This window comes from Mycolicibacterium iranicum (assembly GCF_002101705.1).
Taxonomy (GTDB): Bacteria; Actinomycetota; Actinomycetes; order Mycobacteriales; family Mycobacteriaceae; genus Mycobacterium; species Mycobacterium iranicum.
In genome coordinates, this window is sequence record NZ_LQPC01000065.1 from 1 (window position 1) to 111,985 (window position 111,985).

113 protein-coding genes and 1 pseudogene (1 of these 114 cut by a window edge) are annotated in these 111,985 nt (G+C 66.9%); 64 read left to right on the forward strand and 50 right to left on the reverse strand.

The genetic code is table 11. The features are described 5' to 3' along the window. Nucleotides 1-201 (reverse strand): annotated as a pseudogene (locus tag AWC12_RS31410) (hypothetical protein); the annotation flags it as partial. Between the two features lie 157 nt (nt 202-358). Between AWC12_RS31410 and AWC12_RS27220 the strand changes: the two are divergent. Beyond that, nucleotides 359-2,194 (forward strand): lipocalin family protein, encoded by a 1,836-nt coding sequence (locus AWC12_RS27220; RefSeq protein ID WP_085178224.1) that lies wholly within the window; start codon nt 359-361, stop codon nt 2,192-2,194. A gap of 76 nt (nt 2,195-2,270) precedes the next feature. Here the strand turns inward: AWC12_RS27220 and AWC12_RS27225 are convergent, their stop codons facing one another. Next, the gene (locus tag AWC12_RS27225) at nt 2,271-3,737 is read right to left on the reverse strand and encodes an MFS transporter (RefSeq protein WP_085178094.1); all 1,467 of its coding nucleotides are present in this window, start codon (nt 3,735-3,737) and stop codon (nt 2,271-2,273) included. A gap of 153 nt (nt 3,738-3,890) precedes the next feature. On the opposite strand from AWC12_RS27225, the gene AWC12_RS27230 reads away from it, so the two are divergent. The 3 genes from AWC12_RS27230 to AWC12_RS27240 all read left to right on the forward strand — a co-directional run bounded on the left by AWC12_RS27230 (nt 3,891) and on the right by AWC12_RS27240 (nt 9,629). Beyond that, on the forward strand, nt 3,891-6,512 hold the full coding sequence (locus tag AWC12_RS27230; protein ID WP_133057389.1) for a LuxR C-terminal-related transcriptional regulator: 2,622 nt from the start codon (nt 3,891-3,893) through the stop codon (nt 6,510-6,512). Nucleotides 6,513-6,558: 46 nt separating this feature from the next. Next, nucleotides 6,559-6,747, forward strand: coding sequence for a hypothetical protein (locus AWC12_RS27235; protein WP_024448841.1), 189 nt, complete (start codon nt 6,559-6,561; stop codon nt 6,745-6,747). A gap of 110 nt (nt 6,748-6,857) precedes the next feature. Then, on the forward strand, nt 6,858-9,629 hold the full coding sequence (locus tag AWC12_RS27240; RefSeq protein ID WP_085178096.1) for an ATP-binding protein: 2,772 nt from the start codon (nt 6,858-6,860) through the stop codon (nt 9,627-9,629). Here AWC12_RS27240 and AWC12_RS27245 read toward each other — a convergent pair. Next, entirely contained in the window at nt 9,601-10,608 is a 1,008-nt protein-coding gene (locus tag AWC12_RS27245) for a 1-aminocyclopropane-1-carboxylate deaminase (protein WP_085178097.1), read from the reverse strand. The genes AWC12_RS27240 and AWC12_RS27245 overlap by 29 nt on opposite strands. 82 nt (nt 10,609-10,690) lie before the next feature. Between AWC12_RS27245 and AWC12_RS27250 the strand changes: the two genes are divergently transcribed. The 4 genes from AWC12_RS27250 to AWC12_RS27265 all read left to right on the forward strand — a co-directional run bounded on the left by AWC12_RS27250 (nt 10,691) and on the right by AWC12_RS27265 (nt 14,808). Then, the gene (locus AWC12_RS27250) at nt 10,691-11,347 is read left to right on the forward strand and encodes a GntR family transcriptional regulator (RefSeq protein ID WP_085178098.1); all 657 of its coding nucleotides are present in this window, start codon (nt 10,691-10,693) and stop codon (nt 11,345-11,347) included. A 283-nt stretch (nt 11,348-11,630) separates the two neighbouring features. Further along, entirely contained in the window at nt 11,631-12,332 is a 702-nt protein-coding gene (locus AWC12_RS27255) for an alpha/beta fold hydrolase (RefSeq protein ID WP_207576495.1), read from the forward strand. 33 nt (nt 12,333-12,365) lie between these two features. Beyond that, nucleotides 12,366-13,187, forward strand: a complete 822-nt coding sequence (locus AWC12_RS27260; RefSeq protein WP_085178099.1) for an alpha/beta fold hydrolase — start codon at nt 12,366-12,368, stop codon at nt 13,185-13,187. 31 nt (nt 13,188-13,218) lie between these two features. Continuing rightward, nucleotides 13,219-14,808 carry a GMC family oxidoreductase gene (locus AWC12_RS27265; RefSeq protein WP_207576496.1) on the forward strand — a complete coding sequence of 530 codons (1,590 nt, stop codon included), beginning with the start codon at nt 13,219-13,221 and terminating at the stop codon, nt 14,806-14,808. On the opposite strand, the gene AWC12_RS27270 is transcribed toward AWC12_RS27265, so the two are convergent. Then, a complete protein-coding gene (locus AWC12_RS27270) occupies nt 14,760-15,302 on the reverse strand; it encodes a hypothetical protein (protein WP_024448848.1) in 543 nt (180 codons plus the stop codon). The genes AWC12_RS27265 and AWC12_RS27270 overlap by 49 nt on opposite strands. Before the next feature lie 17 nt (nt 15,303-15,319). Continuing rightward, on the reverse strand, nt 15,320-15,559 hold the full coding sequence (locus tag AWC12_RS27275; protein ID WP_081660137.1) for a hypothetical protein: 240 nt from the start codon (nt 15,557-15,559) through the stop codon (nt 15,320-15,322). Between the two features lie 145 nt (nt 15,560-15,704). Between AWC12_RS27275 and AWC12_RS27280 the strand changes: the two genes are divergently transcribed. Together AWC12_RS27280 and AWC12_RS27285 are read left to right on the forward strand one after the other, a co-directional pair. Then, on the forward strand, nt 15,705-16,934 hold the full coding sequence (locus AWC12_RS27280; protein WP_024448849.1) for an FAD-dependent oxidoreductase: 1,230 nt from the start codon (nt 15,705-15,707) through the stop codon (nt 16,932-16,934). A 10-nt stretch (nt 16,935-16,944) separates the two neighbouring features. Continuing rightward, complete coding sequence (locus AWC12_RS27285; RefSeq protein WP_024448850.1) at nt 16,945-17,724, forward strand: SDR family NAD(P)-dependent oxidoreductase; 780 nt, start codon at nt 16,945-16,947, stop codon at nt 17,722-17,724. Here AWC12_RS27285 and AWC12_RS27290 read toward each other — a convergent pair. Further along, entirely contained in the window at nt 17,721-17,921 is a 201-nt protein-coding gene (locus AWC12_RS27290) for an excalibur calcium-binding domain-containing protein (RefSeq protein ID WP_024448851.1), read from the reverse strand. The two genes, AWC12_RS27285 and AWC12_RS27290, sit on opposite strands and share 4 nt — an antisense overlap. A gap of 166 nt (nt 17,922-18,087) precedes the next feature. On the opposite strand from AWC12_RS27290, the gene AWC12_RS27295 reads away from it, so the two are divergent. Beyond that, the gene (locus tag AWC12_RS27295) at nt 18,088-18,798 is read left to right on the forward strand and encodes a hypothetical protein (RefSeq protein WP_024448852.1); all 711 of its coding nucleotides are present in this window, start codon (nt 18,088-18,090) and stop codon (nt 18,796-18,798) included. A 286-nt stretch (nt 18,799-19,084) separates the two neighbouring features. On the opposite strand, the gene AWC12_RS27300 is transcribed toward AWC12_RS27295, so the two are convergent. Further along, entirely contained in the window at nt 19,085-20,890 is a 1,806-nt protein-coding gene (locus AWC12_RS27300) for an Hsp70 family protein (protein WP_085178100.1), read from the reverse strand. Between the two features lie 138 nt (nt 20,891-21,028). Here AWC12_RS27300 and AWC12_RS27305 point away from each other — a divergent pair, with 138 nt between their 5' ends. After that, on the forward strand, nt 21,029-21,487 hold the full coding sequence (locus AWC12_RS27305; RefSeq protein WP_024448854.1) for a nuclear transport factor 2 family protein: 459 nt from the start codon (nt 21,029-21,031) through the stop codon (nt 21,485-21,487). A gap of 1 nt (nt 21,488) precedes the next feature. Here AWC12_RS27305 and AWC12_RS27310 read toward each other — a convergent pair whose 3' ends face one another. From AWC12_RS27310 to AWC12_RS27320, 3 genes are read right to left on the reverse strand one after another with little or no spacing between them, the layout of a single operon-like run. Further along, complete coding sequence (locus AWC12_RS27310; protein ID WP_085178101.1) at nt 21,489-22,181, reverse strand: L,D-transpeptidase family protein; 693 nt, start codon at nt 22,179-22,181, stop codon at nt 21,489-21,491. Further along, nucleotides 22,159-22,971 (reverse strand): SRPBCC family protein, encoded by an 813-nt coding sequence (locus AWC12_RS27315; RefSeq protein WP_234814180.1) that lies wholly within the window; start codon nt 22,969-22,971, stop codon nt 22,159-22,161. The genes AWC12_RS27310 and AWC12_RS27315 overlap by 23 nt, the downstream gene beginning before the upstream one ends. Before the next feature lie 3 nt (nt 22,972-22,974). Further along, a complete protein-coding gene (locus tag AWC12_RS27320) occupies nt 22,975-23,562 on the reverse strand; it encodes an ArsR/SmtB family transcription factor (RefSeq protein ID WP_085178226.1) in 588 nt (195 codons plus the stop codon). Nucleotides 23,563-23,626: 64 nt separating this feature from the next. Between AWC12_RS27320 and AWC12_RS27325 the strand changes: the two genes are divergently transcribed. After that, the gene (locus AWC12_RS27325; RefSeq protein ID WP_085178102.1) at nt 23,627-25,132 is read left to right on the forward strand and encodes a bifunctional phosphatase PAP2/diacylglycerol kinase family protein; all 1,506 of its coding nucleotides are present in this window, start codon (nt 23,627-23,629) and stop codon (nt 25,130-25,132) included. On the opposite strand, the gene AWC12_RS27330 is transcribed toward AWC12_RS27325, so the two are convergent. Further along, a complete protein-coding gene (locus AWC12_RS27330; RefSeq protein WP_234814181.1) occupies nt 25,086-25,757 on the reverse strand; it encodes a phosphatase PAP2 family protein in 672 nt (223 codons plus the stop codon). The two genes, AWC12_RS27325 and AWC12_RS27330, sit on opposite strands and share 47 nt — an antisense overlap. Nucleotides 25,758-25,817: 60 nt before the next feature. Here AWC12_RS27330 and AWC12_RS27335 point away from each other — a divergent pair, with 60 nt between their 5' ends. After that, a complete protein-coding gene (locus AWC12_RS27335; RefSeq protein WP_024448860.1) occupies nt 25,818-26,297 on the forward strand; it encodes a hypothetical protein in 480 nt (159 codons plus the stop codon). 25 nt (nt 26,298-26,322) lie between these two features. Continuing rightward, on the forward strand, nt 26,323-26,805 hold the full coding sequence (locus AWC12_RS27340) for a hypothetical protein (RefSeq protein ID WP_085178104.1): 483 nt from the start codon (nt 26,323-26,325) through the stop codon (nt 26,803-26,805). On the opposite strand, the gene AWC12_RS27345 is transcribed toward AWC12_RS27340, so the two are convergent. Further along, on the reverse strand, nt 26,802-27,707 hold the full coding sequence (locus tag AWC12_RS27345) for an NAD-dependent epimerase/dehydratase family protein (RefSeq protein WP_085178105.1): 906 nt from the start codon (nt 27,705-27,707) through the stop codon (nt 26,802-26,804). The two genes, AWC12_RS27340 and AWC12_RS27345, sit on opposite strands and share 4 nt — an antisense overlap. A 114-nt stretch (nt 27,708-27,821) precedes the next feature. On the opposite strand from AWC12_RS27345, the gene AWC12_RS27350 reads away from it, so the two are divergent. The 4 genes from AWC12_RS27350 to cysC all read left to right on the forward strand — a co-directional run bounded on the left by AWC12_RS27350 (nt 27,822) and on the right by cysC (nt 32,882). Then, nucleotides 27,822-29,195 carry a sulfatase family protein gene (locus AWC12_RS27350; protein ID WP_085178228.1) on the forward strand — a complete coding sequence of 458 codons (1,374 nt, stop codon included), beginning with the start codon at nt 27,822-27,824 and terminating at the stop codon, nt 29,193-29,195. A gap of 66 nt (nt 29,196-29,261) precedes the next feature. Beyond that, nucleotides 29,262-30,062 carry a trehalose 2-sulfotransferase gene (gene stf0 / locus AWC12_RS27355; protein ID WP_085178229.1) on the forward strand — a complete coding sequence of 267 codons (801 nt, stop codon included), beginning with the start codon at nt 29,262-29,264 and terminating at the stop codon, nt 30,060-30,062. Beyond that, nucleotides 30,059-30,976, forward strand: a complete 918-nt coding sequence (gene cysD, locus AWC12_RS27360) for a sulfate adenylyltransferase subunit CysD (protein WP_085178106.1) — start codon at nt 30,059-30,061, stop codon at nt 30,974-30,976. Before stf0 ends, cysD begins: the two co-directional genes overlap by 4 nt. Nucleotides 30,977-31,019: 43 nt before the next feature. Continuing rightward, the gene (cysC, locus tag AWC12_RS27365) at nt 31,020-32,882 is read left to right on the forward strand and encodes a sulfate adenylyltransferase subunit CysN (RefSeq protein ID WP_085178107.1); all 1,863 of its coding nucleotides are present in this window, start codon (nt 31,020-31,022) and stop codon (nt 32,880-32,882) included. A gap of 1 nt (nt 32,883) precedes the next feature. Here cysC and AWC12_RS27370 read toward each other — a convergent pair whose 3' ends face one another. After that, nucleotides 32,884-33,648 carry a trans-aconitate 2-methyltransferase gene (locus tag AWC12_RS27370; protein WP_085178108.1) on the reverse strand — a complete coding sequence of 255 codons (765 nt, stop codon included), beginning with the start codon at nt 33,646-33,648 and terminating at the stop codon, nt 32,884-32,886. 22 nt (nt 33,649-33,670) lie between these two features. Then, entirely contained in the window at nt 33,671-34,000 is a 330-nt protein-coding gene (locus tag AWC12_RS27375) for an ArsR/SmtB family transcription factor (RefSeq protein ID WP_085178109.1), read from the reverse strand. An 89-nt stretch (nt 34,001-34,089) separates the two neighbouring features. Here AWC12_RS27375 and AWC12_RS27380 point away from each other — a divergent pair, with 89 nt between their 5' ends. Both AWC12_RS27380 and AWC12_RS27385 read left to right on the forward strand, forming a co-directional pair. Further along, nucleotides 34,090-36,021: a heavy metal translocating P-type ATPase gene (locus tag AWC12_RS27380; RefSeq protein WP_085178110.1), complete on the forward strand. Its 1,932-nt coding sequence runs from the start codon at nt 34,090-34,092 to the stop codon at nt 36,019-36,021. A gap of 1 nt (nt 36,022) precedes the next feature. After that, nucleotides 36,023-37,243, forward strand: a complete 1,221-nt coding sequence (locus AWC12_RS27385; RefSeq protein WP_085178111.1) for an alpha/beta hydrolase family protein — start codon at nt 36,023-36,025, stop codon at nt 37,241-37,243. On the opposite strand, the gene eccE is transcribed toward AWC12_RS27385, so the two are convergent. The 12 genes from eccE to AWC12_RS27445 all read right to left on the reverse strand — a co-directional run bounded on the left by eccE (nt 37,230) and on the right by AWC12_RS27445 (nt 52,757). Continuing rightward, nucleotides 37,230-38,144 carry a type VII secretion protein EccE gene (gene eccE / locus AWC12_RS27390; protein WP_085178112.1) on the reverse strand — a complete coding sequence of 305 codons (915 nt, stop codon included), beginning with the start codon at nt 38,142-38,144 and terminating at the stop codon, nt 37,230-37,232. The two genes, AWC12_RS27385 and eccE, sit on opposite strands and share 14 nt — an antisense overlap. Then, nucleotides 38,141-39,502 carry a type VII secretion-associated serine protease mycosin gene (gene mycP, locus AWC12_RS27395; RefSeq protein WP_085178113.1) on the reverse strand — a complete coding sequence of 454 codons (1,362 nt, stop codon included), beginning with the start codon at nt 39,500-39,502 and terminating at the stop codon, nt 38,141-38,143. The genes eccE and mycP overlap by 4 nt, the downstream gene beginning before the upstream one ends. A gap of 3 nt (nt 39,503-39,505) precedes the next feature. Next, the gene (gene eccD / locus AWC12_RS27400) at nt 39,506-40,966 is read right to left on the reverse strand and encodes a type VII secretion integral membrane protein EccD (protein ID WP_024448868.1); all 1,461 of its coding nucleotides are present in this window, start codon (nt 40,964-40,966) and stop codon (nt 39,506-39,508) included. After that, nucleotides 40,948-41,820, reverse strand: coding sequence for an ESX secretion-associated protein EspG (locus AWC12_RS27405; RefSeq protein WP_085178114.1), 873 nt, complete (start codon nt 41,818-41,820; stop codon nt 40,948-40,950). Before AWC12_RS27405 ends, eccD begins: the two co-directional genes overlap by 19 nt. Nucleotides 41,821-41,829: 9 nt before the next feature. Then, a complete protein-coding gene (locus tag AWC12_RS27410) occupies nt 41,830-42,117 on the reverse strand; it encodes a WXG100 family type VII secretion target (RefSeq protein ID WP_024448870.1) in 288 nt (95 codons plus the stop codon). 14 nt (nt 42,118-42,131) lie between these two features. Next, entirely contained in the window at nt 42,132-42,425 is a 294-nt protein-coding gene (locus tag AWC12_RS27415) for a hypothetical protein (RefSeq protein WP_024448871.1), read from the reverse strand. Continuing rightward, nucleotides 42,422-43,996, reverse strand: coding sequence for a PPE family protein (locus AWC12_RS27420; RefSeq protein WP_024448872.1), 1,575 nt, complete (start codon nt 43,994-43,996; stop codon nt 42,422-42,424). Before AWC12_RS27420 ends, AWC12_RS27415 begins: the two co-directional genes overlap by 4 nt. A gap of 33 nt (nt 43,997-44,029) precedes the next feature. Continuing rightward, nucleotides 44,030-44,341: a PE family protein gene (locus AWC12_RS27425; RefSeq protein WP_024448873.1), complete on the reverse strand. Its 312-nt coding sequence runs from the start codon at nt 44,339-44,341 to the stop codon at nt 44,030-44,032. Then, entirely contained in the window at nt 44,341-48,375 is a 4,035-nt protein-coding gene (gene eccCa, locus AWC12_RS27430) for a type VII secretion protein EccCa (RefSeq protein WP_085178115.1), read from the reverse strand. Before eccCa ends, AWC12_RS27425 begins: the two co-directional genes overlap by 1 nt. Further along, a complete protein-coding gene (gene eccB, locus AWC12_RS27435; protein ID WP_024448875.1) occupies nt 48,372-49,901 on the reverse strand; it encodes a type VII secretion protein EccB in 1,530 nt (509 codons plus the stop codon). Before eccB ends, eccCa begins: the two co-directional genes overlap by 4 nt. After that, nucleotides 49,898-51,730, reverse strand: a complete 1,833-nt coding sequence (gene eccA / locus AWC12_RS27440; protein ID WP_081660140.1) for a type VII secretion AAA-ATPase EccA — start codon at nt 51,728-51,730, stop codon at nt 49,898-49,900. Before eccA ends, eccB begins: the two co-directional genes overlap by 4 nt. A 160-nt stretch (nt 51,731-51,890) precedes the next feature. After that, nucleotides 51,891-52,757: an oxygenase MpaB family protein gene (locus tag AWC12_RS27445; RefSeq protein ID WP_024448877.1), complete on the reverse strand. Its 867-nt coding sequence runs from the start codon at nt 52,755-52,757 to the stop codon at nt 51,891-51,893. Nucleotides 52,758-52,856: 99 nt separating this feature from the next. Here AWC12_RS27445 and AWC12_RS27450 point away from each other — a divergent pair, with 99 nt between their 5' ends. Next, a complete protein-coding gene (locus AWC12_RS27450) occupies nt 52,857-53,486 on the forward strand; it encodes a TetR/AcrR family transcriptional regulator (protein ID WP_024448878.1) in 630 nt (209 codons plus the stop codon). Here AWC12_RS27450 and AWC12_RS27455 read toward each other — a convergent pair. Further along, nucleotides 53,483-54,052: a VOC family protein gene (locus AWC12_RS27455; RefSeq protein ID WP_024448879.1), complete on the reverse strand. Its 570-nt coding sequence runs from the start codon at nt 54,050-54,052 to the stop codon at nt 53,483-53,485. The genes AWC12_RS27450 and AWC12_RS27455 overlap by 4 nt on opposite strands. 128 nt (nt 54,053-54,180) lie before the next feature. Between AWC12_RS27455 and AWC12_RS27460 the strand changes: the two genes are divergently transcribed. The 3 genes from AWC12_RS27460 to AWC12_RS27470 are packed head-to-tail and all read left to right on the forward strand — an operon-like array spanning nt 54,181 to nt 58,515. Continuing rightward, nucleotides 54,181-55,317 carry an alpha/beta hydrolase gene (locus AWC12_RS27460; RefSeq protein ID WP_024448880.1) on the forward strand — a complete coding sequence of 379 codons (1,137 nt, stop codon included), beginning with the start codon at nt 54,181-54,183 and terminating at the stop codon, nt 55,315-55,317. After that, nucleotides 55,314-56,261: a 2-hydroxyacid dehydrogenase gene (locus AWC12_RS27465; RefSeq protein WP_085178230.1), complete on the forward strand. Its 948-nt coding sequence runs from the start codon at nt 55,314-55,316 to the stop codon at nt 56,259-56,261. The genes AWC12_RS27460 and AWC12_RS27465 overlap by 4 nt, the downstream gene beginning before the upstream one ends. Nucleotides 56,262-56,316: 55 nt before the next feature. Next, entirely contained in the window at nt 56,317-58,515 is a 2,199-nt protein-coding gene (locus tag AWC12_RS27470; protein WP_085178116.1) for an acyl-CoA dehydrogenase family protein, read from the forward strand. A gap of 12 nt (nt 58,516-58,527) precedes the next feature. On the opposite strand, the gene AWC12_RS27475 is transcribed toward AWC12_RS27470, so the two are convergent. Further along, nucleotides 58,528-59,634, reverse strand: a complete 1,107-nt coding sequence (locus tag AWC12_RS27475) for a GGDEF domain-containing protein (protein WP_085178117.1) — start codon at nt 59,632-59,634, stop codon at nt 58,528-58,530. A gap of 271 nt (nt 59,635-59,905) precedes the next feature. Here AWC12_RS27475 and AWC12_RS27480 point away from each other — a divergent pair, with 271 nt between their 5' ends. Both AWC12_RS27480 and AWC12_RS27485 read left to right on the forward strand, forming a co-directional pair. Further along, nucleotides 59,906-60,235 carry a hypothetical protein gene (locus AWC12_RS27480; RefSeq protein ID WP_024448884.1) on the forward strand — a complete coding sequence of 110 codons (330 nt, stop codon included), beginning with the start codon at nt 59,906-59,908 and terminating at the stop codon, nt 60,233-60,235. Nucleotides 60,236-60,314: 79 nt separating this feature from the next. Beyond that, on the forward strand, nt 60,315-61,577 hold the full coding sequence (locus tag AWC12_RS27485) for an FAD-dependent oxidoreductase (protein ID WP_085178118.1): 1,263 nt from the start codon (nt 60,315-60,317) through the stop codon (nt 61,575-61,577). Nucleotides 61,578-61,590: 13 nt separating this feature from the next. On the opposite strand, the gene AWC12_RS27490 is transcribed toward AWC12_RS27485, so the two are convergent. Next, complete coding sequence (locus AWC12_RS27490; RefSeq protein WP_024448886.1) at nt 61,591-62,370, reverse strand: SDR family NAD(P)-dependent oxidoreductase; 780 nt, start codon at nt 62,368-62,370, stop codon at nt 61,591-61,593. A gap of 105 nt (nt 62,371-62,475) precedes the next feature. Further along, nucleotides 62,476-64,173 (reverse strand): long-chain-fatty-acid--CoA ligase FadD2, encoded by a 1,698-nt coding sequence (gene fadD2 / locus AWC12_RS27495; RefSeq protein ID WP_085178119.1) that lies wholly within the window; start codon nt 64,171-64,173, stop codon nt 62,476-62,478. 55 nt (nt 64,174-64,228) lie between these two features. Between fadD2 and AWC12_RS27500 the strand changes: the two genes are divergently transcribed. The 6 genes from AWC12_RS27500 (at nt 64,229) to AWC12_RS27525 (ending at nt 70,234) form a co-directional block, all read left to right on the forward strand. Beyond that, on the forward strand, nt 64,229-65,467 hold the full coding sequence (locus AWC12_RS27500; protein WP_085178231.1) for a DNA polymerase domain-containing protein: 1,239 nt from the start codon (nt 64,229-64,231) through the stop codon (nt 65,465-65,467). A gap of 147 nt (nt 65,468-65,614) precedes the next feature. Beyond that, nucleotides 65,615-66,022 (forward strand): STAS domain-containing protein, encoded by a 408-nt coding sequence (locus tag AWC12_RS27505; protein WP_024448889.1) that lies wholly within the window; start codon nt 65,615-65,617, stop codon nt 66,020-66,022. 136 nt (nt 66,023-66,158) lie between these two features. Then, entirely contained in the window at nt 66,159-67,349 is a 1,191-nt protein-coding gene (locus tag AWC12_RS27510; RefSeq protein WP_024448890.1) for an acyl-CoA dehydrogenase family protein, read from the forward strand. Next, on the forward strand, nt 67,342-68,550 hold the full coding sequence (locus tag AWC12_RS27515) for an acyl-CoA dehydrogenase family protein (RefSeq protein WP_085178120.1): 1,209 nt from the start codon (nt 67,342-67,344) through the stop codon (nt 68,548-68,550). Before AWC12_RS27510 ends, AWC12_RS27515 begins: the two co-directional genes overlap by 8 nt. A 12-nt stretch (nt 68,551-68,562) precedes the next feature. Further along, on the forward strand, nt 68,563-68,820 hold the full coding sequence (locus AWC12_RS27520; protein ID WP_024446711.1) for a hypothetical protein: 258 nt from the start codon (nt 68,563-68,565) through the stop codon (nt 68,818-68,820). A 7-nt stretch (nt 68,821-68,827) separates the two neighbouring features. Continuing rightward, nucleotides 68,828-70,234: an NCS2 family permease gene (locus AWC12_RS27525; protein WP_024446710.1), complete on the forward strand. Its 1,407-nt coding sequence runs from the start codon at nt 68,828-68,830 to the stop codon at nt 70,232-70,234. Nucleotides 70,235-70,308: 74 nt separating this feature from the next. Here the strand turns inward: AWC12_RS27525 and AWC12_RS27530 are convergent, their stop codons facing one another. The 3 genes from AWC12_RS27530 to AWC12_RS27540 all read right to left on the reverse strand — a co-directional run bounded on the left by AWC12_RS27530 (nt 70,309) and on the right by AWC12_RS27540 (nt 73,832). Next, on the reverse strand, nt 70,309-71,919 hold the full coding sequence (locus tag AWC12_RS27530; protein ID WP_272937901.1) for a diflavin oxidoreductase: 1,611 nt from the start codon (nt 71,917-71,919) through the stop codon (nt 70,309-70,311). A gap of 88 nt (nt 71,920-72,007) precedes the next feature. Next, nucleotides 72,008-72,583 (reverse strand): TetR/AcrR family transcriptional regulator, encoded by a 576-nt coding sequence (locus AWC12_RS27535; RefSeq protein WP_024446708.1) that lies wholly within the window; start codon nt 72,581-72,583, stop codon nt 72,008-72,010. A 76-nt stretch (nt 72,584-72,659) separates the two neighbouring features. Beyond that, entirely contained in the window at nt 72,660-73,832 is a 1,173-nt protein-coding gene (locus AWC12_RS27540) for an MFS transporter (protein ID WP_085178121.1), read from the reverse strand. 74 nt (nt 73,833-73,906) lie between these two features. Between AWC12_RS27540 and AWC12_RS27545 the strand changes: the two genes are divergently transcribed. The 7 genes from AWC12_RS27545 to AWC12_RS27575 all read left to right on the forward strand — a co-directional run bounded on the left by AWC12_RS27545 (nt 73,907) and on the right by AWC12_RS27575 (nt 79,500). After that, nucleotides 73,907-74,788, forward strand: a complete 882-nt coding sequence (locus AWC12_RS27545) for a LysR substrate-binding domain-containing protein (RefSeq protein WP_085178122.1) — start codon at nt 73,907-73,909, stop codon at nt 74,786-74,788. A 188-nt stretch (nt 74,789-74,976) separates the two neighbouring features. Further along, nucleotides 74,977-76,401, forward strand: a complete 1,425-nt coding sequence (locus tag AWC12_RS27550; RefSeq protein WP_085178123.1) for a WS/DGAT/MGAT family O-acyltransferase — start codon at nt 74,977-74,979, stop codon at nt 76,399-76,401. Nucleotides 76,402-76,460: 59 nt separating this feature from the next. After that, nucleotides 76,461-77,063 carry a TetR/AcrR family transcriptional regulator gene (locus tag AWC12_RS27555; protein WP_085178124.1) on the forward strand — a complete coding sequence of 201 codons (603 nt, stop codon included), beginning with the start codon at nt 76,461-76,463 and terminating at the stop codon, nt 77,061-77,063. A gap of 72 nt (nt 77,064-77,135) precedes the next feature. Beyond that, nucleotides 77,136-77,714, forward strand: coding sequence for a TetR/AcrR family transcriptional regulator (locus AWC12_RS27560; protein ID WP_024446704.1), 579 nt, complete (start codon nt 77,136-77,138; stop codon nt 77,712-77,714). 78 nt (nt 77,715-77,792) lie between these two features. Then, nucleotides 77,793-78,575 (forward strand): cobalt-precorrin-4/precorrin-4 C(11)-methyltransferase, encoded by a 783-nt coding sequence (locus AWC12_RS27565; RefSeq protein ID WP_085178125.1) that lies wholly within the window; start codon nt 77,793-77,795, stop codon nt 78,573-78,575. Next, nucleotides 78,572-79,207 carry a 5,6-dimethylbenzimidazole synthase gene (gene bluB, locus AWC12_RS27570; RefSeq protein WP_085178126.1) on the forward strand — a complete coding sequence of 212 codons (636 nt, stop codon included), beginning with the start codon at nt 78,572-78,574 and terminating at the stop codon, nt 79,205-79,207. Before AWC12_RS27565 ends, bluB begins: the two co-directional genes overlap by 4 nt. Continuing rightward, nucleotides 79,204-79,500 carry a hypothetical protein gene (locus AWC12_RS27575; protein ID WP_024446701.1) on the forward strand — a complete coding sequence of 99 codons (297 nt, stop codon included), beginning with the start codon at nt 79,204-79,206 and terminating at the stop codon, nt 79,498-79,500. The genes bluB and AWC12_RS27575 overlap by 4 nt, the downstream gene beginning before the upstream one ends. Here AWC12_RS27575 and AWC12_RS27580 read toward each other — a convergent pair. The 9 genes from AWC12_RS27580 to AWC12_RS27620 all read right to left on the reverse strand — a co-directional run bounded on the left by AWC12_RS27580 (nt 79,476) and on the right by AWC12_RS27620 (nt 88,772). Then, the gene (locus AWC12_RS27580) at nt 79,476-80,288 is read right to left on the reverse strand and encodes a DNA-formamidopyrimidine glycosylase family protein (RefSeq protein WP_085178127.1); all 813 of its coding nucleotides are present in this window, start codon (nt 80,286-80,288) and stop codon (nt 79,476-79,478) included. The genes AWC12_RS27575 and AWC12_RS27580 overlap by 25 nt on opposite strands. Nucleotides 80,289-80,300: 12 nt before the next feature. After that, complete coding sequence (locus tag AWC12_RS27585) at nt 80,301-80,825, reverse strand: bifunctional adenosylcobinamide kinase/adenosylcobinamide-phosphate guanylyltransferase (protein WP_085178128.1); 525 nt, start codon at nt 80,823-80,825, stop codon at nt 80,301-80,303. Continuing rightward, nucleotides 80,822-81,568 carry a cobalt-precorrin-6A reductase gene (locus tag AWC12_RS27590; protein ID WP_085178129.1) on the reverse strand — a complete coding sequence of 249 codons (747 nt, stop codon included), beginning with the start codon at nt 81,566-81,568 and terminating at the stop codon, nt 80,822-80,824. The genes AWC12_RS27585 and AWC12_RS27590 overlap by 4 nt, the downstream gene beginning before the upstream one ends. Continuing rightward, nucleotides 81,565-83,037, reverse strand: coding sequence for a cobyric acid synthase (locus tag AWC12_RS27595; RefSeq protein WP_036465063.1), 1,473 nt, complete (start codon nt 83,035-83,037; stop codon nt 81,565-81,567). Before AWC12_RS27595 ends, AWC12_RS27590 begins: the two co-directional genes overlap by 4 nt. Continuing rightward, on the reverse strand, nt 83,034-83,813 hold the full coding sequence (gene cobF / locus AWC12_RS27600) for a precorrin-6A synthase (deacetylating) (protein WP_024446695.1): 780 nt from the start codon (nt 83,811-83,813) through the stop codon (nt 83,034-83,036). The genes AWC12_RS27595 and cobF overlap by 4 nt, the downstream gene beginning before the upstream one ends. Before the next feature lie 24 nt (nt 83,814-83,837). Further along, nucleotides 83,838-84,707 carry a LysR family transcriptional regulator ArgP gene (locus tag AWC12_RS27605; protein WP_234814183.1) on the reverse strand — a complete coding sequence of 290 codons (870 nt, stop codon included), beginning with the start codon at nt 84,705-84,707 and terminating at the stop codon, nt 83,838-83,840. Nucleotides 84,708-84,784: 77 nt separating this feature from the next. Next, nucleotides 84,785-86,263 carry a flavin-containing monooxygenase gene (locus AWC12_RS27610; RefSeq protein ID WP_085178131.1) on the reverse strand — a complete coding sequence of 493 codons (1,479 nt, stop codon included), beginning with the start codon at nt 86,261-86,263 and terminating at the stop codon, nt 84,785-84,787. Nucleotides 86,264-86,308: 45 nt separating this feature from the next. Further along, a complete protein-coding gene (locus AWC12_RS27615; RefSeq protein WP_024446690.1) occupies nt 86,309-87,022 on the reverse strand; it encodes a cutinase family protein in 714 nt (237 codons plus the stop codon). Nucleotides 87,023-87,140: 118 nt separating this feature from the next. Then, nucleotides 87,141-88,772, reverse strand: coding sequence for an alpha/beta hydrolase (locus AWC12_RS27620; RefSeq protein ID WP_024446689.1), 1,632 nt, complete (start codon nt 88,770-88,772; stop codon nt 87,141-87,143). A 225-nt stretch (nt 88,773-88,997) separates the two neighbouring features. Here AWC12_RS27620 and AWC12_RS27625 point away from each other — a divergent pair, with 225 nt between their 5' ends. Then, a complete protein-coding gene (locus tag AWC12_RS27625; protein ID WP_234814184.1) occupies nt 88,998-89,570 on the forward strand; it encodes a TetR/AcrR family transcriptional regulator in 573 nt (190 codons plus the stop codon). Between the two features lie 43 nt (nt 89,571-89,613). On the opposite strand, the gene AWC12_RS27630 is transcribed toward AWC12_RS27625, so the two are convergent. Next, nucleotides 89,614-90,414 carry a DUF5718 family protein gene (locus AWC12_RS27630; RefSeq protein ID WP_024446687.1) on the reverse strand — a complete coding sequence of 267 codons (801 nt, stop codon included), beginning with the start codon at nt 90,412-90,414 and terminating at the stop codon, nt 89,614-89,616. Nucleotides 90,415-90,473: 59 nt separating this feature from the next. On the opposite strand from AWC12_RS27630, the gene AWC12_RS31950 reads away from it, so the two are divergent. Further along, entirely contained in the window at nt 90,474-90,608 is a 135-nt protein-coding gene (locus tag AWC12_RS31950; protein WP_268743633.1) for a hypothetical protein, read from the forward strand. A gap of 1 nt (nt 90,609) precedes the next feature. Here AWC12_RS31950 and AWC12_RS27635 read toward each other — a convergent pair whose 3' ends face one another. The 3 genes from AWC12_RS27635 to AWC12_RS27645 form a co-directional block, all read right to left on the reverse strand. Continuing rightward, the gene (locus AWC12_RS27635) at nt 90,610-90,894 is read right to left on the reverse strand and encodes a DUF3618 domain-containing protein (RefSeq protein ID WP_024446686.1); all 285 of its coding nucleotides are present in this window, start codon (nt 90,892-90,894) and stop codon (nt 90,610-90,612) included. Then, nucleotides 90,878-91,282, reverse strand: coding sequence for a phage holin family protein (locus tag AWC12_RS27640; RefSeq protein ID WP_024446685.1), 405 nt, complete (start codon nt 91,280-91,282; stop codon nt 90,878-90,880). The genes AWC12_RS27635 and AWC12_RS27640 overlap by 17 nt, the downstream gene beginning before the upstream one ends. Before the next feature lie 121 nt (nt 91,283-91,403). Further along, complete coding sequence (locus tag AWC12_RS27645) at nt 91,404-91,703, reverse strand: hypothetical protein (protein WP_051226680.1); 300 nt, start codon at nt 91,701-91,703, stop codon at nt 91,404-91,406. A gap of 223 nt (nt 91,704-91,926) precedes the next feature. Between AWC12_RS27645 and AWC12_RS27650 the strand changes: the two genes are divergently transcribed. The 12 genes from AWC12_RS27650 to AWC12_RS27705 all read left to right on the forward strand — a co-directional run bounded on the left by AWC12_RS27650 (nt 91,927) and on the right by AWC12_RS27705 (nt 100,743). Next, nucleotides 91,927-92,691 (forward strand): IclR family transcriptional regulator, encoded by a 765-nt coding sequence (locus AWC12_RS27650; RefSeq protein WP_024446683.1) that lies wholly within the window; start codon nt 91,927-91,929, stop codon nt 92,689-92,691. 191 nt (nt 92,692-92,882) lie between these two features. Next, nucleotides 92,883-93,419, forward strand: a complete 537-nt coding sequence (locus tag AWC12_RS27655) for a tripartite tricarboxylate transporter TctB family protein (RefSeq protein ID WP_024446682.1) — start codon at nt 92,883-92,885, stop codon at nt 93,417-93,419. Between the two features lie 3 nt (nt 93,420-93,422). Further along, a complete protein-coding gene (locus AWC12_RS27660) occupies nt 93,423-94,922 on the forward strand; it encodes a tripartite tricarboxylate transporter permease (RefSeq protein WP_085178132.1) in 1,500 nt (499 codons plus the stop codon). A gap of 39 nt (nt 94,923-94,961) precedes the next feature. Next, nucleotides 94,962-95,969 (forward strand): tripartite tricarboxylate transporter substrate binding protein, encoded by a 1,008-nt coding sequence (locus AWC12_RS27665; protein WP_085178133.1) that lies wholly within the window; start codon nt 94,962-94,964, stop codon nt 95,967-95,969. Further along, nucleotides 95,969-96,571: an RraA family protein gene (locus AWC12_RS27670; protein WP_024446679.1), complete on the forward strand. Its 603-nt coding sequence runs from the start codon at nt 95,969-95,971 to the stop codon at nt 96,569-96,571. Before AWC12_RS27665 ends, AWC12_RS27670 begins: the two co-directional genes overlap by 1 nt. Next, complete coding sequence (locus AWC12_RS27675) at nt 96,571-97,404, forward strand: NAD(P)-dependent oxidoreductase (RefSeq protein WP_051226676.1); 834 nt, start codon at nt 96,571-96,573, stop codon at nt 97,402-97,404. The genes AWC12_RS27670 and AWC12_RS27675 overlap by 1 nt, the downstream gene beginning before the upstream one ends. 82 nt (nt 97,405-97,486) lie before the next feature. Continuing rightward, nucleotides 97,487-97,693 (forward strand): hypothetical protein, encoded by a 207-nt coding sequence (locus AWC12_RS27680; RefSeq protein WP_024446677.1) that lies wholly within the window; start codon nt 97,487-97,489, stop codon nt 97,691-97,693. Nucleotides 97,694-97,913: 220 nt separating this feature from the next. Next, nucleotides 97,914-98,168, forward strand: a complete 255-nt coding sequence (locus AWC12_RS27685) for a DUF6480 family protein (protein ID WP_085178134.1) — start codon at nt 97,914-97,916, stop codon at nt 98,166-98,168. A gap of 241 nt (nt 98,169-98,409) precedes the next feature. After that, the gene (locus AWC12_RS31765; protein WP_420087753.1) at nt 98,410-98,739 is read left to right on the forward strand and encodes a helix-turn-helix domain-containing protein; all 330 of its coding nucleotides are present in this window, start codon (nt 98,410-98,412) and stop codon (nt 98,737-98,739) included. A 5-nt stretch (nt 98,740-98,744) separates the two neighbouring features. Then, nucleotides 98,745-99,572: an alpha/beta fold hydrolase gene (locus tag AWC12_RS27695; protein ID WP_234814185.1), complete on the forward strand. Its 828-nt coding sequence runs from the start codon at nt 98,745-98,747 to the stop codon at nt 99,570-99,572. Continuing rightward, the gene (locus tag AWC12_RS27700; protein WP_234814186.1) at nt 99,536-100,009 is read left to right on the forward strand and encodes a GbsR/MarR family transcriptional regulator; all 474 of its coding nucleotides are present in this window, start codon (nt 99,536-99,538) and stop codon (nt 100,007-100,009) included. The genes AWC12_RS27695 and AWC12_RS27700 overlap by 37 nt, the downstream gene beginning before the upstream one ends. Before the next feature lie 185 nt (nt 100,010-100,194). Next, nucleotides 100,195-100,743 (forward strand): HEAT-like fold family protein, encoded by a 549-nt coding sequence (locus tag AWC12_RS27705; protein ID WP_024446673.1) that lies wholly within the window; start codon nt 100,195-100,197, stop codon nt 100,741-100,743. 112 nt (nt 100,744-100,855) lie between these two features. Here AWC12_RS27705 and AWC12_RS32000 read toward each other — a convergent pair whose 3' ends face one another. Beyond that, nucleotides 100,856-101,044, reverse strand: a complete 189-nt coding sequence (locus AWC12_RS32000) for a putative immunity protein (RefSeq protein ID WP_110808765.1) — start codon at nt 101,042-101,044, stop codon at nt 100,856-100,858. 179 nt (nt 101,045-101,223) lie between these two features. Here AWC12_RS32000 and AWC12_RS27710 point away from each other — a divergent pair, with 179 nt between their 5' ends. From AWC12_RS27710 to AWC12_RS27750, 9 genes are all read left to right on the forward strand, one after another. Continuing rightward, nucleotides 101,224-101,787, forward strand: a complete 564-nt coding sequence (locus tag AWC12_RS27710) for a LysE/ArgO family amino acid transporter (RefSeq protein ID WP_420087756.1) — start codon at nt 101,224-101,226, stop codon at nt 101,785-101,787. Between the two features lie 65 nt (nt 101,788-101,852). After that, nucleotides 101,853-102,377: a hypothetical protein gene (locus AWC12_RS27715; protein WP_234814187.1), complete on the forward strand. Its 525-nt coding sequence runs from the start codon at nt 101,853-101,855 to the stop codon at nt 102,375-102,377. A gap of 13 nt (nt 102,378-102,390) precedes the next feature. Beyond that, nucleotides 102,391-103,344: an ABC transporter substrate-binding protein gene (locus AWC12_RS27720; protein ID WP_085178136.1), complete on the forward strand. Its 954-nt coding sequence runs from the start codon at nt 102,391-102,393 to the stop codon at nt 103,342-103,344. Between the two features lie 14 nt (nt 103,345-103,358). Next, nucleotides 103,359-104,045, forward strand: coding sequence for a queuosine precursor transporter (locus AWC12_RS27725; protein ID WP_024446669.1), 687 nt, complete (start codon nt 103,359-103,361; stop codon nt 104,043-104,045). Nucleotides 104,046-104,129: 84 nt separating this feature from the next. Continuing rightward, nucleotides 104,130-104,813 carry a 5-oxoprolinase subunit B family protein gene (locus AWC12_RS27730; RefSeq protein ID WP_024446668.1) on the forward strand — a complete coding sequence of 228 codons (684 nt, stop codon included), beginning with the start codon at nt 104,130-104,132 and terminating at the stop codon, nt 104,811-104,813. Further along, entirely contained in the window at nt 104,810-105,706 is an 897-nt protein-coding gene (locus tag AWC12_RS27735) for a 5-oxoprolinase/urea amidolyase family protein (protein WP_085178233.1), read from the forward strand. Before AWC12_RS27730 ends, AWC12_RS27735 begins: the two co-directional genes overlap by 4 nt. 33 nt (nt 105,707-105,739) lie before the next feature. Then, nucleotides 105,740-106,282: a GNAT family N-acetyltransferase gene (locus AWC12_RS27740; RefSeq protein ID WP_024446666.1), complete on the forward strand. Its 543-nt coding sequence runs from the start codon at nt 105,740-105,742 to the stop codon at nt 106,280-106,282. Nucleotides 106,283-106,402: 120 nt separating this feature from the next. Then, complete coding sequence (locus tag AWC12_RS27745; RefSeq protein ID WP_024446665.1) at nt 106,403-107,545, forward strand: uroporphyrinogen-III synthase; 1,143 nt, start codon at nt 106,403-106,405, stop codon at nt 107,543-107,545. Beyond that, the gene (locus tag AWC12_RS27750; protein WP_085178137.1) at nt 107,542-108,258 is read left to right on the forward strand and encodes a sirohydrochlorin chelatase; all 717 of its coding nucleotides are present in this window, start codon (nt 107,542-107,544) and stop codon (nt 108,256-108,258) included. Before AWC12_RS27745 ends, AWC12_RS27750 begins: the two co-directional genes overlap by 4 nt. Here AWC12_RS27750 and fdxA read toward each other — a convergent pair. From fdxA to nirB, 3 genes are all read right to left on the reverse strand, one after another. After that, the gene (gene fdxA / locus AWC12_RS27755; RefSeq protein ID WP_024446663.1) at nt 108,255-108,608 is read right to left on the reverse strand and encodes a ferredoxin; all 354 of its coding nucleotides are present in this window, start codon (nt 108,606-108,608) and stop codon (nt 108,255-108,257) included. The two genes, AWC12_RS27750 and fdxA, sit on opposite strands and share 4 nt — an antisense overlap. A gap of 125 nt (nt 108,609-108,733) precedes the next feature. Continuing rightward, nucleotides 108,734-109,093 (reverse strand): nitrite reductase small subunit NirD, encoded by a 360-nt coding sequence (nirD, locus tag AWC12_RS27760; protein ID WP_085178138.1) that lies wholly within the window; start codon nt 109,091-109,093, stop codon nt 108,734-108,736. Nucleotides 109,094-109,099: 6 nt separating this feature from the next. Beyond that, on the reverse strand, nt 109,100-111,658 hold the full coding sequence (nirB, locus tag AWC12_RS27765; protein WP_085178139.1) for a nitrite reductase large subunit NirB: 2,559 nt from the start codon (nt 111,656-111,658) through the stop codon (nt 109,100-109,102). A 199-nt stretch (nt 111,659-111,857) separates the two neighbouring features. On the opposite strand from nirB, the gene AWC12_RS27770 reads away from it, so the two are divergent. After that, nucleotides 111,858-111,985, forward strand: partial view of an Hsp20/alpha crystallin family protein gene (locus AWC12_RS27770; RefSeq protein ID WP_024446660.1) — the beginning only. It continues 304 nt past the right edge of the window; only the first 128 of its 432 coding nucleotides appear in the window; the start codon lies at nt 111,858-111,860; the stop codon falls past the right edge of the window.

The window sequence follows — 111,985 nt, forward strand, 5'->3', positions numbered from 1 at the left end:
GCCGGGCGCCGGGGGCGGCGGGGCCCAGGCGGCAGGCGGGGCATAGCCGGGTGCCGGGGCCGGAGAAGCAGCACATCCCGTGCCATATGGGTCGACGCATCCCGGCGGGCCGCCGGCGGCAGCCAACGGCGCGGCGGCAAAGGCGGTTGCGGCGGCGCAGGCCGCCATTGCGGGACCGAGCTTCCAGTGTTTCTGCAGCATGGGCGCCTTTTACCCCGCCGTTGTGAACTCAAACACATCTTTGGCCGTCAACCCCGCGGCGAAAGGCGCAGATGGGCAGCTTGAGGGAGTGTGACGGGTCGCTGACGTTTGCGACATTTTCTTCAGGCTCCCCTCTATGCCGGGCTACATTGCCGCCGTGACGTCACGACACTGGGCGCTCTGGCTGGGAACCTTCGGTGCAGGCGCATGCATTGCGCTCGGGGCAGGCCACGGAGTGGCCGCCGCTGATACCGACACCTCCGACGGCGGCGCGGAATCGTCGAGTCAGGCTGCGGCGACGACCGAAGACCACGACAGCGAGTCAGACTCCCCGTCGTCGCCGGCTACCGAGAACGATCGGCGAGGCACCACCAAGCGCGACCTAGATGATGCGCCTGACAAAGACGCCACAGAAGAGGCCGTCCGCGAACAGGATCGCGAACAGGATTCAGAACTGGAATCCGATGACGAGACCGCCGACGCCGACGGCCCGGCCGAATCGGCGTCGAAAACGGCAGTGCTCACCACCGACAGCGAGACAGACAAGGAAGAAGCCGCCGAAGAAGCCGCCGAAGAGACCTCCGAGCCTGTCGACGACGCCACCTCCGAGGCTGCCGCCGCCCCTGCTCAGGCCATTCCGGCGGGGGTGACCGGGGTCAAGACCGGTCAGGCCGCATTGACGATTCCGGTGGGCGATCGGGGTTATAAGACCCGCGCCAGTTGGTACCTCCCGACCCAGTCGGACGGGTCGGTCGCAGCCACCGGGGTGATCTGGCTGCAGCACGGTTTCCTCGGCAACCGGTCATCGATGTCGAAATTGGCGCAGACGCTGTCGCTGCAGACAAACAGCATCGTGGTAACCCCGTTCATCTCGTCCTTCCCGCTCCGGTGCTCGAGTTGCTGGATCAACGGTGTGCCGATGCAGCAGGCGGTGGCCTCGATGTTCCTCGGCGAGCGCGACTCACTCACCTCGAGCGCCATACTCGCCGGGTACTCGGGCGTCCTGCCCGAGGACTTCGTGATGTCCGGTCAATCCGCAGGCGGTGGGTTCGCCACCGCCGTCGGCGGCTATTACGTCGACGACGCGCCCGGTAGCGACGCGCTCCGCGGTGTCGTGATGTTCGACGGGTTCGCGTTCGACGGCGTTGTGCCCAACGCGCTACAGAAGCTCGACGATCCGTTCGTGCCCGTCTATCAGGTTGCGGCGCCGCCCCAGCCGTTCAATTCCGGCGGCTCGACGACGCAGGAGCTGGTCGCCGCACGCCCCGGCCAGTTCGTCGGCGTCACGCTGGCGGGCGGATCCCATGCCGATTCCTTGATCGGCGGCAACGCCATCTTCGATTTCTTCGCACAACTGGTGACCGGGATCTCTCCGCGCGGCAACACCCAGGCGGTCTACACGCTGGCCACCGGCTGGATCAACGACCTCTATCAGGGCCTGGGCCCCCAGGACGGCACAGGCATCTACGGTGTGCCCGACCAGTACCTCGTGCTGGGCGAAGCGGCCGGCGTCGTGCTGGCACCCCCGCCGGTCGTGGACCTCGACCGCTACCTGGGCACGTGGTTCGAGGTGGGTAGCGTCAAGCAGTTCTTCTCGATCGGGCTCGTCAACACCACGGCGGTGTACAGCCTCAATCCCGACGGATCGATCAAGGTCGAGAACTCCGGCAACTACTTCTTCAACAACGGGCCGAAGTCCACCATCGTCGGGTCGGCACTGCCGATCAACGACGCCAACAACAAACTCAACGTGGCATTCTTCGGGTCAGCCTCGACGAGACCGCCCGGCAACTACTGGATCGTCGATCTGGATCCGGACTACGGGTGGGCCGTCGTCACCGACCCCACCGGCTTCAGCGGGTTCCTGCTCAGCCGAGATCCCATCGTCTCGGACGAGTTCTACCAGGAGTTGCTCGACCGCGCCTCCGTCTACGGCGTCAAGAACCGGATCACCCCGACCCGGCAGCCGGCAGCCACCTCGACGTCGACGTAGACGCTAAATCAGACTGCGCTGCAACTACTTTCGACTGAAGCTCCGATCCGTTGACGGCTGCTCTGGCGCAATGACGTCAGGGGTTGTCCGTCGTCGGGTGCGCGGGCAGCGTCGAGATCGCGCAGTTGGTGCAGTTCTCGACGGCGATCCGCTCGTTCGACCGAGCAGGGCGACGAATTCCGATGGCCGCCAAGGCCGCCGCCAGGATCATCAACCCCGCTGAGATGAACACGGCGACATGAAAACCCGCCGAGAACGCGACCGGGTCCGCGTAGTCCGCCCCGCTGATCCCCGCCACCCCGGGCAACACCGCGACCGCCAGCAGTCCTCCGGCTCGAGCCACCGCGTTGTTGACCCCGGACGCCGAACCCGCCATGTTCGCCGGTGCGGAGTCGAGCACCGTCGCCGTCAACGGCGCCACCACCAGCACCATGCCCGCACCGAAAACGAGCGCCGCCGGCGCCACGTCGAGTATCCAGGACGCGTCTGCATCGATCCGTGTCATCAAAAGCAGTCCAGCGGCGGTGACCAACGGGCCGACCGTCATCGGCATCCTGGGCCCGATCCGGCTCGCTAGCGCCCCTGCCCGCGAGGAGAACACCAGCATCACCGCGGTGAACGGCAGAAGAGCCGTTCCCGCCGCGACCGGGCTGAATCCGGCCACCGTCTGCAAATGGAGCACCAGCAACAGAAACACCGCGCCCAGTGCGCCGTAGATCAGCAGCGTGATGACGTTTGCCACTCCAAAGATTCTGTCGGCGAACAGTTTCGGCGACACCAGTGGATGCTCGGAGCGATGTTCGACGACGACGAATGTCACCAGGGCCAGCACGCCGGCGGCAACCGATGCAACGGCTGGCGGTGTCAGGCCCTGCCCTCCCAGCTCCGTCAGCCCGTACGTCACGGTTCCCAAGCCGACCGCGGCCAGTGCCGCGCCCGTGACGTCCAGGCCCTCGGGTGCGTTGGGGTCACGACTCTCGGGGACGTGCCGCCACGTCACTGCGACAACAAGCGCGGCAAGCGGCACATTGATGAGAAACACGGCCCGCCAATTCCATTCGACAAGGAAGCCGCCGAGGAACGGACCTATCGCAGCGGCTATCCCACCCAGTCCCGACCAAGCCCCGATGGCGGCGCCACGGTCGGCACCGCTGAACGACGCCGAGATCAACGCCAGACTGCCGGGCGTCAGCAGAGCACCGCCCACGCCTTGCAGGGCGCGAGCCGCGATGAGGACCTCAGACGTCGGAGCGAATCCGCACGCGGCCGAGCTGACCGCGAACCACACGACACCGATCAGAAAGACGCGGCGCCGACCGTAGTGATCACCGAGCGACCCGCCGAGCAGGATCAGTGAAGCCAGGGTGAGTGTGTAGGCATTGACAATCCATTGGAGCTGAGCGAAATCCGCTCCCAGCTCGGCACCGATATGCGGGAGCGCGACATTGACCACCGTCCCGTCGATCATGACGAGACCTGACCCGAGCACGGTGGCCAGCAAGATCCACCGCCCCGCCGCGGTCCCCATTGTCGCCCCGGCCATTGGGCCACCCTAGTCGTCCCGCCATCGTTGAACGTCTCAGCAGTTGTGCACGCCGCGTCGTAGCGCAGGTGCCATTTGCGACACCTCGACGTGTGTGCACGAAAGCTTCGGTCCTGAGTTTCCGCAGCCGCTCCACCTGGGTATTCTCCGACTGTGACGAACCAGCCGCCCCTCGTCGGGAGGGCCGAAGAGTTCGCTATGTCACGGCGTGCGATTGCCGCGGCGTCGGGGTCCGGGGGCATTGTGCTCGCGGGCTCCGCCGGTGTGGGTAAGTCGCGACTCGCCCGCGAGATCGTCGATCACGCACGCGGTACCCGGCGGCCCTGCCACTGGTTGTACGCGACGGCGTCAGCCCGATCGGTGCCACTCGGAGTCTTCGCTGAGTACGCATCGTCGTTCGGTGAGGATCCGCTGCGCCGGATTCACGACGTGATCGCCGCGCTGACGCGCGACAACGCCGGTAGGGCAACGGTCATCGGCGTCGACGACGCACACCTTCTCGACGAGCAATCCGCGATGGTCGTGCACCAACTCGTCCAGCGCAAGGCAGCGACAGTCGTGCTCACCATGCGCAGCGGCGAATCGGCGCCCGACGCCATCACCTCGCTGTACAAGGACCTCGGCATGCCCCGGTTGGAGCTGCAGCCCCTGTCTGCCGTGGACGTGGCGGCGCTACTCGAACAACTCCTCGGTGGACCGGTAGAAAGAGCCAGCTCACAACGACTTTGGCGATACACCCACGGCAACGTTCTCTACCTCCGCCAGCTAGTCGACGACGAATTGGCAAACGGCAAGCTATCCCGGCGCTCCGGCATCTGGGTTTGGACCGGACACCCCGAGGTATCTCCCACGCTGACCGACCTCATCGAGGCAAACGTCGGCCGGCAGGATCCCGCCGTCCTCGAAGTCATCGACACCGTCGCCATCGCCGACCCCATCGAGATCGACGTGCTGCAATCACTGGCACCGGAATCGGCTCTGCATCAAGCAGAGGCCCGCAGCGTGATCGTCGTCGACTCCGAGGCGGGATATGTCAGGCTGGCCCACCCCCTTTACGGGGAGGTCCGCCGCAAGCGCATGGGGGCGCTGCAGCGTGCGGCATTGGGACGTCACATTTCGGATGCCATTGCGTCAGTGAACCCACAGACGCCCCAGCAACTCGTCCGGCGGGCCGTCCTCATCTCCAACTTCGATCGTCCGGATGACGCGGAATTACTTACCGCAGCAGCCAACTCGGCTCTCTACCTCATGGACCTCCGACTGGCGGTCGACCTCGCCGAGCGTGCCATGGAGTGTGGGGACAGTATTGCGGCACGCATCCTCTACGGGTTCGCACTGTTGACGGCTGCCCGAGCAGAGGAGGGCGAACAGGTGCTACGGGACACGGACGCCTTCGTCGGTCAGTCCGCCGAACGTGGGCACATCGCATTGCTCCGCGCCGCCAGCCTGGCATGGAATCTCGGCCGTCCCGCGGATGCCGAGGACGTACTCGACGCTGCTCAATCTTCGTCGGAGAACTACGGACTGACAACGTCTTTCGAGGCTCTGCGGATCTCCGTCTCGGCGACCCGCGGCGACATGCCCGTTGTGGTGAGCGCCGCTCCGTCCATCATGCAGCTGTCCGACATTCTGCCCACCGCCCGCATGTTCTGCGCCTGGGGATACGCCGCGGCCCTCGGGGATGTCGGTGACGTCGACCGGCTCGACGACATGGCCTCCGCAGGCTACGCATTCGCCCAGTCGTTACCGGAAACCTCACACCTGCGGTTCGGGCTGGGCGTCAATCACGTCGACGGACTCCGGCTGGCGGGTGAACTCGACCGCATGCACGTGCACGCTGCACTGCTGAGCGAGCAGGCTCAAGATCATCAGGCATCGCTGACGATTGCACAGTTGTTGCTTGGAATGACCAGTGCCGCACAGGGTGACTTGAGGTCGGCGAGGCGCTCGTTCGGCGAATCACTCGCAGCGTACGAGTACATCTCGTCGGTGAGTGAGCACAGCGGCTACTGGCTCGCCGCTGTCTGTGGGATGGCCGGCGATCACGTCGCGGCCGAACGACAACTCCGCAGCGTGCCGGATCGAGTCTTCAACGGCAGCGGGTTATGGGATCCGATGCAGCACATCGCGACAGCGTGGGCGAAGGCGGCGGCCGGTCAGGTGAGCGCCGCACTGACGACCCTCAGCGATGCAGCTGTACTGATGCGCAAGGCGGGCCGTCCCGCCCGCGAACTGTGGTGCCTACAGACGGCCACCCAGTTCGGCGATACCCGTACCGCGGCGCGCCTCGCGGAGATCGCCGAGAAAGTGCAGGGGCCCCGCGCGTCTACTGCTGCCGCCCACGCCGCAGCGCTCACCGAGGGGGACGGTCCGAAACTGTTGTCGGCGTCGAGGGCGTACGAGGCGTTCGGCGACAAGCTTGCCGCTGCCGATTCCGCGGCACAGGCCGCCACGGCGTTTCGCACCGCCGGGTCCCGCGGATCTGCACTCATCGCCGCCGCCCGCGCGCACAGTCTCGCCGAGGAATGCGGCGCCGACACGCCCGCTTTGCGGACTATGGACACCCGCGCCGAGCTGACCCCGCGCCAACGGGAGATCGCTTCGCTGGTGGCATCAGGGCTTTCCAACCGCGACATCGCAGATCAGTTGCACATGTCCGTCCGGTCCGTCGAGGGACATATCTTCCGCGCATCGCAGCGCAATGGCGTCACGTCTCGCGAGGCACTTGCCGCGCTGCTGGATGGACGTCAATTGCCCGATGACCGATTGGGGTAGTGCACTACCCGCGTCGCGCCGACCTTCCGGCGGCATCGTCAGGGGGGTGGCCCCGCATGAGCGCGATGCAGCCCTGGACCGGCTGCCCCTGCCGTACTCCATGGCGTTGCGCCTGCGCGACGCCGGTGTGGATGACGCAGTCATCGCCGAATGCGTCGGTGTGGAGCCAGAGGGACTGCAGGCGCTGATGGAGATCGCACGCGCCAAGCTCGTTGCCGCCGGTTATCGCGAGTAGCCGTTGACTTTCCCTCTGGGGGAACCTCAACGATCACTGTCCAGGTTCGCTTGACAGATGACCAAGTCCGATATGCAATATATTGCAGTCGACGGAGGGGTTCGGTAGGCATGCCTGAACTGTTCGGCCGAGGCGTCGAGCTACTTCGGATTTCGCGCTTCCTCGAGAGGGCTCGCAACATCGGAGATAGCCGGCTGATCCGCGGCGAACCTGGTGTCGGCAAGTCTGCTCTCCTCGACGCCGCGGCCGACCTGGCCTGCGACGCCGGCATGCTCGTGCTGCGTGCTTCCGGTTCGGAGTTCGAGCGCGACGTCGCCTACTCCGGACTCAACCAGCTGCTCCTCCCCCTGCGCTCCCAACTGGACCGCCTGCCGCTCGGGTCGCGCGATGCGTTGTCGGTCGCGCTGGGATTCGGGCCAGGGCCACCCCAGGGCGCGCTACTGGTGTGCAACGCCGCATTGTCGCTTCTCGCCGACGTCGCGGAGCAGAAACCAGTGCTGGTGCTCGTCGACGATGCCCAATGGATCGACAGGGCCAGCGCAGTCGTGGTCGGATTCATCGCCAGGCGGGTGAGCGGCCACCGCCTCGGCGTGGTGCAATCCTGCCGGACCGGCGGCGAATGTTTCCTCGATCGACGCGGGCTGACCGAACAACTCGTTGAGCCCCTGTCCCGCGAGGCCTCCGAGCACCTCGTCGACGACCGGTTCCCCCACCTGCCTCCCGCCACCCGCCAGAGGGTGCTCGAGCTGGCGCAGGGAAATCCTTTGGCGCTGGTGGAACTTCCTGATGCACTCATCGATCTCCCTGCCCGGATCCTCGCCCACCCTGATGTCGTGCCACCAAGTGATCGACTGTCTGCACATTTCGCGTCCCGCGTTGCAGCGCTGCCCGACGCCACTCGCCGGTTGATGCTCATCGCAGCTTTCGAGGGCACCGGTGACATCCGGGTGTTGCGCGAGATCGCCGGGGAAAAGCCCGGACTCACCGATCTCGCTCCTGCCGAGCAGGCGCAGCTCGTTGCGGTCGACGACGCCGCTGCCCGAATCTCGTTCCGGCACCCATTGATTCGCTCATCTGTTGTCGCCACATCCAGCCATGAAGAGCGACGCCACGCCCATCTCCTCCTGGCCGATTCACTGAGTGGCAACGAAGACCGGCAGGCATGGCACCTCGCTGCCGCGGCGGTCGGACCGGACGAGGCGGTAGCTGCGGTGCTCGAGCGCGTGGCGCGCCGGACCGCCATGCGCGGCGATGCGCTGGGAGCCGTTACGGCGTTGATTCGCGCAGCTGAATTGAGCACGACGAATACCGCGCGGGGACGCAGGCTGGCCGAGGCCGCCTACATCGGCGCCGAATCTGGCGGCATCATCGGTGACCCAGAAAGCCTTCTCGCCGAGGCTCGTCGGGCGGGGCCGGACTCCAGCGGGGCGCTGCACGCGGCCAACGCGGCGGCATTCTTGATGCTCAACGGTGACGGTGACGTCGACACTGCCCACCGACTCCTCGTCGGCGCCATCGAGACGACCGATCACGGTTACCGCGCCGAAAACGACGCGCTCATCGAAGCCATGCACACCCTGCTGCTTCTCGCCTGGTATGCGTGCACGCCCGCGCATTGGGAGCCCTATTTCCGAGCATTGCGCAAATTGGCGCCTGAGCCGCCAAAACTCCTTGCGCTGGTGAGCAAAACCTTCGCCGATCCAATACGGTACGGCGCCGCGGCAGCGTCTGAATTGGACCGGATCATTGCCACCCTTCCCGGCGAGGACGAGCCGTCGAAGATCGTCCGGGTCGGTGCAGCGTCGGTCTATCTCGACCGCCTGTCGGACACCCGGGACGCGCACTGGCGACTGGTGCGCCGAGGGCGTGACGGCGCATCCCCACGCAGGCATATCGGCGCGCTGATGCATCTGTGCCTGGACGACTACCTCACCGGCAGATGGGACGAGTCCGAGCAACTCGCCGCCGAAGGGCAACAGCTCTGCAACACACATGGTTTCATGTTCTTCAACTGGTACTTCCTGTACAACCGCGCGGTCATCGCCGCCGGACGGGGCCGGACCGACGAAGCGTTCGCACTTGCCGACGAGCTCAGCCACTGGGCACAACCCCGCGGGGTTGCCAGTGTGCTCCGGTATGCACACCATCCTCGTGTGCTCGCCGCCTCCGCCACGGGCGATTTCGATGCGGCCTTTCGCTACGCCGCCGCGCTGAATCCGCCCGGCATGCTGTCGTTCCAACTGCCACACTGCACCTGGGTGATGTTCGATCTCGTCGAAGCAGCGCTGCGCACCGGTCGCGAATCAGACGCCCGCGCACACCTCGCCGCGATGCGGCAGGCCGATGTGGCGGCGTTGTCGCCGCGTATGGACCTGATCCAGCGCGGGGTGGACGCGCTGGTCTTCGACGACGAGGAGACCGATCGCCTGCTCGAAGAGTCGCTCAGCGCGCCCTCGTCGAACCGGTGGCTGTTCGAGGCGTCCCGCATCCGGCTCGCCTTCGCCGAGAACCTACGCCGACGCAAAATGCCGGACAGGGCCCGCCGGCACCTGCTCGCCGCGAGAGAGAACTTCACCGCGATGGGGGCACAACCGTGGCTCTCGCGTACGCAGCAAGAGTTGCGCGCCAGCGGTTTTCGGGCGACTCAGGATTCCCAACCCGCGCCGGTTCTGCTGACCGCCCAGGAGTTGGAGATCGCACATCTGGCCGCCAGCGGAATGACCAACCGCCAGATCGGCGAGCGCCTGTACCTGTCACACCGAACCGTGGGCGCACATCTGTACCGGGTGTTCCCCAAGCTGGGCGTGTCGTCGCGGGCAGGGCTGCGCGACGCGTTGTCGAGCAACCCTGACGTCAATCAAACGCACCCGCGTACGCATTGAGAGCCGGCTGCCCGCCCAAGTGCGCGTACAACACCGTCGAGTCCGCAGAAATCGCTCCGTTGTGGACCAGGTCGATGAGGCCGGCCATCGACTTGCCCTCGTAGACAGGGTCGATGATCATCCCCTCAAGGCTTGCCGTGAGCCGGATCGCGTCGATCGTGGATTGCACCGGAATTCCGTACCGGTCGCCCGCCCAACCTTCGAGCACGGTGATCTCTTCATCGCGCAGTGGGCGCCGAAGGCCGATCAGCTCCGCTGTGTTCCTGGCGATGCGCGCAACCTGCTCGCGCGTCTTGTCGAGGGTTGCCGACGCGTCGATACCCAGTACGCGGCGCGGTCGATCCTGGCCTGCGAAGCCGGCGATCATGCCCGCGTGCGTCGAGCCGGTGACGGTGCAGACCACGATCGTGTCGAAGAACACGCCGAGTTCGCGCTCTTGTTGCTGAACTTCGTAGGCCCAGTTGGCAAAACCGAGTCCGCCGAGCGGGTGCTCGGACGCTCCCGCGGGGATGCCGTAGGGAACCCCGCCGGCGGCGCGAATCTCCTCGAGGGCGGCTTCCCACGAGTCCTTGATGCCGATACCAAAGCCGCTGGGGTCCAGCCGGACATCGGCACCCATGATCCGGGAGAGCAGGATGTTGCCGACCTTGTCGTTGACGACGTCGGGCCAGTCCACCCAGCGTTCCTGCACGAGGCGGGCCTTCATGCCGAGCCGCGCGGCGACGGCCGCCACCTGCCGAGTGTGGTTGGACTGATAGCCGCCGATCGAGACCAACGTGTCGGCACCCTGGGCCAGCGCGTCGGGAACGATGTACTCCAGCTTGCGCATCTTGTTGCCGCCGTAAGCGAGACCTGAGTTGCAGTCCTCGCGCTTCGCCCAGATCTCGGCGCCGCCGAGGTGCTCACTCAGGCGCTCCAGCTTGTGAATCGGGCTGGGACCGAACAGGAGTGGATAGCGGTTGAAATCGGCAAGCGACATGATTCCTCGTTTCGTGGGTTCTCTACAGAGCCGCGTGGCGGGCCGACGCCCACACTGCGAGCTCGACGGTGCATGATGAGGTATGCCGGTTCCTGTTGCCAGCTCCCCCGAGGGGCGGCAGTTGCTGCGCGACAGCGTCTTTGTGAGGATCCGCGACGCGATCATCGACGGAACCCTTGAACCCGGTGAGCGTCTTCTCGACAACGAGCTCAGCGCCTGGCTTGGCGTGAGCCGAACGCCGATCCGGGAGGCACTCGCTCGTCTCGACGCGGCCGGCCTCGTCGAGACCAAACCGGGCCGCTACACCATCGTCAGCCCGATCGACCCCCGCACTCTCGCCGATGCCCAGGCGGTCACGGCGGCGATGAACGAACTCGCTGTTCGTACAGCTGTACCGCGTCTCACCCAGGACGACCTGACCGACATGCGCGCGGCCAACAACACGTTCGCCGCGGCATTGCATGCCGGCGATGTGGTGGCCGCCGTCGCGGCCGACGACGCATTTCACCGGATCCCGGTCGATCGCGCGGGCAACATGGCCATCCGCACCGTACTCGAGCAGTACACGCCGGTGCTCAGACGCGTCGAACGCATCCGGTTCGCTTCGCTGAGCGGGCGTGACTCGGTAGCCCAGCATGCCCGGATCATCGCCGCCGCCGAGGCCGGTGACGCGGAGGCCGCAGCCCTCGAGACACGGCTGAATTGGTTGACGCTGGATGCGTTCGCCGCCGACAGCTGATCTCAAATAGTTGAATCGTATTGTCGCGCAGGAACCTTCACGTGAGACCTGCGCCATGCCGACCTTTCTTCGCAATGTGATATGCAATATATCGCAGGGTGGCGGCGGTGGACAAGCCCGCAGCTGATGCGCGGTTGACGTAGTCGAATGACTGCACATCGTCGAAACGGGCGCGCGATATCAAGAGTCGGATGACTGATGCCGCGACGCCTAGCACCCGCGACGGTAGATGGCGGAAGCCGATACGGCCTCCAGCACCGTCCACGTAAACTGAGGTCGCTTCGTGAAACCCACCATTGTGCTCGTCCACGGCGCCTTTGCCGAGTCCGCCAGCTGGCACGGCGTCATCCGCCTGCTACACGACGCCGGTCATCGCGTCATCGCCGCGGCCAACCCGCTGCGCTCACTGACCACCGACGCGGCCGCGGTCGCGGACCTGCTGGCCGGCATCAAGGGGCCCGTGGTGCTCGCGGGCCACTCCTACGGTGGTGCGGTCATCACCAACGCCGCTCGAGACAACGCCGACGTCAAGGCTCTTGTGTACGTCGCCGCACTAGCCCCCGACAAGGGCGAAACCACGCCCGAACTGCTCGGCAAGTATCCCGGCGCCACCCTCGGCGAGCATCTCTACGAGGTGTCGCTCTCCGACGGAACAGCCGACGTCTATGTCCATCAGAACGCCTACCACCAGCACTTCTGCGCCGATCTGAGCGCAGAGCAGGCGGCCTTGGATGCCTCCGCGCAGCGGCCGTTCAACACGGCAGCGCTCAACGAACCCTCGGGTGAACCGGCGTGGGCAACGATCCCGTCCTGGTTCATCTACCCCGAACTCGACCTTGCGATCCCGGCGCAGACTTTCCGCTTCATGGCCCAACGCGCCGGGGCCCGCGTGGTCGTCGAGGTTCCCGGTGCGTCACACGCCCTCCCGACATCACGGCCCGAAGCGGTCGCCGACGTCATCCTCCAAGCCGCGGCGTCGGCCTGACTTGCGCCCGTCGTTCGAAGACTAGGAATCGCAATGCAATTTCACGTCATCCTGGCCAGGATCGCCGTATGCGGCACACTTGCCGGTCTCATCGCGAGCTGCAGTGGCGCCGCCGCTCAACAACCGGCGCCCGCCGACGAACCGTTCGCTCCGCCCACCGTGGTGCTGGTGCACGGAGCGTTCGCCGACTCGTCGAGTTGGAACGCCGTGATCACCGATCTTGAGCGCGAGGGCTTCCCGGTGATTGCGGCGGCCAACCCGCTGCGCGGTCTACGTAGCGACGCCCAGTACCTCAGGACCGTGCTGGACAGCGTGGACGGACCGGTGGTGTTGGCCGGTCACTCCTACGGGGGCTCGGTGATGGGCGAGGCGGCCGTCGGCCATCCGAATGTCAAGGCGCTGGTATACATCGCCAGTTTCATTCTGGAACCCGGTGAGGCGACGTCTGCGCTCGCGGCCAAGTTTCCCGGCGGCCAGCTCGGCCCGGCACTTGATACCGTCCCTTTTCCCGGTGGAGGCTCGGGGAACGACCTCTATATCAAGCGGGACGAGTTTCGCAGGGTGTTCGCCGCCGACGTTGCGCCGGAGATCGCCGCCCTGATGGCTGCCACTCAGCGACCGATCACCGACGACGCGCTCAATGAGGCTGCCACAGCGGCGGCGTGGAAGACGATTCCTTCGTGGAACATGGTCACTACCGAAGACCTTGCCATTCCGCCGGATTCAATGCGATTCATGGGTGCGCGAGCGAACTCCCAGACCGTGGAGATCGACGCGTCGCACGCGGTGACCGTCTCCCAACCGGGCGCCGTCGCTGATCTGATCAGCGACGCCGCACATGTCACCGCCACCTGAAAGCCTGCCGCCCGAAGAAGGAGACCAGTAGATGATGAAGTCCAGCGATTACGACTACGTGGTGGTGGGCGCCGGCTCGGCGGGTTGTGTGATCGCTGCCCGGTTGTCGGAGGACCCTGCCACGACGGTGCTGCTTCTCGAGTCGGGGCCGCCGGATGATCGCCGCGACATCGCCGTACCGCCCGCATGGCCGACGTTGTGGGGCACCGAGGTCGACTACGCCTACCGCACCACTCCGCAGCCAGGAACCAACGGGTCCACCCACCACTGGCCTCGCGGTCACACGCTGGGCGGTAGCGGCAGCATCAACGCGATGGTGTATCTACGTGGGCACCGCAACGACTTCGACTCCTGGGCTCAATCAGGTTGTGAAGGCTGGGATTACGAGTCGGTGCTGCCGTACTTCAAGCGCGTTGAGACGGTGCATACCGGCGATCGGTGTTACCGCGGCGATCAGGGACCATTGCGTCCCGCACCCGTATCGCGCTCTGTCGCGAATCCGCTATCCCAAGTTTTCCTGGACGCTGCCGCAGCAGCGGGCTTCCCGCTGACCGACGATTTCAACGGAGCCCACACCGAGGGCGCCGGCTGGCATGACCTCTCAATTACGCACGGAGCCAGGCAGAGCGCCGCCGACGCGTACCTGCATCCCGCTCGCACCCGAGCCAACCTCACCGTCATGACGAACGCCCGCGCACACCGGTTACGAATCGTCGGAGATCGCTGCGTCGGTGTCGAATTCGTAAGCAACGGGCAGTCGATGACCGCCTACGCGAATAGCGAGGTGGTGGTATGCGCCGGCGCCGTCGACTCGCCCCGGCTCCTGCTGCTGTCGGGTATCGGGCCGGCCAACGAACTCGCCTCCGCAGGCATCGACGTCGTTCACGACCTCCCCGGCGTGGGTCGCAACCTTCATGACCATCCGTTGTGCGGGGTGGTCTACGAGGCCACCCAACCCATTCCGGCCGGACGCACCAACCACGCCGAGTCGTCGCTGCTGTGGCGCAGCGACGAGTCCCTCGCCGGACCGGACATGCAGCTGATGTTCATCCACGTACCTTTTCACCCACCCCACCTGGCGGCCCCGCCGAACAGTTTCACCTTGGCGATCGCGCTCGTGCCCGAATCCCGCGGGTCGATCCGGCTGGCGGGCCCCGACCCGGCAGCGCCTCCGCTGATCGACCCGAACTACCTCGGCATGGAGCCGGACATGCGGCGAATGGTGCACGGTGTCAGGGTCGCTCGTGAGATCGCGGCTGCCGAGCCATTCAGACCGTGGCGCGGTCGGGAAGTACTACCCGGGGTCGACGTCGCCGACGAGGTGGCATTGCGGTCATTCCTGTCTCGAGGCACCGGCACCTACTACCACCCGGTCGGGAGTTGTGCGATGGGCACCGGACCGGAAGCCGTCGTCGACCCCACGCTGCGGGTGCACGGAGTGACCGGACTACGGGTCGCCGACGCGTCGGTGATGCCTAGGATCGTCTGCGTCAACACCAATGCGGCAACCATCATGATCGGCGAGAAGGCCGCTGACTTGATCCAGTCGCGCACGCCGACGGGGCGCGCCGGTCAGGCGGACAGGGCAGCCTGTATCGCTCCGGCCTGCATGCGGCCGTAGTCGATGACGAGGTCGGGCGGTACCGGATCGGTGGCCGCGCCCTCGAATTCAATTGTCGTAAACGTGTTTCCTTCAGTGAAAGTGAGAACCGCGACTGAGCGGGTGTTGTCGAGTGACGTCCCGCTCATAATTTGTCCGTCCGTTCCCACAGCCGCGGGCTCAGTGGTCGGGTTGTTGATCTGGCTACCCAGCCCTGCGCGCCCCTGGCTCATCATCGACGACGCCGCCGCCGCGTCGTCGAGCACCAGGATCGTGTCCGTCACCGTGCGACTGCCGTCGCGGTGGGTGAACAACGCCATGACACCGGGCTGGCCCTCGGGATTGAGCACGGGCGCATCGGCAACCCACGCCGACGAGTCAGTGGCCGCGTTGGGGTGGACGGGCAGAGTCGCGTAGTCCACGGGTTGCGCTGTCGCAGCGGTGAACCCGCCGACCGTGACACCGACCACGAGTGCCGCGGCCGCCGCAGCCGAGGTGAGAATCTTCGTAAACATCGTGTCAGTCCTCATCCTCAGCAGGGATAACAGGCCCAGCCGCGCCAGCCGTCGCGCCAGAACCAACCGGGGCCGCAGCCCATTGCCCCCGTGGTGCCATAGCAGTCCAAGAGGTCGGTGGATGGTGCCTTCGGCAGCATCTGCACGACAGGGTCGGGAGTCGGCAGGGTCGCTTGGCCCGCGTTCGCGACGCCGCCGCTTCCCAAGGAACCGAGAAGCATTGCTGCCACGGCTGCCGGCATGACAAGTTTTCGCATCTCTTGCCCCCTTATTGACGGTTGGGTAACTGCTGAGGCTACGCCGTGAGCCCGGCCTGCGGAACGAACTCGGCAGATCGCTGGCGGCACGTTCACCTGTGTCCAATCCCTGGCTAGGCGATCCGGAGTCGGTCACCATTGCAAGGTGACCACCAAGACCACGTGCGCAGTTGTCGGCGGCGGACCTGCGGGCATGGTACTGGGCCTGATCTTGGCTCGCGGCGGCGTCGACGTCACGGTCTTCGAGAAGCATCCCGATTTCCTTCGTGACTTCCGCGGCGACACAGTGCATCCGACCACGCTGCGGCTTCTTGACGAGCTGGGCCTGTGGCCAAAGTTCGACGCTCTGCCGCACAGCCAGATCAGCAGCGCCAGCTTCGATGTTGCCCCGGGCCGCTCGGTCACGATGGTGGATTTCAGCCGGCTGCGCGGGATGCCACATCCCTACATCGCGATGGTTCCCCAGTGGGACCTGCTGAATCTGCTCGCCGAAGCGGGGCAGGCCGAACCCACGTTCACCCTGCGGATGAGCACCGAGGTGACCGGCCTTGTCCGAGAAGGCAACAGGATCGCCGGTGTCCGCTATCGCGATGCCGACGGCGACGGCGAACTGCTGGCCGATCTGACCATCGGCTGCGACGGACGCAGCTCGCTGGTTCGCCGCGACGCCGGCCTGCGGGTCCGCGAATTCCCGGTCAGCTTCGACGTGTGGTGGTTCAGGCTGCCACGGCACAGGGACCACGCCATCTACACGCTGGTGCCCCGCGTCATGCCCGGCAAGGCCATGATCGTCATCCCCAGGGAGGGTTACCTGCAGATCGCCTTGCTCATCCCGAAGGGCAGCGACGCTGCGCAGCGTGCCCGAGGTCTCGACGCATTCCGCTCCGACATCCTCGAGCTGCTACCCGAGGCCGGCGAGACCGTCGACACGATCACCAGCCTCGACGACGTCAAGATGCTCGACGTCCGCTTGAACCGGTTGCGCCGCTGGCACACTGACGGTCTGCTGTGTATCGGCGACGCGGCGCACGCGATGTCGCCGGCCGGTGGTGTCGGCATCAACGTGGCGGTCCAGGACGGCGTCGCGGCGGCGCGCCTTCTCGCCGAACCGTTGCGCGCTGGGACGGTGTCGGAACGCGACCTGGCCGCAGTGCAACGCCGTCGCATCGTGCCGACCGCGCTCACACAGGGTTTCCAGCGGCTGATGGATCGACGACTGCTCGGCCCCATCCTGGAGGGTGGCACGGCGCCGCTGCCGAAGTTCGCGAACGCGGTTGAACGCTTCCCCTGGCTGACCGCCGTTCCCGCCTACCTGGTCGGTGTCGGGGTGCTCCCGGAGCGCGCGCCCGAGTTCGCGAGAAGGCCGCCCACGTAAGGTCACACCCGTGACCACAATCGAAGGCAATCCATTCGATCTCAGCGGCCAGGTAGCCGTCGTGACCGGTGGCGGCTCTGGGATCGGGCTGGGAATGGCCGAAGGTCTCGCCCGGGCGGGCGCGTCCGTGGCGATCGTCGGCCGCACCGCGAAGCGCTTGGACGATGCCGCGGCGAAGCTGCGCACTTACGGCAACCCGGTATTGCCGGTGGTGTGCGATGTAGCCGACGAGCAGGCCGTCACCGATGCGATGGCACACATTCGTGCTGAATTGGGTTGGCTGGATTCGTGTTTCGCCAACGCGGGAGTCCGAGGCAGGTTCACCCCGGTCCTCGACACCTCACTGGAGGAGTTTCGCTCGGTGACGCGTGTCGACCTCGACGGCGTGTTCCTGACTGTTCGCGAGGCGGCCCGCCAGATGATCGCGGCGGGGCGAGGCGGCAGCCTGATCGGGGTATCGAGTCTCGGCGCTTTCCAGGGCATGCCCCGCCAGCCCGCGTATGCCGCATCGAAAGCCGGCGTGACGTCACTGATGGACAGCCTCGCCGTGGAACTCGCCAGGCACGGGATCCGGGCCAACACCGTGGCACCAGGCTGGTTCGACACCGAGATGACAACCGCGGGCCTCGCCGACGAGCGATTCAGCGCGAAGGTCCTGCCCCGCGTACCAGTACGCCGGTGGGGTGCTGCCGAGGATCTCGCCGGGGTTGCGGTCTACCTCGCCAGCCCGGCCAGCGCGTACCACACGGGCGACGTGCTCCGGCTCGACGGCGGCTATCTCAAGTTCTAGCTTTCACACCCGATGCCGTCGCGATCCTTGTCGAGCCATGTCCCGTAGTACGGCGAGCTGGAGGGGATGTTCGAGTAGCCGGCGTCGCGGGCAGCCGAGCAGTTCTGGAACGGTGCCTGCTGTGCACCGGCGGCACCGGCGAAGGTGAGGGCAGCCGCGGCGGCGAGAAAGGCGGCGGGGAGAAGCCGGTGGATCATGAGAACTCCGTGGTCGTGAGCTGGGCGAAATCGGTGTCACGACGCTACGAGAATATTGACGCGCGGGGAATCGGGGATCTCCCTTGCGTCCGGGCGGGCCCTCACCGGCAGCACGCGACGTTTGAGCGGACGCAGCACCGGACATGATGAGACGGTGAAACTGCTGATGACACCGCTGCCGGCCCCCGACGTGGAGATCACGGACGCCGGCGTCGAGTCCGTCCTGACCGGCGCGGTACGCATCATCAATCCCCTGCTGGACACACTCTGGGGAACCGACCCGTTCAAGCTCAAACAACGCCAAGACGCCATCGGACGTGTGCTCAATGCGGCCGACGTGCCGGGCACCCCGTCGTGGGAGGACATGGACGTCGACGCGCGGATCCACTGGTGGGTGTGGCGGGTGGGTGCGCTGAACACCGTCGCCGTCGCCTTCCCCGGCGTCTTGGGCGTCGTGGGGCGACAGCTCCCGATCCAGGACCTCCTCGGGTTCGTCAGCCAGGCAGTCGTGCTCTGCGCGGTCGCCCGCGAACTCGGAACCACAGACCAGCGCACCCAGGTCCGAATGCTGGCCGCGGTGCTGTGCGACCGGGACTTGTCGGTCGTTGTGTACGACGGCGACACCAGCAAGCCGCTGGCATCGATACCGAACAGCCCGGGAGGCATCGCCAAGGCGCTGTGGAATCTGATCGGCCTCTTCGACGCCATCGGAGACGAGCTGGGTAAGCGACCGCATCCGCGCGGTCCGATCAAGTACCTGGGCATGCTGCCCGGTATCGGCGCGGTCGCCGCCTACATCGGCGAGTGCGGCGCCCTTGCACGTGCGGCGAAGGCCGGCCGACGCTGGATCGAAAAGGCCGCTCCCGCAGAGGTTTAGCAGAACGACTCACCCGACGCCAGGGATAGTCCTGGTGTGCGCTGCGATCGACGACTCGGCCGAAAAGGCGATCTGGCCGCACACCAGGGGTGCGCGCAGGCGAACTTTCCCAGGGGTTGCATCACCCCACAGCTCGCTCGACACCAAAAAGTCGGCCGATCGGCTGTCCCCTCCGCAGCCGATCGAACCGACGTTGTAAACCTAGGCGCGGGGACCCCGAGGAGGAATCGGGGAAATCCCTATTTCTTGCCCGGGGAATGACCACCAGGTAAATAAATCCCTCCGGTCAGGGGTTGTTCGGCACCAGGATCGGGATGGGTTCGGGCAGGAAAGGAATGTCCAGATACGTCGTCGTCGTCGCGGGGGCCGTCGTTGGCGGGTCGGTCGTAGGTGGTTCGGTCGTCGGCGGCGTCGTGGGGACCGTCGTGGTCGTCGTCGGCACCGTCGTGGTCGTCGTCGGCACGGTCGTGGTCGTGGTCGGCGTCGTCGTTGTTGTGGTGGTCGTGGTGGTGGTCGTGGTGGTGGTGGTCGTCGTCGTGGTCGTGGTCGTCGGGGCGGCCGTCGACGGCGTCGTGATTACCGGGGGTGGCGCCTGCACGGTGGTGGGCGCCTGGGCTGGGGGCTGCGGCGACTGTTGAGGGATCGTGACGGTTTCGGCCGGCGGCGGTGCGCTGGACGGCACGAGGGCGCTGCTCAGCGGCACGTTGCCCGGCGTCGGAGGAGTCCGGTCGGACGAGTCGACGCTGGTCAGAGCAATCGCAGCGCCGCCGACGGCGAGCAGGGCGACCGCGGCCACGATCCCGGTGAGCGTGAGCGGTATCCGAGATCGCAACCCGCTATCTTCACCGTCGCGGTTGATGACCTCGGTCGACGCGTAAGAGTCAGGCAGTGCGTACGGGTTCGGCCGCTCCTGCGGCTCGTCGCTGCTGTAGGGAACGTCACCGCTGTAGGGGACGACGTCTTCGGCCGCAGGGTCGTCCTGCGACCACGCCAGCGCGTATGTGCTGTCCGAACTCTCCGGCGGCGCAGGCACCACCGGTGCCATGGCGGTCGCCGCGACGGTCGCGGTGTCGGCGCTGCGACCGTACGCGGCGAACAGTGCCGCGCCGACGGCCGCATCGAGCGCAGGCTGCGGCGTCGTCACCACTGGCACCCGCAGCCGCTGCGAAACCTGTTGGGTGATCAGGGGTATGGATGCTCCGCCGCCGACAACCGCCACGGATGTCACCGTGCCCCAGCCGATGTTGTTGCGCGCCAACAGATCTTCAAGAGCCACGAATACGCCGTCGAGCGGTCGGGCGATCAGCTCGTCCAGTTCAGCTCGGGTAACCCGAATGTCACCACGGAATCGGGGCAGATCGACCGCCAGTTCGGTGGCGGTCTGTGACGACAGGCGCTCCTTCGCCGACCGGCATTCGTCGCGCAGCCGAGCCAGCGAGCCGACCGCGGCGGTCTGGCCGGTATCTGCATCGCCGTTACCGAATCCGGCGAGCACGTGGCCGAGCAGCGCCTGGTCGATCTGATCGCCGGCGAACTCGGCGTACCTCTCGGTCCCTCCGATCACCGTGAACGACGACGACGCATCGACAGCGGTGATGCTGGTTCCGCCGCCGCCGAAGTCGAGCAGCACCGCGACGCCGCGGCGATCCAGGCCGGGGTTGGCATTGAGCGCGGTCAACGCAGCCTGGGCGTCCGGGATCAGACGGGCCCCGGCCGGCGCGAGAACGTCACTCGTGGCGAGTGTCTCCGCCAGAGCGGCCGTGGTCTCGGGACTCCAGTACGACGGCACCGCGATCGCCACGTCCGCCGCCCCCGCGGTTGTCGCCAGCGCCGCCATCGACTCGAGGGCCTCGACCACCAGTTGCTCGGCGGGATAGCTGCTTCCGTCGGCGCCGACCAGCGGTACCGGATCTCCGACCCGCTCGACGAAGCCGGATAGCACCACCCCGTCCGCGTGTCCGGCAGTGTCGCCGACTTCGGGCGCGCTGTGCTCGTAAAGCGTCAGCACTGAGCGGCGGATCACCGGACGGTTGCCGACTGTGGCCGCGACGAGGTTGGTGGTGCCGACAGACAACCCCAACGCATCGCTCATATTGCAGGACACCTTAGACCGCGACCGCAGACACCCGCACCTGACACTCCGCTCCGCCGAACGCCTGACGAGCCCGCCCATGAACAAAAATCGGCGTCTGTCTACACGGCCGCGGGGGCGGTGTGCTGCAATGTCGGCATGAGTGACATCGACGACATCAAGCAGGTCAAATACCGCTATCTTCGGGCACTGGACACCAAGCACTGGGACGACTTCGCCGCCACTCTCACCGAGGACGTCGTCGGCCGCTATGGGGAGTCCATCGGAGAAGAGCACCATTTCGTCAATCGCGATGAGCTCGTCGAATTCATGCGCAACTCACTCGGGCCCGAAGTGCTCACCGAACACCGGGTCAACCACCCAGAGATCACCGTCGACGGCGACGAGGCGACCGCCATCTGGTATCTACAGGACCGGGTGATCGCCCCCGACTTCAATTTCATGCTGATCGGAGCAGGCTTCTATCACGACCGCTACCGCAAGACCGCGGACGGCTGGAAGATCAGCGAAACCGGCTATGACCGCACCTACGACGCGTCGATGAAGCTGGACGCCCTGGAATTCAAGGTCAAGGCCGGGCGCGCCCTCAACATCTGAGTCATTCGGTGATGGCGATCATCGCCCCAGGCCGCAGCCAGCGCATGATCGTCACGAGCTTGGCGTCGTCGATCGCGACACACCCCGCGGTTGCTCCGCCGTCGGTGCTGTGCACGAAGAACGCGCCTCCCTTCCCGGGGATGCGCGCCTTGTTGACACCCATGACGACAGCGTGCGCGTACTGAGGGATGTCGAGGTTTTCGGTGCCTGCGCTCAACGACGTGTCGAACGGACAGTTCGCCTCCTCGCACACCTGCATCGTGTTGTAGGTCGGGCTTTTCATGTCCCCGTCCCACCAATGATTGGACCCGACCCGGACGTACTTCAGGCCGCTGCCCGGATCGGGCTGGGTGCCGAACGCGAAGTCCAGGGTGTAGATACCCTTCGGCGTCATCATCGATCCGTCGAAATGGTTGGGAGACATGCCCTTCTCGCCGATCTTGGCCGGTATTCCGACGCCCCCGGCGACGGGCTGCCAGCCCGCGGCGGTGCGCTCCCACACGTCGAGCTTCGCGTCGGAACCACCCGTGCCCGTGACGGCGAGCACCTGCGTGGCGGACCCGACGGAGTTGGCGAACCACGGCGAGAACGCCGAGGCCGGCGGCGCCGTGACAAAGCCGAGCAGCGCGGCAGCCAGCAGAATCGCCAGACGCACGAACTTCCTGTGACGGTTACGTCGAGGCGCGGTCGGCATGCACCAACTGTGCCATCCACGAGCGCCATTTCGGCGCTTCCGCGGCAGCAGTGTCGGCCGCGTCATCACCGTAGAGGTAGAGGTTCACCATGATGCGGGCCTCGCCGCCGGGCGCGCAGCCGCCGACCACTGCGACCCCGGGGCAGGGCCCCTCGAGTCGCACGATGACGTCGCGGAATCCCTCAGCATGGTGAATTCGGTGCACGACGCCGTGCAGTTCCGGTGTCCCCGAAGGGGTTCGGAAACGTTGTCCGACATCGACACCTGCAATCCCGAGTGCCGATGCCAGCGTCGCCCACCCCTGCACCAGGTCCGCGGGAACCTGGGTCATCGCCACAGCATTGGCAGCGCGTTGCCCTGGGAACTCACGCAGGTACAGGCGCAGAACTTCGAAGAACCCGGGCCACCCGGTCTCGAAGCTCTCCAGTTCGCCATCCCAATCGTCGCGATCGGTGAACAGGCTGTGCACCATCCGCACCACGCAGCGATCACCCGAGTGGCTCGTCACGACGACCTCCGTCGCGACCGGCGGCGCTTCACCGTTCCAGCCGTGTTCCTCGTAGCCCAGGCGTGCCGGCGGCTCCCATTCCGTGATGACCCCGGAGCTGACCGCGCCGTCACCGAAATCGAATTCGATTGCGCCACCTATACGTTCGTCGACCTGGGTCGGCGTGAACCAGGCACTCATCCCCGGCCCGGTGGCGATCGCGTCCCACACCTGCTCGGGCGTCCCGGGCACGAGGAACTCCATCTCGACCCATCGGCGGCCGTCGGTCTTCTTGATCGCCATACGTCAGTCCTTTCGAAGAGGCATCGGATAGGCGGCCAGCACCAGCCGGTGTGGTCGGCCGCGCGGATCGGATTCGTCGTGGTAGCGCGCCACGAGCGAGGTGACAGCGTTGGCCAGATCGTCGGTGAACGCGGCGCGGTCGCCCGCCGACCGGAACGTCACCGCGGTGTCGATGGTCAGCGTCGCGAGCCGCTTCCGCTTGTCCCGCGCGGCGTTCCATAGGTCGCCGACCTCGCGGACGGCCCGCGCCGCCACGGCGATCAAGTAGCTCGCCGACATCCTGTCGCTGGTGCGGCCGGGATCGGCAGCCACCGGCCCCAGCGCGCCGGGCGACACGACATAGGACGACGCGGTCGCCACCAGCAATCGTTCGGTCAGTCCGCCCCAGCGCCGTTCGCCTGCGGCGGCCACCAGGCCGTGTTGTTCCAGCGCCCGCAGGTGGTAGTTGACCTTCTGCCTGGTGATGCCGACCCGCGAGGCGAGCGTCGCCGCAGACGCAGGTTCAGCGAGTTCGGCGAGCAGCCTGCCACGGGTCGGATCGAGGGCGCTGACCGCGGCGGCAGGATCGGCGATGACCTCCACATCCAGCACGAATGACATCGTGCGCTTTGACAAATAAATCTGTCAATAGCGCGCGGCCGATAGGTTGGCAGTCATGGAGCTCCGTGTTGCGCGATCCTTCCGTCGTCGCGGCCGTGGAATTCGCCAGATCGGTGAAGGCCTCGGAACGCTGGACCGCGAGGTCTTCGAGGCTGTCGCGGAGTCCCCCAGCCCGCTCCTCGACGCGGTGATGCCGCGGCTCACCAAGGCCGCCGACCACTCCAAGCTGTGGTTCGCGATCGCGGCAGGGCTGGCGGTATTCGGCAATGCGTCGATGAAACGCGGGGCCACCCGCGGCGTCGCGACGCTCGCGCTGACGAGCCTGGCCACCAACCAGGGCGCCAAGCGGGTCTGGAAGCGAGCACGACCCAACTGGGCCTTGATACCCCTGGCCCGCCAGACCAGGCGCCACCCGACGTCGAATTCACTGCCGTCAGGGCATTCGGCCAGCGCGGCCGCCTTCGCTGTCGGCGTCGGGCTGGAGAACCCGGCGGTCGGGCTGGGCCTGGCGCTGCTGGCCGGGCTGGTGGGCATGTCCCGGGTGGCCACCGGCGCCCACTACCCGGGCGATGTACTGGCCGGCTTCGGCATCGGCGCGGGTATCGCGGTGCTCGGCGCGAGAGTCGTGCCGCCGGTCGTGGACACCCGGCTGCCCAGTGCCGGGCAACCGCTGCGGGTCGACACCCCGGAACGGCCGGAAGGCGAAGGCGTCACCGTCGTCATCAACCCCGCCTCGGGCAGCGGCACTGGCGCGCGAGTGCTCGACGAGGTCCGCGAGGCGCTGCCGAAGGCCGAGATCGTCGAGCTCGGCGAGGACGACGACGTCGCCGAGGTGCTCAAGTCCGCCGCCCGGCGCAGCGAGGTTCTGGGCATCGGCGGGGGCGACGGAACGGTCGCCGCGGCGGCGGCGGTGGCCGTCGAGGCCGGTGTGCCGCTGGCGGTCTTCCCTGCGGGCACCTTCAACCATTTCGCCAAAGACATCGGGTGCGACACCACGGCGGCGACCGTGGCGGCGATCCAGCAGGGCACGGTGTCGTGCGTGGACATGGTGTGCCTCAACGAGAAGCAGATGGTCATCAACACGGCGAGCATCGGCGCCTACCCGCGCTTCGTCCAGACCCGCGAGAAGCTGGAACACAGGATTGGCAAGCCCCTCGCCGGCATCTACGCCATGTTCCACACACTGCGTCGCGACGAGCCGGTCCGAATCGAATACGACAACAGGACGTTGCAGACGTCGCTGTTCTTCCTCGGCAACTCGACGTACCTTCCGACAGGTTTCGCGCCGTCACGGCGCACTCGGATGGACGACGGCCTCCTCGACGTCCGGATCCTGGAGACGGGCCCGCGGCTGAGCACAGTGCGCATCGTGACCGCGCTGGCATTCGGGCGGCTGACGCGAAGCCCGCTGTATCACGAGTTGCGCGTGCCTGAGTTCGCGTTTCGGGCACCGGACGGGCCCACCGTCCTCGCGCTGGACGGGGAGGTCGGCACCGAGCTCGAGGAGGCCAGCTTCAGCGTGCGGTATCGAGCGCTGCCGGTCTTTCGTCCTGCTGTATGACGGGTGGTCGCGGAGGCACGAGCAGCAGGCAGAGAACGAAGTAGGCATAGCCCAGCGCCCAACCGGCCAGCACATCCGAGGGATGGTGGGCGTTCAGCACGACCCGGCCGATGCCGATCGTCAGTATGACGAGTGCACCCACTACGAGGAGCCAGCGCCGCTTCGCGGCGTCCACGGCCGGGAGCGAGACGGCAAGCAGCGCCGCCACAGACGCCATGACGCCGAGCGCGTGGCCGGACGGGAACGACGTCCCCCATGCATCGACCATCGCCGTCGCGGGCCGGGGACGATCGGCGAAGTGTTTGGCGGTCTCGGTGACCAGACCGCTGAGCTCGACGCTGATGATCAAGAAGAACCCGAGGCGAACGCGGCGCCGCACAAACGCCACGAAGGTGACCACCACCATCGCGATCCGGAACGCTCCCGGCCCGAGCACGGTGCAGAAGATGTCCCACCCCCACACCCAGCCGGGGTGTTCGACCCCGTACCGGTATGCGGGCCCAAGGGCTGCCGCGTCGAAATGTGCGAGCCACGCCCAGTCCTGCACGTAGCCGAGCCACAGGAGTGCATAGAGCCCGAGGGCAACCGCAGCGCTGCAGACCAGCCATCTGTTGTGCACTCTCACGGGACCAGTGTGTACCACGATTCTCTGAGCAAATCTGGCGCCCGTGACTATGCTCCGCACATGGCTGGCTTCATCAGGAAGTTGTTCCACATTGGCAAACTTCCGGCAGACATACGCACCCAGGCGGAAGCCGAAGGCGTCATCCATCTGACGGACTGCATCGGGGTGTGGGCGCGTTTCACCGGACAGATTCCGGGCCGCAGGTCGGTCGGTCTGACCCGCGGCTACGGCGGGGCGCTGGTGCTGACCAACCAGCGCGTCCTCGCAACGGTCGGCGCGATGCCCGGGCAGTCCGGGCGCGCGGTGGACCGACCCTGGACGGCACCCCGATCCGGCGCCGTGGAGGGCACGCTGTCCGAGGCCGGTCTGGTACTCGACATCGCGGACCTGTCACGGGTGGATCCGCAGTTCTCGGGAACGTTCTCGCTGACGTTCAAGACGACGCTGACAGCCGATGAGTTGATGCGGTTGCCGACCCGCACCATTGCCTTCGACGTTCCGCCCACGTTCGTCTACCGGGCTCTCGGCGTGCCGCGCTGAGTCGCCGCTGGGCTAACGTTCGAGGATGGCCGTTCTACTCCGGAAGTTGTTCCGAATCGGCAAGCTGCCCAGTGCGTTGCGCGCTGAGGTCGAAGCCGACGGCGTGCTCTTCCTCTCCGAGTACGTTGCGGTGACGCGGCGATTCCGCGGAACCGTGCCCGGTCTGCGGTCGGGGGGAAGCATCGCCAGCTACGTGGGGTCATTGGTGATCACCCGACAGCGAGTGCTGGGCACGCTGTCCTCGGTACCCAAGCTCGCGGGCCGCACCATCGACCTCCGGTGGGATGCCCCGCAGGCGGGCCCGGTCAAGGCCGAACTTTCCGAAACTGGGCTGACGCTCGACGTCGATGTCGCCGACATCGACAGCCGCTGCTCCGGGGAACTCTCCCTGCACTACAAGGAACAGATCCCGCCAGACGTGCTCGCACAACTCCCCCGGACGTCACTCGCGTTCGACGCCCCACCCGAATTCGTATTCCGCGCCGTCGGCGTCCCCTACCACCCCTAGAGCCGCGCCATCTCCCGATAGCCGTCCCACACGCTCGGGTATCGCGGCCGCCAGCCGGTGGCGTCGCGCAGTCGGCCATTGTCGACGCGTAGCGACCTCGTCATCGATGTCGCCCGCTTACCCAGGAGGAGTGCGGCGCGGCCGGGCACGCAGAGCCATGGTCTGACCCCCACCGCAGCCGCCATCGCGGTGCTGTTCTGCTTCGCGGTAACCGGACAGTCGTCGACGACGTTGTACGTGGCCGGCTCCGCGCCCAGGCTTGCGACGACGGCGTCGGCGGCGTCGGCGAGATGGATCGACGAGACGTAGCTGCCTGGTCTGCCCGCTTGAAACGCGAGGTGCCTGCGGGCGAGCCCCATGATCATCTCGCTGTGGTCGGCGCCCCGCCCGTAGAACATCCCGAACCTGAGAATCACTGCGTCGCCGCCACTTTCACCCAACCGACGGGCGTTGGCCTCGGCACCATGATTGCCCACCGAGATCGGATAGTGATCGACTGGCCAGTCCTCGCCGATCCACCGATTGCCGCCGTCGCGGTAGATCATCGCCACCGACTCCTGCAGCACGCGCGGCACGGCCGCCGCCAGCGCCGCGTCCACCACGTTCGCGGAGCCCTCGATGCGGATGCGGTGGCAGTCCTTCCAAGCCGACTTCAGCATGAAGCGTCCCGGCGACGGCAACGACGACGCGAGATTCACCACCGCCTGATGGCCACGGAACGCCGCCGTGAGCCCGTCACGGTCGAACAGCGAGACGTGAACCGGCGCCGCGCCCTGCCGTCGGAGCGCCTCGGCTTTGGCATCGCTTCGCGCCAAGGCCGTCACTTGGTGGCCTGCGGCAATCAGTGCGGGCACTGCATAGCCTCCGATGGCTCCGGTGCTGCCGGTGACGAAAACCCGCATGCATCCACGGTAGCCTCGCCGCCATCGCGGCCTACGGTCAAACTTCACATCGTCAAAGGGTTGCGCGATTGCACCGGCGAGCGTTGCGTGGAGCCGCAACACCGAAAGGACAGCATGACCACAGCGCACCGCGACAACGTCCTCCTCGTGCACTGGCACGACCTCGGCCGCTACCTCGGGGCCTACGGCCACAGCGATGTCGAAAGCCCGAGGATGGACCAGCTCGCGGCAGAAGGGATCCTATTCACGGCCGCACACGCAACCGCGCCGCTGTGTTCGCCGTCGCGCGGCTCGCTGTTCACCGGGCGGTATCCGCAGAGCAACGGGCTGGTCGGTCTGGCTCACCACGGCTGGGAGTACCGCGTCGGTGTCCGCACGCTGCCGCAGCTTCTCTCCGAACAAGGCTGGTACACCGCCCTTTTCGGCATGCAGCACGAAACGTCCTATCCCGCGAAGCTCGGCTTCGATGAATTCGACGTGTCGAACTCATATTGCGAATACGTCGTCGAGCGGGTGGACCGTTGGCTGGCCGACCCGCCGGAGAAGCCGTTCTTTCTCACCGCCGGGTTCTTCGAGACGCACCGGCCCTATCCGCACGACCGCTACGAACCCGCCAACGCCGGCGCGGTGACGCTGCCGGACTACCTGCCCGACACCGACGACATCCGCCAGGACCTGGCTGACTTCTACGGCTCCATCACTGTCGCTGACGCAGCGGTCGGGCAACTACTGGACACTCTCGAGACGACGGGCCTCGACCGGACCACCTGGGTCGTGTTCGTCACCGATCACGGCCCGGCGCTGCCTCGCGCCAAATCCACGCTGTACGACGCCGGCACCGGCATCTCGCTGATCGTGCGCCCACCGCGCCACCGGAACACCGAACCGCAGGTTTACGAAGAACTGTTCAGCGGCGTCGATCTCGTCCCGACACTGCTGGAACTGCTCGGCATCGATGTCCCGCCGGATGTCGAAGGGCTCTCGCATGCAAGGCAGTTGGTCAATCCCGCTGCCGACTCCGTGCGCACCGAGGTCTACACCATGAAGACCTACCACGATTCGTTCGATCCGATACGCGCGGTCAGGACAAAGGATTACAGTTATATCGAAAACTATGCGGCACGCCCGCTGCTCGACCTTCCCTGGGACATCGCCGACAGCGCACCGGGTCGAATCCTCGGACCGCTGTCTCAGGACCCACGTCCCCCACGGGAACTCTATGACCTGGCGGCCGACCCGTCGGAGTCGCACAATTTGCTGAATGGTGAGGCCTCCGGTACGGCCGAGGCCATCGGCAACGAACTGGCGCTGCTACTGAACGAGTGGCGGCAGAAGACCAACGACGTGATCCCGTCCGAGTTCGCCGGTACCAGGATCGCCGAGCGGTACACCGAAACCTACCGCCACGTGCTCGGCCTCGAATTGCCAAGTCGCAAGGCCAATGCCGCTGATCGCGGCATTGCCGAAGAACACCGAAACCGGCAATAGATCCGCTCAGCGTGATCGAAAATCCCGGTGGTGCCGCACCCGGGAAAGGCGGTTATGCTCTCGCGCATGACCAGCCCGACGGCGTATCTGGTGCTCGCCTCCCAGCGCAGCGGCAGCACGTTGCTGGTCGAGTCGCTGAGGGCGACCGGCGTTGCCGGCGAGCCGGGTGAGTTCTTCCAGTATCTGCCGACAACCAGCCAATCCCCACAACCGCGGCAGTGGTTCGAAGGTGTCCAGGACGAGTCCATTCTGCGGCTTCTCGACCCGCTCGACGAAGGCAAGCCCGACCTGGCGCCACCCGAGATCTGGCGGGACTACATCCGTACCGTGGGCCGCACCCCGAACGGCATCTGGGGCGGCAAGCTCATGTGGAATCAGACGCCGCTGCTGCTTGCGCGATCCGCAGGCCTACCCGACCGCTCCGGCACCGGGCTGCTGTCGGCAATCCGCGACGTCGTCGGAAGCGATCCCGTGCTGATCTACGTCCATCGTCCTGACGTTGTGTCGCAGGCGGTTTCGTTCTGGCGCGCCGTGCAGACCCGGGTCTGGCGAGGGCGGCCCGACCCGGTTAGGGACGCGCGCGCGGAATACCACGCCGGTGCCATAGCGCACGTGGTCACCATGCTGCGCGCCCAGGACGAGGGCTGGCGGAACTGGTTCGCCGAGGAGAACGTGAAACCCACGGACGTGCCATATCCGGTGTTGTGGCGCAACCTCACCCAGGTCGTCGCGTCCATCCTCGAACAGCTCGGTCTGGATCCGCGCCTAGCTCCGGCCCCGGTACTCGAGCGTCAAGCCGATCAGCGGTCCGACGAATGGGTGGACCGCTATCGCGCCGACGCCGAGCAGCAGGGGCTACCGACATGACCGCGACCTACGACACCGTGCACGTCGACGAGCTGCGGCTGCTGGAAGCCGAGGCGGTGCACATCATCCGCGAGGTCGTCGCCGAGCTCGAACGCCCCGTCTTGCTGTTCTCTGCGGGCAAGGATTGGATCGTCCTGCTTCGACTGGCGGAGAAGGCGTTTCGACCCACCCCGCTCCCTTTTCCGGTCATGCATGTCGACACGGGCCACAATTTTCCCGAGGTCATCGAGTTCCGCGATCGCCGGGTCACCTGGGAGGGCCACAAGCTGATCGTCGCATCGGTACAGGAGACGATCGACTCGGGCCGCGTCGCCGATCCTGGCCCCGGAGCGTCCCGCAACCGGCAGCAGACGCGCACCCTGCTGGATGCGCTGGAGGCGGGCCGCTTCGACGCCGCGTTCGGAGGCGCCCGCCGCGACGAGGAGCGCGCCCGCGCCAAGGAGCGCATCCTGAGCTTCCGTGACGAGTTCGGCCAGTGGGATCCGCGGGCCCAACGGCCCGAGCCGTGGTCGCTCTACAACGGCCGGATCAGACGGGGTGAGCAGGTCCGCGTCTTCCCGCTCAGCAACTGGACAGAGCTCGACATCTGGCGCTACATCCAATTGGAAAAGCTTGAGTTGCCGTCGATCTACTTCGCACACGAGCGTGAGGTTTTCGAGCGGGACGGAATCCTGCTTGCCGTCTCCGACTATGCGCAACCACGGGACGGCGAGGCATCGGCTGTCGAGTGGGTGCGCTACCGCACCGTCGGCGACCTGACCATCACCGGCGCCGTGCGATCGAAAGCCACGACGATCGACGGGGTGATCGCCGAGATCTCAGCCGCCACCGTGTCGGAGCGAGGTGAAACGCGGGCTGACGACCGGACGTCGACTGCGGCGATGGAGGACCGCAAGCGCGAGGGGTACTTCTGATGCCCAGGCAAGCGGAGCGTACAGAGGCGACGGGGGAACAGTTATGAGCACGCGTCAGCTGCTGCGGATCACGACCGCCGGATCGGTCGACGACGGCAAGAGCACGCTCATCGGGCGGCTGCTGCACGACACCAACAGCCTCCCGCTCGATCATCTGGAGGCGGTGACGGACGAGGAGGGCGTCGCCGACCTCGCCGCGCTGTCTGACGGGCTGCGTGCCGAACGCGAGCAGGGCATCACCATCGACGTGGCCTATGGGTTCTTCTCGACGGAAACCCGCAGCTACATCCTGACCGACACCCCGGGCCATGAGCGCTACACCCGAAACATGTTCACCGGCGCGTCCAATGCCCACGTCGCGGTGCTGCTCGTCGACGCCCGCGCCGGCGTCCTGCGCCAAACAAACCGGCATGCGCGGATCGCCAAGTTGTTGGGCATCAAACACTTTGTGGCCGCCGTCAACAAGATCGATCTCGTGGACTTCGATCAGGGCCGCTTCCGTGAGGTCGAAGCGCAGTTGCGGCAGGTTGGCGCACGCCTGGGCGGCGCTGACATCACCGTGATCCCCGTCGCCGCCAAACTCGGCGACAACGTCGTGCACCGATCCACCAACACCCCCTGGTACGAGGGTCCCGCGCTGCTGGAGTATCTCGAGTCCGTCGAACTCACGGCACCTCACGCGCACGCGCGCAGTCTGCGTTTGCCGGTCCAGTGGGTGTCCCGCCCCAGCCCTGCGCAGCGCCGTCGCTATGCGGGCCGCCTGGCGGCAGGCACACTCAGCGTCGGCGACTCCGTGGTCAGCCTCCCGGCGGGCACCCGGTCGACCGTCACCGCCGTCGACACCCTCGATGACGAACGACCGATAGCCGTTGCGCCACTGTCGGTTTCGATCGAGCTGGCCGACGACATCGACGTCGGTCGCGGCGACGTTTTCGTCAGCGGGAACGACGATGCCGTGCTCCCGGTGCTGGCCCGCGAGATTGACGCGACGGTGTGCTGGTTTCGCGACACACCGTTGCGCGCCGGAGACCGCCTCGCGCTCAAGCAGGGCACGCGCACCGTGCGGGCGACGGTGCAGGCGCTGCATTCACGGCTGGATCCCGAGACCCTGGACGAGATCGACAATCCTGTCGACCTGGTGCTCAACGACATCGGCTCGGTGACGCTGCGCACCAGCTCGATCGTGGTCGCCGACCCGTACAGCGAGAACCGCGACAGCGGCGCGTTCATCTTGATCGACGAGTCCTCGAACGACACCGTCGGGGCCGGCACCATCGTCGAAGCCCGCGAGGTCAAACCCGGCGAGCAGACCCGCAACGACATCCGTTGGCACCCATCGTCTTTGGAGCGCAGCTACCGAAGTGCGGCCACCGGCCAGAAGGGCGCCACGATCTGGTTCACTGGCCTTCCCGCATCGGGCAAGTCAACGGTCGCAGTCGCGGTCGAGCGCGCACTCGTCGACTCGGGCCAGGTCGCCTATCTGCTCGACGGCGACAACATCCGCCACGGTCTGTCCGACGACCTGGGCTTCTCGGCGGGCGACCGTGCCGAAAACATCAGGCGGGTGGGTCATCTCACGCGTTTGTTCGCTGATGCGGGTGTCGTCGCGTTGGCTTCACTGGTGTCCCCGCTGACATCTGACCGCGAAATCGCACGGGATCTCAACGATGCGGCGAAGCTGCCCTTCATCGAGGTGTACGTGGCGACACCCCGCGACGAGTGCGAGAAGCGGGACCCGAAGGGTCTTTACGCCAGGGCGCGGGCGGGTGAACTCAAGGGACTCACGGGTGTCGACGCACCCTACGAACCGCCCGAGAACCCGGACCTGATTCTGGACACCACCGGCGCCGACATCGACGAACTCGTCGCGAAGGTGATCGCGCTGCTCGACGAGTGTCGGGGCTGAGTTACCTCACCTGCGCCACCACGAAGATCCGGCGGAACGGAAAGAACGTGATACCGTCGGCGCGCTTCGGATAGGCCGCGTCCAACATAGGGATCAGTTCGGCCTTGAATTGTTCCCATTGCGCGTCGCTCAGACCCGCACGCACGGGGCGAAGCGCGGTGCCGTGTATCCATTCCAGCACCGGATTCTCGCCGGTCAGTTCGTGCACGTAGGTGGTCTCCCACGCGTCGACGGCGCATCCGGCGTCTGTCATCAGTTCTGCGTATCCGGCGGCCGGACGGGTGACTTCGGCCTTCTCAAAGGGGTAATCGGGGAGCAGTTCGGACCATCCGGGTCGTTGCACGAGAGTGCGCACCGCCTGATGCGACGGTGCATCGAAATTGCCGGGCACCTGGAAGGCGATCCACGAGCCGGTGCCGAGTTGTCCGGCCCAGCGCACCAGCAGTTCGCCGTGCTCGGGCACCCAGTGCAGGGTCGCATTGCTGACGAGAATGTCGGTGTCCGGCGCGGGTGTCCAGTCCCGCACATCGCCGACCCGCGCGTCCAGCCCACGGTTTCGCGCGGCCTCCACCATCTCCGGCGAGGAATCCCATGCCTCGACGACAGCGCCGGGCCACCGCTCGGTCAGCGTCTCTGTGAGATTGCCCGGGCCACAACCGAGGTCGACGATGCGGCGCGGCTCGCGTGCGCCGACGCGTGACAGCAGGTCATAGAAGGGCCTGCCGCGATGATCGGCGTACGTCAGATAGACGTCCGGATTCCACATGACGCCAGTCTGTCACCGGGCTTCACCGGGCTTTGGAGACCTCGTCCACCGTGCCGAACAGAGCCTGGCTGAGGACCCGCAGGACGTCGTCGTCAGCGGCCGAGTAGTACACGAACGTTCCCTCGCGGCGGCCTTTCACCAGCCCGGCGAGCCGCATCTTGGCGAGATGCTGGCTGACCACGGCAGGCGCCACGTCGGCCAGCTCTGCCAGGCATGCCACGGACGTCTCGCCCTGCAGCAGCGCGCACAGCACTTTGATCCGGGTCGGGTCGCTAAGCATCCGGAACGCCTCGGCTGCCCGGCCGACCTGTTCGTCACTCGGCATCGCGAAGCCGGGGATCGACGTGTGCACGGGGCGATCATACTCCCGACCCTGCTGATCAGTTGTTCAACTGAATATGAACTTGCGAATATGCACGAACATGAAGGTATGGTGCCGGCATGACGTGCACCGCCCTGTGCCCGACCCACACCCCGCCGACGAACACGCGCGTGAGCGCGTGGACGCTTCCCGAGGTCCGCTTCGCCCTCGCGGCGCTGGGGCTCTTCGCACTCGGCGGACTCGCACAGGTGACCGGCCAGCCTGCCTGGCTGTTCTGGGGCCTCTACCTGGCGTGTTACATCGCCGGCGGGTGGGAGCCGGGACTGGCCGGGGTGAAGGCTCTGCGGGCGCGGTCGCTCGATGTGGATCTGCTGATGGTTGCCGCGGCGATCGGCGCCGCCGCGATCGGTCAGGTCTTCGACGGCGCGCTGCTCATCGTCATCTTCGCCACCTCAGGTGCGCTGGAAGCGGTCGCCACCAAACGCACCGAGGACTCTGTGCGCGGCCTGTTCGATCTGGCGCCGCCCACCGCGACGAAGCTGACCGCCGACGATGACGAAGAGACCGTCGACACCTCCGCCCTCGATATCGGTGACGTCCTGGTGATCCGTCCCGGCGAGCGCATTGGCGGCGACGGTGTGGTGCTCGCCGGAGCCAGTGAAGTGGACCAGGCCACGATCACCGGAGAGCCGCTGCCTGTCGACAAGACGGCCGGCGACGGCGTGTTCGCGGGCACCGTGAACGGCACTGGCACGCTTCGGGTTCGGGTCACCCGGCCGGCGGCTGACACCGTCATCGCGCGGATCTCGGCGATGGTCACCGAGGCCGGAGCGAGCAAGGCTCGCACGCAGCTGTTCATCGAGAGGGTGGAGCAGCGCTACTCGGTCGGCATGGTCGTCGCGACCGTCGCATTGTTCGGCATCCCCCTCATGCTCGGCGAGAGTCTCCAGTCATCGCTGCTGCGCGCGATGACGTTCATGATCGTGGCGTCGCCGTGTGCGCTCGTACTGTCGACGATGCCGCCGCTGCTAGCCGCGATCGCCAATGCCGGCCGCCACGGTGTGCTGATCAAGTCCGCGGTCGTTCTGGAGAAACTGTCCACCGTCAGCCAGGTCGCGCTCGACAAGACGGGCACCCTGACCGAGGGGACTCCCCGCATCACCGAGATCCGGCCGCTGGCAGGCAGTTCCCGAGACGACCTGCTGTCGGCGGCCGCCGCCGCCGAGACTCCGTCCGAACACCCTCTGGCCCGCGCCATCGTGGCCGCGGCCCGCGACCGCGGCCTACGGGTATCCGCCGTCACCGACTTCTCGTCGGCCCCCGGCCGCGGGGTGACCGCCGACGTCGACGGCGACCGTGTCGAGGTGGGCGGCCCCGGCTTGGTCGAGCGCTCGGACGACGCCATGCGCGCCATCGACACGATCGAGCGGCGCGGCGACACCGCCGTCGTGGTGCGCGTCAACGGATCCACCGCGGGCGTGCTGGGTCTCGCCGATTGCCCGAGGAATGGAGCAGCGGCTGCCGTTGCTCAGCTGACCGAACTCACCGGCACCCCGCCGGTGCTGCTCACCGGGGACAACGAACGCGCCGCGGCGCGCCTCGCCGGCGAACTCGGGATCGGTGAGGTCCGCGCCGGACTCCTCCCCGAGGACAAAGTCGCCGCGGTGCGCACGCTCGAAGCCGATGGGACGCGGGTAATGCTCGTCGGGGACGGCGTCAACGACGCGCCCGCGATGGCCATGGCGCACGTGTCGGTCGCGATGGGCCGTACTGGTGCGGATCTGACGCTCGACACTTCCGATGCAGTGATCACCCGCGACGACCTGGCCACCCTGCCCGCCGTCGTCGCCCTCGCCCGCCGCGCCCGCCGGGTCGTCGCGGCGAACCTCATCATCGCCGCAACGTTCATCGTCGTGCTGGTCACCTGGGATCTGGTCGGCCATCTGCCGCTGCCGCTGGGGGTGGCCGGGCATGAGGGCTCCACCATCCTGGTCGGACTCAACGGATTGCGACTGCTGCGAGAGAGCGCCTGGCGCAAGGCGCCGCGTTAGCATGCCAGGCGTGGAGCCCGACAGCGTGCCCGTCGCATCCGTACCGGTCGAGGAGTTGCCCATCCCGGTCCCCGACGTGCCGGGCGCGGATGCGACCTCGCGCGGACTCCCGCGCCGGGAGGATCTGACGTTGCGACAGAAGGCAATCGTCGATTCGTCGGCGATCGCCGATCTTGCGCTGCGAACGTCCATCGCGTCGCTGCTCAGCGCCACAATGGTGCCGTCGATCGCCGGTGCGCTGCGCCGGACAGAAGCCGACGCCGAGAAGAAGCATCTGAAGTTTTACGCCGAGCTGGCCGAGGCGAAAGATCCCCAGGTGTCCTTCCCCGCGCCGCAGGAGTTGCCAAGAGTGTCGTCACGCCCGGCCAATCCCGTTGCCGAGTGGGTGGCGAAGGGCAATGTCAGCAACATCCGCTTCCGGAGCAGCTTCGCGGCCGTCAATCCGGACCTGCGCGATCAATGCGAGGGATTCGTCCGCAACAACGTCGTGCATGCGCAGCACTGGCGCCACGGCGACGGCCCACGACCCACGCTGTGCCTGATCCATGGGTTCATGGGCTCGGCGTATCTGTTCAACGGGTTGTTCTTCTCGCTGCCGTGGTTCTATCGCTGCGGTTACGACGTCATGCTCTACACGCTGCCGTTCCACGGCGCTCGCGCGGAAAAGTACTCTCCGTTCAGCGGCCATGGCTATTTCGCGCACGGTATGGCCGGTTTCGCCGAGGCCATGGCCCAGGCGGTGCACGACTTCCGGTCGCTGCTGGACTATTTGGAATACACCGGAGTGGACCGGATCGCACTGACCGGGATGTCGCTGGGTGGATACACCGCGGCGCTGATCGCCAGCGTCGACGACAGGATCCAGGCCGTCATCCCGAACGTCCCCGTCGTCACACCTGACCGCACCGTCGACGAGTGGTTTCCCGCCAACAAGGTTGTCGCGCTGAGAGACTGGCTCGCCGGCACCGACACCGCGCTCGTCGAGTCAGCCACGATGTACTCGTCGCCGCTGAACTACCGACCGCTGCCGGCCAAGGAGCGAAGGCTGATCATCGCGGGCCTCGGCGACCGGCTGGCGCCGCCTGAGCAAGCCGAGATGTTGTGGAAGCACTGGGATCGCTGTGCGTTCCACTGGTTCCCCGGCAACCACGTCCTGCATGTCAGCCAGCCGGACTACCTACGTCGCATGACTCGGTTTCTCGCGCCCTTCATGTTCGACTGAGCACTACTCCCACCGGCCACCGCAGCTGCGCCAGTGTCTGCTGGTCGACGCGGACGGGGGGTGCCGACAGCCGTCGGTCGGATGCCGGAGCCAGTGCCGACAGCGCTGCGCGGTGGCGGCCGCGTTCAGGGGTGAGCTTGGGCAGCGGCGCCGACCCCTTCGGCCGCTCGCTGGTGCGGAGCGCACATGCCGCGGCCACCTCGGGTTGCGTTCGGCTACCGGTGAATTCGACGGCGGTCCACACTTCGTTCGCTCCCGAGGCCCGTGCGGCGTCCAGGGTTTCGGTCAGCTGGTCGTCGACGTTGACCCGGTAGGCCGCCAGGTGGCCGTCGCCGTCGGCGAGGCCGCGCCAGGTCTCCTTGGGCTTTTCGCCGAACAGGGCGGCGGGGTTCTCCTCCACGGACACGTCCCAGCCGAGCTCGCGCAGGTGGTCGGCCAGTCGCCGCGCCGACAGTTGCGCGGTGTCCTGCAAGGGAAGTTCCGACGACCGCGCCGTCAGGGCCGCGACGTTGTCGGCCGCTCCGAGGGTCAGCGTGATCCACGTGCTTCGCTCCGCCCCGATGTCGCGGCTGAGCACCCGGACCTTGTCGAAGCTGATCCCGTAGCGATCCAGGTAACCGGCCACGAGCGCCAACGGCAGCTCCGCGGTCTCGCCGGGCTCCACGCGCAGCGCCACGGTGGCGTACTCGCCGGCCCGGGCGCCTGCGTCGGAACGGCCTGCCAGCATCGCGATGCGGCGCCCGATCATCGTGGTCACGAAAAGCCCACGCCACCAGGCGAAGAGAATGACCACAGCGGCGACGGCGGCACCGAGCAACCAGCGATCCGCGGTCGTCTGCCACGGATAGGCCATCGCCGCGGGCACGACGAACAGCGCGGGCAAAGTGAGGCGGACGATCATGACGAACTGTCCTTTCGCTTCGCGTTCACGACGAACGCAGCAAGTACCAGCAGCGCCAACGCCCCGACCCCGGCGAATGCGACCACCCGCGGCAGCGGATCGTCCGGCGCGGGCACAGCTGGCGCGGCGACCTGCTTCACGGCGGCGGGGTCGACGTCTGCGTCGACGGGCACGTTCCAGGTCAGCGCGGCGACCGGGTCGATCGTGCCCGCCCCCACCAGATTCGACGGCGAGCGCGCTGCGGTGTGCGCGGTGCCGGTCAGACGGTCGATCACCGCCTGCGCGGTCATCGCGGGAAATCGGCTGCGCACCAATGCCGCAACCCCGGAGACATAGGCCGTCGCGTAGCCGGTGCCGCTGATGGGGTCCATCTGCTGCTCGTTGTTGAGCATGCCGTTGGCGAGGCCGCCCGCCTCGTCATTGCTCACCGACGTGATGTTCTCGCCGGGGGCGGCGATTCCGACCCAGGGGCCTGCCATCGTGTACGGCGAGGGCTGCCCGGTGGATCCCAGCGAACCGACGGACAACACGTACTGCTGCCACCACGCCGGAATCGACAGTGCGGTGACGCCGTTCCAGTTGCGCGGGTCGGCGGGCAGCGCGGGGTCGGACAGCGGGTTGGTTGTGCAGCCGGTACCGGTGTCGCCTGCGGCGGCCACGATCACGACGTCCTTCTCGACGGCGGCGTAGCGCAGGGCCACACCGAGTTCGTTCTGATCGACCTCGAGGCCGGCCGGAATACAGGTCACCGAGGAGATGGAGATGACGCGGGCGCCCATGTCGGCCGCGCGTACGACGGCGCGGGCCAGGGTCTGAGTGTCCACGGTTGCGCGCGTGAGGACGGGATCCTCACCGGAGTCGCGCGGGGTGTACCGGGGCGAGCTCTGCCGGATCGCGAGGATGCGCGAGGCCGGCGCGACACCCGAGAAGCCGTCCGTTCCCGGCTGTCCCGCGATCAGACCCGCCACCAGTGTGCCGTGCCCGTCGCAGTCGGTCAGACCGTCGCCGGCCTCGAGGTAGTCGCCCCCTGCCTCGACGTTGGGCAGACGCGGCCCCGGCTTCACGCCGGTGTCGATGACCGCGACCAGCTGGCCCTCCCCCCTGCTGTGTGTCCACGCTTCGGACAGGTCCAGCGCGACTTGGTTCGGGCTGACCGCACCGGGGTCGGAGCCCGGGATGACGCCACTGGTGACACACGGGTTGCGTTGTGCCATGGCCTGGACGGGTCCCGCGCTGCCTGCCGGCGGGGTGGCTGCGGGTTCGACTTCGGGCGGGGGGATCGCGCCCGCCGACGCTCCGCTCATCGCGAAGACACCGGCCGTCACCGCGAGCACGGCGAATGCGCGCCCAAACCTCATGCGTCAGAACCCGTTCAGGACCCAGGTGAACAGGCCGACCAGGTAGGCCATCACCGGGATCACCGACGCGTCGAGCGCCGTGGCGACGAATCCGAGGAGGCGGCGCATGGGCAGCGAGTACGTATCGGGTTGTGCAATGCGGGGATTCAGTGCCACCACGGCCCACACCAGTACCAAGATGGCCAGCACACCCGATGCGCACCACGCGGCGGTGTACTGCCCCGACGCCGCGAACAAGCCCAGCAGCACGACGGTGAGCAGGTAGGAGTGGCCGAGCAGCCAGGCCTTGCACGCCGCGGAATCCCACACGCGAGCCCGCAGTGCGGCCGCGATCGCGGTGGCCGCAACTAGATACCAGGCCCACGGGGACACCGCGCCTTCACCGGTGATCGCGGGCCACAGCACGACCACCGAACCCGCGACCGCGAGCAGGACGCCTGCGGCGATGAATCCGGTCTGGTGCGAATTGCCGGCGCGGATCCGTCGGGGCAGGTCTTCGAGCACCCGCAGCGGCGGGGCCGACGGCGTCGGGTCTCCCGGAGCCGGGATCACCGGGACGGGAAGACGCGCACACGTCGCCGACAGTTGCGCGGCCTGCACCGTGATCAGCAGCGCCACCAAAATCAGGGCGCTGCCGATGGTGACGGTGTTCAGAGTCCACAGCGTCGCGGCAGCAGCGCTCAGCGCGACACCGAGCGCGGTGGCCGCGGCCGCGGTGAACAGCGCGATCGCCCGCTCGCCGACGGTGATGCTGATGATCGACCACGCCGCCACGCCCGCGGCGCCGAGGAGCACCCCTGACGGACCGAACTCGCCGGGCACCGCGAGCGCGAAAGCTGCTGCGACCGAGGGTAGTGCGGCCGCAGCGAGCGCAGTCGCCAGCCGCGGTGAGCCTGCCCTCGCCAGCAGGGCACCCAGCACCGCCGCGACGGCGACGCCGCTGACGGCGAACAGGCCGAACACCGAGTCGGTCGCGAGTCGGTGGGCGACGGCCAGCGCGGTCGCTACGAGGATCAGGCCGATGACGGCCAGCGTCGCGCCCCGGTGAATCTGAAGTGTCCCCCATGGCCGCTCCCGCTCGGCCGAGAAGATCATCGCGGCATCGGCGATGTCCTCGACGATGCGCGGCGCCGGCGGTCCCGCGGGGACCGGCTGCAGCGCGAGCAGATCGCCGTCGACCACTCCGACCGTGTTCAGCGTCGCGTCCAGACTGAAGGGCGCGCCGCCGATCGGTGCGAGGCTCAGAAGCTCGGCTGCGCCGACGGTTTCGTCCGAAGGGGCGACGATGCGCTGCACCGCGGGGATGATCTCCCGCAGGGGAAGCTGTGCAGGCAGCGCGATCTCGGTGAGACGGCCACTGCCGTCCGGCTCGCCGTCGGATTCGGTTGCGGTGAGGACGGCGACGCGCACGATCGGCATCACCGCACCGAACGCGTTGTTGGTTCTCAAAACAGACTCTGGCATCTTTCTTCTTCTCTCTCAGCCGTGCGTTCGTCGAAGTCTCGGGTTACCGCGTGGTCGGGGAACCAGGGGCCGTCGGGCAGCGCCGCGCTGAGGCGCTCGACCGCTGCCGCTATCGCGAGCGCGGACCCCGGGGCGAAGGTGGAGATCCACTCTCCGTCAAAAGCTTTGGATGGACTCACCAGAACCCGCCCGAGTTCGGTGTCCACGATGCTGACGCCGACATCGGTGCTCACCCGGTGGCCGTCGCGGTGCTGGCCGGCCACGATCTCGACGTAGGTCCGGGACTGCTCGAACGCGGCCACCACCACGGGGCGCGCGCTCGACGGGATTCCCAGATAGTCGAGAAGGTCGTGAACCCTCGCGCCGTTGCGGATCTGATCGTCGGCCTTCGCCCCGATCCGCGCGGGCAGCGAGAACTCCTCGAATGTCGCAGGCGCGCGCCCGGACAGCCCTACCGTCAGCGCGGGCACCAGGGCCTGGGGATGGTCGATGTCCATCGCGGTGAAGGTGATCAGTCCCCCGCTGCGCAGCGCCACGACCGTGCCCGACGCGTCGCGCGCGATAATGCCGCGCAACATCGCGCCGCGGGCGCCCACGAATCGGAGCTCAAGCCACTGCGTGGGCCTGCACACCCTCCGGATCCATTGAGCCACCGAAGGATCGACAACCCGGTCCGGGGTCAACACCCCGGCGCGAGTCAACCGCTCGACCTGGTCCTGCTCGAAAGCCTCACGCTGCGACAGGTCGCTGTAGGCGGGCGTGATCCCCAGCACCCACGGATACGACCCCGCGCCGAGGATGTCGGCGAGAAACCAGGCCGAACCGGCGTTCAGCTCGACTGCGTTAGCGCGCACTGATACCTGTCAGCCCCACTTGGCACCTTCGGCCTGATCACGCGCGGCCATCGACGTGGTGTTCATCTCGTGCGTGCTCGCCATGGCGCGGTAGGCCCGGACCAGCTCCTCCATGCTGGTGTTCCACTGCGCCTGCCAGGCCTGGTAGGTCATACCGGTCTCGCCCTGCCAGGCACTATTGAGCGCGGCCTGCTCAGCGGCGATGTCGGCGCCGATGGCCTGCAATGCCCCTGCGTACGAGGCCATTTCACCCGCGTGGTTGAGCATCGCCGGGTAGTTGTACATGATCTGCGACATTGGTGTTGCTCCGATCAGACGACAGGGTAGTTGCTGGCGGCGGCGGCATCCTCGGCGACGTACGAGCACGCGGCGTCACCGACGTTGGCCTGCGCGATGTCGAGCAGCGCGTTGATCTTCGCCGAGACCTCGACGAAGCGGGCGTGCGCGGCCTGGAACGCGCCTGCCGACTCGCCCATGTGGAAGGCCTGCGCGGACTGCGCAGCACCCTCGGCCTGGGCGATGGTGCTCCGCATCAGCGCCGCTTTGGCGCCGAATGCCGCCTCCGAGGCGACCATCTGCGGAATATGAGCATCCAACAGGCTCATCGGTTTTCCTCTCTGTTGTGGTGGTTGTCTTGATCGTCTGGTTCGTCTGCCGAGTCCCATGAACCCGGCAGCATCGGCTCTTTCGGTCCCCCGCCGAACGCGCCGCCGGCCAAAGTGGTCAGGCCGCCGGCCTCCTCGGTCTCCTTGGAGACTGTCCCGGAGAATCCCATCGGCCCGGCGCCGCGGGCAGACGCGGTCACGCGGGGCTCCGATGCGGCGGGCGGCCCCTGGTCGGGCTCGTCTTCGTAATCCATGTAGGCGTCGGCGTATCCGCGGCCCTTGATCTCGTCCTTCTGACGGCGACGGCGCTTGCGCCGTTCTGCTGCCGACGCGGCCACACCCGACGCCGCGGCGGGAATGCCCGAGGCGGGCGCCTTCGCGCTCGTCGAGTCACGCACCGTCGGCGAAAACCCTTCGCCGGGATCGCGGCCCGCGATGACGTAGGGCACGAACGGCGCGGCCGCGGTGGCGGGCGAACCCGGTGCGGGTGCCGTCCCGGTGCTGACGGTGCTCGGCGAGACCGGGGCGGTACCCGGGGCTGGGGGCGCCGACATCACCGGCGGCGGGCTGGTCTGCTCGGCGCGGGCGGGCGCGGGTTGTTCCGCAGCCGGCTCCTCGGAGGGCTCTTCGGCGGGCGCCATGTTGAACAGTTCCAACAGGCGATCCAGCACGCCCGCGACGATCGCGAGCGTGGTGATCAGCAGCGGCAGTAGGAACAGCGACGGGTAGAGGATCGACGCGCCGACCCAGGAGACGACCTGGTAGACGACCGCGAACAGGAACGGACCCCACGTGATCAGCGCCTGGAGGGGGTTCGTCAGGAAGTCGGTGATCAGCTGGATCGTGTTGCCGATCGGATCCATCAAGAACCGGATGATCGGCTCGAACAGGAACCGCAGGATCTCGCCGTAGAACCGCAGCAGGTCCTCGATGATCCCCGAAACACTTAGCGCGGCACCGGCATCGGCGGCCATCGGCTGCGCTGCCAGCGCGGAGAAGTCGGCGGCTGCCCTGCCTGCCTCCCCGACACCGGGCTTGAGCACGAAGGGCGCCGGGGTCGACGCGGGCGTGGCGGCGAGCGCTGCCCCGGACACGGCTTGATAGGTCGCCATCGCGGTGGCCGCCTGAATCCACATCCGCACGTAGTCGGCTTCGTTCAGCGCGATCGGGATCGTGTTGATACCGAGGAAGTTCGTGCCGACGAGGACGGCGTGGGTGGTGTGGTTGAGGGCGAGTTCCGGCATGGTCGGGATCGTCGCGAGTGCAGTGGAGTATGCGGCTGCCGCGGTCTCGTGCTGGACTGCCGCAGCAGCGCTGTTGGCGCTCTGCTGGGCCAGCCACGTCAGATACGGGGTGTGGGCCGCGACGTACTGCTCGGAGCTCAGGCCCTCCCACGCGCCCGACTGCACGCCCGCCAGAATGGTGGTGAGTTCAGCTGCCGCAGTGGCGTATTCCGTGCTCAGACCTTGCCAGGCGGCCGCTGCGGCCAGCAGCGACCCGGGACCGGGGCCGCTGCTGATCAACGCCGAGTGCACCTCGGGCGGCAGCGCCATCCAGACGGGGGCTGTCATCGTCGGGGCGAGCGAAGCGACGGGATATTCATGTTAGACCCCGCGTGCGATCAGGTAGGTCGACGCGGCCATCGCGTCGCCGCTGGCGTAGCTCGCGGCGGATTCGCCGACGCCGAGCCCGGAACGGCCGAGTTCCTGGACGCCTTGGGCGGCCACCGCCTGGTGCTGGGAACCGTTGGCGCTGAAACCGGTTGCGGTCTGCAGTGACACCGCGTCGGCGGCCGGTGGCAGGACGGCGGTCACCGCAGGAGCGGCTGCCGCGTGGGCGGCGGCCATCTTCGCGGTGAGCGCTTCCACGGCGGCGCTGGCCGCCGTCAGACCTTCGGGAACTACTCGCAGGGTCATCAGCTGTATTCCTTTCCGCTGGGTCCGGATTGTGCGGTCACGCCTTCGGTGGCGAGGGGGTTGACGAGTTGGACGAAGGCGGGAGTGTCCGTGTCGTCGAGCAGCATGGCCCGGCCTGCAGGCAGTCTGCTGAACCGGTGGCCACGAATCTTGCCGCTGTCCTGCGGATTTCCCGACAGCAGCAGCGTCGTCGCCTGCAGGTCGTTGAGGCGCCGCAGCAGCGGTGCCGTCATGACGGCGTGCGCCGAGCCGGCCGCGCGCGCGGTGACGATCACCCGCAGCCCGAGTTCGGACGCCTGTGCCAGCAGCCCGATCACCGACGTCCACGGCCGTTGTCCGGCGAACGGGCCGCTCATCGCGGGACCGTCGGGGATCTGGTCGACGTCGTCGATGATCAGGTAGTGCAGGTGGTTGCCCGCGCCATCTCCGTTGCCGTTGCCATTACTGCCGCCGTTGCGGTACGTCCACCCGCTGAGTTCCTGCGGAGTCAGACCCGCGGGCGGACGGCGCTTCTCAAGTAGCGAGGACAGGCCCAGCATCGCGGGCAGGATCCGGTCGATGTTGGGGGTGTACTCGTTGTCGGGGAAGATCGGCTCGTCCACCAGCTGCAGGCGCCGGTCGATCACCGTGAACGCGACCTGGTCGGGACGCGAGTTCTCCCGGATGGTGCGGATCAGGTGACGCAGCAGCGTCGTCTTACCGGTCTTGGTGTCGCCCAACACCATCATCAGCGGATTGTCGGCGAAGTCGACCGCGACGGGCGCGAGGTCCTCTTCGCGCTGGCCGATGACCACGTGTTCGGGCGCCGGGTACAGCGAGCCGAGCGCCCGCGGGGTGAGGTTGGTCGGAAGGAGCCGGACCGGCGGTGCACTCTGCCCGGGGTACCGGGCGTTGAGCGCCGGAATCGAATCCAGTGCGGGACGGGCGAACAGGAAGTGCTCGGCATCCATCGTGAGGCCGCGGCCCGGCTGGTCGGCCGGAACACCGTCGGCGGGCCGGCGCAGCGCACCTGAGTCCGCGGGCCGGCGAAGCGCACCAGTGACGCGCACGTTGCTGTCGTGAGCGTCGTGCAGTCGCAGCTCCAGTCGCAACCCGAGACCGTCGCGCATCGCCAGCGGCACCTCGAGCCAGTTCGGGGTCGTGATGACGACGTGGATGCCGTAGGACATTCCGGTATTCGCCAGCTCGGTCACCCTGGCCAGCAGCGGGTTCCGCGTGTTGAAAGTGTCGGTGTTGTCCCGGCTGAACGCGTACAGGTTGTCGACGATCAGGAAGACCTCACCGTAGCCGTCCTCATAGGCGTTGCCGCTGCTTGCGGTGGCCGCTCCGTGGCGCTGGCGGGCACGGAGCAGTTGTTCGAGTTCGCCGAAGGTTCGTCTGATGCGGTCGGGCTCCAGCGGTGAGGCGACACTGCCGACTTGTGCGAGACCGTCGAGCGCACGCAACTGGCCGCCGCCGTAGTCGAGGCAATAGAAGGTGACGTCGCCGGGAGCGTGCAGGGCGGCTGCCGACAGCACGAAAGTCTGCAGTGCCGTGGACTTTCCGGACTTCGGTCCGCCGTGGATGACCATGTTGGCGGCTGCTGACGTCGCATCGAAGATCAGCGGGTCGCGGCGCATGTCAAAGGGCCGGTCGATCTCACCGAGCGGCCAGCGCCACTGGCGGGGGGAGACGCCGGAGCGCTCGAGCACCTTGTGCAGCGGGATGGCCTCGTCGAGCGGCTGCAGCCACAGTCGGGGTGCACGGGGCCCGTACTGGGCGAGCTGGTCGCCAATCGTGGCGATCAGCTTGCGGGGCGGCAGCACCTCGACATCGGCTCCGTCGTCGACGATGACGGTGTCGGGTTCGGGGTCAACCCAGCCGGCGTTGAACAGCTGCGGCTTCGGAATCGCGTGCACCACAATTGACTTGTCAACGCGAGGCGGCTCGTAGATGCCGTCGACATAGGTGCTGCGGAACTTGAGCGGAAGCGCGCCTGGCGCGGGGACCAGGAAGCCGACGCCTTTGTGGTCGCGGCCCGATTCGATGTGATAGGCGTCCTCGACCCCGATGATCTGGCGGGAGACGCTGGGGCTCGCGACCTTGAGCCCAATCCGGTACGACGTGTTCTTGTCGATGTCCTTGATCCGGCCGACGTCGAGCGTCTGGGACGCGAACAGGATGTGGATGCGGAACGAGCGGCCCTTGCGCGCGACGTAGTCGAACAGGTCGGCGTACTCGGGGTGGTCGGCCAGCATCAGGGTGAACTCGTCGGCGACCACCAGCAGGGTCGGGATCGGCGGCAGGTCGTGACCTTCTGCGATCGCGTTCTCGTACTCGGTGACCGAGTTGAACGCGCTGCCCTGCACGCGCCGACCGCTCTCCTTGAGCAGCTGTTCGCGGCGAGCGACCTCACCGCGCAGGGTGTCGGCGAATCGATCGGCCAGCGAACGCTTTTCGGCCATGTTCGAGATGACGGCGACCACCTGCGGAAAGTTCCTGAAGATGTCGGCGCCCGCCTCGCCCTTGAAGTCGGCGTAGATGACGATCAGCCGGTCGGCGGAATGGGTTGTCAGCAACGACAGCAGGATCGACATCAGCGTCTGCGACTTGCCAGAGCCCGTCATACCGATCATCAGGCCGTGGGGGCCCATGCCGCCTTCGGCTTCGTCCTTGAGGTCGAAGATCAGCGGCTCGCCGGTCGACGTGACGCCGATGGGAACCCGCAGTTCGTCGTCGCGGTTTCGTGGTGCCCACAGCGCGGCCACGTCGAGCGCGGACGCGTCGGGGATGCCCAGCAGCGTGGTGAACGTCGCCCCGCTGGTCGTCGTCGACCGGCCGTGGCTCGGATTGGAGTCCCACCGCGACAACCGGCGCGCGATGTGGCGGGCGTCGGCGGACCCGAGCCGATCCGCTTTGTCGATGTAGGCGGCCCAGCTCCCGTTCTGCCAGCGCTCGATTCGGCCACCTGCGACGCGCAGGATCGGCCGCTCCGGATCCGCATACTGTTCGCGGTGCGGTTCGCGCGTCGAGCGGTGGATCAACGTCACACCGGCCACGCCGCGGCCGACGAAGTCGTCGGGATCGGCGTCGGGGTCGTCGACGACGATGAGCAGGTGCTTGGCACTGGCCGCGCCGTCACCGGAGAAGGCGCCGCGCTCGGCAAGAGCCGGCGCGAGCATGCTGCGCAGCTCCGCCGCGTCGGAGGCCAGGTAGCGCGCCGGACCGACACCGTCGACACGCCCCGGCACGTCGACGTGCGGCAGCCACTTGAGCCACGACCACGAGTTGGACTCCAGCCCCGCTCCTGCATAGGCGATTCCGAGAACGGACGGGTCGTGCCACGTCATCGCCTGAGCGATCCACGCGCGCAGCGCCCCGGTGACCTCGCTGTCGTCGCCGAGCAGCGTCACCCGCGACACCCTTGTCAGGTCGATGCCCGACGGGGCGTTGTGCAGGACGCGCTGGGTGTCGAGCAGGCCGCGGAGCGTCGTGTGCGACACGGGCTCCAGGTCGACCTCGTCGGCGGTGTCCTTCACCCGCAGGGTGGCGTCGAGCGGCTGATCGTGCAGACCTGCCCGCAGCACCAGGAAGTCGGCGTCGTGCGGATCGCGTTCCCACTGCCTGCGGGTGCCCGGAATACTCATCAGCACAGCCGGTTCGGGATGTGACCACTCGAGTGCGGCACGCTGCTCGTCCGCGTGGGCACGGACGTTGTCGCGGACGACGGACAGGTACCGCAGGTAGTCGGCGCGTTCGGCGTCGACCTCCTCGGTGCGCATCTTGTTGTCAGTGCCCCGGTAGAGGGCGGTGGCCGCCAGCAGCAGCACGAACGGGAAGAACAATGTGGTCGGCGAGATCAGCCGCAGGCCTGTCGCGACGAGCGCGACGATCATCCCGACGATCAGGATGACGATGAGGTATGGCAGCGCGCGCCGCAGCAGTGACGGTGGAACGACCCGCGGCAGTTCGGGCGGCGGTTCGATCGTGATGGTGCCCTTGCGAACCACCGGGGCGGGAACCCGCCTACGGTGTTCAAAGATCAGCCTGCTCATGGGTTCTCCAACCGAGTGAGTTGCTCCACGCGGGCCGGCGCGGGGTTGGGCGCCAGCGTGTCGTGGGCCAGCAGTGCGTCGCTACGCGACAGTGTCGGACCTGCCGCGAACTGGGAGAGCACCGACCACGGAATGGGCAGCGGAGTAGAGGTCAGGCCGAGATCCTCGACCGCCTCGCCTGAGTCGATGCCATAGCGAACGCCGGTGTCACTCACCCAGAACAGCGAACCGCTGCTTTCGACGAAGTAGCCGGTGCCGGGAGGCAAGGCCACCTGGTTGGCGGGTCCGCCGGCGGCGCCCGCACTGACGAGACCGACCGGACGCAGGCCGTCCGGGATCGGAAGAGTGGCGCCCGACAGCAGGTTCAGCGAACTGTTCTGCGCACCTTCGGGTTTGGCCCACGCGGCGCAGATGACCGGATCGGCTGCGGTGTCGACGAGGGTCACGCGCTCCGCGGGATAGGCACCGGTGTCTATGGCTGCGGCCTGCGGCGTCCGTGCGATGACGTCGGCCTCCAGCCGTGGCGGCTGCGCCAGACCCCAGGAGTTGTTGTTGCGCAGGATGGCGGCGACGACCGGCGAGATGGGCTGCAGACCGTCCATCAGCACGACGTAGTGCCTCAGGGTGTCGGCCGAGCCGTCGGTGTCGTAGGCGACGACTACCGAGCCCACCGGGAACGGTTCGGGCAGGCCGAGATCCGAGGGCAGGCCCGCGCCGACGATCGCCGGGGTGACGAGCGCCGGCGATTCAGGGATCGCGTTGAACAGCCCGGAGGCGATGGGTTGTGGTGCAGCGGCGTCCACACCGATACCGACGCCACTGGTGACGGCGCGATCGGCGAGGTCGATGGCACTGCGTTTGCCGTTCCACAGCAACCAGGTCCTGCCCGCGTTCTCGGCCAGTACCGCGTACCCGGGCGGCAGCGCCGTTGCACGCTCGCCGTCTTCTGCGGGCGGGCCCGCGACGACCGTGACGCCGGTGACGCTGCCGGTGGCCGCGTCGCACACCGTCCAGTACGCGTCTCGGCTTGCGTTGGCGACCATGCGCTCCGGTGCCCCCGGGATACCGAGCATGTTGCCGCGCGGGAACTGGTCGAGCTCGCCGCTCTTGACCATGGCGGGGTTGTCGGCCCTACCGGTGATCAGCCGCGCCGAGGTCAGGTTCAGCACGGGGTGCAGTTGATTACCCAACCGGACATACAGGGCGGCCGTATCGCGATCGGCGAGAATCGAATCGATGCCCGCGTCACCGGCGGGCCGGATCAGCGAGAACAGGAAGCAGCCGATCAGCCCGGTCACCAGGATCAGCGCCCCGACGATCACGGAACGCGATTGGGTGCGCAGCGGGTCGACCAGCATTCGGGTGTCGTGCAGCGCGACGCCGGAAGCGATGCGGCGCATGACGAATCGCCAGCCGGTGACCTGGTGCCGGGTGACGAAGCCGCGCCGGTAGCCCACCCGCTCCGGGTTTTCATTGACCGGTGTGCGCGAAGTGAACGAACGCCGTTCGCCGTCGGGGCCGCTCATTGCGGCACCGACAGGCCGAGGCCGCGCAGCTGCGGCGCGACCGAGTTGCTGACATCAGCGGATGTGATGGTCATCAGTTCGTCGTCGGTGAAATCGTCGGAGTCCGAGTGATCCAGCCGGTATTCGCGTTCCTCCTCGGCCCGTTCGACGAGATTGCGCACGAAGCGGCCGTTGCCGGCGATGTCGAGGCTGCGACGCTCCACACCGTTGGCGTCCGGCGTCGAGGACGTCGCCAGATGGGCGAACAGGTTCTCCATGTCGATGCGGGCCGCGTCCTCGAAGCGTGAGTCCCGCTTTTCGGCCATGCGCGTGGCGATTTCGACAAGCTCCTTCGGCGAGTACGACGGGAAGTCAATGCTCCGGGTGAACCGGGATCGCAGGCCCTCGTTGGCGTCCAGGAACGCGTCGAGGTCCTTGCGGTAGCCGGCCACGATGACGACGAGTCGGTCGCGGTCGTTCTCCATGCGTGCCAGCAAGGTGTCGATCGCGACGAGGCCGAAATCGTTCTTGGCGCCCGTAGACACCAGCGCGTACGCCTCGTCCAGGAACAGCACGCCGTCGAGCGCGCTGTCGATGATGGCGTTCGTCTTGGCCTCGGTCTCACCGATGTGCTGACCGATCAGGTCGGCCCGGTGCACCTCGCGCACCGTCTCCTTTTTGAGAAGGCCCAGGCCGCAGTAGATCTTGGCGACGACGCGCGCGATCGTCGTCTTACCTGTGCCCGGGGGCCCGGCGAACACCAGGTGATTGGTGCGTTGCGCGACCGCCAGGCCACGCTCCTGGCGCTTGATCGCCATGGCCACAGAACTTTTCAGGCGCGCCACCTGATATTTGACTTCCTCGAGCCCGATGAACTCCGCGAGTTCGGCTTCGGCTTCGACGAGTAGGTGTGCCTTGCGGTCCTTGGCGCCAGGATCGACGAAGTCGGCCTCACCCGGTTCGGTTTCCGGGTCCCACGGATTGCTCCGCGCCTCGATGCGGGCGGCGGTCGTCGTCGGCATCCCGAAGCTGGTGTCCAACAGCGCTTCTTCGATCTGTCCGTTCTCCGGGTGCGCGGCGTAGAGCTCCTGGAGCAGCTGTTGGGCGTCCTCGTCTTCGCCTTGCGCGCGCAGCGCCAGCGCCTTGGCGAGTCCCCCGTCGACAGCGGCCACGGCGACCGGGCCTTCGGGACGCTCCAGGTGCGACAGCGCCGGGGCGAACATGCCCAGGCGCGCCAGGGCGATACCGAGCGTGATGCGGGCGGCATGCGCCGGCGTCTCGTCGAGGGTCTGATCGGTGACCAACGGGGTCAGCATCCGGACGACATCCGACCAGCGGGCCGTGCGGTAGTAGATCGCCACGCGGACCCAGCGGGCATCCAGCCAGTCACGGCGGCGATCGAGAAGAGCCCCGACAAGTTCGTCGGCCTCCTCGTGCCGGTGGGCCTCGGCCAGCCGGACCGCATACGCGAGGGCGAAATCGTCGGGGGTACTCGCCCGGAATTGCAGATACAGGCCGCTGTCGTACGTGAAGCCCAACGCGCCGGGCGCAAGCTCGATCTGGCGCTGTAGCACGCCCGCAGTCGCCGTCGACGTTTGCCAGATGGCCTCGACGACCTGCGGCGACACGTCGCCGGACGCGGCGCGACCAATCCACGCGTCGCACTGATCGTTGGCGATACGAGACAGCGCGGCGAAGCCCGAGCGCGCGGCGGCCAGATCCGCCGGCCGCCTGCGATCGTGCACAGCAAGTCCGAGCGCGCGGCAGCAGGTGGCGAAGCGGCTGACCACGTCCTGATCGACGCGACCGGAGGCGGGCGGGGCCGCGACGGTATGACTACCAATGTCCATGAACTCTGTGTCGCGGGACGGGTCATCCGCCCAGTTCTGGACGCCCGCCCCCCGCCGTCTCCCTTGCGTGGCTTAAGTATGGCTAAGCTAACTTCGCGCTGAAGTTAGCATCACACGGGCAAGGTGTCGAGACGCACGGCTAAAGGGGGACAGGGCCCGGTCACACCAACGGCCGGCCGGTGCGCATGCGCCAATCCAGGTCCTTGAGCAGCACGTTGAAGGGAAACTCGCGAACAAATCGCGGTGAGACGCGGTTGAGCACACGCAGCACCGTCATCAGCCTGTCGAAGCGCCGCTGCCTCTCCGGATCCCACGGCAGCCGCATCTCATCGCGGAAGCGCTGGGGAAGGAAACCGGTGGTGATCAGCAGTGCCAGGTTCTCCGAGCGCCGTTGCAGCAATTTCGGCAACGTCACCCCGCGCAGCCGGGACGCCGCGATCGGGAGGAGGAACTCACGCACGGTGTCGTCGATGTGAACGTCGTCGAGCGCGGCCGCCCAGTATCGATCGAATGCCGCACGATCGGTGGGCCACATGCCCTCGGGAACCTGCAACATCGTCGCCAACGCCCGGCCTTGCAGGTAGAGCCGGTCTGCGGTCCGCTCGTCCATCTCGCCCACGAAGACGCGGTGCACGTCGACGACGCCTTTATAGAGGCACGCTCCGACCCACAGTTGCAGGTTCTTGTCGAAGGCGTGGTAGCTGACCGGGCTTTCCTCGGTGGAGAACACCTGCGCGTGCGCGCGGTTGACCGCACGCCGGAACGCGGCCTGTTGCTCTGCCGTGCCGTTCGTGGACACCGCGAGGTAGGTGAACGTGGTGCGGGCCCGCTTGACGGGGTGTCGGTCGATGCGGCCGCTCTCGACCCGGCTCTCCAGCACGCCGTACCCGACGCCCGGGCGCGCCAGCTGCATGATCACGTTGGCGGGGCCGGCGAGGAGGCCGAGGCCCAGCATCCCCTCATCCGCGCGCGCCGCGCGCCGCGGCCGGCTGCCGACAGCTGCGTCGACCGATTCGTCCAGCGTCATCGGGTAGGGCTCCTCTCGGCGACGGTGCCGTGTTCCCGCGTCCCAAATGTGCGAACGCGCGTTTCCTGATATTGCTCCGGTGTCCGGCCAGGTGTCAATATGGAGGGCATGGCCCAGGTACGCCCTTATCGCGGGGTGGAGGCTCCGCAGCGCGTCGCCGATCGTCGGCGGCGGCTACTGGAAGCCGGCCTGGATCTACTCGGCGGCAACCCGAGCCCCGCCGACCTCACTGTGCGGGCCATCTGCGCCAAATCAGGTTTGGCGGCCCGCTATTTCTACGAAAGCTTCTCCGACAAGGACGTGTTCGTGGGCGCCGTCTTCGACTGGGTCGTCGGCGACATCGCCGCCACCACCCAGGCGGCCATGGCCGCCGCGCCCGCCCGGGAACAGAGCCGGGAAGGCATGGCCAACATCGTGCGCACCATCTCCGGAGACATCCGGGTCGGGCGCTTGCTGTTCAGCGCACACCTCGACAACCCCGTGGTGGTGCGGAAGCGGGCGGAATCCGGCGCGCTGTTCGCGCTGCTGTCTGGTCAGCACGCAGGCTCTGCGCTGCAGCTTGAGCACAACGAGCGGATCAAGGCCTCCGGGCATTTCGTGGTGGGAGGCGTGACGCAGACGTTGAGCGCGTGGCTGTCCGGCGACCTCGACTTCACACCCGCCCAGCTAGCCACCCAGCTCGGCGCGCTCATCGATCAGCTCGGAAAGCCCGACCTCTACCGCGACTAGACCCGGACGCGGCGGTCGGCCGCCGTCCGCGGTGTCGCCTTGGTGTCCCTCTCGCCGAATTCTTTGGTCCAACAGGCGAATTCCAAGGTGATTCCGTCGGGATCCAGGAAATAGAACGACCGCACATACACGCCGGGATGCACGGTCGCCGAGACCTGCGCGTCGCTGTCGTCGTGGTTGAGGATCGGCCCGACCCTGACGCCTTTGTCCTTGAGTCGCTGCCGATATTCGTCGAACTTCTCGGCAGGCACGTGGAAGGCAAGGTGGTTCATGGTGCTGACCGCGCTGACGATGTCACCGATGCCGGGGATGGCTTCCGGCGACGAGATGCCGGGGACGCGATCCGGCGCATCCGCGAACCAGAAGAACGCGACGCAGTCCCCGTTACCCGCGTCGAAGAAGAAGTGCTGCCCCATGCCTCCGGGCAGGTCGAGCGACTTGATGAGCGGCATGCCCAGCACGTTGCTGTAGAAGTCGACTGTCCTGGCCATGTCCGAACACACCAGCGCGACATGGTTGATGCCGCCCAACTCGAATTCGGTGTTGGTGTTCTGCGGCTTGATCATCATCGCGCCTTCCTGAAAGACCAAAAGTCTGGCCACGGAGCAGAAACTGAATCTAACATCAGGTCCAGTTTCGGAACGGCAAGACGACACCTTCTACCGGACCACTACCACCGGGAGACCGGACACCTATGAGCCGCACCCCGGCCCCCCAAGCACCCGGCGTCACCAGGGAATTCGTTGGCCTCGACTCGACCACGGCGCGGCGCGCAGGCTCGGGAGGACACCCCTGTCAGGGCCTCTACCACCGCGGCATGGGACGCAAGCCTAAGGTCGCGATGATCGCCACGCACTATCAGATCGATTTCTCCGAGCACTATCTCGCCGACTACATGGCCACCCGCGGAATCGGTTTCCTCGGCTGGAACACCCGGTTCCGCGGATTCGAGAGCAGTTTCCTGCTCGACCACGCCCTCGTCGACATCGGTGTCGGGGTTCGCTGGCTGCGCGAGGTGCAGGGGATCGAAACCGTGATCCTGCTGGGCAATTCAGGAGGCGGGTCCCTGATGGCCGCCTATCAGGCCAACGCCGTCGACAAGCACGTCACCCCGTTGGAGGGGATGCGGCCCGCCGCCGGGCTCGATGATCTGCCACCCGCTGACGGTTACGTTGCCAGCGCCGCGCACCCCGGTCGCCCCGACGTGCTCACCGCCTGGATGGACGCCTCGGTGATTGACGAATACGACGCTGTGGCAACCGATCCGGATCTCGACCTGTTCAACGAACGCAATGGTCCTGCCTACGACGCGGACTTCGTCAAGCGCTACCGCGCCGCGCAGATCGCGCGCAACGAGGCGATCACCGACTGGGCCGAGGACGAACTGCTGCGGGTGCGCGCCGCCGGATTCTCCGACCGACCGTTCACCGTGATGCGGACATGGGCGGATCCCCGCATGGTCGACCCGGCGCTGGAACCGACGAAGCGCCCCGCCAACATGTGCTACGCGGGTGTCCCTGCCAAAGCCAATCGATCGACCCACGGCATTGCGGCGGCGTGCACGCTGCGCAACTGGCTGGGAATGTGGAGCCTGCGGCACGCACAGACGCGGGCCGAGCCGCACCTGGCGCGTATCGGCTGCCCCGCGCTGGTGATCAACGCCGAGCAGGACACCGGTGTGTTCCCGTCCGACGCGCAACGCATCTACGACGCACTCGGCAGCGAGGACAAGACGTTGCATTCCATGGACACCGACCACTACTTCACGACGCCGGGATCGCGGTCGGAGAAGGCGGATACGATCGCCAAGTGGATCGCCCGCCGCTGGTGACCGTCCTCGCCCACTTCGTTCCGGGCGAAAAGGTCACTGAATTCCTTGCCCCGCAAACGGATTGGCTCGACGTCCGGTACTGCGCCGAAGACGACGACGACACGTTCTACCGGGAGCTGCCTCACGCCGACGTGATCTGGCATGTGCTGCGGCCCATCTCGGCGGAGGACCTGGCCAAGGCGGTCAACGTGCGGCTCGTCCACAAACTCGGCGCAGGGGTGAACACCATTGACGTCGACGCCGCGACCGCGCGCGGCATCGCCGTGGCGAACATGCCCGGCGCGAACGCGCCGTCGGTGGCCGAGGGCACTCTGCTGCTGATGCTGGCCGCACTGCGCACGCTGCCCGAGCTGGACCGCGCCACCCGCGCCGGTGAAGGCTGGCCGTCCGACCCCACGCTCGGTGAGACGGTCCGTGACATCGGCGGCTGCACCGTCGGCCTCGTCGGCTACGGCAACATCGCCAAACAGGTCGAGCGCATCCTGGTGGCCATCGGCGCCGACGTGCTCCACACCAGCACCCGCGACGACGCCGAGCCCGGATGGCGCGAGTTGCCTGCGTTGCTGGCCGAGAGCGACATCGTCTCCCTGCATCTGCCGCTCACCGACGCGACCCGCGGACTCATCGGACGTGACGCGCTGGCGCTGATGAAGTCCGATGCGATCCTGGTCAACACCTCCCGCGGTCCGATCGTTGACGAGGAGGCGCTGGTCGACGCGCTGCAGTCCGGCGGCCTCGCCGCAGCGGGCCTCGACGTGTTCTCGGTCGAACCGGTCCCCGCCGACAATCCGCTCCTCACCCTCGGAAACGTCGTGCTGACGCCGCACGTCACCTGGTACACCGCCGACACGATGCGCCGCTACCTGGAGCTCGCTCTCGATAATTGCGAACGCCTTCGTGACGGACGCGACCTGGTGAACGTGGTGAACCAGGTCGCGGGGTAACCTCGTTCCCAACCAACCGGTTGGGGCCGGTCACGACGAGGTGAAAGGTGTAGCCATGCCTATTGCGATCCTTGAAGAGCACAACGACCTCGCCGACTCCGTGCGGGCGTTCGTGGAACGGGTCGCTCCGTCCGAGGTGCTTCACGAGGCACTCGAGACACCGATCCCCAATCCCCCGTCCTACTGGAAGTCAGCCTCTGAGCAGGGCCTGCAGGGCGTTCACCTCGCGGAATCGGTGGGAGGGCAGGGATTCGGCATCCTCGAGCTCGCGATCGTGGTCGCCGAGTTCGGCTACGGCGCAGTTCCCGGGCCTTTTGTTCCGTCGGCCATCGCGAGTGCGCTGATCGCCGCCAATGACCCCAACGCCGCCATCCTCAGCGATCTGGCGTCCGGCGACCTCATCGCCGCATACGCCCTCGAATCCGGCCTGACGGCGACCCGGCAGGGTGACAACCTGGTCATCCGGGGCGAAGCCCGTGCCGTTCCCGCCGCCGCGCAGGCGGCCGTCCTCGTCCTGCCGGTGTCGATCGAGTCCGGCGAGGAGTGGGTCGTCCTCGACGCCGCCCAGCTGGAGATCGAGCCCGTACAGAGCGTCGACCCGCTGCGCCCGGTCGCCCACGTGCGCGCCAACGCAGTCGAAGTCGGCCCAGAAGCAGTGCGGGACCGGGTGCTCGGCAACCTCAGCCGCGCTCATGCGCGCGCGCTGATGTCCACGCTGCTGTCGGCAGAGGCGATCGGCGTCGCGCGCTGGGCGACCGACACCGCGGCGGCGTACGCGAAGATCCGCGAACAGTTCGGTCGCCCGATCGGCCAGTTCCAGGCCATCAAGCACAAGTGCGCCAACATGATCGCCGAGACCGAGCGGGCGACCGCCGCCGTGTGGGATGCCGCGCGCGCGATCGACGAGGCCGACGAGAACCCGGCCAGCGCCTACGAGTTCGCCGCTGCGGTGGCCGCCACGCTGGCTCCCGCCGCCGCACAGCACTGCACGCAGGACTGCATCCAGGTCCACGGCGGTATCGGCTTCACCTGGGAACACGACACCAACGTCTACTACCGCCGTGCGCTGGTGCTCGCAGCGTGCTTCGGCCGCGCATCGGACTACCCGCAGCGGGTCGTCGACATCGCCACCTCGACGGGGATGCGCGAGCTCAACATCGACCTCGACCCGGAAACCGAGAAGCTGCGCGACGAGATTCGCGCCGAGGTGGCTGCGCTCAAGGAGATCCCGCGGGAGGAACGCAACGCTGTGATCGCCGAGGGTGGGTGGGTGCAGCCTCACCTCCCGGTGCCGTGGGGACGAGCGTCGAACCCGATCGAGCAGATCATCATCGCCCAGGAGTTCTCGACCGGGCGGGTCAAGCGTCCCGCCATGGGTATCGCCGCATGGATCATCCCGTCGATCGTCGCGTTCGGTACCGACGACCAGAAGGAGCGGTTCCTGCCGCCCACCTTCCGCGGCGAAATGATCTGGTGCCAGCTGTTTTCCGAGCCAGGCGCGGGTTCTGATCTGGCGAGCCTGACGACCAAGGCCACGAAAGTCGAAGGTGGCTGGCGGATCACCGGGCAGAAGATCTGGACGACGGGTGCGCAGTACTCGGAGTGGGGCGCCCTGCTTGCACGCACTGACGCCGGCGCTCCCAAGCATCAGGGCATCACCTACTTCCTGCTCGACATGAAGAGCGAGGGCGTGGAGGTCAAGCCGCTGCGGGAGCTGACCGGCAACGCGATGTTCAACACCGTGTTCATCGATGACGTCTTCGTCCCCGACGAGTTGGTGCTCGGCGAGGTCAACCGCGGCTGGGAGGTGAGCCGCAACACCCTGACCAACGAACGAGTTTCGATCGGCAGCAGCGAACCGCCGTTCCTGCCCAGCCTGAACAAGTTCGTCGAGTTCGTCGGCGAGGGCCACTTCGACCAGATCGCGCAGAACCACGCGGGCATCCTGATCGCCGAAGGACATGCGGCCAAGGTGCTCAACATGCGCTCCACGCTGCTGACGTTGGCCGGCGGCGACCCGATGCCCGCCGCGGCGATCTCGAAGCTGCTGTCCATGAAGACGGGGCAGGGCTATGCCGAGTTCGCGGTGGCCTCGTTCGGGACCGACGCAGTCGTCGGCGATCCCGAGCAGATCACCGGCCGCTGGGCGGACTACCTGCTGGCCAGCCGGTCCACCACGATCTACGGCGGTACGTCTGAAGTGCAGCTGAACATCATCGCCGAGCGGTTGCTGGGACTACCCCGCGATCCGTAGGCGTCAGGTCCCTCAACGCCATTCGGTGACCACCAGGTAGCGAATCTGGTTGCCGCCACTGCGTTTGGCTTCGTACATCGCCCGGTCGGCGTTGCGGTAGAGGGCGAACACGAAGTCCTCGAACTCCCGCGGCGAAACGTCGGTGATCTGCCCGATGGCGGCCCCGACACTGGCGGTGACCCGGTACGGCATCCGGTCGATGGCGTCGCAGACGTCCTGCGGCACCGGACCCGGGTTCTCAGTGTCGAGAAACTGCGCGATGAGAAACTCTTCGCCCCCGATCCGACCGACGAGGGTTCGGTCCGGCGATATCGTCCGCAGGATGTCGCCGACTGCCATCAGGGCTTTGTCACCGACGTCGTGACCGCTCGTGTCGTTGAGGTTCTTGAAGCGGTCGAGATCGATCATCGAGACGCTGAGGCACTCCTCACCTGGGCGTGTCGAGAGCAGCGCCACGCTGAGCCGCTGGAAGAGCGCTCGCCGATTCAGCAGACCGGTCAGTGGATCACGGTCTGAGTCCACCACGTCTGCGCCGAGGGTGTGTACGACGAATTGCATCCAGAAGGGCACCAGGGTGTTGATGACCTGTCCGAGCGCGAACACGGCCAGGGCGAGTAACGCGTCGCCTCCCCCTGTCACATAGCGGTAGGCCAGGAAGGCGCCGACGAGCGCGACGCCCGCGATGTGATACACCATCAGCCTGGAGGTATGGCAGCACGCGATGTAGCCGCCAGTCACCGCGAACGCGGTGACGCCCACCAGTCCGACCATCTCATTCGTCTGAACGAGACAGACGATGGCGATGCTCACATCCAGCACCACGACGAACGCGGCCGACTCGAATCGCGAGGGCCAGCAGACGAGCCACAGCATCGCACAGCCGATCCCGTTGGCGACCGCGGTCCATCCGAGGGCCGCCGCCAGCCCGCCGCGGGTCTCGGCCTGGCTCACGTTCAGCGCCACCGCCACGGCGATCAGCGACAGCGTGACGATGACGATCACCCCGCGCGACACATGCAGCAGACGCCGTGACTGCATGTACTCGTGGAACCAGTCGAAATGGTCGGCCTGCCGCCACCAGTTCCCGACGTGCACGCCCCACGAGCCACGTCTCAGCATCGGCAGATCGACCGAGACCTAGTGCAGGGACAGTGTGCGGGGTACGAATGTCCCGACGCCACCCCGCAGTCGCTGCACGCCACCGATCACGTCGAAGACTCTACGTCGAATGTGGCAGTCAGTGACCGGGCAATAAGCATTCGCCGAGGACACCGACAGGATGCCCGCGAGGGCAGCGGTTTCGGCGGAACAAAGGTGTATGAGGACGTAGGTGTGCGGGCGGGTCCCGTTCCGAGGCATGTATCCCGAAATCGGGGGAACCCGTCTGACGATGAGCAACGACCGAGATTTCGCCGAGAAGAGGCTGGACAAGCCGGGCGCATTCCGGGCTGCTGCGCTCTACGGCGTCGCCGTGGTGGCGTTGGCGGGCCTGGCGTTCGTGTTCTACGCGTTCGGGGCCCGCGAGTCGGTCTACGCGGCCTCGCTGGTTCCGCTGTTCCTGTTCCTCGGTGGTGCGGGTGCGCTTTTCCGCGCCTACCGAGTGTGGAGAGCCGGCGGCGGATGGGTCGCCTGGCAGGGCATCGCGTGGTTTCTGCTGCTGCTGATGCTGGTCGCACTCGCGATCCCCGGATCGGCCTTCATGGTCGACGGCGTCCGCTAGACCTTCGCCGCGCTTACCGATCTGTGACGTGCCCGGTCTCGCCGGGAGTTGCGCGCCGCTTACCGGGTATGACGGCTCTATGGCGGCCGAGCAACGGTACCCAGGTGCAGACTGTGACGTCCTTGTCGTCGGTGCCGGACTTGCGGGTTTGCGATGCGCCTCCGTCCTGCACGAGCGTGGCCTCGCTGTCACTGTCTGGGATGCCTCGGACGCGATCGGCGGCCGAGTCCGCACCGACGTCGTCGACGGATTCCGCTGCGATCGCGGCTTCCAGGTGTTGAACCCCGCATATCCGGAACTGCCGCGGGCCGTTGATGTTTCGTCGTTGCGCATCCAGCCCTTCGAAGCCGGTGTGGTTCTGCGCGATCAGACCCGGTCGCGGGTGTGGGCGCATCCGCTCCGTTCGCCGGGTCGGCTGCCCCGCATGGCGTTGACGTCGGGACTGGGTGTTCGAGAGCTGTGGGCGCTTGCGCGATGGGCCGGCCCGGCTCTGCGTGCTCACAGATTGACCGCGCCGACGCACGACGACTCGTTGTATGGAGCCCTGGAACGTGCCCGCGTGCACGGCCTCCCGCGCAGGGTTCTCGACCAGTTTCTCGCCGGCGTCGTCCTCGACGACAGGGGGATGACGTCGAACGCTTTCATCTTGTTGCTCGTCCGGATGTTCGCGCTGGGCGTTCCGGGCCTGCCCGCCGACGGCATGCGGGCGCTGCCGCAGGCGATCGCCGCGCCGATCACCGATCGAATCAGACTGCAGCGCAATGTAAGTCACATCAAGCGAGACGGAAGCGGCTGGACAGTCACCGACGGACACGACATCGTGCGGGCCCGCCACGTCGTGGTGGCCACCGACGCGCGCGCCGCGGAATCCCTGACCGGGGTTCCCGCCGCGCAGATGAAGGGCGTGGTCACCGACTGGTGGGCGGTCGACAGTCCCCTTCCCGGTCCGGCGATGCTGTGGGTCGACGCCCGAACCAAACCCTCTGGGCCGCTGGTCAACACGGCGGTCATCAGCAAAGCCGCGCCGACATACGCACCCGCCGGCCAACACCTCGTCGCCGCATCCGCTCTCCTGGGTCCCGGATCGGAACCGCCGTCGCATGCGGCCATGCAGTCGCACGCGGGCGACATCCTCGGCGCCGACACGTCGAGGTGGAACCTGATCACCCGACACGTCATCCCCGAGGCGTTGCCCGTGCAGCCACCCCCGCTGCGCGTCCGCCGGTCGGTCCGCGTCGACGACGGCCTCTGGGTGTGCGGGGACCACCGGGACACGGCCTCGATTCAGGGCGCTCTGGTCAGTGGCCGTCGGGTCGCCGAGGCCATCGCGGCCTCACCCTGATGCTGTCTGGGCGTCAGGGAAGGATCGCGTCGACGTAGCCGCCGTCGACACGCAGCGCGCCGCCCGTCGTCGCCGATGCCAGCGGCGACGCCAGGTAGGTGACCATGTTGGCGATTTCCTCGGGCTCGATCAGCCGCTGAATCAGCGACTGCGGCCGATGCAGCCGCATGAACTCGCGCTGCGCCTTCTCCCACGGGAGCGATTGATCGACCAGCTGATAGACGAACTCCTCGACGCCTGCGGTGTGCGTCGGTCCGGCGATCACCGAATTGACCGTGACCCCGGTGCCCGCCGCATCCTTGGCGAAGCCACGCGACAGCGCTAGCAGCGCCGTTTTCGAAACCCCGTAATGGATCATCTCCTCGGGCGTGACGATGGCCGAGTCGCTGGCGATCTGCAGCACTCTGCCCCAGTGCCGTTCCACCATGCCGGGCAGGTAATGGCGGATGAGCCGGGCGGCGGCGAGCACGTTGACCTCGAAGTAGGTGCGCCACTGCTCGTCGGTGATCTCGCGGGCCGGCACCGCACCGAAAATGCCGAGGTTGTTGACCAGAACGTCGACGTGCGGCAGCTCGCCGAACAGCGTCTCCGCACCATCGGCACTCGCCACGTCGGCGGCCACACCGACAGCGTCCCCGCCGATCTTCGCAACCGCCTCGTCGACGCGGTCGCGGCTGCGGCCGTTGACCACCACGCGGGCGCCGGTGGATGCGAGTCCCTGCGCGATCGCCAGGCCGATGCCTTGCGTGGAGCCCGTGACGAGAGCGGTCTTTCCGGTCAGATCGATGTTCACAGGTGAGAACTACCACCGCGAGACGTTCGATATTCCCGCGACGAGCGTGCGCGAAATGCCAGACCTGCGCGGCGCGTCGCCGAGCAGACGCGCGCGCTCGCGGTGCTAATCCGTCGGGAGGTCCATCTCGCGCAGCTCGCGCTTGAGGATCTTGCCCGTGGGGTTGCGGGGCAGTTCGTCGAGGAAGATCACCTCGCGCGGCACCTTGTAGCGGGCGAGGTTGTCGCGCACATAGGCCTTGATCGCGTCCTCGTCGATGGACGCGCCCTCGACTTTGACCACGAAGCAGCGCAGCCGGTGACCCCACTCCTTGTCCTCGACGCCCAGCGCCGTGGCCTCGACGACCTCGGGATGGCCGCTGACAAGGTCCTCGATCTCAGCGGGGAAGACGTTCTCGCCGCCGGAGACGATCATCTCGTCGTCACGGCCACTGACATAGAGCAGATCGTTCTCATCGAAGTAGCCGACATCGCCGGAAGAGAGCAGGCCGTCGATGATCTGCTTGCCGCCACCGCCGGTGTAGCCCTCGAACGGGAAGAAGTTGCCGACGAAGATGCGGCCGACCTGACCTTTGGGCACGTCGTTGCCGTTGTCGTCGAGGATCCTGACCTTCATTCCCTTGACGACGGGCCCGACGGTGGCCGGATTGATCGAAAGATGTTGCGGCCCAGCGATAGTCGCGAAGGCCACCTCTGTGGAGCCGTACAGGTTGTAGACGACCGGGCCGAGTTCCTTCAGCGCTCTGGTGGCCAGCTCGGCGCCGAGCTGGCTGCCCGAGACGAAGACGATGCGCAGCGACGACAGGTTGGGCTTGGGGGACGTCTTGTCGAGCTCGTCGAGCATCCGTGACAGCATCACCGGCACGACGACGATGGCGGTGGCCTCGTGCTTCTCGATGTCGGCCAACACCGTGGCCGGCTTGAACCGCCTGCGCAGCACCAGCGTCGAGCCCAGCATCATCGCGATGGTGCCGTGCAGGAACCCGAGCGCATGGAACATCGGTGCGGGCAGCGACGTCACCTCACCGGACTTGAACGGAACCGACGACAGCACCCCACCGATCGGTGCCAATGACGGCGGGGCACTGCGGTTGGCGCCCTTGGGGGTTCCGGTGGTGCCACTGGTCAGGATGATGATCGACGAATGCTTCGTCGCCTTCGGCGGCGGCATGGCGCTGGTGCGGGCGATGAGTTCTTCGAGGGTTTCGTCGGTGCTTCCCGACGGCTCCTCCTTGTCCGGGTTGACGCCGAGCGCGCGCAGCTTGCCCAGTTGGGGATCGGCCTGGGCGACGGCGGCGGTGTACTCGTCGTCGTAGATGATCAGCTCGGCGCCCTCCCGCTCGGACACCTCTTTGATCTGGGGGCCGGAGAACTCGCTGTTGAGCAGGATGATGCGGGCGCCGATCTTGGCCGTGGCGTAGACCGACACCAGGAACCACCGGTGGTTGCGAGCGAGGATCGCGACACCGTCGCCGCCCTTGACGCCCTTGGCCAGCAGTCCATTGGCCACCGCATTGACCGCGTCGTCGAGTTCTTTGAACGTGAACTCGCCGAAGTCATCGATGACGGCGTTGCGGTTCGGGTAGCGACGCGCGTTGAGGGCCGGGATCATCCCGATCTCACCCCAGCGCCGCATGTCGGCGACGAACGCGGCGATGTCTTGCGGCGGCTCCAGTTTCAGCGCACCCGCCTCGAACATCTTGCGGGCGTAATGCAGCTCAGCCGAACCGCGCTCGAGGTATTTCCCGAGCGACTGACCGACGGTAGTGAGCGCCTGCAACGGAAGATCGCTGAGCTTGGACATGCGTCAACCTTATGTGACGGCGGTCGCAGTCCGGCTTGGAACCTACGATGAGGAAATGCCCGCTCACGAGAATTTCGAGATCGGCGGGCAGCTGGTGCCCATCACCAATCCCGGCAAGGTGGTGTTCGGGGATCTCGGGCTGACCAAGCTGGATTTGATGCATTACTACGCCGCGGTCGCCGACGGAGCGCTGCGCGGCGTGCAGGACCGACCGATGATCCTCAAACGGTTCGTCAAGGGCATCGGCGAGGAGGCCGTCTTCCAGAAGCGCGCCCCGGAGAAGCGCCCGGATTTCGTCGATGTGGCGGAGTTGAAGTACGCGCGAGGCACGTCGGCCAAGGAGGCGGTCCTGCACAACCCCGCCGGCCTGATCTGGGCGGTGAACCTCGGTTGCGTCGACCTCAACCCGCATCCTGTGCGCGCCGACGACCTCGACCACCCCGACGAGCTCCGCGTCGATCTCGACCCGATGCCCGGGGTGGGGTGGCGGCAGATCCTCGACGTCGCGTTCGTCGCGCGTGAAGTGCTCGAAGAGCATGGGCTGGTGGCCTGGCCCAAGACCTCCGGGTCGCGCGGCTTCCACATCTATGCGCGCATCCATCGGCGGTGGCCGTTCAAACAGGTCCGGCTGGCGGCCGAGACGGTCGCGCGCGAGGTGGAACGTCGGGCCCCCGAGTCGGCCACGGCGCGGTGGTGGAAGGAGGAACGGCACGGCGTCTTCGTCGACTTCAACCAGAACGCCAAGGACCGCACGGTCGCGTCGGCCTATTCGGTGCGCGCCACCCCTGACGCGAGGGTGTCGACGCCACTGTTCTGGGACGAGGTCGCCGAATGCAAGCCCGAGGCGTTCACTGTCGCGACCGTGCCGCAGCGGTTCGCCGACCACGGTGATCCGTGGGAAGGCATGGACGACACCGCGGGCGGTCTGGAGTCCCTTCTCGACCTCGCGGAGAGTCTCGGCCCCGCCGAGAAAGCGCCCAAGGGCGCCAACCGATCTGTCGACGGGCGCCGCGCATCGGTGATGCCACTCATCGAGATCGCGCGGACGAAGACCAAGGACGAGGCGCTGACCGCGTTGACTCAGTGGCGCGAGAAGTATCCGTCGGCGTCCGAAAACCTGGAGCCCGCAGACGTTCTCATGGACGGTATGCGAGGACCGAGCTCGATCTGGTACCGGATCAGGATCAACCTGCAGCATGTCGCCGAGGAGCACCGTCCGCCCCAGGAGGAGCTTCTCGCCGACTACAACCCGTGGGTCGGTTATTCGGGTGCCCAACAGCTTCGCCGGGACTAAGTTACCGACGAGTTTGCTACACGAGCCGTCTCAGGTTCTTACCGAACAATTAGTCGTTACTGCCAGCGGCCTTAAATTGCCTCACTACCTTGATGGTTGTGTCGCTCACCAACGAGCCCACAACCAACGAGATCGGGGGAGGCTGCGATGTACGGCAATCCGACGTTTCACTGCGATGGCGCCGACATTCGGGCGCACTGTCGTCAGCTGGCCACCGTCGTCAAGGTCTCCGGTCATCTCGACGTTCGCAACGTCGAGCGCGCCGGACGCTACATCGACCGCTTCATCCTCCCGGAGAAGCCCTTCGTCCTGGACCTCAGCGATATCGATTCCTTTAGCGAGGAAGCTATTTCGCTGCTGTTCGTCATCGATGACCTCTGCACCGCCGCCGGCGAAGAGTGGTCCATGATCGCCAGCCGGGCGGTCGAGGAGACCCTCGATGCCGCCGGGATCGATTTCCCGGCGACCGGCTCGGTCCCCGAAGCGCTCAACCATTTCGCCGATGCGATGGTCGCGCGCCGCCAGTTGCTCCCCCTGCTCACCAAGACTGCTTAAGGATCACTGTGTTACTTGATGTTCGGTGGCTCCGGTTCCTCCTTCAACGTCGCCATAGGGCGCATGACGAGCGTCTCGCGCTGACTGCTCGCTGATCCGCTGTCGGCGGAGCTGCGCACTGATTTAGTGTGCAGCTATGGGCACTGATGCCGACCGGGTAGCCGAAGCCGCGCGACAAGTCGTCGCCGAGCACGACCCGAAGTCTGTTCCGATACCGCAATTTCTTGGGGCCTGTTTCGACGCGGGCCTGTCGTGGGTGCATTTCCCCGAAGGATTCGGGGGCCTCGGCGTGTCCCGCGGCCTGCAGGCTGTCGCTGATCGCATCCTGCAGGGCGCGGGAGGACCCGTGCCGCTGGGATTGAACCCGATGGGCTACGGCATGGCCGCCCCCACGGTGCGGGAACACGCCCAGACCGACGAGATCCGCAAGCGGCTGCTCCGTCCGCTGGCGACGACCGAGGACATCTGGTGTCAGCTGTTCTCCGAGCCTGGTGCCGGCTCCGACCTTGCCGGTCTGGCGACGACGGCGGTCCTCGACGGAGACACCTGGATCGTCAACGGCCAGAAGGTGTGGACCAGCCTCGCGCACCGGGCCAAGTGGGGACTGCTACTCGCGCGCACCGATCCGAACATGCCCAAGCACAAAGGGCTGACGTATTTCGTCATCGACATGCACGGCGAGGGTGTCCAAACCCGCCCGCTGCGGCAGATGACCGGGCACGCCGAGTTCAACGAGGTCTACATGACCGACGCCCGCATTCCGGACGCGTTCCGACTCGGCGCGGTCGGTGACGGCTGGCGAGTGGCGATGACGACGCTGATGAACGAGCGCAGCGCGCTCGGCGGCAGCGGTAACCGGCGCGGCGCGGGCACCATCTCGGATGCGGTCGCGTTGTGGACGTCGCGCCCGGATCTGCAAACCCCGGTCCTGCGGGATCGGCTGACCAGCCTGTGGCTGCGTAGCGAAGCGCAACGGCTGACCTCGGAACGGTCCAGGGCGGCGGCCACGGTCGGCGGTCCCGGTCCGGAAGGCTCGATCGGCAAGCTCGTCGGCGCCGAACTGAACCAGCACATCTACGAGTTCTGCATGGATCTGCTCGGACCCGAGGGGATCCTGTACGACGGTTACTCGATGGATGGGCAGGACGGCGACGGGGGCGACTGGCGAGGCCCGATTCAGCAGCGGTTCCTGCGCAGCCGGGCCAACACCATCGAGGGCGGCACCTCCGAGGTGATGCGCAACATCCTCGCCGAGCGGGTGCTCGGCCTACCGGGAGACCTGCGGGCCGACGCGGGGATGCCGTGGAAGGAGATCCCGCGTGGCTGAGGAGCTTGCGGATCAGCCCAAGGGCGTGGCTGAGGAGCTTGCAGGTACCGAGTTCGTGTTCAGCGAGGAGCAGGGCCAGCTGCGCGCCGCAGTGCGTAAGTTCTGCGCCGACCACGTCGACGAGAGCGCCGTCCGCGGCTGGATGGCCTCGGACCCGCCGTTCGACGCGGCGGTGTGGGCACGGCTGGGCACCGAGCTCGGCGTGCTGGGCATGGCCGTCCCGGAAGCCGAGGGCGGCGCCGGCGGTTCGCTGGTCGATCAGGCGGTCGCCGTCGAGCAGCTCGGTGCGGCGCTGGCCTGCGGTCCGCTGTTCGGCACGGTGTATCTCGCTATTCCGGCGTTGGTCGCGGCGTCGGGTGCGAGTGACCTGCTCGGGCCGCTGGTCGAGGGCACGCGTACCGCGGCGTTCGCCGTCGCCGACGACGCGGGCGCGTTCGATCCCGCGTCCGTCGCCGTCGAGGCCGTGCGTGCCGACGATGGCTGGGCACTGTCCGGACGGGTCGAGCGCGTCGTCGACGCGGGCGCGGCGGACGTCCTTCTCGTCGCCGCCAACTCCGCCGACGGCGTCGGCCTCTACGCCGTCGAATCGAATAGCGTTGGTGTGCAACGCATCCCGCTGACAACCCTCGACCTGACGCGACCTCAGGCCACTGTCGAGCTGTCGGATGCCCCGGCGCAGCTGGTCGCCGGTTCCGAGGAAGCCGAACGCGTCATCTCGCACGCGTTGCACGTCGGCGGTGCGCTGCTCGCCGTGGAGCAGGTCGGTGCGGCTCAGCATCTGCTCGACCTGTCGGTGGAGTACGCGAAGAACCGGCTGCAGTTCGGCAGGCCGATCGGATCGTTCCAGGCCGTCAAACACCGGCTCGCCGACGACCTCGTCGCCCTCGAACACGCGCGCTCGACCGCGTTCCACGCAGTATGGGCGCTCACGGACGGGTCCGATGATCCTGCACTCGCCGTGAGCATCGCTCAGGCGACCTGCTCGGCGGCGTTCGTTCGGGTTGCGACCGACGCCATTCAGGTCCACGGTGGTATCGGGTTCACCTGGGAGCATCAGGCCCATCTGTATTACAAGCGGGCCTACACCGACGCCGCACTGCTCGGCAGTGCCGAACAGCACCGGGCCCGGGTGGCCGAGTTCGTTCTCGACGTGGCGCCGGAACGCGACGCACCCCGGGTCGCCACCGGTATGCCGAGCTGAGAGGGGAAGCACATGTTCCGTGAACTGAGGTCTCGAGCCGTCCGGCGGTATGTCGGTGCGGCAGTGATCGCCGTCGCGGCAGGCGCGGCGCCGCTGGCGGCGAGTGCCCTGACGGCGCCGGCCATCTCGAACGCGCAGTGCCCGCCGGGACAGACCGGCGTCATCTACGGCTGCTCGCCGTTCTGCGTGCCCGGCAAGTTCCTCGACACCCAGACCGGTCTGTGCATGCCGGTGGCGCCGCCGCCTCCCGCTCCGACGTCGCAGTACTAGGACTTCTGTGAACCCAGTGGACCGTTTCTTCGAAATCACGGCCCGCCAGTCGACGCTGGGCACCGAAATCCGCGGCGGCGTGGTCACGTTCATCGCGATGGCCTACATCATCGTGCTGAACCCGATCATCCTGTCGGGCTCGGCCGACGTCGACGGCGCCAAGCTGGACTTCGCGCAGGTGTCGGCGACAACGTCGCTGGCCGCCGGCGTCATGACGATCCTGTTCGGTCTGGTGGCCCGCCTGCCCTTCGCCCTCGCGGCGGGTCTCGGTATCAACTCGTTCCTCGCGACCACCGTGGTCGGGTCCCTCACCTGGGCCGAGGCCATGGGCCTGGTGGTCATCAACGGCCTCATCATCGTGCTCCTCGCCGTGACGGGCTTGCGCCGCCTCGTCTTCGACGCCGTGCCGATGCAGCTCAAGCTCGCGATCACCGCCGGGATCGGGTTGTTCATCCTGTTCATCGGGCTGGTGGACGCAGGCTTCATCTCCTCCACGGGTGTGCCGTCGCCGCCGGTCGGTCTCGGCCCCGGCGGCCTCGGTTCGATCAGCACCATCCCGACGGTGGTCTTCGTGTTCACGCTGCTGCTCACCGGAATCCTGGTGGCCCGAAAAGTGCGCGGCGGCATCCTGATCGGCCTGGTGACCGGCACGGTCGTCGCGGTCGTCATCGAGGCGATCTGGCATCTCGGGTCTGCTGTCGAGAAGCCCGGCGGGTGGAGCCTGTCCGTGCCCGCGCTGTCCGGATCGCCATTCTCGCTGCCCGATCTGTCGCTCGTGGGCGAGTTCAGCCTCAACAGCTTCAGCCGCATCGGTGTGCTCGCCGCGGTCATGCTCATCTTCACGTTGGTGTTCGCGAACTTCTTCGACGCCATGGGGACGATGACGGGCCTGTCTCGTGAAGCCGGGCTGGCTGACGAGAAGGGCACGTTCCCGAGGCTGCGGTCGGCGCTCGTCGTGGAAGGTGCCGGCGCCGTCGTCGGCGGTGCCACGTCGTCGTCGTCGAACACGGTCTTCATCGAATCCGGTGCGGGCATCGAGGAGGGCGCGCGTACCGGTCTGGCGAATGTCGTGACGGGCGTGCTGTTCCTCGCTGCGATGTTCATCGCGCCGCTGGCCTCGATCGTCCCGACGGAAGTCGCGGCCGCGGCGCTGGTCGTCGTCGGCGCCATGATGGTCTCGCATCTGCGCCACATCGACTTGTCGGAGTTCTCGGTCGCGCTGCCGGTCGTGCTCACCGTGGCGGTGATGCCGTTCAGTTACTCGATCGCCAACGGCATCGGCGTCGGATTCATCTCCTGGGCGGTGATGCGCACCGCCGCCGGGAAGGCCCGTGAGGTCAGCCCACTGCTGTGGATCGTCGCCGTCGGCTTCGCGGTGTACTTCGCGCGCGCGCCGCTGGAATCCCTTCTCTAACCGCCGAAACTGCATTCCGCGCGGTCTTTCTCACGAAAAGAGCGCATGGAATGCAGTTTCGGCGAAGGGTGGGCTCAGTAGACGTCGCGTAGGTAGCGGTGCGTCGTGATGAGGTCGTTGACGTAGGCGTGCGCGCCGGCCTCGTCGAGACCGCCTGCGGTGGCGACAACCTCGTGGAGTGCGCGGTGGACGCCCTTGGCCATGCGATCGGCGTCGCCGCAGACATAGAAGTAGGCACCTTCCTGCAGCCAGCGGTAGAGCTCCGCGGCGTTGGCCATCATGTGGTGCTGCACATAGTCTTTGGTGGCTTGGTCGCGGGAGAATGCGCAATTCAGCCGTGTCAGCACACCGGACTTGTGGAGGGCGGTCAGTTCGTCGCCGTACAGGAAGTCGGTGGCGCGGTGCCGGTCCCCGAAGAACAACCACGACTTCCCTGTCGCACCGATGGCCTGGCGCTCCTGCAGGAACGCCCGGAACGGGGCGATGCCGGTGCCCGGTCCGACCATGACGATCGGCGCGTCAGGAGCGGGTAGACGGAAACTGTCGTTGGGCGCCAAATGAATTCGTACGGTGTCAGCGCGGTCCGCGAGGAACCCGGAGGCGACGCCGCGATGCGCGCGGCCGCACGAAGAGTATTCGACGGTGGCCACGGTCAGGTGGATCTGTCCCGGATGGACCAGCGGGCTCGACGCGATGGAGTAGTCCCGGTGCTGCAACGGACGCAGGGTGGGCAGAACTTCGTCGACGCCGAGATCGGCTAGTTGAAGCAGGTCGAGCACGTCGCGCCCGTAGAGCCACTTCGTCACCGCAGCAGAGTCTTCGCCGCGCAGGATCGTGGCCGCTCCTCGGTCGCGGGTGCGTTCTGCGACCAGCGCTTGCAACGCGCCGGTGGGGATCCGGAGCTCGAGATGTTCGGTCAGCAGCACACCGAGCGGGTGATCACTTTCTGCGACAGCATGATCGGCACTCACGCCGAAGTGCGTCAGCACCGCCTCGACGAGCGCGGGATCGTTGACCGGATGCACGCCCACCGAGTCACCCGCCTGGTAGCTGATGCCGCTGTCGGCGAGGTCGATCTCGTAGTGGCGCACCGACTTACCGGAACCCGGCGCGGTCAGCGACCGGTTCACCACCAATTGGGCAGGGAATGGATTGCGTCGCGTCCACAGTGAATCCTGTTGCGAAAGATCGTCTTCCAGGCTCACTGAGCACGGGGGCGCCGAGACCAGCTCACCGAGGATCTTGACGACGGTGGCCGTCCAGGCTTCGGACGGTTCCTCGAAATCCAGGTCGCAGTCGACACGGTCGATCAGTCGTGTCGCGCCGAGTTCCGCAAGACGGGCGTCGACGAGCTTGGCGGCATTGTTGAAGAACGGGTAGAAGCTGTCTCCGAGGCCGCAGACGGCGAAGGACAGGTGGTCGAGACGGCCTGCACCGTCGCCGCAGAGCGCTTCCCAGAACACCTCGGCGTCGTAGGGCAGCTCACCGTCTCCGTAGGTGGCGGTGATGACGATGAAATGGCTTGCCGCCGCCAGGGATTCCAAGGTGAGGTCATTGAGGTACTGCGGTTCGACATCGACGCCGACACCCCTGGCCGCCTGTGCGAACTTCTTGGCAACCATCGCGGAGTTGCCGGTCTCGGTGGCGAATCCCAGAACTGGCGCGAACGTGGAATGGTCAGGCACCCGGAATCCGCCCCTCTCTGGACCAATAAGTAAGCACACCCTTAGTTAGGTAAACCTTACCGGGAAACCGGGTCTTCGTGGCGGCTCCCTACCGGCCCGAGACACGCTCCGTGTCCTTTTCGATCGCCACACCGACGATCACCGCGCGGATCTGGCGTTCAATGTCGTTCCTGGACATCGGCTCAGGGGAGCCGTTGGCGAAGGCGAAGATGAGCCCGCCCAGATACGACATGACCACCGATGCCTGTTCGTCGAGCAGTGCGCGGTCGAGCGGCCCTTTTCCGGACTGCGTGGCGATGACGAGTCGTTCGACGACGGCGCGAAAGCTCTCCGCCATCTCGCGGAAACCCGCGGCGATATCGGGATCACCTTTGGCGAGCATCGTCAGCTCGAGGCGGGCTCGGGTCCGCGACAGCTGCGGCTCTTCGCGGATGGACAGGATCTGCCCGGCCAGCACGCCGGCGATATCGTCCCCGCTGCTGTTGAGCGCGTTCTTGAAAGCCTCGGTGAAGGCCTCGGCGTCATAGCGGACGAGTTGGTCGGCGACCCCGTGCAACAGCGCGGCCCTGGTCCGGTAGTAGAACGACGACGTCCCGTCGGGGACCTGTGCGCGGCGATCGACCTTGAGGTGACTCAGACCTCGCGGCCCCTCCTCGGCCAACAGGGCAATGGCGGCGTCGCACAGCTGGCGACGCCGCTCTGCGGCATTGTGTCTACGGCGAATCCCAACGGATGCGATCTTAAAGCCGAGACGGGCTGACGGTCGTACACACGGTGGCGGCGACCCCGAGCGCGATCACGAGGATCGCGACTGCAGGCCATTGCCCACCTGCCCACGCGATGCCGCCCACCCAGCCGAAAATGCTCGCACCCGAGTAGTACGCGATCGAGTAGAGCGCGGTGGCCTGCGAGCGCCCGACCGAGGCGCGAGCGGCCACCAGGCTGGATGCGACTGCGTGCCCGACGAAGAAGCCGATGGTCAGCAGCGCGACTCCGACGACGATCGCCGCCAACTGGATCGTCATGGTGACGACGGCACCGACCACGACGAGTACGCCGGCGCCGCCCAGCACCGCATGCGGTCCGAAGCGCCACCCGAGCCTCCCGGCGGCCCGCGACCCGGCGGTCCCAGCCAAATAGGTCAAGAAGATGAGCGAGCTGACCGCAGGCTCGAGTCCATAGGGCGCTGCGGCCAGCCGAAACGGAAGGTAGTTGAACACTGTCATCACCGCACCGCAGAGCAGCATGCCGACAAGCAGGATCGGCCATATTGCCCGGTTGCGCAGGTGCCCCCGCACCGTCGGCAGTATCCCGTCGGGTCGCCCACCGGTTGCCGAGGCCGGGATCAGCCCGATCATCGCGATCATCAACACCGCCACCGCCACGCCCATGACGAGAAGCGCAGTGCGCCAACCGGAATAGTCGGCAACCGGCACGGTGAGCAGGCGTCCACTCAAGCCTCCGACGGATGTGGCGGCGATATAACCACCGGCCACGGTCCCGACACGGGCGGTAACGGCGACATCGTGCGACAGCGTCATCGCGAGCGCCGGGATGCCGCCCAGCGCGATGCCGTGCGCCAGCCTGCCCGCAAGCAGCGCTTCGAAGCTCGGCAGAAACGGCACCACGACCGCGCACACCGCCGCCGATCCCGCAGCCGTCCGCATCGCCGTCCGCACGCCCACCCGATCGGCTACCCAGGCCCACGGCAGCACCGACAGCGCGAGACCCAGTGTCGCGGCCGAGATCAGCAGCGCCGCTTGCGAAGCGTCCACGTCCATGTCGCGGGCGATCTGCGGCAGCAGGCCCTGCGGCGCGTACATCGAGGTGAATGCGGCCAGCCCGGCGCACCACAGGGTCATGACGAGGCGGCGTTCGACAGTCATCGACGTGGCACGGGGTCCGAGAGGCACTCGCCCATTGGACCGGACATCATTTATCGTGAGAAGGTCCAGTCTGGTCTTTCAGTTATAGGGATCACGTATCAATGCTCGAGGTGCGGGAAGCGCGCTACTTCATCGCGGTGGCCGAGGAACTGAACTTCGGCCGGGCCGCCGAGCGGCTCCAGATGTCGCAACCGCCCCTGTCGGCAGCGGTCAAGGCGATCGAGAAGCGACTCGGGGTGCTGCTGATGAATCGCACGACACGGCACGTGGTGCTGACATCGGCGGGAACCGTGTTCCTCGATCGCTGCCGGCGGCTGGTCGCTGCGGCAGAGGACGCCGAGTCCGCGGCGCGACTGGCCGCCGAAGGACAGCTCGGTGAACTGCGTATCGGCGCTGTGACAACAGCTTTCACGCATGTTCTGCCGCGGGCACTGCCCTCCTACGCCCGTTCGCACCCGAATGTCGACGTCACCGTGCGAGAAGTCGACACCTATCTGGGCTCAGAACTGTTGCAGCGGCGTGAGATCGACATCGCCGTCGTGCGCCACGGTCCCGCGCGGCCCTGGCTTCGGCACGTCACATTGACCAGCGAGCCGTTCGTGCTCGCCGCGCCGGCTGACTGGGAGCTACCCCGCGGCGTACAGAAAGATCTCGGGAAAGCCGCCGACCTACCCTGGGTCTGGATCCCACGCTCGGGTACTCCGGACTACCACGACCAGGTTGCCGCCTGTTGCCGCAACGCCGGATTCACGCCGCGCGCAACGCATCTGGCGCAGTCGATCAGCAGCCAGCTGGCGATGGTTGCCGCCGGTCTCGGGGTCGCACTCGTTCCCGCCAGCTCTGCCGCCGTCCAGGACGGCATCGCGTCGGTCCGGGTCCGGACTCCGCTGACCATCGCGATGAGCGCGCTGTTCCGCACCGACGCCGACCTGCTTGTCGCCGAGTTCATCGACGTACTCGCCACCGCCTCGCGTTCAGATTAGGGGCGGTTCTCGAGCCCACAGGGCCCCGCGCCGACCACGGCCTGCCCGACAATTGACCCCCGACCCCTTTGCTGAAATCGGTCGGTTGCTGCGTGCAGAACGATGACCCGGTGTCACCCCGGTGACCGAAGACTGACAATAACCCCAATCCACCTCGCAGGCAGCCACGCAGCCGTACGCTCTTGCAGATGCGACTGTCCAGCGTCGATGCCGCCTTCTGGTTCGCTGAAAACCTCAAATGGCACATGCACATCGGTGCGATCGCCGTGTGCGACCCGTCAGGGGCGCCTGCATTCAGTTTCGACCTCGTTCGCGATCTGATCGTGAGCCGATTGCCCGAGCTTCCGCAGTTGCGGTGGCGGGTCGAGGGCGCACCGCTGGGACTCGACAGGCCCTACTTCGTCGAGGACGACGAGATCGACATCGACTTCCACATCAGGCGCATCGGGGTGCCGTCCCCCGGCGGCCGAGCCGAGTTCGACGAGTTGGTCGGACGCCTGATGTCGTACAAGCTGGACCGTTCGAAACCGCTGTGGGAGCTGTGGTTCATCGAGGGGCTGGAGAACGGCCGGGTCGCCGTCGTCACGAAGATGCACCACGCCATCGTCGACGGCGTCTCCGGCGCCGGCCTCAGCGAGATCCTGCTCGACGTGACCCCGGAGCCGCGGCACGCGGCCGTTGACGTGGAACGCTCCCTGGTCGGTGTGAAACCCCCGCGCCGCGAGGTGCAGGCGGTCAACGGACTGATCAATGTGTGGGTCAAGACGCCCTACCGGGTTGCGCGGCTGGTCGAGCAGGCGGTGCGCCAGCAGATCGCCGTCCGCAACATCGACAACAAACCGCCTCGCTACTTCGACGCGCCGAAAGTCCGCTTCAACGGCCCGATTTCGCCGCATCGCCGGGTCGCGGGCGCGAGCGTGTCGCTGGACCGGGTGAAGGCCGTCAAGCAGGCGTTCGACGTGAAGCTCAACGACGTCGTCCTCGCGCTGGTCTCCGGCGCATTGCGCAGCTATCTGAAAGAGCGCGACGAACTTCCCGACAAATCCCTTGTCTCGCAGGTTCCGGTGTCCACCCGATCCGAGAACGACGACACCGTCGGCAACCAGGTCAACGCGATGACCGTGGTGCTCGCCACCGATGTCGCTGACCCGGCCGAGCGGATCAAGGCGATCTACTCCTACACGCAGGGCGCCAAGGAGATGACGAAAGCCCTGACCGCACATCAGATCATGGGATATACGGAGACGACACCGCCGGGACTGCTCGCGCTCGCGTCACGGGCGTATGCGGCAAGCGGAATCGGCAAGAACATCGCACCGATGAATGTCGTGATCAGCAACGTCCCCGGTCCGACCTTCCCGCTCTACCTCGGCGGTGCGCGGGTCGAGCACCTGATGCCGCTCGGGCCGCTGCTGTTCGACGTGGCTCTCAACGTGACCTGCTTCAGCTATTGCGGCTGGATCGATTTCGGTTTCATCACCACTCCTGAGATCGCCGCTGACATTGCCGATCTGGCCGATCAGGTCGAGCCCGCACTGCACGACCTCGAGGTGGCGGCGGGCATCGTCGTCGACCCGGACCGCAAGCCGCCCCGCAAGCGCGGTCGACCATAGTGCAGCCCGCGGCCGGGGCTTTGAGCTGCGCCTCCACAGTGCTCCCGCACAATTGAACGATGACCGGCGACGAGGGCCTCAGGGAACGCAAGAAGCAGCGCACCCGTGAAACCGTGCGCCGGGAGGCCTTCCGGCTGTTCGAACTCCACGGCTACGCGCAGACGACCATCGACCAAATCGCCGATGCGGCTGACGTCTCTCCGAGGACGTTCTTCCGGTACTTCCCGACCAAGGAATCGGTGCTGATCACCGACGAGTTCATCGAGCCGATCATCGACGCGTTCCTGGCGGCGCCCCCGGAACTGTCACCGGTCGCGGCGTTCCGATACGCCGTCGACGAGGTATTCACCGACATGGCCGGTTCCGCGTACGACTACGCACTCGCCCGCCAGCGGCTGATGTACACGCTGCCCGAGGCCAAAGGCGGACTGTACGACGAATACATTCGCACGATCCGCATGCTCACCGAGGCGATGGCACAACGACTGCACCGCGACAAGGACGACGACGAGATGATGGTGCTCGCCGGTGCCATCACCGGAGTCCTGATGGCAGCAGCCGATGATGCGCCGATGTCCTCGGAGGCCATTCTCAAGGCCCTCGGAATTCTGGAGCTGGGCCTGTCTGACAGTCGATCCCGTGAGGGCAGCCATTCACGATAGTTAACAGAACGTCACAAACCTACTGGCGTATGACGGGTCGTGTCGGCCTCCGCGACTGCGACAATCGTGGGCATGGACGGTGGTGCCCAACCCAGCCTCCGGGAACGCAAGAAGATGCGCACCCGGGAGGCCGTGCTGCGGGAAGCCTTCCGGCTTTTCGAGCGCAACGGCTACGCGAACACGACCGTAGAACAGATCGCGCGAGCCGCCGAAGTGTCTCCGCGAACCTTCTTCCGCTACTTCCCGTCCAAGGAATCCCTCCTGAGCTCCGACGACTGTGTCGAACCGATCATCGATGCCTTCGTGCGGGCGCCCGCTGACCTGTCCCCCGTGGCCGCTTACCGACACGCGCTGACCGAGGTGTTCGGAAGCATGCCTCGCGACGAGTTCGACTTCATGGCCTCACGCCAGTACCTGATGTACACGCTGCCAGAGGTCAAGGGCGCCCTTCACGATGAGTACCTGCGCACCGTGCGGGCGCTTGCCGATGCGGTGGCGGTCCGACTGAATCGGCCCCGCGAAGATCCGGTGGTCCCGGTCGTCGCCGGCGCGATCACGGGGGTGCTCATGGCGACCGCCGACGAATCACCGCTGTCCGGAGATGCAGTTCTGACTGCGCTGGACGTGCTCGACAAGGGACTGCCCGCCTAGCTGCGCGCTCCCGAGCGAGACGGCCGAGACACTGACCACCGCCCAGGCGTCGCAGCCGCCCGCCTAGACTCGCAACCGATGAATGACCGTGCGGTGCAGTTCGTCGGCGCGGGTCCCGGCGCCGCGGATCTTCTCACCGTGCGTGCCACCAGGTTGCTCGGTGAGGCCGAGCTCGTCCTGTACCCGGGCACCTACCTCGACCCAGGCGTGCTGGCACACTGCTCACCTGGCGCGGAGCTGGTCGACACCGGCGACCTCGATCTCGACACAATCGTGGCCCGGCTCGTCGACGGCCACCGGGCGGGGATGCGGATCGTGCGGCTGGTGTCCGGAGACCCGTCGGTGTACTCGGCGGTGTCGGAGCAGACACGCCGCCTCGACGCCGCCGGCGTGCCGTGGGCTGTCACTCCGGGGGTGCCCGCGTACGCGGCGGCGGCTGCCCGGGTCGGCCGGGAACTGACGGTGCCACTGGTCGCGCAGTCGGTGGTGTTGACGCGAACCCGGCAACGCTCGACGGCGATGCCGGAGACCGAGTCGCTCAAGGCTTTTGCGGCGACGAGAGCGACTTTGGTGCTTCACCTGGCCGTCACCCGGATCAGAGACCTGATGGCCGAGCTGGAGCTCGACTACGGCTCCGGCTGCCCGGTGGTCGTCGTGTACCGGGCGTCGCAGCCGCAGGAGCTGGTGCTGCGCGGAACCGTCGCCGACATCGCCGACGCCGTCGAAGACGCTCAGCTGCGACAGGCGGCGGTGATCCTGGTGGGACGTGCACTCGCAGGCTCACCGGATCCCTGTGCGGGGGAAAGCCATCTCTACGACCCCGCGCGTGATCGCTCGGTCACGCGGGACGGACTGACGTGACCGACTGTGCGACAGCGCTGTACGACGTCATCAACCGCCGCCGCGACACCCGACGCGAGTTCACGGGTGTGCCGCCTTCCGACGACGTTCTGGAACGAATTCTGCTGGCCGCCCACGCCGCTCCGTCGGTGGGCATGTCGCAGCCCTGGGATTTCGTCGTCGTGCGGGCGCCGGAGACCCTGCACGCGTTCCGTGACCACGTCGCCCGCGAACGCAAGGTGTTCGCCGCCGGGTTGTCGGGCGAGCGCGCCGAGACATTCGACCGCATCAAGGTTGAAGGGATCTGCGAATCCGGTCTCGGCGTCGTCGTCGGCTACGACCCGACCCGCGGCGGCCCGCAGGTGCTTGGCCGTCACGCCATCCCCGACGCCGGCCTGTTCTCAGTGGTGTGTGCCATCCAAAACCTCTGGCTCGCAGCGACTGTCGAGGATCTCGGGGTCGGCTGGGTGTCTTTCTATCGCGAACATTTCCTCCGCACACTCGTCGGCATGCCCGACCACGTCCGCCCCATCGCCTGGCTGTGCGTCGGCCACGTCGCCGACCTGCCCCACGTCCCGGACCTGGAGCGCTTCGGCTGGCGTGCGCGCTCGTCGCTGGCCAGCGTGGTGCACCACGAGCGCTACCGGTCATGAATCCGAGGCCCACCACCGAGGACGGGCACTACCTCGTCATCAATGGGCGTCGTTGGCGGGCAACGGATCCGGATATCCCCGAGGAACGCCGAGCCGAGCTGACCCGCATCCTGATGGCCTGGCGCCGGGAGGTGCGCCGCACCCGCGGCACCGACGACGAGGCACGCTCACGCGCAGGCGTCAACGCCGCCAAGATTGCGCTGGGCGAGCGCGGATCGCCACCATGGTGGGAGCAGACGGATGCGCAACGCCGCGCCCGATGGGAGGCTCACGTTCCCGCACCGGTTTCCTGACCAGGTTGGCAGAAGGGACACCACCAGGTGCGGCGCCGCTCCGGGTCATTGGAAACCTCGGCGGCGACGCGCACCCGCGTCCCGCACCGCAGGCAGGGCCGGCCCGCCCGGCCTGCCACCCAATGGCTTTCGCCCTTGCGCCGGTTCCCGGTCGTCACCTGCATGGCGCCCGGCACGGTGGCCGAGTGGCGCAGCGCCCGCGCCCCCAGGGTCAGCAGCGCGTGGGCATCGACCGCCCCGACCGGCGTCCAGGGATTGTGCCCGCGCAGGAAGCACAGCTCGTTGGCCCAGAGATTGCCGAAGCCGGCCACGCACCTCTGATCGAGAAGGACGGCGACCAGGGGGCGATCCGGTTGGCTCGTCACACGCCGCACGGCCTCGGCGAGGTCCCAGTCGTCGCGCAGTGGGTCCGGGCCGAGATGACCGACGACGTCACGCTCGTCGGCGGTGCGCAGGAGATCGACGACGGGCAGGCTGATCCCGTAGGCGGCGGGACCGTCGGTGCGCAGGAGCACCCGCACGTCGGGCATCGTCTTGCGGGGCAGCCAGCGCCCCTCTGCTGAGATGGTCCACGACCCGGACATCCGAAGATGCGTGTGCAGCGTGAGACCCCCTGACAGCCGGGTGAGCAGGTGCTTGCCGTGGGTGTCGTGGGCGAGCACCGTGTGCCCGGCGAGGTTGTCGGTGGCGTGTCTGGGCACGCGCAACTCGCCGCGTGTGAGGACGCGGTCCCGCAGAGCACGGTCGAGGCGGCGCGCCAGCGCGTAGACGGTGTCGCCCTCAGGCACGGCCGCACGCCATCAGAGGATGAGCACCCGGCCCGCGATCACGAGATGGACGTCCTCGCACACGGCAGCGACCCGCTGGTTGACGGTGCCGAGCAGGTCGCGGAACAGTACGCCGGACCGATGCGACGGCACCACACCCAAACCCACTTCGTTGGTCACGACGACGACGTCCCGTGCGCCGGATAGCGCATCGCACAGCGCTGCAGTCCCCTTCTCGACCTCACCGGAGGCGATTCCTGCGTCGGCCTCCCACAGCGCGCGTTCGTCCAGGACGGCGGTGAGCCATGTGCCGAGACAGTCGACGAGCACGGCACCGCGCGCGTCTCGCACGGCGGCGGCGACGTCGGTGGTCTCTACGGTGTGCCAGTGCGCAGGTCGACGCGACCGGTGGTGGGCGACACGCGCGTCCCAGTCCGGATCGCTGCCGTCGGCGGGCCGGCCCGGCGCGGCATAGGTGACGTGTGCTGCGTTGTCGAGCAGCTGCTCGGCGTGCCGGGATTTACCGGAGCGGACGCCGCCGGTGACGAGGATCTTCACTCGGACACCCGGGCCAGGTCGTGCACCCAGGCTGCCGCCTCTGTGACATCGTGGACGGTCGGAACACCTGGCGCGCGGGCCGGGCGCCGCACGACGACGACGGGCACGCCCAACGATTCGGCGGCCGCCATCTTGGGCCAGGTGTGTTCGCCGCCAGAGTCTTTCGTGATGAGCACATCGGTGTGGTGGTCACGCATCAGGTGCAGTTCGTCCGGCAGCGCATACGGTCCGCGACTGGTCAGCAATCGCCACGTCGCCGGCAGCGGCGTCTCCGGCGTCTGCACGACCCTCGCCAGCACTGAGTGGTGGCGCAGGTCGGGGATGAACCGGTCCATTTCTTGACGTCCCACGGTCAGAAAGGGCCGTCTGCCGAGCTTTGCGGCGGTGGCAGCGGCGTCGTCGTGACTGTCCACCCAGTGCCACGACGTGCTGGCGCGCGCGGCCCAACCGGGCCGTTCCAGCCGCAGCAGCGGTACGCCGTCGGCGGTGCAGGCGGCGACGGCGTTGGCGGAGATGTTCCTGGCGAACGGATGCGTCGCGTCGACGACTGCGGCGTAATCCGCCAGTTCCATTCGCAGACCCTCGATCCCGCCGAAACCGCCGATGCGCACGTCCCCAACGGGCAGACGCGGGTCGGCGATCCGGCCGGCCAGCGACGACGTCACGTCGAGGCCGTCGGTGATGAGGACCTCGGCCAGTGCACGGGCCTCGGCGGTGCCGCCGAGAAGCAGGATCTTCGTCACGGCGCACCCGGCGGGAGGAACGGAAGATTCTCTGGCGCACCATGTTCGGCGATTTCGAGAAGCGCGCCGACGTCGAGGCTCTGCTCGACGAGGTCCCCGAGAAGGTCGAGGCGGTTCTCCCTGGCTTCTGCGAACGAGACAGCTGACGGCGCCAGACCGAGGGTTTCACACAGGAAGTGGGACCGAAGCTCGTCACCCTCCAGAGCGCCGTGCCACATCGTGCCGAACACCTGACCCGATCGCGCCCCGCCGAGGAACTGCTCCCCGTCGTGCACGGTGACGCGGCCGTGGTGGATCTCGTACCCGGCGGCAGTCGTGCCGCGCCAACTCCCCTCAGGAAGCCGAAGGCTCTTCTCCGCAACGAAATCCGTTTCGACGTCCAGCAATCCGAGTCCGTCGACTTCGGACGGCGCACCCTCGACACCGTGCGGGTCACGGATGACCCGGCCGAGCATCTGGAAGCCACCGCAGATGCCGAGCACCGGCTTTCCTGCCGCGGCGTGTGCGAGTACGGCGCGGTCCAGTCCTCGCGACCGTAACCATGCCAGGTCGGAGATCGTGGCCCGCGTGCCGGGCAGCACCAGCAGGTCGGCGTCTGCCAGCGCGCTCGGGTGCGAGGCGAAGACGACGTCGAGGTCGGGTTCCAGGCCGAGCGCGTCGACGTCGGTGAAGTTGCTGATGCGCGGAAGCCGCACCACGGCGACGCGACGAGCGCCATTCTGCGTGGCTCGGCGGCCCTGCAGATCGAGCGCGTCCTCGGAATCGAGCCACACATCGGGATGCCAGGGCAGGGTTCCGTAAACCTTTCTGCCGCTCAGACGTTCGAGGTCACGCAGACCCGGCGTCAGTAGCTCGAGGTTTCCGCGGAACTTGTTCACGATGAAACCGGCGACCAGCGCCTGATCTTCCGGCGAGAGCAGCGCGACAGTGCCGAAGAACGCGGCGAAGACGCCGCCGCGGTCGATGTCACCCACGACGAGGGTCGCGAGACCGGCATGGCGAGCCAGCCCTAGGTTGACGTAATCGCCTGCGCGAAGGTTGATCTCGGTGGGGCTTCCCGCGCCCTCGGCAATGACGATGTCGTATCGCGCCGTGAGATCGTCGAACGCGCTGTGAGCGGCTTCGGCCAGCGCGCGGCGGCCCTCCAGCCAATCCGACGACGACACATGGCCCCACGGCCGTCCCATCAGGACGACGTGGCTGCGCTGATCGCTACCGGGTTTGAGGAGGACGGGATTCATCGCCGGTTCCGGGATCGCCCGCGCGGCGAGCGCCTGAACCCATTGGGCGCGGCCGATTTCCACACCGATACCGTCGGGGCCGCGGCACACCATCGAATTGTTCGACATGTTCTGCGCCTTGTACGGCGCGACCTTGAGACCGCGTCGCGCCAACGCCCGGCACAGACCCGCAGTGACCGTGGTCTTGCCGGCATCACTGGTGGTGCCGGCGATCAGCAGCCCCGTCATCGGTTCGCCCTCACGAGGAAAACATCCATGACCCAGCCGTCGCGCGCTTGCGCATCGGCGCGCGCCTGGGCGATGGCGGGCAATGTGTCGCCCAGCCGTCCGCTGAGCAATCGCTCGCCCGCGGCACCGAGGTTGGCGCCCCACCAGATGGTCCAGTCCTGCAGACCGCTGAAATCGATGCGCTCCGGTGGCGGGTTGAGCATCGCGACGATGTTGTCCTGGCCCGCCGCGACGGCTCCCTGCAGCCGGCGCCCCGTCGTGACGTGCACAGGCTTGCCGACGTCGTGCAGCACGATGCGGTGCCGGGCGGCCAGCAGCTGCGGTGCACTGATGCCCGCCAGCACGTCGTAGTCGAGGTCAACAGATCGCGGCGCCAGCAGGGTCCTCACCTTGTCGACGATGCGGATCGTCGAGTCGTACAGCGACGGATCGCCCCACACCAGGAACGCGGCCGTCCCGCCCCGGTCTGCAAGCACGTCCGCGTACTGGGCCGCCCGGGCGTCATGCCAGTCGGATACCGCGGATTCGTATCCGGCGGTGGTGAGTCCGGCCGAGCGGTCGCGTCGGGGGTCGGGCAGCTGGACGAGTTCGGCGGGCCCGTTCCGGCCGGGATGGGCCTGCAGGATCTGCCTGCGCACCGCGAGCAGCCGGTCGTCATCGGACTTCTCGGCGGCGAGTACGTAGTCGACGGTGCGCAGGGCGTCGGCAACCTCGGGGGTGACGTGCTGCGGACCCATGCCGACGCCGAGGATCCTGACCCTGACCGGCGTGCCCATAACAGCGATTGTCCCTGGCGGTCGTCACGGTCCGCGGAGCAGGCCCGCGGCCGCGGATTCGACGGCGTCGGTCACCTCGGTGACGGTGGCGCTGTCGAGCTTCCAGCACTGCCAGTACAGGGGCACATCCAGGTGGTGGTCGGAAATCGGGACGAATGATTTGTCGATCAGCGAGATCGGGTACATGCCCCAGCCCAGGCCGGCGTGCACCGCTGCGCCGAAGCCCGCCGCGGTCGGGATGTAGTGGATAGGCCGTCGGACGTCTGTCCGAAATACCTTGCGTAGCAACTGGTCCTGCAATGCATCGGCTCTGTTCCACGCCAGCGACGGAGCCCGGGCCGCGGCCTCGCGGGTGAAGCCGTCGGGCAGGAAGCGTTCGGCGAACGCGGGTGTGGCCACGGGCAGGTAGCGCATCACGCCCAGCGGCTTGACGCGACACCCGCCGACCGGTCTGCGTTCGGTGGTGACGGCTCCCATCACGACGCCTTCGCGCAGCAGCCGCGCGGAGTGGTCCTGATCCTCGATGCGGACATCGAACAGGACGTGGGGCAGCCGCTCGAACACCTCGGTGAACCACGTGGCCATCGAATCGGCATTGACGGCCAGAGCCACCCGGGGCGATTCCGAGGTGCCACCTCGCATCTCGGCCAGCGCTTCCGATTCCAGAAGTGCCATCTGCGCCGCCAACCGCAGTAGGGGTGCACCCGCCGCGGTCGCGACACAGGGCTTCTCACGCAGCACCAGAACCTGGCCGACCCGCTGTTCGAGGGCCTTGATGCGCTGACTGATCGCCGACGGGGTCACGTGCAGGCGCTCGGCGGCGGCATCGAAGCTGCCGGACTCGACCACCGCCGAAAGCGCGGCCAGTTGGCCGGAGTCGAGCTGGCCCGTCACATCAGTGATGCTAATCCAAGCCGCAAATTTTGAGCAAAACTGAATTGACCGACCGCGGCTGGCAAAGGTCGTGAATGTCATCGACTCACCTGCTCCCAGTACCCCTGTTCTCGCGGTGTCATCTGGTTCGAGGTGATCGCGCCGAACGCTGCTGCATCACGGGCGAACATCTCAGCGGCTTCGGGAAGCGCATCGGGGCCCTCCAGCCGGAAGCTGCTGGGAGCAAGGGGGCCGAACAGAAGGGCGCGGCGAAGGTCCGGCCACGCATCGAGGTGTGGCTCGCATCCGGCAGCCCGCGCGAATGTCAACGCCGCCAGATTCATTCGCGTCTTCTGAGGCATCCCGCGGCGCATGCGATAGGCCTCGACGGCATCGCGCTGGTGTGACGGGTCGGGCGCCGGTATCGCGCCACCCCATGTGTATGCGATCCAGCGCGCCTGCAGTTCAAGCGGTACGAAGTACCCGCCCGACTGATCCCACATCCCGACGAAGGCGAGCCCGGGAAGGTCGGGATGGAATGTGTAGCGGTCGGCGTCGAGATGGACCGCGTCGACGTCGACCGTCCTGGCGATGTCGACGCTGAGGAACGGAAGGTCGAGCCGGAAGCCGGTGCCGAACACGATCGCGTCGAACGGCTCGGTGCTGCCGTCGCTGAACACGACATCGTGCCCCGACACCGAGTGGACCCAGGGCCGGACCATGATCCGGCCCTCGGCGACCAGCGGCAGGTACTGCTGGCTCAGCGTCACTCCCGCGGCGAACAGGGACGGGCCGGGGTACGGCGCTCCGTATTGTTCGGGGCTGCCGCCCGCCTCGACGACGATCTCACGCAGCTGTCGATCAACCTCAGCCGGCGGCAGCACCTTGTTGGCCAGCACGCCGTACCTGGTGAAAATCCGGTGATCCGAAGGCACGCCCGCGGCGAACTTCGGCAGCACGTACCGCTGCCTGCGTTGCGTGACGACAACTCGGGCCGCACCACTGTGGGCCAGTTCCGACGCGATCTCCAGTGCGCTCACCGCGGCACCCGCGACCAGTACGCGCTTGTCTCGGTAGCTGTCGGCGCCACGGAACTGGAAGGTCGTGGCGACACCGTGGGACCCGGTGAACGTGTCGAGCCCGGGCACGTCAGGCACGACCGGCGCATGAAATCGGCCACTGGCCACCACCACCTTGTCGAAGAGCTCGGTCGCGCCTTCGCACTCGACAGCCCAATGCGTTCCCTGGCGACTGATACGGGTAACTCTGGTGGACAGTCGAATTCGACGTTCGAGATCGAACATCGCGGCGTACCGCCGCAGATAGTCCAACACGTCTTCGTTCGGCAGGAACGTGCGGTTATCGTCGTGAGCGAGGTCGCTGAAGGCCGTCAGGATGCGGCTGGTGTTGGTGTGCATCCCGGGCCAGACCCCGCTGATATCCTGCAAACCCGTCCATTGGCCGCCCAGCGTCGGTGCCTGCTCGAAAAGCGTCGGTTCGAAACCCCGGCTCAACAGCCACCGAGCCGAGATGAGTCCTCCGGGCCCGGCGCCGATCACCGCCACGCGTTGCGCCACGTGGGCACTGTCGCACGGTGGCGATCCCGCGGGCGGTGATTCGCGTCAGCCGACCTCGGCCGACGTGTTACGGATCACCTCTGATGGGCTTTGCGCGGGGATCTTGCCTGCCACAAAGTTCGCCGCCTGCTGCGCGAAGCCTGCCTGCACGTACTGGCTGTGTGCCGGCCGGTCGTCGCCGGCAGAACACACCGGGTCGGCACCGTTGCACAGGTCGATCGTCTTGGACCCGTAGAGCGGACTGATGGCGGTGAGCGGCCGGCCGATCTTGTTGGACGGATTGCCGAAGACCGCGACTGCGTCGACATGGCCGGCAACCGCCGGCGGCATGGGGCGGCCGAATCCAAAGGCGGCGCCGGGATCTGCAGTGATCAAGTCCACAACTGCAGCACCCTGCGAGTACCCACCGACCACGATGCTGGTGTCGGGGCATGCGGCCGCGGTGGCCTGAATGTGTGCGCTGGCATCGTCGGCACCGGCCGGAGCGGATTGCAGAAAGTCGTATGAGGCAGGGTAATTCACGGCGTACACGCTGACGGTACGGCCACCGAGGGCGTTCTGCAGGTCGTCGACGAATGCTTGCCCGACGAGGCCGAGCCCCGCGGGTTCGGCCGTGCCGCGCGCGAACACCACTTCCACGTCGGAACAGGACTCGGCGGCCTGGGCGCTGGCGGCACCCGGGCCGAGCAGGCCCGCAGCGGCAACACCGCCCACACCAGCCATGATCAGAGTACGTCGGACAGAACGGCGATCGGACATGAACTTCTCCTCAGTCGGGGCCGCTCCGGCGGCGTTATCAAGTGGAATGTCTGGAGTACTGAAGAAAATTCCACCCGACTCCGAGGAGTTAGCCAATGGTGGCTAGCACCCAACCCGGTCACCCGGTTGGCAGGAGCTCAAATCCACGAAGCGGCTCGTAGACGAAGAGGTAACGGCCGCCGAAGTCGAAGATCGCGGTGAGGAATGCGTCGAGAAGCGGCGGCCAGACCGGGCGTGCTGGATTCCCCAGCGGCAGGACCACGGCGGTGGCGGTCCCGGACGGCGTCGCGACGGGGATGACCTCGCCTGGTTCCCCGTAGATCCCGCGAGCAGTGGTTCCCGAGAACAGATCGTCGACCCAGCCGGCGGTGATGTCCTCGGCCGCATCTATGTTGCGCGACAACGAGAACCCACCGACGAGGTACTGGGCGAACTGCACGAGCCGGTTGCCCCCCTCCATGTAGTCGATGTGCAGGCCTCCGGCGAGGCCGACACCGTTGAAGCGATCAGGCCGGGCGAGCTGCATTTTGTCGGCCATATCGCCGCCGCGGCTCCAGAAGTAGCGCTCTGAGGAGATCAGATAGATCGGCCGGTCGTTGTCGCCGCGAAGTTTGGCCAATGCCTGGCTGACCAGCCGTGACCCTGCAGGCTCCACGCCGTCGAGCATGACCACCCCCGCGAGATCGCTGATTGCGCCGTTGTCGGCCATAAAACCGGCGACGCTGGTGACCATGGACCCGCCTGCCGAGTGGCCGACGAGGACGAACTTTGTCGGTAGGTCAATTGCGTAACCCGCTGCAAGGCTTGCGCTTTCGTGAAGTGCTGCGCGGTCACCGACGAAGAGAGCGGCGACGGCACGGTGCATCGTCGAACCACCGACCCATGCCGCGTCCGGAGCGAAGAAGTTGGATGTCAGCGACGGCGCGACGACGATGGCGTTGGTGCGTTCCGCGAGGCGCGCGGCCGTGTAGCTGTACATCGGTCCGCTGGCGAGGAATCCGTGCTGCAGGTAGACCAAGCGGGTGGACTCGTCGGCGTCCTCGGGGAAGTACCAGTCCGCTTGGACTGATCGGCCCGCCCCGATCGGGAGATCCAGCGACGAGGTACGCACGGTGACGGTGCTGTTCGGCGGCAGAACGGGTGGTCCGTCGACGACGTGGATCAACCCGACGAGGACGTTGAGCACCACCGAACCGACGACATTGATGAGCGACGGCGCGCGCGTGGGAGTCTGCTCGACCCCTTCGTCGACCTGAACCGACGCGGTACGAGCGGACATGGATCGGTCATCGTCCGGGTGAGAAAGCAAGTCCGCGTTGATGTCTGGTCGGCCCCGAGTAGAGGGGCGCTCGCTTGCATCGGTAGGACCGCTCTGTACGCCGGCGTTGTTCCGGTCCTCGTCGACCGCGGTATCGGCGACGGCGGCATCCTTGATCTCGTCGGCGGGCTCGTCCTTCGCCTCGTGCTTCTTGCGCCGAGGTTGGTCCGTGTCGGCCCTGTCAGCTGCGGCCCCGAGGTCAGCCTCGTCGGCACCCTTGGCGTCCTTGTCAACTTTGTCATCATCGGATCCGGTGTCGTCCTTCGGCTTCGGCGAGACGCCGACGTCGCCCCGGTCGTCCTTCTTCGATGTCGACGTGGCGCTGGATTCGCCGGGGGCAGCAGCCGCGCTCGGGGAGCTCATCACCAGCACCCCCGTCATCGCGGCGGCGGCGGCACTGATCCCCAGCAGGACGGTCCATCGCCGAGCCATCACGTTCCCCCTTCGCTGCGTGTCACCACACAGAAAATAGACATCAAGTCGAGTATGTGTATTTATAGGCCTCACAATCGCGGAATACAAGGGGTGCCAGCGCGCTGACCGGGCATACTGAGGGACGCGATGGCAGAACGTAATTCGGCGCGAACACCACAGCGGCGCCCCCGCGGACGGCCCGCAGGCGGTGGCAACACCTCGGAACAGGCGAAGACTGTCCTGATGGATGCCGCGGAGCGGCTCATCCTGGAGCGCGGCTTTCAAGCCTCCACGATGGAGCTCATCGCCCGCGAGGCCGGCTATTCGCGCGCAGCCATGTACCGGCACTTTCCCAGTCGCCAACATCTGCTTGAAGCTCTGGTCGCGCGCAAGACACGCAAACATCAGGTGGAGATCACCGCGCGACTTCCCGAAAGTGCCTGTCTGGCTGACATTCTGGTGGAGAGCCTGGTCATAGTCGCCACCGAACTGGTCGACGACCCGTTACTGCAGACGCTCTCGGAGCAGACCGACGACGGTTCGGTAGCTCACCTCGTCGCCGACGCTGCGTCGCTGCCTGACCTCGTCGAGCAACTCGTCGGCGCGATGGTCGACGACGCTGCGGGTCAGCAGCTTCGCCCTGGATTGGACGCCGGGGATGTCGCACAGTTCATCATCACGACGTCGTTGACGATGCTGCTCGGTGTCATTCCGGAGATCCAGAACCCGGACACAGCACGCCGCTACATCGAAACATTCGTTCTCCCAGCAATTCTCGCCGACCCTCCGGCGCCTCGGCCCGTCTTCGGGCAGTAGCTCCCGTGATAGGGGCCGGCCCGGCGGCGCCGACGTCGCCGGCCTACCGGACGCTCTGACGCAACTCCGCCGACGCGTCGGAGGCGGTGTCGTAGACCCGCACGATCGCCTCGTCGCCCTGTTTGAGGAACGTGGATTCGCCCAGCGGGGTGTACCGCGTCGCGCCGATACCGATCAGCACGTTCTCCGGGTGCCCGCTGGCGACCATCAACGCGCCGACGTCCTCGAGGGGCGTGTCCGGTGAGCCCTTCTGGTTGGCCAGTCGCTCCACGATCCAGTCCAGCAGCACCTCGCCGTAATACGAGTAGCCGATCAGGGGGCTGTCGACGCCGTACTCATGAGTTTCGCCGCCGCTGTTGAGGTAGCAGACCAGCCGCAGAGTCGCGGTGGGACCATCCGGGGTCAGGTCACTGATGTCGAAAAACTGGCTCGAGACGCCCTTGGACTCCGGTCCCCAGTTCTTCTTGACGCTGATCTTGGGCGCACCGGGGCGCCGGATCGAGCAGTCGTTGAAAGCGCCGAGCGCGAAAGGCTGAAGGGTCACGACGGTGTCGCCTTCCCACACCACGCGGCACGCCAAGCCCACCTCCGGCTCGATCTGCAGGTTGAGGGGACCGTCACTCTCGCCGGGAAGCACGATGGCGTCGTTGGACAGCGGAAACTCGCCAAGGAAGGTGTCCGACCCGGGGGCGTACCAGGGGAAGATGCCTTTCGGTGCGGCCCCCTCGCTGGCGACATTGACGAAATCGACCGCCTCTCCTGCCTGTTCGAGGTGGCCGGCGAAATTGCCCGCCACACCGAAACCGAACCAGTTGCGCATCTCGCTCAGGGAGATCTCGATCACGACGTGCAGCGTACGCGTGGCCGGTGTGACAGCTGACCCGGTGGGGTACCCCCGCGACTATGGACAGGCATGCACGCGAGGATTCTGCCGAGGATCCCGATCACGAGCCTCCCGGCCCGGCCGACCATGGGCGAGACGGCGGGATGGCCACGCGAGAGATTTCACCCGAACTCGCCGAACCGGATCGCGATTAGTTCAGCGGCGTCGCCGCTGCCAGATGATCAGCCCGACGCCCAGCACTACCCCGACCAGTAGCGCCACCGGGACTGCAGGTCGCTGTTTCACGGTGTCTACCGCGTTGTGACTGCGCTGTACAACGGCGTCCTTGGCATCGTGGATCGCGTCCTCGGCGCGGCCTTTGACGTCGAGCTTGTCTGTCAGGGCACCGACGGTCTCGCCGAGTTCGGTCCTTGTCTGCTCGATGTCGGCTTTCAACTCGTCGATGTCGGCGTCGGGGCGGGGCTCAGGTTCTGGCGCCATGGCGTGCCTCCTTGATCTCAACGATGTCGGCCTTCACGCTCTCGACCGATTCGGCTGTCGGCGGTGGGACCTGCTCGGCCTGCTTCTTGCCGAGGAGGGCGGCCACTCCCGCGGCGGCGAACAGCACCACCGCGACCAGCACTGCTGCCGCCCACACCGGAAGCACGAGAGCCAGTGCGGCGACGGCGGCCGCGACGAGCGTCAGCAGCCCGATCACCCCGAGCAGGCCCGCCGCGCCTACCAATCCCGCGCCGATGCCAGCGTGCTTGGCTGACTGTTGAATCTCTTTCTGTGCCAACCGCAGTTCATCCCGGATGAGCCGCGATGTCTGCTCGGTGAGCTGACTGATCAGCTCACCGGTCGACGGCTCGGATCTTGGTTCGGTCATGCCGTTCCTCCCATCCCGCTGGTGTCGCGAGGGATGCCCGCTTCGTAAAGCTCGAAACGCCAAGCTTGAAACGACGACGCGGCGCCAGGGCTGACACCCTCGCGCCGCGCCGGACGTGCGATCAGAAGTCGGTGATGGGGCAGGTGACCTCGACCATCACGGTGTTGGCTACCTCGCCCTCAGTGGTCTTGGCGACGTCGCAGCTTTCCAATGGAGCAGCGCCGTCGTTACCGACGACCTGCACGGACTTTCCTTCGCTCTGCAGACGCGCGATCTCTGCCGCCGCGCTCGGCCCTTGGGAGGCGGTGCCGTCCACTGCGGGAGCGGGCTCTTCAGGGTCGGCAAATGCAGCGCCGGAGAAAGTGACTGACGCAGCCAGGGCGGCCGAGCATGCACCGGCCGCGAATATCAAGCGATTCATGATCAAACCTTTCTGGAACGGTTTTGGGCAACGGACCGAACTGCCGGTGGCACTTGAGAACTCGGCCCGACCTTGATTCCGGGTTCCCCTTGGCCCACCCGTTCTAACCAGAGAGTCCGCGGCGAGCAGTGAACACGCGGTGAACGGAACAAACGACCATCGCCCGAGTGACTCTCGTAGAGTGATAATCTCGATCACCCCACGAGCCCCGCGGAGACAGTCCATGACCGCCCCGAGTAGCAACATGCGTTCACTGGATCGCGCGTTCGACGTGCTGGCGGTTCTGCAGGACGCCAAGCAACCCATCCGGCTCAGTGAGATCGCGCGCAGCAGCGGCCTTCACATCGCCACCGCCCAACGAATCGTCAACGTCCTGCTCGACCGCGGCTACGCCGCTCGGACCGCCGACGGCTACACGGCGGGTCCCGCGGCGCTGGCCGTCGCCCATGCGTTCATGGTGTCCAATCCGCTCAGCCTGTTGGCGCAGACGACCTTGCAGCAGCTGGCCAGCAGCACCGGCTACACCGCATCGCTCTACGTACGGGTCGAGAATTCGCGTGTCCTCATCGGGCGCGTGGAGAGCTCGAATCCGCTCAGCTATGTGCTGCCGGTCGGCGAGCGACTTCCGCTCCACCTCGGTGGTGCGGGCAAGGTCATGCTCGCCGAAATGGGCGCCGACGAACTCGAGGCGGCTCTGCCGGGTGGGGATTCCATCAAGCTCGCGTCCGGCGCTTCGGTGGCGAGGGCAGACCTGCTCGCCCAGCTGGACACGATTCGTACCGAAGGGCACGCGATCTCGATCAGCGAGCGCAGCTACGGAATCGCCTCGGTCGCTGCACCCGTGCGATCTTCCGACGGGAAGCTGGCCGCCGTTCTGGGCGTCACTGGGCCGGCCGACACTTTGACCGAGCCCCAGATTTCTCGCCTTGTCACCGAAGTTCGTTGGGCTGCAACAAATTTAGGCAGTCGCATCCCGGTCTCCAGCTGACGTCTCGTCAGCACGGCCGGCATTGCCCGCGCCTTTGCGCCCAGCAAGCGAGTAATTGCTTGCTTCGGCGCGCTGACCTGCAACTGTGGCGCCTACCACATTGGACGCTTGACATTCGCACATCGCTGTGACCACCATTACTACATCAAGTGATAGTGACTATCACAGTATGAGATTACAGAGGTACCTCGATGACAAGCCGCGAATATGAAACGCCGCCCCCAGCATCTGCGCCGGGCTCGTTGACGCAACGCGCACTCGTCCCCCTCGGCCAGTTGGGACTGGCTGCAGTGGGTCTTTACGTCGCTGTCGAGTCCGTCTCCCTGGGGCTGTGGACCACACTCGGTCCCGGACCAGGCCTGCTTCCGCTGATCCTCGGCGCGGCACTGTTCATGCTGACGGCGATCTGGGCAATACAGACTGTCGTCGAACGCCGCCGAGGGGCGGTCGACGACGAGGCGGCCGCCGAACCGCTCGACCGCATCTACGTCATCGGCGTCGTCGGCGGTCTCATCGCGCTGGCCATCGCGATGCCGTTCCTGGGCTTCCAGATCTCCATGGCGGTCTTCCTCTTCGCGGAACTCCTCGTCCTGGGCCGTCAGCGCTGGTGGATTGCAGCGGCGGTCGCCGCGGTGGGCAGTTTCGGGGTCTTCGTCCTGTTCGATCGCGTCCTGGCAGTGCAACTGCCGCTGTCGTCGCTGCCGTTCTTGTCCGGGGTGGGGCTGTAGACCATGAATGTTCTTCTCGATCTGGCCAACGGTTTTGCCGAGGCCCTGACGCTGGAAAACTTGGCCTTTGCACTGATCGGCTGCCTGCTCGGCACGTTGATCGGCGTGCTGCCCGGCATCGGACCCGTCGCCGGTGTCGCGCTGCTGGTGCCGCTGACGATGAACCTCAATCCCGCAAGCGCCATCATCATGCTGGCAGCCATCTTCTATGGCACCACGTATGGCGGAACCATCACCAGCGTCCTGCTCAACACCCCGGGAGAAGCGGCGTCGGCCATTACGGCCATCGACGGCTATGAGATGACCAAGCAGGGCCGCGCCGGGTCGGCGTTGACCATCGCCGCGATCGGATCCTTCGTCGGCGGAACGGCGGCGACCATCCTGCTCGTCATCGCCGCCAAGCCACTCGGGTCTCTCGGACTCCAGATCGGCCCGCCGGAATTCTTCGCTCTGGTCATGGTCGGACTGTCGCTACTCGTTGCACTGTCGGGCAAATCGATGATCCGCGCCCTGATCTCGGGGGTCATCGGCCTGCTGATCGCCATGATCGGCATCGACCCCGTGGCAGGTGCCCCACGATTCACCTTCGGATCCGAAAGACTGCTGGACGGAGTCAGTTTCGTCGCCATCGTGGTCGGGCTGTTCGGTCTGTCCGAGCTTCTGATCGCGGGACGACACAAAATCGCAGCGGCCAAAGCCCCCAGCTTCAAGTCCCTCATGCCGACTCGCGAGGACTTCCGCCGCAGCACACCGTCCATCGGCCGCGGAACCGTCATCGGCTCGGCACTCGGATTGATCCCCGGTATGACGGGTTCGGTGTCCTCGCTGCTGGCCTACGGCGCGGAGAAACGCTTCTCGCGCCATCGAGACCAGCTCGGCAAGGGCGCGATCGAAGGTGTCGCCGGACCCGAGACAGCCAACAACGCACACGCCAACGGCGCACTCATCCCGCTGTTCACCCTCGGCATCCCCGCGTCGCCCACCATCGCCGTGCTCATGGGTGCATTCCTGCAGCAAGGCCTGACCCCCGGACCCACGCTGTTCGCCGAAGACGCCACGGTCGCCTGGGCCATCATCGCCAGCCTCTTCATCGGCAACGTCATCCTGCTGGCTCTCAACGTGCCGCTGGTGAAGCTGTGGACATCCATTCTGCGGATCCCCTACCCCGTACTCGCGGCCATCATCCTGCTGTTCCTCGTCGTCGGCTCTTACACGATCAACTTCACGGTCTTCGACGTCTTCGTGATGATCGGCGCCGGCCTCCTCGGCCTAGCCATGCGCCGTCTCGACATTCCGTTGGCGCCGTTGGTGCTGACGCTCGTCCTCGGTCCGCTGATGGAACGCTCGCTGCGCGAATCGCTGGAGCTTTCACTCGGAGACCCCACCGTGTTCCTGACCCGTCCGATCAGTGCGGTCCTGCTCGTCGTCGCCGCCGTGATCGTGCTCAGCCCGCTGCTCAAGCTCCGCAAACCCACGATGCTGCAAGACGACCCCGAAACCTAGAACGACCTTTCGATCTGACCCACTCACCAAGGAGAACCCATGTCCCGCAGGTATTTACGCATCGCCGTCAGCGCCGCTGTCGTCGCCTCACTGGCGCTGTCCGGCTGTGGCCGGCCGACATCCGAGGGTGGCGGTGCCGGAGGAGAATTCCCGGGCAACAAGCCCATCGAACTGGTCGTGGCATTCGCCCCTGGCGGTGCCGTCGACACCGCAGCGCGCCTGGTCGCGCCCCAACTCGAGGAGAACCTCGGTACCAACGTCGAGGTCGTCAACCGTCCCGGTGCCGGCGGCCAGATCGGATACACGGAGCTGACGAGCGCCAAGCCCGACGGTTACACCATCGGCGCGACGGGCTCACCGTCGGTGGTGGTCTCACCGTTGGATCCCGCCCGAGGCGCTCAGTACACCCGCGCCAGCTTCGAACCGCTCGGCATGCAGGTCGTCGATCCTGCTGTCATCGGCGTCGCGCCGAACAGCCCCTACACCGACCTCAAGGCGCTGGTCGACGCAGCGAAATCACAACCGGGCAGCATCACCGCCACCACCACCGGAATCCAGACCGGTGAGCATTTCGCCCTGGCACAGATCAAGGAGGTAACCGGCGCCGATCTGTCGCCCGTCCACTTCTCCGAGGGCCAGTCACAGGCTGTCGCAGCATTTCTCGGGAACCACGTGCCCGTCTATGTCGGCAGCACCAGCGACGTGATCGATTTGGTCAAGCAGAACAAGATCCGCGTCCTGGGAGTGATGGACTCACAGCGCAGCACGTTCCTGCCCGACGTTCCCACGTTCCAGGAGTCCGGCTTTGACGTCATCTCCACCACCGCGCGGGGATATTCGGCACCGGCAGGGCTGCCCCAGCCTGTCGCGGAGAAGCTGCAATCCGCGCTGAAGTCGGCGATCGAGAACGAAGAAGTACAGACCAAGATGACCGACCTGGGTCTGGAGACGCGCTACCTCGACCCGCAGCAGTACGAGCAGCTGTGGACCGAGCAGGAAACCACCTACAAGGAACTCATGCCGGCAGTCACCCAGGAGCACAGCTGATGACAACGAATACCGCCGATCTGGCAACGGATCTGATCGCCCGCTACGCAAAGCTGCCGACGGCCAACGTGGCCGATGCGATGGATCGGTTGGGCGCCATGGATTCCCGCATCAAGCCGGTCTGGTCCGGCGCCACCCTGGCCGGCCGGGCCTACACCGTGTGGACGCGTGCCGGTGATAACAAGGTTCTGCACGAGGCGCTGCGCCTCGCAGCGCCCGGGGACGTTCTCGTGGTCAACGGTGAAAGCGACGAAAGCCGGGCACTGCTCGGCGAGCTGATGGGCGAGCGCGCCAAGGTAAATGGGCTTGCGGGATTCGTGGTGGATGGCGCGATCCGCGACGCGGAGGTCCTCGGCGAGATCGCGATGCCCGTGTTCGCGCGCGCTGTGACACCCGCCGGACCGTTCAAGCACGGCCCCGGCAAGCTCGGCACGACCGTGGCCGTCGGTGGAGTCGCGGTAGCGCCGGGCGATGTGGTCCTCGGTGATTCAGACGGCGTGGTCGTCGTGCCGCAGGCCGACGCCGAGCGAGTGCTGATCGCCGCCGAAGCGAAGTTCGCGGACGAGACCGCGCGCCGCGCCGACATCAAGGCCGGACGCTGATGTCAGACGCGGGAAGTACGTCTTTGCGGTGCGCAGTCATCGGGCTGGGCGAGGCGGGCGGCAAGTACGCTGCGGCCCTGGTGCACAACGGGCACGCCGTGGTGGGATTCGATCCCGGACCGACGGAGACGCCTTCGGGAGTGAGCCGCACCGCAACTGCCGCCGAGGCCGCTGACGGCGCCGACGTCATACTCGTCCTCACGGCGGCCAAAGTGTCACGGCCCGTGGCCGAGTCGGTACTCACGGCCCTCAAGCCGGGATGCTGCTACGCAGACTTCACCTCCTCGTCACCGTCGACGATGCGGGAGGTCGGCGAACTGACAGAACGTGCAGGGGCAAGGTTCTGCGATGTCGCCATCCTGGGGCCGGTCTCGTGGCACGGCGCCAAGACACCCCTGATGCTGGCAGGCGCCGGTAGCTCACTGATCTCGCAGTTGGCCGACGAGTGGGGCGCACCGAACGAAACCGTCGATGGCGCACCAGGTTCGGCGATGGCCCACAAGCTGTTGCGCAGCGTGCTGATGAAGGGTCTTGCCGGCGTGGTCACCGAGGCGGTGACCGCAGGGGCCGCCGCCGGATACGAACAGTGGATTCGCGACCAGATCGCCGCGCAGCTGGCGGGCGACGGTCACGCAGTCGTCGATCGGCTGCTCACCGGTACCCGCACCCACGCCGAGCGTCGTTCACACGAAATGCACGACACTGCACAGTATCTCGCCGATCTCGGTGTTCCGTCGGAGTTGACCCAGGCAACTGAGACCGCCTTGAAGCGCATCGCCGGCGAGCAGCGATCGAGTGAGCACTGCGCGATCGACAGTACTGCCGATCGGTAACGTGCTCGCCCATGGCTAATTCAGCAGATCCTGAGGTGGGCATGCAGAGCTGGCGAGTGGATCCGACCGGGAGACGTTGATCTTGACTGGAGCGAACTCACCGAACCGGACGAACTACAGCGAGGTGATCGAGCAGCTCGGTCAGGCGGTGGCCAAGGTGCACTGCGTCAGCGACACCGACAGCGATCAGTCGCTCGTCGACTTCCGGACAGAGGTCGCGATCGTGGCAGTCATCGGTGACCACGAGGACGAATTCATCACCGACATTGTCGAGTTCGCTTTGCCTTAAGCCTCCACGGTGCGCGACGACCACCGCCACTTCGTCGAGGCGTTCAGGGGAGGCCGGATCCCGGGCGTCTCTGCGACATGAGCGATCCAGGGCCGTCCCGCCAGTGGTGACCTAACTCTGACGAACCTCATGGGCTGTGGTGCTAGATGTTTACCGGACTACCGAGCGTGGGACTGTGTACACAAACTAGTGAGCAGGAGCTACCCATGGCGGTAAGGACGTGACAGCGCTTCCCCCCGACCCTGATCCCAGCGAAGCCACCGGGCTGTCCGAAGGCGGGAGCGTGCAACCCGGCGACACCCCACCGGATTCAGGCTCGCTGTCCGCGTCCGCGAACAAGGATCCCGTGCCGGTGCGGCGCTTCACGCCGGTAGCGATGGCGGGCATGGTCGGGATTGGACTCCTGTTCGTCCTCTTCCTCACGGTCGCCGTGATCTACGCCTTGCAGGTGTTCGGACTGATGGACCGGTGGTGAACTGGCGGGAGATGGCGTGGCGACCTCGACGGTCACTCGATCTCCGCCCGTCCGGCGTCGCCACGCTGCAAGGCGTTCTCACCAAAGTGGCGGGCGCATTTTTCTCATTTTGATGGCGGACTTTTCGAACCCACGCCAGTTTAGTTTGGCGAGCTTGCCGTGTCGGCAGCGGTCGAATCCTGAGCACCTGCTCCGGGTTAATTTCTAGAGACGGTCGCAACACTTCTCGAGATTCTTGAGGTTGTGTTGGCATCGTCGCGCGGGTGAAGAAGAGCTTGGGCGTCGTCCACTGTCGGCCAAACGTCATCGGTTCATGGTGTTGTGCGCCAGGAGGTTTAGCCTACGGGCCGCGGCCCGTGAAGTCGGTGTTCCCCGGTCTGCGGTGACGAACTGGACTCGCGGCTACAAGGTTGTCCGCAGCGGTGTCGAAGTCCCGCCGCTGGATCGGCTCGAGCACTCAATCTCCGCTCACCGGGTCGTTGAGCCCCCCACTCTTGCGGTGTCACGGCACCGTCGTAGGTCATCGTCCTCATCGGTGGCGCGCCAATTCGTCACGTCTGCTATTTTCTAAAAATTGTGAAAGTTACTGCAAGGCTGGCCAACCGTGGCGCGGTGATCGCGTTCGGCGACAGCGGCGGTGGGGGCGTGCCGGTGGTACTGACCCACGGCGCCGGCGTCGACCATTCGATCTTCGAGTTCCAGACTGCGACCCTGGTGCAGCGGGGCTTCCGCGTCATCGTCTGGGATTTACGGGGGCACGGCTCTTCGACGCTCCACGACAGCATGCCTTTCACGGGTTCCGACGCGCTGGCCGACCTGGAGGCGTTGCTCGACGAGTGCAACGTCAGCCGAGCTGTCTTGGTAGGACATTCGCTCGGTGGAAATCTCACGCAGGCTTTCGCCCGCAATCATCCCGAACGTGTCAGCGCCGCCATCATCATCGATTCAACCTGGAACACCGGCGCTCTCACCCAATTCGAGCGTTTCATGCTGCGACTAGCCGCGCCGTCTTTGTCCCTTATCCCAGCTCGACGCCTGCCCGGCGTTCTCGCCCGCGCATCAGCAGTGACCCCCGCGGCGGTCGCGCGTGCCGAGAGAGTCTTTGCCCGAATGTCAAAACGCAGATTCATCGAGGTATGGCGCGCAACAACGGCGTTCATCGACCCTGACCCGCAGCGGCGGTTCCCGTTACCGCTCGCGCTTATTCGCGGGGCCGAGGATCGCACGGGTAACATCCGTGACGCTATGTCCCGCTGGGCCGCGGCTGACGGGGCCGCCGACTATGTGATTCCCCACGCCGGGCATCTCGTCACCTGGGATGCACCCGAGGAATCATCACGCGTCCTGATCCGCATCCTCGAGGACTGGTGCAGCAACCTCCCCCGGAGTGGTCGGCCATCGTGATCACGAACGAGCAGGAGCACTTCATCAACACGATGGGCGACACGCTCGCGACGTGGCGCCTTCCTCGCAGCACCGGACGAGTTTACGGGTACCTGCTACTGCGCGGAGATGCATCCAGCACCGAAGAGCTTTGCAGCAGACTCCATCTCAGCGCAGGAGCAGTCAGCACCGCCACCCGAGAACTGGTCTCGTGGGGGCTGGCCCGCACTCTGCCACAAGCCGGCAGTAGACGACTGCTCATCGAAGCAGCAGGCGGGTTCGAACAACTTCTCGCGGCTAGCCACGAACGCACCCGCACGTTCATCCGAACCCTCCGCGCCGCAGAAGCTCTGACTGAAAATGCTGCTGCAGCAACACGACTCCGCGATGTCACAGCATTGTTCACCGCGTACGTCGACGCAGCAGAGCACACGCTCGAGGACTATCGGAGCAGGTGACGGCGCAGCTACTGATAGCAAATGGCACAAGGCAGGGAATTGACACTGACGTCACATCATTCAAGGGTTGGGCCGGCAGGACACGGGCCCTCGGGCTCTTAGACGCCACGGTAGCCCGCGTGTGAGAAAAGAGCCGCTGGACTCCAGCCCCGCGGCGAATCCGCCGAAGGGCTCGTATCGAAAGGATGGCCGGCGTGAAGGAGAATTTTGCGGAAGTTCTTGCAGTCGGCGGGAAGTCGAATTCACTGGGCAGGGCGGGTGAAGTTGTCGACGCTGTGCTGGGTGATCGCTCGCGCCTGGAAGAGCTGTATCTCTGCGCCTTCCACGACAACCCATGGATACGGATGCGAGCTATCGACGCTGTCGAGAAGGTCTGCAGACAGCATCCAGATTGGCTTGTGCCCTTCATCGACAGAATGCAGGATGAGCTGGCATCCTGCGAACAAGCCTCGATCCGCTGGCATTTGGCGCAAATATTGGCGCAGGTGGACCTCACCAGTAGGCAGAAGTCCAACGCGATCACGTGGCTGCAGCGTCAGCTCGATGACACTGACGTCGATTGGATTGTTGCGGTGAATTCAATGAAGGCGTTGACCCATTTCGTCAAGGACGGTTCCGTGCCGTCGGCGAGCGTCACAACGGTCCTGGAGCGTCAACGCGGACACAAATCGAAAAGCGTTGTCAGAAATGCGGAGAAGCTCCTTGCTGATCTCGCGAGCGCAGGGCCTCCCTGAAGCCGCCCCTCCCGCGCTGGCCGCCGAGCAGTCGGGGAAGTGGTGCCTCGGGATCGGACGCCACCTCATGACGACAATGAGTCGATCGAATGGTGCTGCGACGGCACGAAGTTCAGGAGCTAGGCGTTCCCACTGCCAGGTGCCGCTCAGCGGCGCGGGCAGCGTCGCCGAGGTGGAGGCCAATCGCTTTTGCCGCGTAAGTCGCCGCGTGCGCGGCGTGGTCGAGCATGTGGGCCACGGCGGCGGCCTCGCCGGCCGCTCGTGCTGCGGCAGGCGGTGATCGAAGGACGTGACGGATCATCCGCCATCACGCCGCCCCACCTGTGCCAATCCCGAACTCGTGTCGTGCCGACTTCGCAGTCGCTTAAGCATTGCTAATTCATCAATAGGATCTTTAGCTGTACTGATCCGAAGGACACCCCTAGCGTCGTTGGCGTGAACACCGCCTACGTCGTCGTGCTCAGCGGCTTCGCCACGACGATGGCGCTCATCGCCGCCATCGGCGCCCAGAACGCCTTCGTCCTGCGTCAGGGAATCCGCGGTGAACACGTGCTGCCCGTTGTCGCGGTCTGCACGGTGTCCGATCTGCTGTTGATCGCCGCCGGCATCGCGGGCTTCGGCGCGCTCATCGCCGCGCACCCCGACATCGTCACCGTCACGACGTACGCCGGCGCGGCATTTCTGATCGGCTACGGACTGCTGGCGGCCCGTCGCGCCGTCAAACCCGGCACCCTGACCCCCGCCGACGCCGCACCCGCGCGGCTGGGGGCCGTCCTCGCCACCTGCCTGGCGCTGACGTTTCTCAACCCGCACGTCTACCTCGACACCGTGATCCTGCTCGGCGCGCTCGCCAATGAACATCAGGACAGCAAATGGCTGTTCGGCATCGGCGCGGTCACCGCGAGCGCCGTGTGGTTCACCGCCCTCGGTTTCGGGGCCAAGCGCCTCGGCCACCTCTTCGCCTCGCCGCGGACCTGGCGCATCCTCGACGCGGTCATCGCCCTCACGATGATCGGACTGGCCATCTCGCTCATCCTGCGCTGACCACTCCCCGAGGTCCTCTGCCCGATAAGTGTCGCGATGTAACGGAAGGCACTAGCCTCGTCGATGTGACTGTCGTGCACCTCGTCAAGCTCGCCGCAGTAAATGCGCTCATCGGTGGAGCCGCTCTGGCCGCCGCAACGCAGGCCGGCGCGCAGCCGGCGGTGCCGTTCGACCCGCCCCCGCCGCCGCCCGCCGCGGCACCGGCGCAGCCTCAGACCCCGGTGTTCCAGTACATCCCCATCGCCGAGGGCGCCGCTCCCGGCTCCCCCGGCGCTGCCCCGTCCGGGCCCGTCGCGCCCCCCGCTCCACCGCCGGCCGGCGCCCCCTATATCCCGCCGGTGCCGAACGCGAACTTCGGCAACACCGGTCAATTCGACTTCCTGCGCGACCTGTGGAACATGCGGAACAATCCGGAGTTCATGCAGACCGTCGGCCCGGGTCAGATGGACCCCGCGACCTGGGTACCGCCCACGCCCTACGGCGATCCCGCCCTCGCACCGCCGCCGGCGGCGCCCGGCTCGCCCCCGGTTCCCGCGTCGGCCCCGCCGCCGATCTGGCCGCCGGTACCGGTGCCCGCACCCGTCTCATAGTCAGTCTCCCGATGTGAGCAGCTCGGTTTCCCGCCGCCGTTTCCTCGGGATCGCGGCAGGCACCGCAGCCTTGCTGACCGCCTGTAGTCAGGACAAGCCCGGCGCGGTGGCCGACGACGGCTCCGTCACCGTCACCCATGCATTCGGTGAAACGCGGATTCCCGCGCCGCCCACGAAGGTCGTCAGCGCTGGTCTGACCGACGCCGACGACCTGCTCGCGCTCGGCGTCGTTCCGATCGCGGTGACGGATTGGTTCGGCGCCGAGCCGTTCGGGGTGTGGCCGTGGGCGCAACCCCGGCTGGGCAGCGCGCAACCCGCCGTGTTGTCGCTGGTCGACGGCATCCAAATCGACCAGATCACCGCGCTCTCCCCCGACCTCATCGTCGCCACCGACGCCGGCCTTGACGAGAAGACGTACAACCGGCTGTCAGCCATCGCGCCGACGATCGCCCAGACCGGCCGGGCCGCGTTCTTCGAGCCGTGGCGCGATCAGGCGAGCTCCATCGGCCAGGCGGTGTTCCGCCACGACGACATGCAGAAGCTCATTGCCGACATCGACGCCGAGTTCACCGGGGTCAAGGATGCCAATCCCCAGTTCTCCGGCAAGAAGGCGCTGCTGCTGGCTGGGACGCTGTTCGAAGACAGCGTGCAGATCAGCGGACCGGCCTGGCGTCACGAGTTCCTGACGCAGATGGGGCTGACGGTCGTCGAGACCGATGACGCGCTCATCCCCCGCGACAGGATCGCGGAGGTTTTGGACGAGGCCGACGTCCTCATCTGGACCACCGAGAACGATGCGGAACAGGCCGCGCTTCTCTCCGACCCGACCATCGCAGCCCTGCGCGCCCCGCAGCGCCATGTGTTCACCGGCAAGGAGCTCACCGGCGCCATCGCCTACGCCTCTACGCTGTCGTATCCGGTGGTCGCCGACCGGCTACCGCCGATGCTGGCCGCAGCACTGAACTGAGGTCTAATGGGTCCGTGACTGACCCGACCGTCGACCAGAACGTCTCCTTTGCCCGCGTGGGGTCGTCCTACTATCCGGTCCTCGTCGCCGTGTTCACCGCCCTGGTGATCATCTCCAACCTCACGGCGACCAAGGGCGTCGAGTTCGGGCCGATCATCACCGACGGCGGCTTCATCGTGTTCCCGCTGACCTACGTGATCGGCGACGTGCTCTCCGAGGTGTACGGGTTCAAGGCCGCGAGGCGGGCCATCTACACCGGCTTCGCCATGAACATCCTTGCCGCCCTTGCGCTGTGGGTGACGATTTATCTTCCCGCCGCGGACTTCTACGAAAACCAGGAGCACTTCGAGAACATCGCGCACTCCTACACGGGGTTGATCATCGCCGGGCTGGCCGGGTTCATCGTCGGGCAGACGCTCAACGCGTGGTCGCTGGTGCTGATCAAGGAGCGCACCAAGGAGAAGCACCTGTGGGCTCGCCTGGTGGGGTCGACCTTCGTCGGGCAACTCGGTGACACCGTCGTGTTTTGCGCGATCGCGGCCGGCGTCATCGGCATCACGTCGTTCGGCGACTTTGTCGTCTACACCGCTCAGGGGTGGCTGTACAAGACGGTCGTCGAGATCGCGCTGCTGCCGATCACCTACCGGGTGATCGCCTTCATCAAGCGCCGCGAACCGACCTATCAACCGGTCACCGTCTGAGCCGTTTCTAAGGGCGCTCTGAAAAGGCTCGCAGAGCTTGTTCGAGGGGGAGACTTCAAACCTACTCGGCGGTAGCTTTGGTAGATGAGCGTGACTGCGGATGAGTTGGACACAGTGCGCACCGGGGGCGTACGGCGGATCCTGGACTACGGAGATCGGGCGCTGCTGCTCGAATTCGACACCAGCGCAGAGGTACTGGCATGGACGGAGGCTGTCCGAGCGGCCGACCTGCTCGGCGTGGTGGACATCGTGCCTGCCGCCAGGACGATCCTGGTGAAGCTGGCGGGCAGCCGCTACCAGGCGCCGACCCGGCAGCGCCTCGGTGCGGTACGGGTGTCCGAAGCACAGGTCGCCGAGTCGGCAACCCCCTCGGAAGCCGACGTCGTCATCGACGTCGTCTACGACGGGGACGACCTCGACGAGGTGGCCCGGCTGACGGGGCTGAGCACCGCCGAGGTCGTCGCCGCCCATACCGGAACGTTGTGGCGGGTCGGATTCAGCGGTTTCGCACCGGGTTTCGCGTACCTGATCGGGGGAGACGAGCGCCTCGCCGTCCCGCGCCGATCCGAACCGCGAACCAAGGTGCCTGTCGGCGCCGTGGGCCTGGCCGGCGAGTTCAGCGGCGTCTACCCGCGTGAATCCCCCGGCGGCTGGCAACTGATCGGCCGCACTTCGGCGGTGTTGTGGGACGTCGACAGAGACCCACCGGCGCTGCTGACGCCGGGTATGTGGGTGCGGTTCGCCGCAACCGAGGAGGCGCGGTCATGAGCGGGGTGAGGCTGGAGGTCCTGCAGACCGGGCCGCTCGCCCTTGTCGAAGATCTCGGCCGCGCCGGGCTGTCCCACATGGGCGTGACCCGCTCGGGGGCGGCCGACCGCCGCGCCCACTCGCTGGCCAACCGCCTCGTCGCCAACCCCGACGACCGCGCCACCGTCGAGATCACGCTCGGGGGCTTCACCGCGCGCGTTCACGGCGGAAACGGCGAGGGCGTCGCGATTGCCGTCACCGGCGCCGACGCCGACCCGGCGGTCAACGGAGTCCCGTTCGGCACCAACAGCATTCATCATGTCCACGATGGCGAGGTGATCTCGCTCGGACCGCCGAGGTCGGGATTGCGCTCCTACCTGGCGGTGCGGGGCGGCATCGACGTCGAGCCGGTGCTCGGGTCGCGCAGTTACGACGTGATGTCGGCGATCGGGCCGCTACCACTGCAGCGCGGCGACATGCTCCCCGTCGGCATGCACACCGACGATTTCCCCGAGCTGGATCAGGCACCGGTGGCGGCGATCGCCGACGCGCCGCTCGAGCTCAAGGTCGTGCCCGGCCCGCGCGACGACTGGTTCGTCGACCCCGACGTGCTGGTCCGCACCAACTGGCAGGTCACCAACCGCAGTGATCGCGTCGGCATGCGGCTGGTCGGCATGCCGCTGGAGTACCGCTGGCCCGACCGGCAGTTGCCCAGCGAAGGCGCCACCCGGGGCGCGATCCAGGTTCCCCCCAACGGGTTCCCGGTCATCCTCGGCCCCGACCATCCGGTGACCGGCGGCTACCCGGTGATCGGTGTGGTCACCGACGACGACGTCGACAAGATCGCACAGGCCCGGCCAGGCCAGACCGTCAGGCTGCACTGGTCGCGGCCGAGACGCCCGTTCGAGGACTAACGACTTCTCACGAACGCTGGTAGACACACAGGTGTGCGCGCACGACTCGTCCACACCTCCGATCTCGACGACGAGACCCGCGAGGACGCCCGCCGGATGGTCATCGATGCGTTCGATGGTGACTTCGCCGACGACGACTGGGAGCACGCCCTCGGCGGTATGCACGCGCTGATCTGTCAGCGCGGCGAGGTGATCGGACATGCGGCTGTCGTCCAACGCAGGCTCTACTACGGGGACGTGGCACTGCGCTGCGGCTACGTCGAGGCCGTCGCCGTCGCCCAGGAGCACCGCGGACAAGGCCTCGGCGGGGTTCTGATGGACGCGGTCGAACAGGTGGTCCGCGGCGGCTACCACCTCGGGGCTCTCGGTGCCAGCGAGCTCGGCGAGCCGCTCTACACCAGCCGCGGCTGGATCCAGTGGAAGGGGCCGACGTCGGTGCTCGCACCCGTCGGGTTGACGCCCACGCCCGACGATGACGGTGGCGTGTTCGTGCTGGTGGGCGAGCTACCTCCGCAGCTGACGCTGGACCCGACGGCTCCGATCGCCTGCGATTGGCGTAACGGCGACGTGTGGTGAGCTGACCTCACAGCCGGTGCCTGTCCGCGGTGAACGGAATTTCATCCCTTGAGCGGGGGTGACACCGCTGCGCAACGATCGCTTAATCACCCCGAAACACGACATGCATAGACATTGGGCATGAGTGAGCCGGACTGGGCGCCGCTCACCGGATTCCGGGTTGCGGTCACTTCCGCGCGGCGCGCTGACGAACTGAGTGCGCTGCTGCGTCGCCGTGGCGCGACGGTCACCAGCGCTGCAGCGATCGAGATGGTGCCGCTGCCCGACGACGACGAGCTGCGCGAGCGCACGCAATCGCTGATCGACACACCACCGGACATCGTCGTCGCCACCACGGGCATCGGCTTCCGCGGGTGGATCGCCGCAGCCGACGGCTGGGGTATGGCCACCGATCTGACCGCCGCCCTGAGCAAGGCCCGCATCGTCTCCCGAGGCCCGAAAGCCACCGGAGCGCTGCGCGCGGCGGGGCTTCCGGAGGAGTGGTCGCCGGAATCGGAATCCTCCCGCGAGGTGCTGCACTACCTCGTCGAAGGCGGCATCGCGGGCACTCGCATCGCGGTGCAATTGCACGGCGCCACCGCAGAATGGGACCCCTTCCCTGAGTTTCTCGACGAATTACGCGCCGCAGGAGCCGAAGTCGTGCCGATCCGGGTCTACCGCTGGCATCCGGCACCGCGCAACGGCGAGTTCGACGCACTGGTCGCCGGCATCGCCGAAGAGAAGTTCGACGCCGTCAGCTTCACCTCGGCGCCGGCCGTCGCATCGGTGCTGATGCGTGCCACGGAGATGGGCCTCGAGGCGGAAGTATTGTCGGCCTTGCGTAACGGCGTGCACGCGATGTGCGTCGGGCCGGTCACCGCCCGACCGCTGGTTCGACTCGGTGTGCCGACGTCGGCGCCTGAGCGAATGCGATTGGGGGCGTTGGCCCGTCACATCACCGACGAGCTGCCGCTGCTGCAGGCCCGCACCGTCCGGGTCGCCGGACACCTGCTGGAGATCCGCGGCAACTGCGTGCTCGTCGACGGTGCGGTGAAGGCGCTGTCCCCCGCGGCGATGGCGACGATGCGCGCACTGGCTCTGCGGCCGGGCGCGGTGGTGTCGCGAACGGACCTGTTGCGGGCACTGCCGGGCTGCGGCACCGATACCCACGCCGTCGAAACGGCGGTGCTGCGGCTGCGAACTGCCCTGGGCGACAAGAAGATGGTCGCCACGGTTGTCAAACGCGGATACCGGCTCCCGGTCGACGAGGCGTTCGCGTCATGAGCCTGCTCCTGGTGGCACACGGCACGCGTAAACAGAGCGGGGTGTCGCTGATCGGCGACATCGCCGCGCAGGTGTCCTCGGCGCTGGACCGACCCGTCCGCGTCGCGTTCGTCGACGTCCTCGGCCCGACCCCGTCGGAACTGCTGCGCGAAAACCTCGACCGCCCGACGGTCCTGGTTCCCGCGTTCCTGTCGCGTGGGTATCACGTCAGCCGCGACATCCCGTCACACGTCGAGCAGAGCGAGCACCCCCATGTCACCGTCACCCGCGCCCTGGGCCCCGACCCTGCGCTGGTTCGCGTCCTGGTCGAGCGTCTGATCGAAAGTGACTGGTGCCCAGACGATTCGGTGATCCTCGCCGCGGCGGGCACATCTGATCCGGTAGCGATGCGCGATCTACACACCACTGCCACATGGCTGTCGGCGACCATCGGATCGCGCGTCGAGCTGGCGTTCGCCGCCACCGGCGAACCTCGGATCGCCGACGCGGTGGCCGCGGTTCGGCGGCAGGGTCGCCGAGTCGTCGTCGCCTCATACCTGCTGTCCGACGGGCTTTTTCAGGACCGGCTGCGCGACAGCGGCGCCGACCTGGTCACCGACCCGCTCGGCACGCACCCCAGGGTGACGCGATTGATCGCCACCCGATTCCAGCGTGCCTGCGCGGCTCTGACCCCTTGGCGGCCCGTCGTCGCCGCGCTGTCGGCGAAAGGCTAGGGGTGCCGCTTCTCTGATGCCGGCAGGGAGGCCACCAGCGGGGTGTCCACCCCCACGCGTCCGACCTTCAATGCTCCACCCGGATCGCCGAGCGGCTCGTCGCGGCCCGGCAGTGTGAGGCTGAAGAACTCGGCGTTGTCAGCCATGAAGGCCAGCTCCTCGTCGGGCAGATCGGTCTCGTAGTAGATCGCGTCCACCCGGCAGGCGATGCGGCACGCGCCGCAGTCCACACACTCGTTGGGGTTGATGTACATCGCGCGGTCGCCCTCGTAGATGCAGTCCGCAGGGCACTCCGCCATACAGGACTTGTCGACGATGTCCACGCACGCGCTACCGATCACGTAGGTCATGCCGTCAACGGTAGAAACCGCCGCACCCGTCCACAGGGGCCAAAAGTCACCAATATTTCCCGCCGAAACTGCATTCCACGCGGCATTCCACGCGAAACGACCGCGTGGAATGCAGTTTCGGCGGATCAGGAGCCGACCTGGACCTCGCCGTCGGCGGTGATCCGCGTGGCGTAGACGGGCAGCGCGTGGTCGGGATTGTCGAGGCAACGGCCGTCGTCGAGCGCGAACGCCTGCTTCTTGATCGGCGACTGCACCGTCGGGCGGCCGGCGCGGTCACCGACGATGCCTCGCGAGATCACCGCCGCACCGGAGAACGGGTCGATGTTGCCGACAGCATGCAGGGTGCCGTCGTCGAGCCGGAACAGCGCGGCCTGTTCACCGTCGGGTAGCAGCACCCCGACCCCGCGGTTGGGGATCAGGAAGTCATACCGGCACGCGGTCGTCCACACCGTCGGCGCACTCGGCGCCTCATCAAGCAGTGTCACTGCGGGCTACCTTCCTACCTTCGGCATACCGATCGGCACCGGCGCGGGCACCTTGCGGCCCCCGTTCTCGGTGAACGTGATCGTCGGATCGGGAACGTCGGGGGCGTTGACGAACGAGACGAAGCGCGACAGCTTCTCGGGGTCTTCCAGCACGCCTTTCCACTCGCAGGCGTACCCGTCGACGTGGCGAGCCATGGCCGCCTCGAATTCGTCGGCCAAACCGAGGGAGTCGTCGCAGATCACCTCGCGCAGATGCTCCAGTCCCCGATCCTCCACCCACGGCGCGGTGCGCTGCAACCGGTCGGCGGTGCGGATGTAGAACATCAGGAATCGGTCGATGTAGCGCACCAGCGTCTCGTCGTCGAGGTCACCGGCGAGCAGTTCGGCGTGCCGTGGCGTCATGCCCCCGTTGCCGCCGACATAGAGGTTCCAGCCGTTCTCGGTCGCGATGACACCGACGTCCTTGCCGCGCGCCTCGGCGCATTCGCGCGCGCACCCCGAAACTCCCATCTTGATCTTGTGTGGAGAACGCAGCCCGCGATAGCGCAGCTCGAGGTTGATAGCCATCTGCACCGAATCCTGCTGGCCATAGCGGCACCAGTCACTGCCCACACAACTCTTCACCGTGCGCAGCGACTTGCCGTACGCCTGACCGGATTCCATGCCGCCCTCGACCAGTCTGCGCCAAATCTCGGGCAGTTGGTCCACCCGCGCCCCGAACATGTCGATGCGCTGACCGCCGGTGATCTTCGTGTACAGCCCGAAATCTCGGGCGATCTCGCCGATCAGGATCAGATGCTCGGGCGTGATGTCGCCACCGGGCACCCGGGGCACCACCGAGTAGCTGCCGTTGCGCTGGATGTTGGCCAGGAAGTGGTCGTTGGAATCCTGCAGCGACGCCTGCTCGCCGTCGAGGATGTGGTCCGAGCCCGTCGAGGCGAGGATCGACGCGACGACGGGTTTGCAGATGTCGCAACCCCTCCCGGTGCCGAAACGCTCGATCAGCCCGCTGAACGTGCGGATGGCGGTGGCGCTGACGATCTCGAACAGCTCGGCACGTGAATGAGAGAAGTGCTCGCACAACGCCTTCGACTGCTCCACGCCCTCGGCTTCGAGCAGCTGCTTGAGCAGCGGGATGCAGGATCCGCAGGACGTGCCGGCCTTGGTGCACTGTTTCAGCTGCGCGACGTCGCAGCAGCCGGTGCCGATCGCGTCGGTGAGATCACCTTTGGTGACGTTGTTGCACGAGCAGATCTGTGCGGCCGCGGGCAACGCGCCGATACCCAATTGTGCTGAGCCCGGGCCGGATCCGGCGGGTGCGATCAGTGCCATCGGGTCGCCCGGCAACGGCTCACCGACCATCGGTCGTAGGATTCCGTAGGCTGACGCGTCACCGACGAGGATGCCGCCCAGCAGGGTCTTTGCGTCGTCGGAGAGCACCAGTTTCGCGTATGTCTGGTTGACAGCGTCGTTGACGACCACCTCGAGGCAGTCCGGGGTCGTGCCCATCGCGTCACCGAAGCTGGCGACGTCGACACCCAGCAGCTTCAGCTTGGTCGACATGTCGGCTTCGGGGAATTCGGCGTGACCTCCGAGCAGGCGGTCTGCGACCACCTCGGCACTGGTGTAGCCCGGGCCGACCAGTCCATAGCAGCGTCCCACGATGGCGGCCACCTCGCCGATGGCATAGATATCGGGATCGCTTGTCACACAGGATAGATCGGTCAGCACGCCGCCGCGCTCGGCGATCTCGAGGCCCGCCTCCCGCGCCACCTCGTCGCGGGGGCGGACACCGGCGGCGAACACGACGACCCCGCAGTCGATGAACGTCTCGTCGCTGAGCGTCACCCGCAGCGATTCATCCACAGCGGAGCGCTTGAGCGGCCGGTTGCGCTGGGCCGGTTTGATGGACTCGGTGCCGACGCCGGTGTGCACGGTGATGCCCAGCTCGCCGATCATCCTGCCGAGCAGGGTGCCGCCGGCTTCGTCGAGCTGCTGGGCCATCAGTCGCGGAGACCGCTCGACGACATGGGCGTTGAGGCCGAAGCCCCGCAGCGCATTGGCGGCCTCGAGGCCGAGCAGGCCGCCACCGATCACCACACCGGCAGGCGCACTGCTGCTCTCGCAGGCCCGCTGCGCGGCGGCGCGGATCGCATCGAGGTCGTCGAGGGTCCGGTAGACGTGGCATCCCGGCAGGTCGCGCCCGGGCACGGGCGGCACGAATGCAGACGAGCCCGTCGCCAGCACCAGCGCGTCGTAGTCGAGCCGGTGGCCGTCCTCGGTCGTCACCGACTTCGCGGCGGGGTCGAGCCCCACCACGCGGTGCCCGAGCCGCACCTCGACCAGCTCGTCACCCGCATAGTCGTTGCCGGGTAGCGCCAGCAGCGCGCGGTCCCAGTGCTCGGTATAGCCGGTGAGCCCGACACGGTCATACGCCGCATCGAGTTCCTCAGCCAGAATCGTGATCCGCCAGCCATTCTCGGTGTCGCGGGACCGCAGAGCCTCGACGAACCGGTGACCGACCATGCCGTGGCCGACGACCACGACGTGCTTGTGTGACGCCATGAGCCTCACGCTAGGGAGCCCATATTGCCTTGATGTCGCCTCGTGTGAAGGGGCCATCACGGTGTTCTCACGATGGCGGAATTCACGCTGTGAGACGGTTCGCTGCCAGCGAACGCCCAGTTGGAACTTGCGCGTACCCGACTCATGTTATGGATATCGAGCCGGCACGGAGCCGGCCACGACACAGGAGATGAACACGATGAGCAATGTGGCGCTCTGGACGCGGCCGGCATTTGACACCGACCGCTTTATCCGCGAATTCTTCGGCCCCGCCACCGCGGGCGACTGGGCCAAGGGCATCAACCCGGCCGTGGAGGTCACCAGGGA

Excerpts from the sequence above, each read along its gene's own strand:
- AWC12_RS27225 (WP_085178094.1), bottom strand. The coding sequence starts at position 3,737 with ATGGCCGGGGCGACAATGGGGACCGCGGCGGGGCGGTGGATCTTGCTG.
- AWC12_RS27240 (WP_085178096.1), top strand. The coding sequence starts at position 6,858 with ATGCCTGAACTGTTCGGCCGAGGCGTCGAGCTACTTCGGATTTCGCGC.
- AWC12_RS27245 (WP_085178097.1), bottom strand. The coding sequence starts at position 10,608 with ATGTCGCTTGCCGATTTCAACCGCTATCCACTCCTGTTCGGTCCCAGC.
- AWC12_RS27250 (WP_085178098.1), top strand. The coding sequence starts at position 10,691 with ATGCCGGTTCCTGTTGCCAGCTCCCCCGAGGGGCGGCAGTTGCTGCGC.
- AWC12_RS27260 (WP_085178099.1), top strand. The coding sequence starts at position 12,366 with ATGCAATTTCACGTCATCCTGGCCAGGATCGCCGTATGCGGCACACTT.
- AWC12_RS27265 (WP_207576496.1), top strand. The coding sequence starts at position 13,219 with ATGATGAAGTCCAGCGATTACGACTACGTGGTGGTGGGCGCCGGCTCG.
- AWC12_RS27270 (WP_024448848.1), bottom strand. The coding sequence starts at position 15,302 with ATGTTTACGAAGATTCTCACCTCGGCTGCGGCGGCCGCGGCACTCGTG.
- AWC12_RS27275 (WP_081660137.1), bottom strand. The coding sequence starts at position 15,559 with ATGCGAAAACTTGTCATGCCGGCAGCCGTGGCAGCAATGCTTCTCGGT.
- AWC12_RS27290 (WP_024448851.1), bottom strand. The coding sequence starts at position 17,921 with ATGATCCACCGGCTTCTCCCCGCCGCCTTTCTCGCCGCCGCGGCTGCC.
- AWC12_RS27295 (WP_024448852.1), top strand. The coding sequence starts at position 18,088 with ATGACACCGCTGCCGGCCCCCGACGTGGAGATCACGGACGCCGGCGTC.
- AWC12_RS27300 (WP_085178100.1), bottom strand. The coding sequence starts at position 20,890 with ATGAGCGATGCGTTGGGGTTGTCTGTCGGCACCACCAACCTCGTCGCG.
- AWC12_RS27305 (WP_024448854.1), top strand. The coding sequence starts at position 21,029 with ATGAGTGACATCGACGACATCAAGCAGGTCAAATACCGCTATCTTCGG.
- AWC12_RS27310 (WP_085178101.1), bottom strand. The coding sequence starts at position 22,181 with ATGCCGACCGCGCCTCGACGTAACCGTCACAGGAAGTTCGTGCGTCTG.
- AWC12_RS27315 (WP_234814180.1), bottom strand. The coding sequence starts at position 22,971 with ATGGCGATCAAGAAGACCGACGGCCGCCGATGGGTCGAGATGGAGTTC.
- AWC12_RS27325 (WP_085178102.1), top strand. The coding sequence starts at position 23,627 with ATGGAGCTCCGTGTTGCGCGATCCTTCCGTCGTCGCGGCCGTGGAATT.
- AWC12_RS27335 (WP_024448860.1), top strand. The coding sequence starts at position 25,818 with ATGGCTGGCTTCATCAGGAAGTTGTTCCACATTGGCAAACTTCCGGCA.
- AWC12_RS27340 (WP_085178104.1), top strand. The coding sequence starts at position 26,323 with ATGGCCGTTCTACTCCGGAAGTTGTTCCGAATCGGCAAGCTGCCCAGT.
- AWC12_RS27345 (WP_085178105.1), bottom strand. The coding sequence starts at position 27,707 with ATGCGGGTTTTCGTCACCGGCAGCACCGGAGCCATCGGAGGCTATGCA.
- AWC12_RS27350 (WP_085178228.1), top strand. The coding sequence starts at position 27,822 with ATGACCACAGCGCACCGCGACAACGTCCTCCTCGTGCACTGGCACGAC.
- stf0 (WP_085178229.1), top strand. The coding sequence starts at position 29,262 with ATGACCAGCCCGACGGCGTATCTGGTGCTCGCCTCCCAGCGCAGCGGC.
- cysD (WP_085178106.1), top strand. The coding sequence starts at position 30,059 with ATGACCGCGACCTACGACACCGTGCACGTCGACGAGCTGCGGCTGCTG.
- cysC (WP_085178107.1), top strand. The coding sequence starts at position 31,020 with ATGAGCACGCGTCAGCTGCTGCGGATCACGACCGCCGGATCGGTCGAC.
- AWC12_RS27370 (WP_085178108.1), bottom strand. The coding sequence starts at position 33,648 with ATGTGGAATCCGGACGTCTATCTGACGTACGCCGATCATCGCGGCAGG.
- AWC12_RS27380 (WP_085178110.1), top strand. The coding sequence starts at position 34,090 with ATGACGTGCACCGCCCTGTGCCCGACCCACACCCCGCCGACGAACACG.
- AWC12_RS27385 (WP_085178111.1), top strand. The coding sequence starts at position 36,023 with ATGCCAGGCGTGGAGCCCGACAGCGTGCCCGTCGCATCCGTACCGGTC.
- eccE (WP_085178112.1), bottom strand. The coding sequence starts at position 38,144 with ATGATCGTCCGCCTCACTTTGCCCGCGCTGTTCGTCGTGCCCGCGGCG.
- mycP (WP_085178113.1), bottom strand. The coding sequence starts at position 39,502 with ATGAGGTTTGGGCGCGCATTCGCCGTGCTCGCGGTGACGGCCGGTGTC.
- eccD (WP_024448868.1), bottom strand. The coding sequence starts at position 40,966 with ATGCCAGAGTCTGTTTTGAGAACCAACAACGCGTTCGGTGCGGTGATG.
- AWC12_RS27410 (WP_024448870.1), bottom strand. The coding sequence starts at position 42,117 with ATGTCGCAGATCATGTACAACTACCCGGCGATGCTCAACCACGCGGGT.
- AWC12_RS27415 (WP_024448871.1), bottom strand. The coding sequence starts at position 42,425 with ATGAGCCTGTTGGATGCTCATATTCCGCAGATGGTCGCCTCGGAGGCG.
- AWC12_RS27420 (WP_024448872.1), bottom strand. The coding sequence starts at position 43,996 with ATGACAGCCCCCGTCTGGATGGCGCTGCCGCCCGAGGTGCACTCGGCG.
- AWC12_RS27425 (WP_024448873.1), bottom strand. The coding sequence starts at position 44,341 with ATGACCCTGCGAGTAGTTCCCGAAGGTCTGACGGCGGCCAGCGCCGCC.
- eccCa (WP_085178115.1), bottom strand. The coding sequence starts at position 48,375 with ATGAGCAGGCTGATCTTTGAACACCGTAGGCGGGTTCCCGCCCCGGTG.
- eccB (WP_024448875.1), bottom strand. The coding sequence starts at position 49,901 with ATGAGCGGCCCCGACGGCGAACGGCGTTCGTTCACTTCGCGCACACCG.
- eccA (WP_081660140.1), bottom strand. The coding sequence starts at position 51,730 with ATGGACATTGGTAGTCATACCGTCGCGGCCCCGCCCGCCTCCGGTCGC.
- AWC12_RS27445 (WP_024448877.1), bottom strand. The coding sequence starts at position 52,757 with ATGACGCTGGACGAATCGGTCGACGCAGCTGTCGGCAGCCGGCCGCGG.
- AWC12_RS27450 (WP_024448878.1), top strand. The coding sequence starts at position 52,857 with ATGGAGGGCATGGCCCAGGTACGCCCTTATCGCGGGGTGGAGGCTCCG.
- AWC12_RS27455 (WP_024448879.1), bottom strand. The coding sequence starts at position 54,052 with ATGATCAAGCCGCAGAACACCAACACCGAATTCGAGTTGGGCGGCATC.
- AWC12_RS27460 (WP_024448880.1), top strand. The coding sequence starts at position 54,181 with ATGAGCCGCACCCCGGCCCCCCAAGCACCCGGCGTCACCAGGGAATTC.
- AWC12_RS27470 (WP_085178116.1), top strand. The coding sequence starts at position 56,317 with ATGCCTATTGCGATCCTTGAAGAGCACAACGACCTCGCCGACTCCGTG.
- AWC12_RS27475 (WP_085178117.1), bottom strand. The coding sequence starts at position 59,634 with ATGCTGAGACGTGGCTCGTGGGGCGTGCACGTCGGGAACTGGTGGCGG.
- AWC12_RS27480 (WP_024448884.1), top strand. The coding sequence starts at position 59,906 with ATGAGCAACGACCGAGATTTCGCCGAGAAGAGGCTGGACAAGCCGGGC.
- AWC12_RS27485 (WP_085178118.1), top strand. The coding sequence starts at position 60,315 with ATGGCGGCCGAGCAACGGTACCCAGGTGCAGACTGTGACGTCCTTGTC.
- fadD2 (WP_085178119.1), bottom strand. The coding sequence starts at position 64,173 with ATGTCCAAGCTCAGCGATCTTCCGTTGCAGGCGCTCACTACCGTCGGT.
- AWC12_RS27500 (WP_085178231.1), top strand. The coding sequence starts at position 64,229 with ATGCCCGCTCACGAGAATTTCGAGATCGGCGGGCAGCTGGTGCCCATC.
- AWC12_RS27505 (WP_024448889.1), top strand. The coding sequence starts at position 65,615 with ATGTACGGCAATCCGACGTTTCACTGCGATGGCGCCGACATTCGGGCG.
- AWC12_RS27510 (WP_024448890.1), top strand. The coding sequence starts at position 66,159 with ATGGGCACTGATGCCGACCGGGTAGCCGAAGCCGCGCGACAAGTCGTC.
- AWC12_RS27520 (WP_024446711.1), top strand. The coding sequence starts at position 68,563 with ATGTTCCGTGAACTGAGGTCTCGAGCCGTCCGGCGGTATGTCGGTGCG.
- AWC12_RS27545 (WP_085178122.1), top strand. The coding sequence starts at position 73,907 with ATGCTCGAGGTGCGGGAAGCGCGCTACTTCATCGCGGTGGCCGAGGAA.
- AWC12_RS27550 (WP_085178123.1), top strand. The coding sequence starts at position 74,977 with ATGCGACTGTCCAGCGTCGATGCCGCCTTCTGGTTCGCTGAAAACCTC.
- AWC12_RS27555 (WP_085178124.1), top strand. The coding sequence starts at position 76,461 with ATGACCGGCGACGAGGGCCTCAGGGAACGCAAGAAGCAGCGCACCCGT.
- AWC12_RS27560 (WP_024446704.1), top strand. The coding sequence starts at position 77,136 with ATGGACGGTGGTGCCCAACCCAGCCTCCGGGAACGCAAGAAGATGCGC.
- AWC12_RS27565 (WP_085178125.1), top strand. The coding sequence starts at position 77,793 with ATGAATGACCGTGCGGTGCAGTTCGTCGGCGCGGGTCCCGGCGCCGCG.
- AWC12_RS27575 (WP_024446701.1), top strand. The coding sequence starts at position 79,204 with ATGAATCCGAGGCCCACCACCGAGGACGGGCACTACCTCGTCATCAAT.
- AWC12_RS27595 (WP_036465063.1), bottom strand. The coding sequence starts at position 83,037 with ATGACGGGGCTGCTGATCGCCGGCACCACCAGTGATGCCGGCAAGACC.
- cobF (WP_024446695.1), bottom strand. The coding sequence starts at position 83,813 with ATGGGCACGCCGGTCAGGGTCAGGATCCTCGGCGTCGGCATGGGTCCG.
- AWC12_RS27615 (WP_024446690.1), bottom strand. The coding sequence starts at position 87,022 with ATGTCCGATCGCCGTTCTGTCCGACGTACTCTGATCATGGCTGGTGTG.
- AWC12_RS27620 (WP_024446689.1), bottom strand. The coding sequence starts at position 88,772 with ATGGCTCGGCGATGGACCGTCCTGCTGGGGATCAGTGCCGCCGCCGCC.
- AWC12_RS27625 (WP_234814184.1), top strand. The coding sequence starts at position 88,998 with ATGGATGCCGCGGAGCGGCTCATCCTGGAGCGCGGCTTTCAAGCCTCC.
- AWC12_RS31950 (WP_268743633.1), top strand. The coding sequence starts at position 90,474 with ATGGACAGGCATGCACGCGAGGATTCTGCCGAGGATCCCGATCACGAG.
- AWC12_RS27635 (WP_024446686.1), bottom strand. The coding sequence starts at position 90,894 with ATGGCGCCAGAACCTGAGCCCCGCCCCGACGCCGACATCGACGAGTTG.
- AWC12_RS27640 (WP_024446685.1), bottom strand. The coding sequence starts at position 91,282 with ATGACCGAACCAAGATCCGAGCCGTCGACCGGTGAGCTGATCAGTCAG.
- AWC12_RS27645 (WP_051226680.1), bottom strand. The coding sequence starts at position 91,703 with ATGAATCGCTTGATATTCGCGGCCGGTGCATGCTCGGCCGCCCTGGCT.
- AWC12_RS27650 (WP_024446683.1), top strand. The coding sequence starts at position 91,927 with ATGACCGCCCCGAGTAGCAACATGCGTTCACTGGATCGCGCGTTCGAC.
- AWC12_RS27655 (WP_024446682.1), top strand. The coding sequence starts at position 92,883 with ATGACAAGCCGCGAATATGAAACGCCGCCCCCAGCATCTGCGCCGGGC.
- AWC12_RS27660 (WP_085178132.1), top strand. The coding sequence starts at position 93,423 with ATGAATGTTCTTCTCGATCTGGCCAACGGTTTTGCCGAGGCCCTGACG.
- AWC12_RS27665 (WP_085178133.1), top strand. The coding sequence starts at position 94,962 with ATGTCCCGCAGGTATTTACGCATCGCCGTCAGCGCCGCTGTCGTCGCC.
- AWC12_RS27670 (WP_024446679.1), top strand. The coding sequence starts at position 95,969 with ATGACAACGAATACCGCCGATCTGGCAACGGATCTGATCGCCCGCTAC.
- AWC12_RS27675 (WP_051226676.1), top strand. The coding sequence starts at position 96,571 with ATGTCAGACGCGGGAAGTACGTCTTTGCGGTGCGCAGTCATCGGGCTG.
- AWC12_RS27705 (WP_024446673.1), top strand. The coding sequence starts at position 100,195 with ATGGCCGGCGTGAAGGAGAATTTTGCGGAAGTTCTTGCAGTCGGCGGG.
- AWC12_RS32000 (WP_110808765.1), bottom strand. The coding sequence starts at position 101,044 with ATGATCCGTCACGTCCTTCGATCACCGCCTGCCGCAGCACGAGCGGCC.
- AWC12_RS27710 (WP_420087756.1), top strand. The coding sequence starts at position 101,224 with ATGGCGCTCATCGCCGCCATCGGCGCCCAGAACGCCTTCGTCCTGCGT.
- AWC12_RS27730 (WP_024446668.1), top strand. The coding sequence starts at position 104,130 with ATGAGCGTGACTGCGGATGAGTTGGACACAGTGCGCACCGGGGGCGTA.
- AWC12_RS27735 (WP_085178233.1), top strand. The coding sequence starts at position 104,810 with ATGAGCGGGGTGAGGCTGGAGGTCCTGCAGACCGGGCCGCTCGCCCTT.
- AWC12_RS27745 (WP_024446665.1), top strand. The coding sequence starts at position 106,403 with ATGAGTGAGCCGGACTGGGCGCCGCTCACCGGATTCCGGGTTGCGGTC.
- AWC12_RS27750 (WP_085178137.1), top strand. The coding sequence starts at position 107,542 with ATGAGCCTGCTCCTGGTGGCACACGGCACGCGTAAACAGAGCGGGGTG.
- fdxA (WP_024446663.1), bottom strand. The coding sequence starts at position 108,608 with ATGACCTACGTGATCGGTAGCGCGTGCGTGGACATCGTCGACAAGTCC.
- nirB (WP_085178139.1), bottom strand. The coding sequence starts at position 111,658 with ATGGCGTCACACAAGCACGTCGTGGTCGTCGGCCACGGCATGGTCGGT.